Source organism: Paenibacillus sp. GYB004, from assembly GCF_036577605.1.
In the GTDB taxonomy this organism is placed as follows: domain Bacteria; phylum Bacillota; class Bacilli; order Paenibacillales; family NBRC-103111; genus Paenibacillus_AB; species Paenibacillus_AB oceani.
On the sequence record NZ_JARBDB010000052.1, the window covers coordinates 57,672 to 173,014 of the forward strand.

At 56.4% G+C, this 115,343-nt stretch carries 94 protein-coding genes and 2 other annotated features (2 of these 96 cut by a window edge); of the genes, 80 read left to right on the forward strand and 14 right to left on the reverse strand.

Annotated elements, in window-relative coordinates:
* From PV433_RS21785 to PV433_RS21800, 4 genes are all read left to right on the forward strand, one after another.
* Positions 1-912 carry the 3' portion of a Gfo/Idh/MocA family protein gene (locus PV433_RS21785; RefSeq protein WP_332074160.1) on the forward strand. Its footprint begins 66 nt before the window's first position, so the window shows 912 of its 978 coding nt (coding positions 67-978); its start codon lies beyond the left edge, outside the window; the stop codon is at positions 910-912.
* An 84-nt stretch (positions 913-996) separates the two neighbouring features.
* A complete protein-coding gene (locus tag PV433_RS21790; RefSeq protein ID WP_332074161.1) occupies positions 997-2,940 on the forward strand; it encodes an ABC transporter ATP-binding protein in 1,944 nt (647 codons plus the stop codon).
* 201 nt (positions 2,941-3,141) lie between these two features.
* On the forward strand, positions 3,142-4,533 hold the full coding sequence (fumC, locus tag PV433_RS21795; protein WP_332074162.1) for a class II fumarate hydratase: 1,392 nt from the start codon (positions 3,142-3,144) through the stop codon (positions 4,531-4,533).
* 91 nt (positions 4,534-4,624) lie between these two features.
* Positions 4,625-5,356 carry a response regulator transcription factor gene (locus PV433_RS21800; protein WP_332074163.1) on the forward strand — a complete coding sequence of 244 codons (732 nt, stop codon included), beginning with the start codon at positions 4,625-4,627 and terminating at the stop codon, positions 5,354-5,356.
* Between the two features lie 139 nt (positions 5,357-5,495).
* Here the strand turns inward: PV433_RS21800 and PV433_RS21805 are convergent, their stop codons facing one another.
* Genes PV433_RS21805 through PV433_RS21820 form a run of 4 tightly spaced genes read right to left on the reverse strand, consistent with a single transcriptional unit; the run spans position 5,496 to position 9,357 of the window.
* Complete coding sequence (locus PV433_RS21805; RefSeq protein WP_332074164.1) at positions 5,496-7,340, reverse strand: SpoIIE family protein phosphatase; 1,845 nt, start codon at positions 7,338-7,340, stop codon at positions 5,496-5,498.
* Positions 7,337-7,732, reverse strand: a complete 396-nt coding sequence (locus PV433_RS21810; protein ID WP_332074165.1) for a DUF1987 domain-containing protein — start codon at positions 7,730-7,732, stop codon at positions 7,337-7,339. Before PV433_RS21810 ends, PV433_RS21805 begins: the two co-directional genes overlap by 4 nt.
* Positions 7,733-8,278, reverse strand: a complete 546-nt coding sequence (locus PV433_RS21815; protein WP_332074166.1) for a SiaB family protein kinase — start codon at positions 8,276-8,278, stop codon at positions 7,733-7,735.
* Positions 8,279-8,322: 44 nt separating this feature from the next.
* Positions 8,323-9,357 carry a sensor histidine kinase gene (locus PV433_RS21820; RefSeq protein WP_332074167.1) on the reverse strand — a complete coding sequence of 345 codons (1,035 nt, stop codon included), beginning with the start codon at positions 9,355-9,357 and terminating at the stop codon, positions 8,323-8,325.
* 324 nt (positions 9,358-9,681) lie between these two features.
* Between PV433_RS21820 and PV433_RS21825 the strand changes: the two genes are divergently transcribed.
* Positions 9,682-10,875 carry an MGDG synthase family glycosyltransferase gene (locus PV433_RS21825; protein ID WP_332074168.1) on the forward strand — a complete coding sequence of 398 codons (1,194 nt, stop codon included), beginning with the start codon at positions 9,682-9,684 and terminating at the stop codon, positions 10,873-10,875.
* Between the two features lie 367 nt (positions 10,876-11,242).
* On the opposite strand, the gene PV433_RS21830 is transcribed toward PV433_RS21825, so the two are convergent.
* Positions 11,243-11,449, reverse strand: coding sequence for a DUF1657 domain-containing protein (locus PV433_RS21830; protein ID WP_190932348.1), 207 nt, complete (start codon positions 11,447-11,449; stop codon positions 11,243-11,245).
* A 207-nt stretch (positions 11,450-11,656) separates the two neighbouring features.
* Here PV433_RS21830 and PV433_RS21835 point away from each other — a divergent pair, with 207 nt between their 5' ends.
* The 25 genes from PV433_RS21835 to PV433_RS21955 all read left to right on the forward strand — a co-directional run bounded on the left by PV433_RS21835 (position 11,657) and on the right by PV433_RS21955 (position 42,514).
* The gene (locus PV433_RS21835) at positions 11,657-12,517 is read left to right on the forward strand and encodes a DUF421 domain-containing protein (protein ID WP_332074352.1); all 861 of its coding nucleotides are present in this window, start codon (positions 11,657-11,659) and stop codon (positions 12,515-12,517) included.
* Positions 12,518-12,551: 34 nt separating this feature from the next.
* A complete protein-coding gene (gene spoVAC / locus PV433_RS21840) occupies positions 12,552-13,034 on the forward strand; it encodes a stage V sporulation protein AC (RefSeq protein ID WP_442951560.1) in 483 nt (160 codons plus the stop codon).
* Between the two features lies 1 nt (position 13,035).
* Positions 13,036-14,052 (forward strand): stage V sporulation protein AD, encoded by a 1,017-nt coding sequence (gene spoVAD, locus PV433_RS21845; protein ID WP_332074169.1) that lies wholly within the window; start codon positions 13,036-13,038, stop codon positions 14,050-14,052.
* An 11-nt stretch (positions 14,053-14,063) separates the two neighbouring features.
* Entirely contained in the window at positions 14,064-14,429 is a 366-nt protein-coding gene (gene spoVAE / locus PV433_RS21850) for a stage V sporulation protein AE (RefSeq protein WP_190932367.1), read from the forward strand.
* A 323-nt stretch (positions 14,430-14,752) separates the two neighbouring features.
* The gene (locus tag PV433_RS21855) at positions 14,753-16,852 is read left to right on the forward strand and encodes an LTA synthase family protein (protein WP_332074170.1); all 2,100 of its coding nucleotides are present in this window, start codon (positions 14,753-14,755) and stop codon (positions 16,850-16,852) included.
* A 452-nt stretch (positions 16,853-17,304) separates the two neighbouring features.
* A complete protein-coding gene (locus PV433_RS21860) occupies positions 17,305-18,264 on the forward strand; it encodes an AAA family ATPase (RefSeq protein WP_442951564.1) in 960 nt (319 codons plus the stop codon).
* A 137-nt stretch (positions 18,265-18,401) separates the two neighbouring features.
* A complete protein-coding gene (locus tag PV433_RS21865) occupies positions 18,402-19,520 on the forward strand; it encodes a DUF58 domain-containing protein (protein WP_332074171.1) in 1,119 nt (372 codons plus the stop codon).
* Between the two features lie 3 nt (positions 19,521-19,523).
* Complete coding sequence (locus tag PV433_RS21870) at positions 19,524-21,755, forward strand: transglutaminase TgpA family protein (protein WP_332074172.1); 2,232 nt, start codon at positions 19,524-19,526, stop codon at positions 21,753-21,755.
* Positions 21,756-21,941: 186 nt separating this feature from the next.
* Positions 21,942-22,523 carry a YqeG family HAD IIIA-type phosphatase gene (locus PV433_RS21875; protein ID WP_190932369.1) on the forward strand — a complete coding sequence of 194 codons (582 nt, stop codon included), beginning with the start codon at positions 21,942-21,944 and terminating at the stop codon, positions 22,521-22,523.
* Between the two features lies 1 nt (position 22,524).
* Positions 22,525-23,637, forward strand: a complete 1,113-nt coding sequence (gene yqeH / locus PV433_RS21880) for a ribosome biogenesis GTPase YqeH (protein ID WP_332074173.1) — start codon at positions 22,525-22,527, stop codon at positions 23,635-23,637.
* 50 nt (positions 23,638-23,687) lie between these two features.
* Positions 23,688-24,545 carry a shikimate dehydrogenase gene (gene aroE, locus PV433_RS21885; protein ID WP_332074174.1) on the forward strand — a complete coding sequence of 286 codons (858 nt, stop codon included), beginning with the start codon at positions 23,688-23,690 and terminating at the stop codon, positions 24,543-24,545.
* A gap of 34 nt (positions 24,546-24,579) precedes the next feature.
* Entirely contained in the window at positions 24,580-24,870 is a 291-nt protein-coding gene (gene yhbY, locus PV433_RS21890) for a ribosome assembly RNA-binding protein YhbY (protein ID WP_332074175.1), read from the forward strand.
* A gap of 89 nt (positions 24,871-24,959) precedes the next feature.
* Complete coding sequence (locus PV433_RS21895) at positions 24,960-25,547, forward strand: nicotinate-nucleotide adenylyltransferase (protein ID WP_332074176.1); 588 nt, start codon at positions 24,960-24,962, stop codon at positions 25,545-25,547.
* Positions 25,537-26,121, forward strand: a complete 585-nt coding sequence (yqeK, locus tag PV433_RS21900; protein ID WP_332074177.1) for a bis(5'-nucleosyl)-tetraphosphatase (symmetrical) YqeK — start codon at positions 25,537-25,539, stop codon at positions 26,119-26,121. The genes PV433_RS21895 and yqeK overlap by 11 nt, the downstream gene beginning before the upstream one ends.
* Before the next feature lie 45 nt (positions 26,122-26,166).
* The gene (rsfS, locus tag PV433_RS21905; protein WP_190932359.1) at positions 26,167-26,514 is read left to right on the forward strand and encodes a ribosome silencing factor; all 348 of its coding nucleotides are present in this window, start codon (positions 26,167-26,169) and stop codon (positions 26,512-26,514) included.
* Positions 26,511-27,413 carry a CvfB family protein gene (locus tag PV433_RS21910; protein ID WP_332074178.1) on the forward strand — a complete coding sequence of 301 codons (903 nt, stop codon included), beginning with the start codon at positions 26,511-26,513 and terminating at the stop codon, positions 27,411-27,413. Before rsfS ends, PV433_RS21910 begins: the two co-directional genes overlap by 4 nt.
* A 239-nt stretch (positions 27,414-27,652) precedes the next feature.
* Complete coding sequence (locus PV433_RS21915) at positions 27,653-28,486, forward strand: class I SAM-dependent DNA methyltransferase (RefSeq protein ID WP_332074179.1); 834 nt, start codon at positions 27,653-27,655, stop codon at positions 28,484-28,486.
* 5 nt (positions 28,487-28,491) lie between these two features.
* Positions 28,492-29,136 (forward strand): HD domain-containing protein, encoded by a 645-nt coding sequence (locus PV433_RS21920; RefSeq protein WP_332074180.1) that lies wholly within the window; start codon positions 28,492-28,494, stop codon positions 29,134-29,136.
* A 214-nt stretch (positions 29,137-29,350) separates the two neighbouring features.
* Complete coding sequence (locus PV433_RS21925; protein ID WP_332074181.1) at positions 29,351-32,215, forward strand: 2-oxoglutarate dehydrogenase E1 component; 2,865 nt, start codon at positions 29,351-29,353, stop codon at positions 32,213-32,215.
* Positions 32,216-32,228: 13 nt separating this feature from the next.
* The gene (odhB, locus tag PV433_RS21930; RefSeq protein ID WP_332074182.1) at positions 32,229-33,515 is read left to right on the forward strand and encodes a 2-oxoglutarate dehydrogenase complex dihydrolipoyllysine-residue succinyltransferase; all 1,287 of its coding nucleotides are present in this window, start codon (positions 32,229-32,231) and stop codon (positions 33,513-33,515) included.
* Positions 33,516-34,423: 908 nt separating this feature from the next.
* Positions 34,424-36,352, forward strand: a complete 1,929-nt coding sequence (gene glgB, locus PV433_RS21935) for a 1,4-alpha-glucan branching protein GlgB (RefSeq protein WP_332074183.1) — start codon at positions 34,424-34,426, stop codon at positions 36,350-36,352.
* A gap of 25 nt (positions 36,353-36,377) precedes the next feature.
* Positions 36,378-37,544, forward strand: coding sequence for a glucose-1-phosphate adenylyltransferase (locus PV433_RS21940; RefSeq protein ID WP_332074184.1), 1,167 nt, complete (start codon positions 36,378-36,380; stop codon positions 37,542-37,544).
* Positions 37,541-38,653 carry a glucose-1-phosphate adenylyltransferase subunit GlgD gene (glgD, locus tag PV433_RS21945; protein ID WP_332074185.1) on the forward strand — a complete coding sequence of 371 codons (1,113 nt, stop codon included), beginning with the start codon at positions 37,541-37,543 and terminating at the stop codon, positions 38,651-38,653. The genes PV433_RS21940 and glgD overlap by 4 nt, the downstream gene beginning before the upstream one ends.
* Positions 38,654-38,724: 71 nt before the next feature.
* A complete protein-coding gene (gene glgA, locus PV433_RS21950) occupies positions 38,725-40,155 on the forward strand; it encodes a glycogen synthase GlgA (protein WP_332074186.1) in 1,431 nt (476 codons plus the stop codon).
* Between the two features lie 1,030 nt (positions 40,156-41,185).
* A complete protein-coding gene (locus tag PV433_RS21955) occupies positions 41,186-42,514 on the forward strand; it encodes an ABC transporter substrate-binding protein (RefSeq protein ID WP_332074187.1) in 1,329 nt (442 codons plus the stop codon).
* A gap of 96 nt (positions 42,515-42,610) precedes the next feature.
* Here PV433_RS21955 and PV433_RS21960 read toward each other — a convergent pair whose 3' ends face one another.
* Positions 42,611-43,516: a helix-turn-helix domain-containing protein gene (locus tag PV433_RS21960; RefSeq protein WP_332074188.1), complete on the reverse strand. Its 906-nt coding sequence runs from the start codon at positions 43,514-43,516 to the stop codon at positions 42,611-42,613.
* Between the two features lie 145 nt (positions 43,517-43,661).
* Between PV433_RS21960 and PV433_RS21965 the strand changes: the two genes are divergently transcribed.
* Positions 43,662-45,026, forward strand: coding sequence for an ABC transporter substrate-binding protein (locus PV433_RS21965; protein WP_332074189.1), 1,365 nt, complete (start codon positions 43,662-43,664; stop codon positions 45,024-45,026).
* 75 nt (positions 45,027-45,101) lie between these two features.
* A complete protein-coding gene (locus PV433_RS21970; RefSeq protein WP_332074190.1) occupies positions 45,102-47,033 on the forward strand; it encodes a right-handed parallel beta-helix repeat-containing protein in 1,932 nt (643 codons plus the stop codon).
* Between the two features lie 22 nt (positions 47,034-47,055).
* On the opposite strand, the gene PV433_RS21975 is transcribed toward PV433_RS21970, so the two are convergent.
* Positions 47,056-47,901 carry a helix-turn-helix transcriptional regulator gene (locus PV433_RS21975; RefSeq protein ID WP_332074191.1) on the reverse strand — a complete coding sequence of 282 codons (846 nt, stop codon included), beginning with the start codon at positions 47,899-47,901 and terminating at the stop codon, positions 47,056-47,058.
* Positions 47,902-48,057: 156 nt separating this feature from the next.
* On the opposite strand from PV433_RS21975, the gene fabF reads away from it, so the two are divergent.
* The 5 genes from fabF (at position 48,058) to leuS (ending at position 60,626) form a co-directional block, all read left to right on the forward strand.
* The gene (fabF, locus tag PV433_RS21980; protein WP_332074192.1) at positions 48,058-49,302 is read left to right on the forward strand and encodes a beta-ketoacyl-ACP synthase II; all 1,245 of its coding nucleotides are present in this window, start codon (positions 48,058-48,060) and stop codon (positions 49,300-49,302) included.
* Positions 49,303-49,319: 17 nt separating this feature from the next.
* The gene (locus tag PV433_RS21985) at positions 49,320-49,727 is read left to right on the forward strand and encodes a DUF3898 domain-containing protein (RefSeq protein ID WP_332074355.1); all 408 of its coding nucleotides are present in this window, start codon (positions 49,320-49,322) and stop codon (positions 49,725-49,727) included.
* A gap of 1,004 nt (positions 49,728-50,731) precedes the next feature.
* The gene (locus PV433_RS21990; protein WP_332074193.1) at positions 50,732-52,081 is read left to right on the forward strand and encodes an ABC transporter substrate-binding protein; all 1,350 of its coding nucleotides are present in this window, start codon (positions 50,732-50,734) and stop codon (positions 52,079-52,081) included.
* A gap of 112 nt (positions 52,082-52,193) precedes the next feature.
* Positions 52,194-57,455 carry an OmpL47-type beta-barrel domain-containing protein gene (locus PV433_RS21995; protein ID WP_332074194.1) on the forward strand — a complete coding sequence of 1,754 codons (5,262 nt, stop codon included), beginning with the start codon at positions 52,194-52,196 and terminating at the stop codon, positions 57,453-57,455.
* Between the two features lie 205 nt (positions 57,456-57,660).
* Positions 57,661-57,925: a binding site (T-box leader), on the forward strand.
* A 238-nt stretch (positions 57,926-58,163) separates the two neighbouring features.
* Positions 58,164-60,626 (forward strand): leucine--tRNA ligase, encoded by a 2,463-nt coding sequence (leuS, locus tag PV433_RS22000; protein ID WP_332074195.1) that lies wholly within the window; start codon positions 58,164-58,166, stop codon positions 60,624-60,626.
* 86 nt (positions 60,627-60,712) lie between these two features.
* On the opposite strand, the gene comER is transcribed toward leuS, so the two are convergent.
* Positions 60,713-61,546 carry a late competence protein ComER gene (comER, locus tag PV433_RS22005; protein WP_332074196.1) on the reverse strand — a complete coding sequence of 278 codons (834 nt, stop codon included), beginning with the start codon at positions 61,544-61,546 and terminating at the stop codon, positions 60,713-60,715.
* Between the two features lie 207 nt (positions 61,547-61,753).
* Here comER and PV433_RS22010 point away from each other — a divergent pair, with 207 nt between their 5' ends.
* From PV433_RS22010 to holA, 9 genes are all read left to right on the forward strand, one after another.
* A complete protein-coding gene (locus PV433_RS22010; protein WP_332074197.1) occupies positions 61,754-62,323 on the forward strand; it encodes a ComEA family DNA-binding protein in 570 nt (189 codons plus the stop codon).
* 170 nt (positions 62,324-62,493) lie between these two features.
* Positions 62,494-63,786 carry a homocysteine synthase gene (locus PV433_RS22015; RefSeq protein ID WP_332074198.1) on the forward strand — a complete coding sequence of 431 codons (1,293 nt, stop codon included), beginning with the start codon at positions 62,494-62,496 and terminating at the stop codon, positions 63,784-63,786.
* 16 nt (positions 63,787-63,802) lie between these two features.
* Entirely contained in the window at positions 63,803-64,315 is a 513-nt protein-coding gene (locus tag PV433_RS22020; RefSeq protein ID WP_190929499.1) for a deoxycytidylate deaminase, read from the forward strand.
* Positions 64,316-64,419: 104 nt separating this feature from the next.
* Entirely contained in the window at positions 64,420-67,032 is a 2,613-nt protein-coding gene (locus PV433_RS22025; protein ID WP_332074199.1) for a DNA internalization-related competence protein ComEC/Rec2, read from the forward strand.
* A gap of 326 nt (positions 67,033-67,358) precedes the next feature.
* Positions 67,359-67,591: a binding site (T-box leader), on the forward strand.
* Between the two features lie 116 nt (positions 67,592-67,707).
* A complete protein-coding gene (gene tyrS / locus PV433_RS22030) occupies positions 67,708-68,979 on the forward strand; it encodes a tyrosine--tRNA ligase (RefSeq protein WP_332074356.1) in 1,272 nt (423 codons plus the stop codon).
* Between the two features lie 377 nt (positions 68,980-69,356).
* On the forward strand, positions 69,357-70,439 hold the full coding sequence (locus PV433_RS22035) for a VanZ family protein (RefSeq protein ID WP_332074200.1): 1,083 nt from the start codon (positions 69,357-69,359) through the stop codon (positions 70,437-70,439).
* 837 nt (positions 70,440-71,276) lie between these two features.
* A complete protein-coding gene (locus tag PV433_RS22040) occupies positions 71,277-71,825 on the forward strand; it encodes an RNA polymerase sigma factor (RefSeq protein WP_190929503.1) in 549 nt (182 codons plus the stop codon).
* Positions 71,822-73,123 carry a zf-HC2 domain-containing protein gene (locus PV433_RS22045; protein WP_332074201.1) on the forward strand — a complete coding sequence of 434 codons (1,302 nt, stop codon included), beginning with the start codon at positions 71,822-71,824 and terminating at the stop codon, positions 73,121-73,123. The genes PV433_RS22040 and PV433_RS22045 overlap by 4 nt, the downstream gene beginning before the upstream one ends.
* A 431-nt stretch (positions 73,124-73,554) precedes the next feature.
* On the forward strand, positions 73,555-74,568 hold the full coding sequence (holA, locus tag PV433_RS22050; RefSeq protein WP_332074202.1) for a DNA polymerase III subunit delta: 1,014 nt from the start codon (positions 73,555-73,557) through the stop codon (positions 74,566-74,568).
* Between the two features lie 84 nt (positions 74,569-74,652).
* Here the strand turns inward: holA and rpsT are convergent, their stop codons facing one another.
* On the reverse strand, positions 74,653-74,925 hold the full coding sequence (gene rpsT / locus PV433_RS22055; RefSeq protein WP_190929506.1) for a 30S ribosomal protein S20: 273 nt from the start codon (positions 74,923-74,925) through the stop codon (positions 74,653-74,655).
* 277 nt (positions 74,926-75,202) lie between these two features.
* Between rpsT and gpr the strand changes: the two genes are divergently transcribed.
* Positions 75,203-76,204: a GPR endopeptidase gene (gene gpr / locus PV433_RS22060; protein ID WP_332074203.1), complete on the forward strand. Its 1,002-nt coding sequence runs from the start codon at positions 75,203-75,205 to the stop codon at positions 76,202-76,204.
* Positions 76,205-76,621: 417 nt separating this feature from the next.
* Here gpr and PV433_RS22065 read toward each other — a convergent pair whose 3' ends face one another.
* The gene (locus PV433_RS22065) at positions 76,622-77,482 is read right to left on the reverse strand and encodes an AraC family transcriptional regulator (protein ID WP_332074204.1); all 861 of its coding nucleotides are present in this window, start codon (positions 77,480-77,482) and stop codon (positions 76,622-76,624) included.
* Between the two features lie 221 nt (positions 77,483-77,703).
* On the opposite strand from PV433_RS22065, the gene PV433_RS22070 reads away from it, so the two are divergent.
* The 4 genes from PV433_RS22070 (at position 77,704) to PV433_RS22085 (ending at position 81,323) form a co-directional block, all read left to right on the forward strand.
* Complete coding sequence (locus PV433_RS22070) at positions 77,704-78,990, forward strand: Gfo/Idh/MocA family oxidoreductase (RefSeq protein ID WP_190929508.1); 1,287 nt, start codon at positions 77,704-77,706, stop codon at positions 78,988-78,990.
* A 154-nt stretch (positions 78,991-79,144) separates the two neighbouring features.
* The gene (locus PV433_RS22075) at positions 79,145-79,879 is read left to right on the forward strand and encodes an SDR family NAD(P)-dependent oxidoreductase (RefSeq protein ID WP_332074205.1); all 735 of its coding nucleotides are present in this window, start codon (positions 79,145-79,147) and stop codon (positions 79,877-79,879) included.
* A gap of 95 nt (positions 79,880-79,974) precedes the next feature.
* A complete protein-coding gene (locus PV433_RS22080) occupies positions 79,975-80,886 on the forward strand; it encodes a phosphotransferase family protein (protein ID WP_332074206.1) in 912 nt (303 codons plus the stop codon).
* A 71-nt stretch (positions 80,887-80,957) separates the two neighbouring features.
* Complete coding sequence (locus PV433_RS22085) at positions 80,958-81,323, forward strand: hypothetical protein (protein ID WP_332074207.1); 366 nt, start codon at positions 80,958-80,960, stop codon at positions 81,321-81,323.
* An 81-nt stretch (positions 81,324-81,404) separates the two neighbouring features.
* Here PV433_RS22085 and PV433_RS22090 read toward each other — a convergent pair whose 3' ends face one another.
* Complete coding sequence (locus PV433_RS22090; RefSeq protein WP_332074208.1) at positions 81,405-82,169, reverse strand: polysaccharide deacetylase family protein; 765 nt, start codon at positions 82,167-82,169, stop codon at positions 81,405-81,407.
* Positions 82,170-82,306: 137 nt separating this feature from the next.
* Between PV433_RS22090 and PV433_RS22095 the strand changes: the two genes are divergently transcribed.
* The 22 genes from PV433_RS22095 (at position 82,307) to PV433_RS22200 (ending at position 105,543) form a co-directional block, all read left to right on the forward strand.
* Complete coding sequence (locus PV433_RS22095) at positions 82,307-83,494, forward strand: hypothetical protein (RefSeq protein ID WP_332074209.1); 1,188 nt, start codon at positions 82,307-82,309, stop codon at positions 83,492-83,494.
* A gap of 134 nt (positions 83,495-83,628) precedes the next feature.
* A complete protein-coding gene (locus PV433_RS22100; RefSeq protein WP_332074210.1) occupies positions 83,629-84,759 on the forward strand; it encodes a glycosyltransferase family 4 protein in 1,131 nt (376 codons plus the stop codon).
* 4 nt (positions 84,760-84,763) lie between these two features.
* A complete protein-coding gene (locus PV433_RS22105; protein WP_332074211.1) occupies positions 84,764-85,528 on the forward strand; it encodes a YheC/YheD family protein in 765 nt (254 codons plus the stop codon).
* 242 nt (positions 85,529-85,770) lie between these two features.
* On the forward strand, positions 85,771-87,012 hold the full coding sequence (spoIIP, locus tag PV433_RS22110; RefSeq protein ID WP_332074212.1) for a stage II sporulation protein P: 1,242 nt from the start codon (positions 85,771-85,773) through the stop codon (positions 87,010-87,012).
* Entirely contained in the window at positions 87,009-88,310 is a 1,302-nt protein-coding gene (gene spoIIP / locus PV433_RS22115) for a stage II sporulation protein P (protein ID WP_332074213.1), read from the forward strand. The genes spoIIP (PV433_RS22110) and spoIIP (PV433_RS22115) overlap by 4 nt, the downstream gene beginning before the upstream one ends.
* A 42-nt stretch (positions 88,311-88,352) precedes the next feature.
* Positions 88,353-88,736: a hypothetical protein gene (locus PV433_RS22120; RefSeq protein ID WP_332074214.1), complete on the forward strand. Its 384-nt coding sequence runs from the start codon at positions 88,353-88,355 to the stop codon at positions 88,734-88,736.
* Positions 88,737-89,021: 285 nt separating this feature from the next.
* The gene (locus tag PV433_RS22125) at positions 89,022-89,546 is read left to right on the forward strand and encodes an ADP-heptose synthase (RefSeq protein ID WP_332074357.1); all 525 of its coding nucleotides are present in this window, start codon (positions 89,022-89,024) and stop codon (positions 89,544-89,546) included.
* Positions 89,547-89,831: 285 nt separating this feature from the next.
* The gene (locus tag PV433_RS22130; RefSeq protein ID WP_332074215.1) at positions 89,832-90,506 is read left to right on the forward strand and encodes a response regulator transcription factor; all 675 of its coding nucleotides are present in this window, start codon (positions 89,832-89,834) and stop codon (positions 90,504-90,506) included.
* Positions 90,503-91,873, forward strand: a complete 1,371-nt coding sequence (locus tag PV433_RS22135) for a HAMP domain-containing sensor histidine kinase (RefSeq protein ID WP_332074216.1) — start codon at positions 90,503-90,505, stop codon at positions 91,871-91,873. Before PV433_RS22130 ends, PV433_RS22135 begins: the two co-directional genes overlap by 4 nt.
* Before the next feature lie 59 nt (positions 91,874-91,932).
* The gene (locus PV433_RS22140) at positions 91,933-92,850 is read left to right on the forward strand and encodes an ABC transporter ATP-binding protein (RefSeq protein ID WP_332074217.1); all 918 of its coding nucleotides are present in this window, start codon (positions 91,933-91,935) and stop codon (positions 92,848-92,850) included.
* Positions 92,847-93,560 (forward strand): ABC transporter permease, encoded by a 714-nt coding sequence (locus PV433_RS22145; protein WP_332074218.1) that lies wholly within the window; start codon positions 92,847-92,849, stop codon positions 93,558-93,560. The genes PV433_RS22140 and PV433_RS22145 overlap by 4 nt, the downstream gene beginning before the upstream one ends.
* A 1-nt stretch (position 93,561) precedes the next feature.
* Positions 93,562-94,296 (forward strand): ABC transporter permease, encoded by a 735-nt coding sequence (locus PV433_RS22150; RefSeq protein ID WP_332074219.1) that lies wholly within the window; start codon positions 93,562-93,564, stop codon positions 94,294-94,296.
* 78 nt (positions 94,297-94,374) lie between these two features.
* Positions 94,375-96,189 (forward strand): translation elongation factor 4, encoded by a 1,815-nt coding sequence (gene lepA, locus PV433_RS22155; protein ID WP_332074220.1) that lies wholly within the window; start codon positions 94,375-94,377, stop codon positions 96,187-96,189.
* A 322-nt stretch (positions 96,190-96,511) separates the two neighbouring features.
* The gene (hemW, locus tag PV433_RS22160; protein ID WP_332074221.1) at positions 96,512-97,759 is read left to right on the forward strand and encodes a radical SAM family heme chaperone HemW; all 1,248 of its coding nucleotides are present in this window, start codon (positions 96,512-96,514) and stop codon (positions 97,757-97,759) included.
* Between the two features lie 107 nt (positions 97,760-97,866).
* Complete coding sequence (locus PV433_RS22165) at positions 97,867-98,328, forward strand: N-acetyltransferase (protein WP_332074222.1); 462 nt, start codon at positions 97,867-97,869, stop codon at positions 98,326-98,328.
* A 105-nt stretch (positions 98,329-98,433) separates the two neighbouring features.
* Entirely contained in the window at positions 98,434-99,459 is a 1,026-nt protein-coding gene (hrcA, locus tag PV433_RS22170; RefSeq protein WP_332074223.1) for a heat-inducible transcriptional repressor HrcA, read from the forward strand.
* 46 nt (positions 99,460-99,505) lie between these two features.
* The gene (locus tag PV433_RS22175) at positions 99,506-101,032 is read left to right on the forward strand and encodes a TCP-1/cpn60 chaperonin family protein (protein WP_332074224.1); all 1,527 of its coding nucleotides are present in this window, start codon (positions 99,506-99,508) and stop codon (positions 101,030-101,032) included.
* A 27-nt stretch (positions 101,033-101,059) separates the two neighbouring features.
* Complete coding sequence (gene grpE, locus PV433_RS22180) at positions 101,060-101,656, forward strand: nucleotide exchange factor GrpE (RefSeq protein WP_332074225.1); 597 nt, start codon at positions 101,060-101,062, stop codon at positions 101,654-101,656.
* Between the two features lie 60 nt (positions 101,657-101,716).
* Positions 101,717-103,564: a molecular chaperone DnaK gene (dnaK, locus tag PV433_RS22185; RefSeq protein ID WP_332074226.1), complete on the forward strand. Its 1,848-nt coding sequence runs from the start codon at positions 101,717-101,719 to the stop codon at positions 103,562-103,564.
* Between the two features lie 128 nt (positions 103,565-103,692).
* Entirely contained in the window at positions 103,693-104,814 is a 1,122-nt protein-coding gene (dnaJ, locus tag PV433_RS22190) for a molecular chaperone DnaJ (RefSeq protein ID WP_332074227.1), read from the forward strand.
* 147 nt (positions 104,815-104,961) lie between these two features.
* Complete coding sequence (locus PV433_RS22195) at positions 104,962-105,126, forward strand: YfhD family protein (RefSeq protein WP_332074228.1); 165 nt, start codon at positions 104,962-104,964, stop codon at positions 105,124-105,126.
* Positions 105,127-105,174: 48 nt separating this feature from the next.
* The gene (locus PV433_RS22200) at positions 105,175-105,543 is read left to right on the forward strand and encodes a hypothetical protein (protein WP_332074229.1); all 369 of its coding nucleotides are present in this window, start codon (positions 105,175-105,177) and stop codon (positions 105,541-105,543) included.
* Positions 105,544-105,979: 436 nt separating this feature from the next.
* Here PV433_RS22200 and PV433_RS22205 read toward each other — a convergent pair whose 3' ends face one another.
* On the reverse strand, positions 105,980-106,855 hold the full coding sequence (locus PV433_RS22205) for a pentapeptide repeat-containing protein (RefSeq protein ID WP_332074230.1): 876 nt from the start codon (positions 106,853-106,855) through the stop codon (positions 105,980-105,982).
* A gap of 322 nt (positions 106,856-107,177) precedes the next feature.
* Between PV433_RS22205 and PV433_RS22210 the strand changes: the two genes are divergently transcribed.
* From PV433_RS22210 to PV433_RS22230, 5 genes are all read left to right on the forward strand, one after another.
* Positions 107,178-107,675, forward strand: coding sequence for a hypothetical protein (locus PV433_RS22210; protein WP_332074231.1), 498 nt, complete (start codon positions 107,178-107,180; stop codon positions 107,673-107,675).
* Positions 107,676-107,961: 286 nt separating this feature from the next.
* A complete protein-coding gene (locus PV433_RS22215; protein WP_332074232.1) occupies positions 107,962-108,624 on the forward strand; it encodes an SGNH/GDSL hydrolase family protein in 663 nt (220 codons plus the stop codon).
* A gap of 110 nt (positions 108,625-108,734) precedes the next feature.
* Positions 108,735-109,694 carry a metallophosphoesterase family protein gene (locus PV433_RS22220; RefSeq protein ID WP_332074233.1) on the forward strand — a complete coding sequence of 320 codons (960 nt, stop codon included), beginning with the start codon at positions 108,735-108,737 and terminating at the stop codon, positions 109,692-109,694.
* 101 nt (positions 109,695-109,795) lie between these two features.
* Entirely contained in the window at positions 109,796-111,283 is a 1,488-nt protein-coding gene (locus tag PV433_RS22225; RefSeq protein WP_332074234.1) for a tagaturonate epimerase family protein, read from the forward strand.
* 94 nt (positions 111,284-111,377) lie between these two features.
* Positions 111,378-112,643 carry a glucuronate isomerase gene (locus PV433_RS22230; protein WP_332074235.1) on the forward strand — a complete coding sequence of 422 codons (1,266 nt, stop codon included), beginning with the start codon at positions 111,378-111,380 and terminating at the stop codon, positions 112,641-112,643.
* A gap of 141 nt (positions 112,644-112,784) precedes the next feature.
* Here PV433_RS22230 and PV433_RS22235 read toward each other — a convergent pair whose 3' ends face one another.
* Complete coding sequence (locus PV433_RS22235; protein WP_332074236.1) at positions 112,785-113,435, reverse strand: helix-turn-helix transcriptional regulator; 651 nt, start codon at positions 113,433-113,435, stop codon at positions 112,785-112,787.
* Positions 113,436-113,454: 19 nt separating this feature from the next.
* Complete coding sequence (trhO, locus tag PV433_RS22240) at positions 113,455-114,357, reverse strand: oxygen-dependent tRNA uridine(34) hydroxylase TrhO (protein ID WP_332074237.1); 903 nt, start codon at positions 114,355-114,357, stop codon at positions 113,455-113,457.
* 343 nt (positions 114,358-114,700) lie between these two features.
* Here trhO and PV433_RS22245 point away from each other — a divergent pair, with 343 nt between their 5' ends.
* Together PV433_RS22245 and PV433_RS22250 are read left to right on the forward strand one after the other, a co-directional pair.
* Positions 114,701-115,054: a HesB/IscA family protein gene (locus PV433_RS22245; RefSeq protein ID WP_332074238.1), complete on the forward strand. Its 354-nt coding sequence runs from the start codon at positions 114,701-114,703 to the stop codon at positions 115,052-115,054.
* Between the two features lie 102 nt (positions 115,055-115,156).
* Positions 115,157-115,343 carry the start of an NADPH-dependent FMN reductase gene (locus PV433_RS22250; protein ID WP_332074239.1) on the forward strand. 350 nt of this gene lie beyond the right edge of the window, so the window shows 187 of its 537 coding nt (coding positions 1-187); it begins with the start codon at positions 115,157-115,159; its stop codon lies off the right edge, out of view.

The following is a 115,343-nucleotide window of genomic DNA, read 5'->3' on the forward strand; positions in this document are numbered from 1 at the left end:
CAGCAAGCCGCGAACGGCGAATGGATCGGCGTAGCCGGGAGAAATACGGAGAACGGCAGGAAAGCGGCGGATACATACGGGGTGCCGAACGTTTACGCATCCTATGCGGAGCTTCTGGACGATCCGGAGATCGACGCCGTCTATATCGCCCTGCTGAACCATCTGCATGCCGAATGGGCGGAAGAAGCGGTCCGGAAAGGCAAACACGTTCTGCTCGAAAAACCGTTTACGATGAACGCCGCAGATTCGCAAAAAATCGTCGATTTGGCGAAAGCGAACAACGTTCACGTCGAGGAAGCGTTCGTCTCCCGTTACCAGGAAGGGCATCATTTCGCCAAAGCCGCCATTCGCGACGGAGCGATCGGCGATGCCGTATATTTCCGCGGACATTTTGCTTTCACCGCACAGGAGCATAGCACCAGACTGGTGAACGAATGGGGAGGCGGCGGTGTATACGATATCGGCTGCTACCTCGTGAACTGGAGCCGTTATTTGTTCGGAGAAGAGCCGGAGTCGGCCGACTGCCGCCTGATCCGGAAGGACGGCGACGGGGTCGATATGCGGTATGCCGGCACGCTGCAGTTCCCCGGAGGCGGGACCGCTCTTCTGACCGGCGGTCTGGATATGCCGTATGGGTGCGGCTATGAGGTGCTGGGGACGAAGGGCAAGCTGGAGGTCAAGCAAACGGCCAACGCACAAGCCGTAACTTTGCAGGTGACGGTGAACGGCGAGACGAGCGAGTTCACGACGGACCGGATTACCCCGTTCCGGCTGCAAGCGGAACAATTCGCCAAACATGTCCTCGAAGGCAATTATTTGCCGGACGGAGGAGAGGCGATTATGGCGCAAGCCCGCGTCCTGGATGCGTTATTCGCCTCGGATGCCAGCCGCAGCCGGGTTCGGATCGGCTAGCTGTCCGTCCGCTCCGATGTTCATTCACACAATCTTCACAACTCCCGTTCTATAATGATTACGAAAATAAGGGGGGGAGTCAACGTGAAGAACGACGAAGAACATCCGGACGAACAAGCCAAACGCAACAAAGCGAAACTCGTCCGGCGGTATTTGCAGTTCGTAAAGCCTTACCGGTATTATATTATGGCGATCGTAGCACTTGGCTTGCTGCAGTTCATCGTTCCTCTCGCCAGCCCTTGGCTGACGAAAATCCTGATCGACGACGTGCTGGGCCAAAAGCCGGACTCCGGCTGGACGCTGCAGCGCGTCGTAACTACTTTTGCCGTCCTCTATGGGGTAAGCGTCATCGTAAGCTTTGCCCGCAACAACGTGACGTCACGGCTCGGCAGCCGGATGGTGGCCGGGATTCGCAGACAGCTGTACGAACATATTCAGAAACTGTCGCAGCGATTTTACGACAGCCGGCAGGTCGGAAGCATATTATCCAGAGTCATTAACGATGTGAACGGGGCGCAAAACCTGGTCGGTTCGAACGTAATCAATGTGGCGTTCGATATGATCATGGTTATTTTTGCGGCCTGTTTCCTGTTTTCTCTGAACGTAAAGCTGGCTTTGCTGTCGCTCTGGATTTTGCCGATCTACTATTTGACGTTTACCAATTTGAACGTGCGCATCCGCTTCGCCTCCCGCTCGGTGAACCGGCAGATGGAGCGGATCTCCGGGGTGCTGGTCGAGCGCATCTCCGGGATGAAGATCGTGCAGTCGTTCAACCGCGAGCAGACGGAGCTGCAGCGGTTCGACCGCCAGTCGGAGCAGCATATCAACCATTCGCTCTCCGCACAGCTGTTGTCCAATACGCTCGGCCGGATCAGCCAGACGGTCGGCTATTCGGGGACGCTTATCACCTGGGCGATCGGAGGAGCCCTCGTTCTGCAGGGCGAGATGACGATCGGCTCCCTGGTCGCCTTTAACGCTTATTTGGGCCAGCTGTACGGACCGATCCAGCGTTTCGCCGAAGTGAACGTTACGATCCAAAATGCGATGACGAATATCGAGCGGATTTTCGAAGTATTCGATATCGAGCCTGATGTTAAAAATGCGGAGCGGCCGCTCCCGATGAAGAACTGCGCCGGCGATATCCGCTTCGACAACGTTTCGTTTACGTACGAGACGGAGCTGCCGGTCTCCAAGGGCGACAAGGGCGCGCCGGTCGACCCGGATATCGTGGAGAAAATGAAGCCGCCGAAATCGTTTTACTGGATTCCTCCGAAAACGAAACCCGATCCGCCGCCGACGACAATCGAGACCCGGGTCGCGCTGAAACGGATCAGCTTTCACGCCAAGCCCGGACAGGTCGTCGCCCTGGTCGGCCCGAGCGGAGCGGGCAAGTCGACGCTGATCAATTTCATCCCGCGGTTTTACGACGTGAATGAGGGCGCCGTGTATGTGGACGGCCGGAATATTAAAGAATACGATATCTACGACCTGCGCAAGCAAATCGCCGTCGTCCTCCAGGATAACATCTTGTTTTCGGGAACCGTATACGACAATATCGCCTACGGGCGGCCGGAAGCGACGATGGAGGAAGTGTTCGAAGCGGCGAAGGCGGCGAATGCCCATGAATTTATTATGAAGTGGGACAAAGGATACGACACGGTGCTCGGCGAGCGCGGCGTCCGGCTGTCCGGAGGGCAGAAGCAGCGGCTCGCGATCGCCCGGGCGCTGCTGAAGGACCCGAGAATTCTCATACTCGACGAAGCGACGTCTGCGCTCGATGCCGAATCGGAAGAGCTGGTCACCGAAGCGCTTAATAATTTGATGAAAAACCGGACCACCTTCGTCATCGCCCACCGTCTGGCCACCGTCGTCCGGGCGGATCAGATCATCGTGATCGACAACGGCGAAATCGCCGAGTGCGGCACCCACGACGAGCTGATGAAGCGGAACGGGCTGTACCGCGAGCTGTACAGCAAGCAATTAAAAGCGATGCGTCCCAAAGGGATGGAGCAGTATATGCTGAGATAAAGGGTTACAAACGCATATGGAAGCGAAGCTAACCTGTCAGGCAGGATGTTCCTGACGGGTTGGCTTGTTGTGCAGGAAATGGAAATGATAAGCCAGCTAACCTAGCGGAGCGGAAACCGTTGGATGCGGGAGATTGATTCGGGTAATCTATAAGAGTTGGAGACAGATCATGTCAAAACACGGATACGGGAGGACTCGAATATGGACTACAGAATCGAGAAGGATACGCTCGGCGAAGTGAAGGTCCCGGCGGTTAAGCTGTGGGCCGCTCAGACGCAGCGCAGCTTTGAAAATTTCAAAATCGGAACGGAGCGGATGCCTGCGGAGCTGATCCACGTATTTGCGATGCTCAAGAGCAGTGCCGCGGCGGCAAACCTGCAGCTGGGGAAGCTGGACGCGGAGAAAGCCGAGGCGATCATCGCAGCGGCCGATGAGGTAACGCAGGGGCAGTGGGACGATCATTTCCCGCTCGTCGTCTGGCAGACGGGCAGCGGCACCCAGTCGAATATGAACGTGAACGAAGTGATCGCGAACCTCGGCAACCGGCATTTGGAGCGGAAGGGAAGCGCGTCAAGGATTCATCCGAATGACGATGTCAACAAATCGCAAAGCTCCAATGACACGTTCCCTACGGCCATGCATGTGGCCGCGCTCCTAGCTGTCGAAGACCGCGTTCTGCCGGCGATCGCCAAGCTGAAGGCGACGTTTGCGGAGAAGAGCGAATCGTTCCGCGAGCTGATCAAAATCGGCCGCACCCACCTGCAGGACGCGACGCCGCTGACGCTGGGACAGGAGATCAGCGGCTGGCACCGGATGCTCGACAAGACGGAGCGGATGATCCGCGACAGCGCCACCCATCTGCGCGAGCTGGCGATCGGCGGAACCGCCGTCGGCACCGGAATTAACGCGCATCCGAAGTTCGGAGCGCTTGTGGCGGAGGAGCTGGGCAAGCGGACAAGCAAAACGTTCGTTTCGGCCGAGAATAAATTCCATGCACTCACCAGCCACGATGAAATCGTATTCGTTCATGGCGCCCTGAAGGCGCTGGCCGCCGATCTGATGAAGATCGCCAATGACGTGCGCTGGCTGGCCAGCGGTCCGCGAAGCGGACTCGGAGAAATTAAAATTCCCGAGAACGAGCCGGGCAGCTCAATTATGCCGGGGAAAGTGAACCCGACGCAAAGCGAAGCGATGACGATGGTTGTCTGCCAGGTGATGGGCAACGATGCGGCGATCGGTTTTGCGGCGAGCCAAGGAAATTTCGAACTGAACGTGTTCAAGCCCGTGATCATCTACAATTTCCTGCAGTCCGCCCGTCTGCTAGCAGACGCGATTCATTCCTTTAACGATCACTGCGCGGTCGGCATCGAACCGAACCGGGACGTCATCCGCCACCATCTGGAGCAGTCGCTGATGCTCGTCACCGCCTTGAACCCGCATATCGGCTACGAAAAAGCCGCGCTGGTCGCGAAAACGGCGCACAAGGAAGGCATTACGCTGAAGGAGGCGGCTGTCCGAAGCGGGCTGCTGACCGAAGAAGAGTTTGACCGGATCGTCCGGCCCGAGCTGATGATCCGGCCGCAGGAAAGCTGAAAGGGACCGTCCCGGCGGGGTTCTTGGCTCCGCCGCTCCGAAATGCTACTATTATACTAACAACGGGTAGACAGATTCGGAGGGAATGGATTTGGATTACGCAGAGACGGCTACAGTACTGATTGTCGAGGATGATAAGGAAATCCGCGAGCTGATTCGCCTATATTTGGTCAAAAGCGGCTTTCGAGTCGAAGAAGCAAATGACGGCGTCTCCGCTTTGCGCGTATTTGAATCGGCAAGGCCGGATCTTGTATTGCTCGATATACAATTGCCCGGGGGGGACGGTCTTACGCTGTGCGAACAGCTCCGCAGCGTGTCGAACGTTCCAATCGTGTTCGTCAGCGCCCGCGGCGAGGCCGAAGATATCGTGCATGGACTTAGTCTCGGAGCCGACGACTATATTCCGAAGCCGTTCGACCCCGCGGTCGTCGTGGCGAGAGTGAAAGCGAACTTGCGCCGCGCTCCGATCTATCGCAGATACGACGCCCCGGTACCCGTTCCTTCCCGGGAACGGACGATTCCGTCCGAAGGGATTCATATCGATACGAGAAAAATGACCGTCCACGTGAACGGTCAAGAAGTAAGGATGTCGGCCAAGGAGTTTATGCTGCTTGCCTTTCTCGCCAGCCGTCCGGACGAGGTGTTCTCCGCCTCCGAGCTGTACGAGCACGTCTGGGGGAGCAACAGCAACGACGATCCGCGCACGGTGATGGTCCACATCTACAATATCCGCAAAAAGCTGGAGCAGGACCCGGCCAATCCCCGGTATATTATCAGCGTCCGGGGAATGGGCTACCGGTATGAAGGGACTGCCGCACGCTGACACAAACTCCATACAAGCTGGCACAATGGCACAAGCTTGAACGTGCCCGGGTGCTTCGGGGATTCGGCGTCCGGATCGGCGTGAGCGAAGGCCGGGTCAGCTTGATCGGAACGGCTTGGCGTAAAGCTAGCGCATCTCCTCATCCCTTCCGGGGCGGCAGGAAGCCGAGGACGGTTATATCGTCTCTTTGCGGCTCATCGCCTCTGTACCGGTCGATTTCCGCTTCCAGCATCGTCCGCTGCCGGTCGAAGGGAGCGTCTCCGTTCGCCGCCACCCACATTTTCCACCGCGTCTTGCCGTACGAGTAGTTTTTGTCCCCGCCGTTTTGATCCGCCAGCCCGTCTGTAGTCAAATAGTGTACGGCATCCGGTCCGACCTCCACTACCTTGTTCGTGTACGGGTAATCGGGGGGCGTCTTCCGATAGCCGACCGACTTGCGGTCGCCTTCGTATTCCTCGAGACCGTCCGGCGTCCGGACGAGCAGCGAACAGCCCGCTCCCGCAAATACGGTCGCGGTATCGGTCAGCAGACATAACCCGATGTCGAGTCCGTCGTCGGTTAATCCTTCTTTCCCGTTCTGATTAAGCGTCTGCTTGATCGAGCGGTTCAGACGGGTCAAGATCGCAGCCGGATCATCCGAATCGGAATGTACAAGCTGATCGAGCAAGGAAACGGTCATAATGGACATAAGCGCTCCCGGCACACCGTGACCGGTGCAATCTCCCACTGCTATCAGATGACCGCGCTTCACGCGTTTCAGCCAATAGAAGTCGCCGCCGACGCGATCCCGGGGCTTCCACAAAATAAAGTGGCCCGGCAGCGCTTCCTTCAGCTCGGCATCCGTCGGTAGAGCAGACACTTGAATGCGGCTGGCGTAGTCGAGACTATCGAGAATTTTTTCGTTTTGCTCCGCGAGCTCCTTGGTCCGGGTCGCGATTTGCCGCTCCAGCTCCTCGTTAAGCTCGATCGCCCGTTTGTAAGGGTCGGCTAGCTTGCGCGACATATAAGTAAAGAAAAAAACGACGGTCAGCAGGGAGATCGCGACGGCGGCAGCCGTCTGCCATTGAATCGTTTTCAGAAACGAGATCGCTTCGTTGCGGTCAACGGCTACGACGAGCGACCATTCGCTGGATGCGATCGGAAAAAGCATGACGTCCTTTCGGTTGCCGTCCGCATCCACGTATTCGGTCACCGCCCGTTCCCGGTCCATCATCGACAGCAAGCGGTCGGCCGATTCCGTAGGCATATAATCGCGCATGTTGTGCCCGTTCTGGGCGAATTCGTCGGACAAATAAATTTCCCCGGACTTGTCCGTCAGCCACAGGTTGCCGTGTAGCCCGTATTTGTACTCCCCGAACTGCTGGGACATATCCTGCAGACTGAGCCCGATGCCGACGACGGAGACCGGCACGCCGTTATGGCGCATGAGCGCATTAACGAAAATAAACGTATCTTTGCGCTCCTCGTTGTAGTCGATGTCGAGCTGAACCGGCCTGCCGTCCTCCAGCGTCCTGAAAAACCAGGCATCGTCCGGGTCGCTTCCCGTCATCGTATCGAGCAGTTGACCTTGTTCCGTCCAATACTGCCCGGTCAGAACGCTGACGATAAACGAATTGTCGTACTGGAACTGCTCGGTCATGCGGCGAATCGTCTCCAGCGCTACCGTCTCTTCTCCGCCCAGGCGTTCCCCGCCCAGTATCCATTCGTTCAAATCGCGGTTGCCGGCGAGCAGCCGGGCCGTCTCCATCGCCCGTTCGATCCGTCCATCGATTTTCGAAGCGATCGAACCGCCGATATATTCGAGATCGGTTTCCTTCAACTTTTTGACAGACTGGCCTTTCGTAATGTAGTAGGCGATAACGCCGGTCAAAATGATCGAAAACACGATGAGCACGGTTGCGAACACCGTTACTTTGGCCGCTCCGGCATCGTAGAGAGGATTGGCGCGCAGCCGCGATCGGTCGGTGGAGCGGGGACCGTTCATGACTCGTCGGACTCCTTGGCGATGATATCGAAAGGCAATCTTAAATCTTCCTTCAGCTCTTCCGCGCATTCGAATTCACTTTCATTATCCGGGCTGCAGTACCACCGTACGCCGACCCGTTTCCCGTCCATATAGGCGGTGTCGAATTTGTCCAGCAACATCATCAGGCATTTGGTACTGCTCGTATTGATGTAAGGCATCTGGAATTCGATTGCCGATTCGGTGTCGGACGGGAGCCGGGACAAATAGCTGTCGATCCATTCGAAGATCGGCTCGTAAAACTTAAAGGCGTTCTCCGGATACGATTGTCCGGTTATCGCCAGTACACGGGTATTCTCGTCAAAGGTTACGGCAGGAGTGCTCTTCGTAGCAACAAGGTGTAAAGGTTCCATTTATACGACCGCCTTTAAAGTGAAAAAAGCTAATTGCTCGTCCAGCTCGGTAACGAAGTATTCCAGACTGCCGGCCTTGCGGGCGATATCGATCAGGCCCAGACCTGCGCCGTCGGAAACGTCAGGCGTCTCCTCGCGGAGCTTTTCTTTGTAAAGCTTCTTCAGCTCGGCCTTGTCCATCGCGACTAACGAATCGATCTGTGAGGTAAGCAGCTTCAAATCTTCCTTCTCAACGGCGTTGCCGGAACAGACGAAGTAGCCGTCTTCGGCTTTGCCGATCGTAACGATGCTGGAATGCGCGATTTTTTCGTAGTTGGCGCTGATTTTTCTGGAGGAGCAGTAGTTGTTTATATTTTGCGTCTGCTCGATAAAGATGGAGAAGATGACGGTCACTTCATTGCGCGGACGGTCCTCGTTCTCCAGATACGTTTTGACGGCCGTTCCGTATTCCTCGATAAGGCTTTGTGACAGCTTGCCTGCAAAACTGATTAATATGCCGTGCTCGCGCAGCATATTTTGGACATGAATGAGGTGTTGGTGAATCAACGGCTTCTTCCCCCTGTATCAATATGGTTGTCGGCGACTGCCGCTTACCGGTCCGCGGCGGCCGCGGCCGCATCGCTGTATAACGGAATCGAGAAGTGGAACCGGCTCCCCGCCCCCGGAACGCTTGAAGCGCCGATCAAGCCGCCGTGACGGCCGATGATTTCCCTGGAGATGGACAATCCGAGACCGCTCCCCTGGACTTCGCTTGTACGGGGAGCTTCGCCCCGGTAAAACCTTTCGAATATATAGGGAAGCTCGCCCGGGTCGATTCCTTCCCCGGTATCCTCCACGAATAAGTTGAACCAGAACGGGGAAGACGGCTCCCGGTGCGGTCTGATCAATACCGAGGCTTCCGGCGGACTCGCCGTGATGGACCCGTATACGCGCACAGATCCGCCTTGCGGCGTATATTTCAGCGCGTTGTCGACAAAGTTGGTGACAACCTGCTCGATCCGGAGCGAGTCTATATAGATGACGGCCGAATCTTTCTGGTTCAGGAGCAGCAGCTCGTCTTCGTCGGGAGCGGGACCTTTCAGCAAATGCACTTGACGGCGCTCTGCAACAAGCGACTTGAAACGCAGCGATTCGTACCAGCGGCCGAGTGGCCGGGGTTCTAAATGAAGCGGAAGTTGATTGGCCTTCAGCGTAGAGAGCTGGAACAGATCGGAGATCAGCTGATTGATCGTCAGCAGCTTCTGGTAAACCATCGGCAAGTAATGTTCGTCAGGCTCGATCACGCGATCCATAAATGCTTTGACATATCCTTGAACGGAAGTGATCGGAGTCCGGAGTTCGTGGGAAATGTCGGATACCAGCTGCTTGCGCAGTTGTTCCTGGTTCTGCAGCTCGGCATGGGCGGCCCTCAGCTCCTGCTCGCGGTGCTTCAGCGTCCGGCCTTGAATATCGCTGATCCGCGACAGCTTCATCGTCGTTTTGAGCAGCTTCTCGTAATGGCGGACAAGCTGCCCGTAATCTTCCGGCTCCGGAACGCCGCCTGGAGCGAGCCTTTTTCGGGCGGCACTCAATATGCGCTGTTCTTCGGCAAAGACATCATGTTCGGTAACCGTCTCGGACTCCATATTTCGACCTCTCTCCAGGCACATTATAGCTCCATATTATATCACACCCTTCTAAAATCTTTTAGAGGTTGTTCAAAAAGCCCACTTTTGATCATGTAGCCGATCAGGAGCCTGCTCGACTCGCACTTTTATAAGTTTCGCGCATAAAATAGTAACTTTGCTTGATATAATTCGTAACAGGAGAGTCTATCCGCAAGAGGAGCGGAGACTGGGGAACGGACTGGACCAAGGTCCGGGTCGGAAACCGACGGCGGTCCGTGTTGCGGAAAACGGATCGGAGTTATGATGTAGTCATAAGAGTTACTGATAGGCGGGTGAATGATAATGAACGGAAAAATATTGCTGCTCTCCGGGCCGTTCGGGGAAGGCCACAAGCAGGCGGCTCAGGCGCTGCTGGAAACGTGCCGGCTGACGAGGCCGTCGGCGGAAGCGGTCACGGTCGATTTCATGGAGTGGACCTTGCCGCGGCTGCATGGCTGGAGCAAGGCGGTGTTCCACCAGGGCGTGCAAAAATTTCCTTCCGTATACGGATATTTGTTCCGGAGAACGAAAAAACCTTCGGCCTTCTCAACGTTAACCGGACGGCTGCGCTGGTACGGGCTGAAACGGATTGCGAAGCTGCTTGCGGAAGTGAAACCTTCCGTAGTCGTCAGCACGTTTCCGCTGGCGGCGGCCGCGATGTCGGCGATGAAGATGGCGGGGCTGACCGATGTGCCGACCGTAACGGTCATTACGGATCACACCGATCACAGTTACTGGGTGCATCCGGGCACGGACCGCTACGTCGTCGGCTCGGAGAAAGTGAGATCCGGGCTGCTTGAGATCGGAGTGCCTGACTACCGGATTACGGTAACCGGCATACCGGTACGGCCTCCGTTCTGCACGGGAGGCTCGTCATGCAAGCGTCCGGCGCTGAGAGCGAAGCTCGGCTTGCGTACGGATATGCCAGTTCTGCTTATGATGGGCGGCGGCTACGGGATGATGCATGAAGGCATGGTCCGGCTGATGGAGGAAGAAGCGCGAAAGGGCACTTCGCAGGTGATCGTTGTCTGCGGCCATAACGAAAAACTGCGAACGAAGCTGGAGGAGCGGCTGAATGCCGCCGTACCCGGCCATAGCGTGAGGCTGACCGGATTTGTCACCAATATGGAAGAATATATGGCCGCTTCGGACCTGATCGTTACGAAGCCGGGCGGTCTGACGACCACCGAGGCGATCGCGATGCGGCTGCCGATGGTGCTGTTCCGTCCGCTGCCGGGTCAGGAGGAGGACAACGCCGACTTCCTGACGGAAGCGGGGGTGGCGGTTCGCGCCCGCACGGAGAGAGAGCTTGTGGCCGTTGTGGGCAAGCTTCTCGATGAACCGGAGCGGCTTGCGGCCATGAGAGCTCATGCGGAACGGCTTCATATGGAGACCTCATCGTTTCACGCGCTCGACGCCATCTTCTCGGCCCGGCACATTCCGCTACCCCGGTGGGAAAATTCGGTGGTTCACTCGGTATACGAGAACGCACATTAACCGGGCGGCTGTCCCTTACACATCCGGATATTGGGCATATACTGGGAATAAGACGTGAAGACGAACACGATGGGAGCCGTTGGATATGCCGATCCACTCGGAAGCTTTGCTGGTGTTGATCCTTTTTGTGCTGCTCGTCATCGTTCTGATTGTATTCGCTTCTTAGCCGGAGTAGGGACGCCAGGTAAAAGCTGCAGGTGAAAGCCGCTTGATCATGCAGATGATCGGCGGCTTTTTGTCATCACCATAAACCTCATCAACGAGCGGCTGCAGCCCAGGCACGCATTCCGCCCGCTAACGTATGGGTGTGCACGTCAAAAAACCGTCCGGAAGCCTTACCGGACGGCTTTCTTATGGTTCTTCCGAATTAAAAACCTTTGTATTGCGGCTCCTCGTTTTCCAGCTGTTGAACGCGTGCATTAACCTGATCGACGACTTGCTGGGTTGTTTGCGCACAGTTCTGGAATACCGATTTGGCCTCCTGATTTTGAGTGCTCAGCGCAAACTGCTCCAGGCTCGCCTGAGCGCTCTTGAGCGACGCGAGGCATGTTTTTACATCGGATGCGACGGTCATGGGTTTCACCTCCCTTTTTATTAACAACACTACTATTCCCGAAAGCCGAGATCTCATTTATGTAAAAAACTGTCATGAAAGGAGATCGTTGCTCTAACTAATAATAAAGATCGACACCCCGGTTTGTTGTCCGCTTGCTTAGCTGGGAAGATAAACAGCGGATCGATATGTGCAATCCAAAACCAAACGAAAGTAACGGTGAGAATGATGCCGCAATGGATTGAAATTGCTTGGAGATCCGCATGTGCCGTTGTAGTTTTGTTCGCACTGACCCGGCTGCTTGGAAAAAAACAGTTGTCGCAGTTGAATTATTTCCATTACATCGCCGGCATCACAATCGGCAATATTGCGGGCTTTATTTCGCTAGAGATCGAGGACCATTTTCTGCTGGGCGTTACCGGTATACTGATTTGGACGTTCCTCCCGCTTTTGCTGGAATGGTTGTCGCTGAAAAGCAAGTCGGTCCGCGACATCACAGACGGACAAGCTACGGTGCTGATCAAAGAAGGGAAAGTTTTGGAAGATAACTTAAAAAAGGCCAGATTTACTTCGGACGAGCTGCTTGAGGAACTGCGCAGAAAAGGGGCATTCCGCCTGGCCGACGTCGAATTCGCCGTACTGGAAACCGATGGCGGGGTCAGCGTCCTGTTAACGAAAGAAAACCAGCCGATTACTCCGAAATTGCTCGGGATCCAGGTAGCGAACGAAAGGGAGCCACAGACCGTTATTATGGACGGAACGGTTATTGACGAACCGCTCGCGACGGCGGGACTTAGCCGCGGATGGCTGGCGGCTGAGCTGGAGAAGCTAGGGGTAGCGCTGGAGAACGTCTTTTTGGCTCAGGTGGATACGTACGGGCAGATTACGGTCGATTTGTACGACGATAAAATCAAAACCCCGAAACCGAGTCAGAGAGAGCTGCTGTGGGCGACGTTGAAAAAATGCGAAGCCGATCTGGAGCTGTTCGCGCTGTCGACCGACGAGTGGAAAGCCAAACGGTCGTACGACCAGTGCGCCGCATCGATGAAAAGCGTGCTTGAACGATGCGAGCCCTTCTTAACGCGATAACAGTCCGAAATTACCGATAGGAGGAGAGATACGCATGGCAACGATGGCCGCGAAAAAGAAAAAGCTCACTCCCGTTCAGCAGGAGTACCAGACGCTCGCCAAAAAGAAGGAGCCCCCGAGACCTCTCGTCAAAAATTGCGTGCGAGCTTTCGTGGCCGGAGGCGTGATCTGCGTAATCGGGCAGCTGCTGACGGAAATGTTCATTCACTTCTTCGGCTTCACCGAAAAAACGGCCGGCAGCCCGACAGTGGCCGTACTGATTTTTATAGCGGTCGTCTTGACGAGCCTGGGCGTGTACGACAAGCTTGCCCAGTGGGCCGGGGCTGGCACGGCCGTTCCGGTGACGGGCTTCGCCAACTCGATGTGTTCGGCCGCGATCGAGCATCGCAGCGAAGGGCTCGTCCTCGGAACGGGCGGCAATATGTTCAAGCTGGCCGGTTCGGTCATCGTGTTCGGGACGGTGGCCGCGTTTATCATCGGGATTATCCACATGCTGCTGGATTGGGGAGGGTTTTGACATGCTGACGGGACATCAGACGTGGAAATTTCCGACCCCGCCCATCATCCTGTCGACGGCTACGGTCGTCGGCCCGGACGAAGGGGAAGGGCCGCTGGTGAACGATTTCGACATCGTGCACGGAGACTTGATGCTCGGGCAGGACAGCTGGGAGAAGGCGGAACGCGTGCTGCTCGAAGAATCGACCAAGCTGGCCGTGGAGAATGCAGGGCTGACGAATGGAGATATCCAATGTTTCGTCGCCGGAGATTTGATGAACCAGATCATCAGCGCGACGTTCGCGGCCCGCACGTTGTCGGTTCCGTATTTGGGCGTATTCGGCGCTTGCTCCACCTCGATGGAAAGCCTGGCGATCGCGTCGCTGCTGGTCAGCTCCGGAGCGGCCAACCATGCGCTCGCTGCGACAAGCAGCCATAACTGTACGGTGGAGAAGCAGTTTCGTTACCCGACCGAATACGGGTCGCAGAAGCCTCCTACCGCTCAATATACGGTGACCGGCTCCGGAGCCGCCGTACTGGGCCGGGAAGGCCGAGGACCGCGTGTAACGTCCGCCACGATCGGGCGCGTCATCGATATGGGGATTACCGACCCGTTCAACATGGGAGCCGCGATGGCGCCGGCGGCGGTGGATACGATTGAGGCGCACTTGCGCGATTTGAATATCGAGCCGGGGTATTACGATATGATCGTAACAGGCGACCTGGCTACCGTCGGGTATTCGATCGCGAACGAACTGTTCGAGAAGCATCGCATCCCGATGCATCAAACAAACTATTACGATTGCGGCCTGCTCGTGTACGACGTGAATACCCAGGACGTCCAGGCCGGAGGCAGCGGCTGCGCCTGTTCGGCGGTCGTCACCTACGGACATTTGCTGAAAAAGATCAAAAGTGGCGAGATGGACCGGCTGCTAGTCGTCGCTACCGGAGCGCTGTTGTCCCCGCTTTCTTTTCAGCAAGGGGAGAACATTCCTTGCATCGCGCACGCGGTCGCCATCGAAAGCGGAAGGAGAGGCTGAATATGAATCTCATGCAGTTTGTCTGGGCGTTCGTCATCGGCGGCGCCATATGCGTGATCGGCCAGCTGCTGATGGACGGCGTCAAGCTGACGCCGGCTCATACGATGAGCACGCTCGTCGTGGCCGGTGCGGTCGTGGACGGTATTGTGATCGGCAACAAAAGCTTGTACGACCGGTTCATCGAATTTGCCGGCGCCGGTGCGACCGTGCCGATTACGAGCTTCGGCAACTCGCTTGTGCACGGAGCTTTGCAGGAGTACAAGCTTCACGGTGCGACTGGCATCATTACCGGGATTTTCGAGGTGACGAGCGCCGGAGTGTCGGCCGCGATTATTTTCTCCTTCCTCGCCGCAACCTTTGTCAAACCCAAAGGATGAGGGCAGCGGAGGAACAAGCCGCACACTTCATAGGAGAAGGAACAGCCGACTCCTGCAAGATCAGGCTATATCCTTCGGATGGAACTGGGTTAGGCGATCAGCCGGCCTGTTTCCATACAGCGGATAAGCACCGATTTTGCAGGAGTGCGGCTGGTTTCTTTTGTGGGCACAACTGGAAAAAAGTCCTGAAACGTGCTTTGATGCCTAGATCAACTCATGGTATAATTAAATCTGTTTTAAATAAAACTAAATCGCTTTCAACATAATGATAGTTAGCTAGATATAGAAGGTTATCCAATCGGGTGGACGGGGAGAAGAAACCTATGGGGAAATGGTTGGGGATCGCGGCTTCATATTTCAAAAAACGATATATGCTGCTGCTGCTTACCGGATGGCTCGTCCTGTTTATGGAGGCGATTAGCCGGAATCAGATTTGGGGCGCGCTGTCATGGAGCTTTTTGCACATTCCCGCTTTTGTGCTGAATGCCGTATTCATTTTCGGCGCCTTGCTCGTGCTGACTTCCGTAACCGGAAGAATGAGGCTTTCCTACTGGCTGGTGTCCGCCACGGGTTTTACGCTGGCCCTGATCAGCGGCGTCAAGCTGAAGATGATCGGAATACCTCTGCTGCCCTGGGATTTCGTGCTGACCGGAGAAGCGAGCGATATGGTGGAATATTTGAAAAATATTTTCACCTTCCAGCTTGTCACCGATGTGGTCATTTTCTTCGCGGTCAGTTGGCTGCTTCTGTACAGGACCAGCCATGTCGTGAAGGTGATCCGCTGGAAAGAGCGGCTTGCTTTTGCACTGCTCGCCGTCTTGTTCGTCGCCGCTGTTTATTGGGACAAACCGTTGCCGGTCAAAGCGGCGTTCGGGATCGGCCCCATCCCTTGGGACCAATCGGAGCATGTGGGAACGAACGGCCTGCTGCTCGCCACCGTTCTGAATCTCGATTATATGAATGTGAACAAAATGGAAGATTATGACAGTGGCAAAATATCGGCGATTGTGACGGCCGGAGCGAAGCCCGCTCTTCCCGAATCTTCCGAAAAGCCGAATGTGATCGTCGTGCTCAGCGAATCGTTGTGGGACCCGACGCAGCTGACAACCGTTAAGTTCAGCCAGGACCCGATGCCTTTCCTGCACGAGCTCCAGCAAAAAACGGCTAGCGGAACGCTGCTCTCGCCTCAATTCGGAGGCGGAACGGCGAACGTAGAGTTCGAGGTGTTGTCCGGCAACTCGATGCGTTTTTTGCCGCAGGGGACCATTCCGTACAACCAGCACATCACTCACGGAATCGATTCGATAGCGAGCATTATGAGCAGGAAGCACGGTTATCATGCGACCGCAATCAGCCCTTATCACAGATGGTATTTTAATAGCGATAAAGTATATAAGAACTTCGGATTTTCCCAGTATATTTCGCTTGAGTTTTTTAATCCGGTGTACGAAGGACCGTATATCGCGGACAGCGAAGTCGCTAAAATCATTATGGACCAAACGGAAAAAACGGCTGGGCGGGATTTCGTTTTCGCCAATACGATGCAAAATCATTTTCATTATTACCCGGGAAAGTTTAAGGAAAATACGATCAGCGTGGAAGGCGATATCCCGGAAGATACGAAAGGGATACTGGAAACTTACGCGCAAGGCGCAAAGGGCGCCGACGATATGCTGAAAACGCTGGTGGAGCACTATCAACGCTCCGACGAGCCGACGATCATCGCATTTTTTGGCGACCATCTGCCGTATCTGGGCGACGATTACAAAGCGTATAAGGACACCAAGTGGATTACCGGCGAGAACGATCCGGACTTCCTGAACAAGATATATCGGACACCGCTCGTCGTCTGGAGCAACTATTTGCCCGAACAAAAAGAAACGCTTAATATGAGCCCTTCCTTCCTAGGCCCGTACCTGCTCGACAAGGCGAAGCTGTCCGGCAATTATTACACCGACTTTTTGCTTGAGCTGTCGAAGAAATATCCGGTCATACCGCCGCAAAATTATTATGCCGAGATGAAGATCGATTTCGCCGACATCAAACGGTACGAGATGCTGCAGTATGACATTATGTTCGGGGAACGGTACGCCTACGGAGATCTCAAGGGCAAGATCGTCAACCCGAATTATGTCCTCGGCCTCGGGCCGATGCGGATTGAGCAGGTTACGCCCGATAAGATCAAAGCCGGCAAAGAGACGGAGATCACGGTCAGAGGCGCGAATATTCCTGCGCTTGGCGTTATCTGCGCGAATGGTAAGGTGCTGCCGACTAAGCCGGATGAGACCGGAGCGTTGACCGCGAAGCTGCCGGCGGACGCGTGGAAGTCCGGAACGGTGGATTTGCAAGTCAAGGTGATCGACAGCAAAGAGATTATCGTGGCCGAATCGGCCGTCTACAAGCTGCAAAGCGAATCCAAATAATATCCGAAAGAGCCGATCGTCCGCAAGCGGATGCCGGCTCTTAATTTTAATTTGCGCGATGATGCTGCTTTGCGGGGATGTAATCCTTTCTGATCTTTATGCGAACGGAGATCCAATTAAGCAGCAGGACCACAAGACATACACCCTGGAGCGGACTAGTTTTACGTTCTAATAAAAAGTAAGCGACTAACTGAAACTTTTGCTGGTTGGAAACGTATACATTATGATGCGAAAACCGTTGAACGGAATGAGAGTAAAGCAGCCTGCCTTCGAACAGACAGACACTTTTTTCTAACGTCCGGGGACTATACGCGGTTTTTCAATTCTTGTAGAATAGAATAAACAGCTTTGCAAGAAGGTTTCGCCCGCATTCCAGGGGCGTCGAAACGGCTTTGAAGCGGGGAACGCTTCACTCGAACGGAACTACGGATCATGGAGAGGAGCAGGACGATATGGATGCACCTGGTATGGAAGATTTTACCTTATTGAAACAACTGAAGACAAATTTGGAATCCTGCATTCTGGGCAAACAGGCCGAAGTCGAATTGCTGTTAACCGCAGTGCTCGCCGGAGGACACGTACTGCTCGAAGATGTGCCCGGAACCGGTAAAACGGTTCTCATTAAAGCGTTAGCCAAATCCGTACAAGGACAGTTCCGCCGCATCCAGTGCAACCCCGATTTATTGCCGACCGATATTACCGGAGTCGCGATTTACCATCCGAAAGAAGAAACGTTTATGTTCCGGCCCGGTCCGGTTATGACGAATATTTTGTTGGCCGACGAGATCAACCGCGCTACAACGAAGACCCAGTCGGCTTTGCTGGAAGCGATGGAGGAGCACAGCGTCACGGTCGACGGAGACTGCCATGCGCTGCCTGAGCCGTTCATTCTGCTGGCTACACAAAACCCGATCGATTTCGAAGGCACTTATGTGCTTCCAGAAGCGCAACTCGACCGGTTTATGATGAAATTCAGCCTCGGCTATCCGGACCACGAGACGGAGAAAAAGATGCTGTTCTCTCAAGCAAGCGGTCATCCGCTCGACAGGCTCGAGCCCATCGCCGATGTAAGACGTATAACCGATCTGCAGCAAAAGGTAAGACAGGTGCATGTCGACGATGCCGTCGCCGACTACGTCGTGTCCATCGCCCGGAAGACGCGCGAGCATTCTTCCGTATTTTTGGGAGCGAGCCCACGTGCGACGATCGCCCTGTTACAAGCTTCCAAGGCGTTTGCGTACATACGCGAACGGGAGTACGTCATCCCCGACGACATTAAATTTTTGACCCCATACGTGTTCGGACACCGGATGATTTTACACTCCGAAGCGAGAATCGAAGGGATGACCGTGGAATCGGTTCTCCAGTCGATCTTCCAGCAGGTGAGGGTTCCCGTCCGGCTCGAGAAATAACGGGTCACGCGCGGAAATGGGGTGAGCGATAAACGATGTGGATTTTTGCCAGATATTCAGCCCGCTTCTGGGGTATTTTCTCCTTGTTCGCTTTCAGTCTTCTGTTTTTGCTGTTCCAAGGAGGAAAGCTCGCATTTATGGTTTTCATTATCGTGGCCGCGTTATGCCTGTATTTGGCGCTAAGCCGCTGGAGCGGCATATCCAAAACCGAGGGCAGCCGGTCCTTGCTTAACAGCGAGCACGAAGCCGTCGTCGAAGCCGGGACGTCGCTCGCGGTCAAAATCGATGTGCATATTCCCGGCCTGTGGCCGATTCCTTACGTATCGATCAAGGACCACCTCGTCCGCCGGGGCGGGGAGGAGCACGTGTTCGAGACGTTCCTGATCCCCGACTGGAAGCGGCGCGGGGAAGTATCCTACCGGACGCCGCCGCTGCGCAGAGGATATTACCATTTCGGAGATACCGATTGCGCAACCGAGGATATTTTCGGTTTGTTCCAGCACCGGGGACGGCTGGAGATGCCGCATACGTTCGGCGTCCTTCCCCAAAAGACGCATATCCGCGACTGGAAGCAGCTGCACCAGCTGTTCCGCGGCATGCACCACCATTCGGCAACGACCCGCTCCCATCGGGAGACGACGCAGATCAACGGCGTCCGCGAATACATTTACGGGGACCGGCTGTCGCGGATTCACTGGAACGCAACGGCCAAGACCGGGACGTGGAAGTCGAAGGAGTTCGAGCGGGAGTCTTTGCCGAAGACGGTCATACTGCTCGACCGGAACATCCGCGCTTACCGCAGCAAGGAGCATTTCGAGCTGGCGGTGTCGATCGTCGCCTCGCTGATCGATTACGGCGCGAGCCGGGACTTGGCGCTTGGCCTGCTGTCGGTAGGCAAAAACTCCAAATATTTCGAACCGAAGCTAAGCGCGAGCCATCAGAAAACGATTATGAACCATCTGATCGACGTCGAGCCGGACGGCCAGCATGCGCTGATCGATGTGCTGAGAGACCGGGCGCGTCTGTTTATGCCGGGCGTGTTCTTTACGATCGTATCTCCCCAGTATGGCGAGACGATGATTCAATCGTTGTCCTGGATCGAGCAGCGTCAGATGAACCCTTGTCACATGTGGGTCGCCAGCGGCGTCCCGTCTGCCGACCAGGAACGCTGGAAGCGGCAGTTGCAGACGACGGGAACGATGGGATACGCCGTCGCCTCGCTCGACGAGCTTGCTCTTGCGCTGGGAGGACGGTGACCTATGGATAATCAACGCTGGTGGAGCAGGCTGCTGCTCCAGGACTGGGCGGACCGGATGACGGCCGTGCTGACGGGGTTGTTCCTGTTTCAGTTCGTCCTGTGGATCGAAAAAGAAAATCAGGTTTGGCTGCCGGAGACGGTGCGGATCGTCGAACTGACACTGCTTGTCGTCCTGGCGGTAGAACTGTTTCCGAAGCTGTACGGGGCGGCGCGCCGTCTGCTGCAGATCATCGGCGTCTTCTGGGTGACGGGGGCCGTAACCGGCTTCGTACCGCAGTGGCCTGCTCCCGTTAAGTTTCGCGAGCTTGGCGGCGTGCTTGCCGACAATTTCATGCAGCTTGCGCCTTTTATCTGGTTCGCCCTGGCGGCGTGGCTGGTCGCGCTGGTCGCCAACTGGTGGCTGAAAGCCAAGTGGCGGATTATGGTTGCGCTCGTGTTATCGGTATCCGTATTCGCGATTCGCGATTCGTTCAGCTTTCTGGTTTTGTGGAAGCAAGTGGCCATTCTTATTTTTTGCGGCCTGTTTTTGCTGGTGATCCGCCACTTTGCCGGACTAAAGAGAAAAAATCCGGTCGGCTGGTCGCACTTGGCCGAATATCCCGCTTACATTGCGCTTCCGATCATTATGCTCGTGTCGCTGGTTATTTTCCTCGGCACGCTCGCTCCGGACGTCCGGGCGATCATGACCGACCCGTATACGCTGTGGAAAAATATGCGGGGCGAGCAAATAACGGTATTTAATAAAGGGTTCAGCACGAGCTCCGTGCTCGGCGGCGATTCCTCGTCGGGTTACAGCCGCAACGACTCGACGCTTGGCGGCGAATTTTCGTTCGACTATACGCCGGTGTTGTCGATCTCGACTACCCACCGCAGCTATTGGCGCGGCGAGACGCGTTCGCTGTATACGGGCAAGGGCTGGATCGTCAGCGATATCGAGCGGAGAACTCCGCTCGTGCCGGCGGCGCTGGAAGCGGAGCTGCCCGAGGACGCGCGGCTGACGCCGACCCAGCTCAAGACGGTGGAAGTGACGCAGACGGTAACCGTGCTGAGCGAAGCGGACGAGGAGTACCCGGTGCTGTTCGGGGCGTATTCGGTCGATAAAGTGCAGTCGGTCGTCCGCAGCGGCGGCAACGTAAATCTGGCCCCGCTCCAATGGTCGCCGCGTCTGGCCGAGCTGCGCTGGAACGGAAGCGCCAGACAGGCTTACCCGGAGACGTACACGGTAACGTCCCAGGTGCCGATCATCGAAGAGGCCGAGCTGCGCAAAGTGCCGTCCGTCCTGACGAGCCGGGTCGGGCTCGAGGAATATTTGTTTTTGCCGGAAACGCTGCCTAACCGGGTGAGAGATCTGGCTTTGCAGGTTACGCAGTCGGGAACGAACATGTATGACAAAGTGAAGCTGCTCGAGCAATATTTGTCGACCACGTTCCCGTACACGAACACGCCCGATCTGGGCAAGGGCCGGAGCCGCGACTTCGTGGACCGCTTCCTGTTCGAGATCAAGGAAGGGTACTGCGATTATTATTCGACGGCGATGGCGGTCATGGCCCGCTCGCTCGGCTTCCCCGCCCGCTGGGTAAAAGGGTATACGCCGGGGGCAAGCGCCTTCGATCAGGCGATGCTCGGGATCGAGGAGGAGCTGCTTAACCCGGACGGAGCCGGAGATTACACGGTACGGAATTCGGACGCCCATTCCTGGGTCGAGATTTACTTCCAGGGGTACGGCTGGATTCCGTTCGAGCCGACCGCCGGCTTTGCGCTTCCGCTTTTCGCCGAGGAGGAAGAGATCGTTACGGCTCCCGTAACGGAATCGTCGACGGATACGCCGGACGCGGCTGCCGGAGACAGCCGCGTGATTCCTGTTGCGGTCGGCACCGGAGCAGGCGTGCTGGGAATCTCGATTCTGGCCGGGATGTTATGGGTAAACCGCAGGAAATTTTCGTTCATGCGGACGTTCAAGCCGCTCGGACGGAATCTGGATGCGAACCAGAGGGCGGTACTCGAGTTCGAGAGGCTGATCCGATACGCCAGACGCAAAGGGTATTCGCGCTCGGACCACGAAACGGTCAGGGAGATGGCGGAGCGCTGGATCGTCAAAGACAAATGGCTGCAGAAAGATATGGAATCGCTGCTGCTGCTGTTTGAGAAAGCGAAATACAGCGACGCCCGTATCAGCGAGGAGGAGCTCTCGGTTTTCTCGCGGACGGTCCATAAGTTGAGGGAACAGATGTAAACGAAAGTGTCAAAAAGCCGGCAGGAACGACCCGCGTCGTTTCCGCCGGCTTTTTCTGGATAAGGGAGCGCTCAGCAGTCGCAATATTATAGGCGAAGGGCCGAAGCCGGATCGGTGTCCGCAAAAATCGCGCCGCCGCAAGCGGGCGTCCGTCAAGCCGGCGAGTCCGATTCCCTTTTGCAGGGTATGGACATCTATGGTATAGTTTGTCGTATATATAAGGATGCAAAGGAGTTTGAGCAGCGCTTGCTGAAAAAATTGATTCCGCAAAAAAGCGTCCACTCGATATACGAGATTGATGTTCAGACGTTGTGGATGTCCGGAGTCCGGGGCATTATTACCGATCTGGACAATACGCTCGTGGGTGCGAAGCATCCCCAGGCGACGCCGGAGCTGCTCGATTGGCTGAGGCGTCTGCAGGAGATCGGCTTTCAGGTGGTCATCGTCTCCAATAACAATCGGCTTCGCGTGTCGACGTTCTCCGAGCCGTTGTCTATCCCTTACATATTCCGTGCGAAGAAGCCCGGGAATGCCGCGTTTCGCCGAGCGCTGCAAATCATGTCGCTCGCTCCGGACCAGACTGTCGTCATCGGCGATCAGATGCTGACCGACGTTCTCGGCGGAAACCGACTCGGACTGTACACGATTCTGGTTCGTCCGATTGAACTGCGCGACGAAGGATTTTTTACCAAAGTGAACCGCAGAATCGAAAAGGTCGCGCTGTCTTGGATGAAGCGCAAAGGCCTAATGGAATGGGAGGACACGTAACATGGCGGAGCAAAACCTGCGCTGTTCCGGGTGCGGCATCCAGGTCCAGACAGAGAAGTCGGAAGAGCTCGGGTACGCGCCCGAAGCGGCTTTGAAGCGCGATCCGCTCTTATGTCAGCGCTGCTTCCGGATTAAGCATTACAATGAAATGTCCAGCGTAACACCCGATCAGGACGAGTTTCTCAAAATATTAAGCGGGATCGGCGGTACGGATGCGTTAATCGTGCATATCGTCGACCTGTTCGATTTTGAAGGAAGCCTGATCGGCGGCTTGCACCGTTTTGTCGGCAGCAACCCGGTCGTGCTCGTCGTCAACAAGATCGATCTGCTGCCAAAAGCGATCAACACCAACCGGATCTTGAACTGGGTGCAGCGCATGGCGAAGGAGAACGGGCTCAAAACCGCGGAAATCGTCCTGTGCAGCGCCAAGAAAAATATCGGCTTCGACCGCGTCGTCGAAGCGGTAGCCAGACACCGCAAAGATAAGGACGTCTACGTGGTCGGCGCTACCAATGTCGGCAAGTCGACCTTGATCAATCGTCTCATCCGGGATTACAGCGATCTGGAGGCCGAGCTGACCGTCTCCCCGTATCCGGGCACTACGCTTGATCTGGTCCAGATTCCGCTGGACGACGGGCGGTTCATTATCGATACGCCGGGGATCGTCTATAAGCACCGGCTTACGGAGCTGATCGACAAGAAGGATATGCAGACGCTGCTGCCGGATAAGCCGATCAAGCCGGCGGTTTATCAGTTGAACGAGCAGCAGACGTTGTACTTTGGCGCATTGGCCCGTTTTGATTTTGTACAGGGCGCCAGACAATCGTTCACTTGCTATGTATCCAACGCGGTGCCGATTCACCGGACGAAGCTGGAGCGTGCGGATGAGCTTTATGCGGCGCATAAAGGCGAAATGCTCGCTCCTCCTCACAAGGACCGGCTGGAGTTATTACCGCCGCTCGTCAAGCATGCGTTCCGCATTCCGAAAGGAAGCTTGTCCGATATATTGATATCCGGACTGGGCTGGATCGCGATCAACAGCGATGCCGGCGCGCAAGTCGTCGTTCATGCGCCTAAAGGCGTAAAAGTGGCCGTACGCAGCTCATTGATCTGAAGAGCGGCGGACGGTCGTCGTCATCTTGAAGTACGGGGAGAAGAGCCAGGATGAAGCAGGGGAATATGGACACTGCAACGGTCATGCATGGCGTGTTCGGGGACCCGATCAAACATTCCAAGTCGCCGGTTATGCATAACCGGGCTTTCCGCGAGCTTGGACTGAATGCCGCTTATGCCGCGTTTCACGTCCGGCAGGGTCAACTGAAGGATGCGGTCGCCGGAATACGCGCCATGCAGTTTCGCGGAGTGAACGTAACGATTCCGCACAAGCTCGAAGTGATGGACTACCTGGATGAGATTTCCGAGGATGCCGTGGCGATCGGGGCGGTCAATACGATCGTTAACGACGACGGCAAGCTGACGGGCTACAACACCGACGGGATCGGATATGTGCGCTCCTTGAAGGAGGAGGCCGGATTTGCGGCGGCCGGCAAGAAGGTGCTGATGCTTGGAGCCGGCGGAGCCGCTCGCGGCGTGGCGTATGCGCTTGCCAAAGAAGGCGCGTCCGCGGTCTACATCGCCAACCGGACCGTATCGAAAGCGGTTCAGCTGGCCGATTCGATCCGTCCGTTCACGACATCCGAAGGCATCGGCTTCGACTCGATCGCGGACGTCCGGGACGAGATCGATCTGATCGTGCATAATACGGAAGTCGGCATGCATCCGAACGTGGATGAAGTGCTGATCGATACTTCGTGGTTCCACGAAGGGCTGACCGTCAGCGATATCGTCTACAATCCGCTCGTTACCCGTCTGCTGCGGGAAGCTGCGGAGCGGGGGGCCAAGACGCACGGCGGGCTGGGCATGTTCATATACCAGGGCGCCTATGCGTTTGAATATTGGACCGGACGCGAAGCTCCGGTTGCCGCGATGCGGGAAGCGGTGCTGGAGGCATTTGGAAGCTAACAGGAGCTAGAGGTTTTTGAGGGGGACCATACGGATGTTAACAGGAAAACAAAAGCGGCATTTACGGTCGCTCGCCCACCATTTGAATCCGATTTTTCAAGTCGGCAAAGGCGGCACGAACGAGCATCTGATTCAACATATCCAGGAAGCGCTGGAAGTCCGGGAACTGATCAAAGTATCAGTGCTTAACAATTGTCTGGATGACAGCGACGAGATTGCGGCCGAGCTGGCCGAGAAGTCCGGCGCCGAGCTTGTGCAGCGGATCGGCAAGACGATTGTGCTATACAAGGAATCGAAAGAGCACAAGCAGATCGTGCTCCCTTAACGGGTGTACGCGCAATACAATATTGGTGTCCGAGAGGACAAGCGGAATAACTGCACATTCAGCGAATGGGCAGGGCGGGAGTGTCGGGGATGAAGGTAGGCATTATGGGAGGAACGTTCGACCCGATTCATCAAGGACATCTGCTGGCCGCAGAGCGCGCGAGGGAGGAAGCCGGGCTGGACGAGGTATGGTTCATGCCTTCCAGCACGCCGCCGCACAAGCCGAACGCGCCGAAAGCGTCGGCCGGGCAGCGGCTCGCGATGGTCGAAGCGGCGATAGCCGGCAATCCGTTTTTTCGGGCGGAGCCGCGCGAGATTCTTCGCGGAGGCACCTCGTATACGGTCGATACGGTTCGGGAGCTGAAAGCGGCGTATCCCGGATACGAGTTCTATTATATTATAGGCGCCGATATGGTGCAGTATTTGCCCCACTGGGTCCGGATCGAGGAGCTTGCCCGGATGATTACGTTTATCGGGCTAACCCGGCCGGGTTACTCTACGGATGTAAGCGGGCTGCACGAAGCAATTCGGGACAAAGTGCTGCAGGTAACGATGCCGCAGGTCGACATTTCCTCTACGTTAATCCGGAATATGCGAAGCTGCGGCCAATCGGTTCGATATCTCGTGCCGGAGACGGTCGTATCTTATATCGAGGGGAATCGGTTGTATGAATCGTGAATCATTACGGGAAGCGACCCGCAGTCAGATGCCGGCAAGACGATGGGAGCATACGCTTGGCGTCATGAGCTCGGCGGTTGCTCTGGCGAAGCGTTACGGCGCGGACCCGGAGCGGGCGGAGCTTGCCGCATTGCTGCACGATTACTGCAAATATTGGCCGATCGACGAGCAGCGCCGGGTATATGCCGAAGAAGGGCTCGATCCGGAACTGCTGGACTACGATCCGCAGCTGCTGCACGGCCCGATTGCGGCCGAGGTCGTCCGCAAACGTCACGGCATCGCTGACGAGGAAGTGCTGGATGCGATCCGGTACCATACGTCCGGCCGGGAGAACATGACGCTGCTTGACAAAATGGTTTGTTTGGCCGATTATATCGAACCGGGCCGGGATTTCCCCGGTGTGCATATAATCCGGGAAATTGCCGACCATAGCTTGGAGAGAGCGCTGATAGCCGGCCTGGATTCGACGATCCGGTTTTTGCTCGATAAGGGAAAGAAAGTATATCCGCTGACGGTTGCTGCCCGCAATGCGCTTCTTGAAGAGGCGGGCCGGGCCGGATTCGGAACGAAATAAAGGTTTGCCTAAGCCAAGCAACAGCTAGTCCAAAGGAGGATGCAGATGAGCCAATCACCGGATCATTTGATGAACGAGATCGTAAAAGCGGTAGATGACAAAAAAGCGCACAATATCGTTGTGCTGAATTTGAAGGGCATATCGCTGCTGGCCGATTATTTTGTAATCTGTCACGGGAATTCCGATACGCAGGTACAGGCGATCGTCCAGGAAGTGCGCAAGAAAGCCGAAGCAATGGGGACGACAGTCCGGGGAATTGAAGGATTCGATACAGCGCGCTGGGTGCTTGTAGACTTGGGCGATGTCGTGGTTCACGTCTTCCACCGGGATGAACGCGAGTATTACAATATCGAGCGTCTGTGGTCGGATGCGAAGGTGGTCGAGCTCGTATGAGATCGTCGGAGGAACGGATGGATGCCGGGAAGGTAGCGAAGCTGACGGTGGCGCGCGAAGTGCCGCCGAACGGCTTCTTTTTGACGAACGGGACCCGCGATGTGCTGCTTCATTACAGCGAAGTGGTCGGGACGATCCAGCCCGGCGATGAAGTGGAAGCGTTTTTGTTCCACGATACGGAAGACCGGCTCGCCGCTACGATGAAAACGCCGAAAATCCGATTAGGTGAAATCGGCTTGCTGGAAGTGGCCGACATTCATCCGAGATTCGGCTGTTTTCTGGAAATGGGGCTTGGACGCCAGCTGCTGCTGCCTGCATCCGAGCTTCCGGAAGCGAAGGAACTCCGGCCGAATCCGGGCGACTGCGTGTATGTGAGATTGGAGCACGACCGTCAGGGGCGGATGACCGCGAAGCTGGCGGGAGAGAAAGAACTCGTGCCGCTGGCGTTCCGTGCGCCGGATTCGTGGAAGAACAGCTGGGTCGATGCGATCGTCTACAAGCAGCTGCAGATGGGCACATTCGTCGTATGCGACGGAGGCGTGCTCGGATTCGGAGCGATCGGGATGATCCATGAGAAAGAACGGACCCGGCCGCTGCGTCTGGGCGAGAAAATCCAGGTGCGGGTCGTGTTCGTCCGGGACGACGGCCGGGTCAACTTGTCGATGCGCCAGCCGAAGCAGATCGGCCGGGAAGAGGATGCGGAGCGTATACTCAGCTTCCTGCGGGCCAGACCGGGAGGTTCGATGCCCTATTCCGACGAGACGCCGGCCGATGTGATCGCCTCCAAGTTCAATATTAGCAAGGCGGCGTTCAAGCGCGCGCTCGGCAAGCTGATGAAGGAAGGACTGATCACCCAAAAGGGCAGTTGGACGCATTTGGCGAAAAGCGACGAGGAATAGTTTTATGCGGCAGCTCCTGGCGTTAACGGATGAAGGAGGACGGCTCGGCGGATCAGGTCCGAGTGCGGTGCGGGTCGTTTTCCGTTTCAGACTTAAGCTTACGTTTCTTGGGAAGCTTAGCCCATTCAGTTTGCAGTAAAGCTGCCGTATTGCGCAGGGTCATTCTTACAGCTTCGCCCAAGCTTCGTTCTGAAGCTTTCTTTTTTTTGGATGATTTTGGTCGAGGGGGACCGGTACAGATGCGTTATGAACAATTCGCATACATCTATGACAAGCTGATGGAGGATATGCCTTATCCGCAATGGCTCCGGTTCATACGCCAATGCTGGGACAGCTACGGCAAGCCGCAAACGGTCGTTGATCTCGGCTGCGGGACGGGAAACTTGACGATTCCGCTGGCTCAATCGGGCCTTCGCGTGTTCGGAATCGATTTGTCGGACGATATGCTGGCCGTGGCGCAAGAGAAAACGGAACAGCGCCACCGCACGTTTCCGTTCGCTTCGGGCGGCTCCGTCACCTGGCTGCAGCAGGATATGACCGAATGGGAGCTGACCGAGCCGGTCGATTCGGTTATTTCATGCTGCGACTGCATCAACTATTTGACCGAGGAGACGGATCTGGCCGGGACATTTCGCCACACGTTCGCCGGATTGAAGGAAGGAGGCACGTTTATATTCGACGTACATACCGAGCATCAGCTGAGATCTTATGCGGAGATGCAGCCCTTCCTGCTTAACGACGACGACGTTTCTTATATATGGACAAGCGAATTGGACGAGGAGCGGTGCGAGATCGAGCATGATTTGGCGATTTTCGTCCGCGAGTCGGAATGGCTGGCTGCGGATTCACAGACGAAGGAACCGGCGCGCGACCTGAAGGATACGAACGGAGCCCGGTATGTGAGGATCGACGAGACACATGTGCAGAGGGCGTATCCGCTGGAGCGGATCGAATCGCTGCTGCGGGAAGCCGGGTTTTCCCGGATTCACCGGTTCGCCGATTTTAAGCTCAAGCCGCCGGTTGCGGAGACCGAACGCGCCTTTTTCGTATGCGTCAAAACGTCCGGGGAGTGAGTGCCATGAACGCGAATGTGCTGAAACGCGCGGAATCGTTCGCCAGGTCGTTTCATGAGGGCGACGCTTCCGGCCACGACTGGACGCATATCGAGCGGGTCGTCCGGATGGCAAGGACGATCGCGGCCGCCGAGAAGGCGGACCCGTTCGTATGCGAGCTGGCGGCGCTGCTGCACGATGTGGCCGATCCGAAGCTGAATACTTCCAAGGAAGCGGGGATCGCGAGCGTGCGCGGGTTTCTCGATAGTCTTCCGCTTGCGGCTGACGACGCAGATCATGTGATCGCCATTATCATCACGATGTCGTACAGCGAGGGGCCCGGCCGGCCGATGGCGACGGTAGAAGGAAGAGTCGTACGCGATGCGGACCGGCTGGATGCGATCGGTGCGATCGGCATCGCGAGAACGTTCGCCTATGCGGGCTGGAAGGGGCATCCGCTGCATGACGCTGCGCTGGCTCCGAGAGAAACGTGGACGCAGGAGTTGTATCACCGGGAGCGATCGACGGCGATCAACCATTTTTACGAAAAGCTGATGAAATTGAAAAGTCTGCTTCATACCGAAACAGCGCGAAAAATCGCGGATGAAAGACACCGTTTTATGGAAAGCTACTTGGAGCAGTTCCACAAAGAATGGAGCGGGAACGGCTAATCCGGCCCGGTCGTGCGGCGTGCATAGTACGCTGGAAACACGAAGGGAACGGGTCGCGCCGTTCTTTCATGCCTATCTATATCAAAATTAGAACGATACTGTTCTAATTTAGCTATTACCAATATATTTCGTTTAAGGTATAATGGAGACATAGTATGCAAACATGAAACCGCGCTGCTTGTGGACGGGTGCGGAGCTGGAGGGAGCTGCTTCAATGAAGACCGGGGATGCGGGCATATTGTTTCCTTGGAGGACGGTATACGGGCCTAACTTAGGGTACGTTCAGGAACAGTACGAAATATACGAATCCGACCCGAATTCGGTGGACCCGACTTTTCGGGAATTGTTTGCGCGCGTTGGCGCGCCGCCAGCTACAGAGACAGAAGGGACGGCACAGCCGGCCGCTGCGCGCGCGCAGGCGGTAGACGGCCTTTCCTTGCAAAAGGCGGTCGCTGCCGGAAAGCTGATCTGGAATATTCGCACTTACGGCCATTTGGCGGCGGACATCGATCCGCTGGGCCTAAGCGCATCTGCCGATACACGTTTGATTGAGCCGGAAACGTTTGGACTAACGAAGGAAGATTTGGAAGCTCTGCCTGCGACCTTGATCTGGGAAAATGCTCCGGATGACGTCGTTAACGGCTGGGAAGCGATCGAACGGCTTCGCAGCACCTATACGCGGACGATCGCCTATGAGTTCGCTCATGTCCATGAAGAGCGGGAGCGGGAGTGGCTGAACAAGCGCGCCGAGAACGGCGAACCGCTGGCGGAACCGTCAACCGTGAAGGAAAAAACCGAGCTGCTCGGCCGATTGATCGACGCGGAGCAATTCGAGGCGTTTCTGCACCGGACGTTCGTCGGCCAGAAGCGGTTTTCCGTAGAAGGAAACGACGCCTTGATTCCGCTGCTCGACGAGATCGTCCGCTCGGTCGCACGCGATGGGGCCGGCCATCTGCTGATGGGAATGGCGCACCGCGGAAGACTGAACGTGCTGGCTCATATCCTCGGCAAGCCGTACAGCCGCATTTTCGCAGAATTTCACCATTCGCCGAATAAAGACCTGGTGCCGTCGGAAGGCTCGACAGGCATTAACTACGGCTGGACCGGCGATGTGAAATACCACCTTGGCGCTGACCGTTCGGTAGCGGATCACGGCAATACGATCCGGATCGTGCTCGCGAACAACCCGAGCCATTTGGAATTTGTCAATCCGGTCGTCGAAGGCTTCGCCCGCGCGGCCCAGGAAGACCGCGGACAGGCCGGATGGCCGCAGCACGACCCGAGCAAGGCCGCAGCCGTGCTGATTCACGGCGACGCCGCATTTGCGGGCGAGGGCATCGTTCCGGAGACGCTGAACTTCAACCGTCTGACCGGATACCGCAACGGCGGGACGATCCATATTATCGTCAACAACAGGCTCGGATTTACGACGGACAGCGCCGATTCGCGCTCGACTCACTATGCGAGCGACTTGGCGAAAGGGTTCGAAATTCCAGTCGTGCACGTCAACGCCGACGATCCGGAAGCGTGCGTCGCCGCCGCCCGGATGGCCTGCGAGTTCCGCGACTTGTTTAAGAAAGACTTCCTGATCGATCTGATCGGCTACCGCAGATACGGTCATAACGAATCGGACGATCCGGAGTCGACACAGCCGCTCATGTATTCTAAGGTGCGCAACCATCCGACTGTGAGCGAGCTCTACGCATCCCAGCTGGAGAAGGAAGGCGTCCTTACCCGGGACCAATATGAGCAGATGAAGCAGGAGACGGTCTCCCGCCTTCAGGAAGCTTATGAAGATATGAAAAACGCCGACAAGCTGGGCGAGGACCGCACATGGGCGGCGGCGGACAGCGAGGCCGCTCCGGCGGAGCTCGTCACGGCGGTGCCGCTCGATAAGCTGCGCGAGATCAATCAAGATCTGTTGAAGCGTCCGGCAAGCTTCAACCCGTATCCGAAGCTGCAGCGTATCCTGGAGCGTAGGGCGGGCGCGCTGGACGAAGGCGGCAAGGTCGACTGGGCGCTGGCCGAAACGCTCGCGTTCGCGACGATTCTGGCCGACGGCAAGCCGGTCCGGCTGAGCGGACAAGATTCGCAGCGCGGCACGTTCGCGCACCGGAACATCGTGCTTCATGATCCGCAGACCGGCGAGACGTATTGTCCGCTGCACGATCTGCCGCAAGCGAAAGCGTCGTTCGCGGTTCATAACAGTCCGCTGTCCGAAGCGTCCGTTCTCGGCTTCGAGTACGGGTACAACGTATTTGCTCCCGAAACGTTCGTGCTGTGGGAAGCGCAATATGGCGATTTTGCCAATGCGGGCCAAGTAATCATCGACCAGTTCATCTCCGCCGGACGCGGCAAATGGCGTCAGAAGTCGAGCCTCACCTTGCTGCTGCCTCACGGCTACGAAGGGCAAGGGCCGGAGCACTCGAGCGCACGTCTGGAACGTTTCCTGCAACTGTCCGGAGAAGAGAACTGGACGGTCGTCAATATGACGAAGGCTTCGCAATATTTCCACCTGCTGCGCAAGCAGGCGATGCTCTCCGAGACGGAGGACGCGCGTCCGCTTATCGTGATGGCGCCGAAGAGCCTTATCCGCAACCCGCGGGTCGCCTCGGCCGGTACGGAGCTTAGCGAAGGCGCGTTCCAGCCGGTGCTGGAGCAGCAAGGAACCGGGCTTCAAGCGGAGCAGGTTGAACGAATCGTCTTGTGCAGCGGGAAAATCGCCGTCGATCTGGAGGAGGCGATCTCGGAAAACGGACAGTCGCAGCAGGAATGGCTTCACATCATTCGCGTGGAGCAGCTGTACCCGTTCCCTGCCGAGGAAATCTCGAACATTTTCGCACGGTACGGCAATTTGAAAGAAATCATATGGGTTCAGGAAGAACCTAAAAATATGGGCGCTTGGTTCTTTATGGAGCCGAGAATCCGTGACATTGCCCCGCAAGGCGTAGAGGTCCGGTATATCGGACGCCGGGAGCGTTCCAGTACCGCAAGCGGTTATCAAACCGTTCATACGTTCGAGCAGCGTCAAATCATTGAGAACGTTCAAGATCGAAGCTTCTTCGATACAAACCGATAAGGAGGCCGCGGCTGTGTCAGACATCAAAATACCCGAGATGGGCGAATCGATCACCGAAGGAACGATATCCAAATGGATGGTGAAAGTTGGAGATCGTGTCGGAGCAGGCGATCTGCTTCTTGAATTGGAAACGGACAAGGTCAATTTGGAGGTAAGCGCCGAATCCGCCGGCGTTATTGCAGAAATCCGCAGAGGCGAAGGCGATACGGTTCAAGTAGGTGAAGTCGTAGGAACGATCGGCGCCGCGGGAGCGGAGTCGGCTGCACCTGCTGCACCTGCCGTGGAGGCGCAGCCTTCCGCGGCTCCGGCTCCAGCCGTACCGGCGGAAGCCGCTTCCGCTCCGGTACAGGCCGCTCCGTCGGTTATCGCGGCATCGGCTCCAGGCGTCGCCGCTTCCCCTTCGGCCAGAAAGCTGGCCAGAGAGCGCGGAATCGACCTGCAGCAAGTTCAGCCGAGCGATCCGAATGGACGGATCAGCCGTACCGACGTCAGCTCCGCGCAGAATCAGGCGTCTGCTCCGGCAGCGCCTGCCGCGCCGGCTGCCCGTCCGCAAACGACAAGCGGCATTACGGCGGCATCGGCATCGGAAGATCCGAGCAAGCCGGTTGAGGTCATTAAGATGTCGAGACGCCGTCAGACGATCGCGACCCGCCTTGTGGAAGCTCAGCGCACGGCAGCGATGCTGACTACGTTTAACGAGGTCGACATGACCCGGATTCTCGATATCCGCAAACGCCGCAAGCAGTCATTCCAGGAGAAAAACGATGTCGGCCTCGGCTTTATGTCCTTTTTCACCAAGGCGGTTGTCGGCGCGCTGAAGAAATATCCGCTGCTTAATGCGGAAATCGACGGCGACCAGATTATCGCCAAAAAATATTACGACATCGGGATCGCGGTCGCGGCCAAGGAAGGACTGGTCGTTCCGGTCGTACGTGATGCAGACCGTCTCGGCTTCGCCGAGATCGAGAAACGGATCGCCGATTTGGCAGGCAAGGCGCGAGCGAACACGCTCCAGCTGTCCGACCTGCAAGGCGGCACCTTCTCGATCACGAACGGCGGCGTCTTCGGCTCGCTGCTGTCCACGCCGATTTTGAACACACCGCAGGTAGGCATTCTCGGGATGCACAAAATCCAGTGGCGTCCGATCGCGCTGGACGAGCAGCGGATGGAAAACCGGCCGATGATGTACATCGCCCTGTCGTACGATCACCGGATCGTAGACGGCGCCGAAGCGGTACGTTTCCTTGTGACCATCAAGGAACTGCTGGAAGATCCGGAATCGCTGCTGCTTGAAGGATAAGCGGGCACGTTCCCGGTAACGGGTTGCATATATCCCAAAGGGGATCGACAGAAGCATTGGATGCTGTCGGTCCTCTTTTTTGTAGGAAGCGCGGGGGGCGGATGGAGCGGGAGCGGAACGGTTTCTCCCGGTAACGGTTGCGTTTACCAGACAGGGCGGGGAGGGGCGCAAGTTTGCACAACCGCCGACTAGGGATTTAAGAGCTTTTTACCACCTCTTATTTAGCCGGTTTTTCCCGATTTTGGGGAAACGGGCTAAAATAAGTTGAAGAATAAGAGCTACAAATCGCTCTTAACGGGAAATCTGGTGCCATACGCCACTCCAGTTCACGTCGTGCCCGACCAGAAACTGCCCAATAGCTCGAACCACGCCCGCTACACGAACCAAGAAACATCACGCTACTCCGCACATATACACATGCACCTTAACACACATCTAGCTCCAAATCAGAACTCGCCCGCCTCCGCCCCCGCATACCCTCGAACCACGCGCCGCTCCCCGAACCAAAAAACATCCCGCTAATACGCATCCCCCCGAACAAAAGCTACTACTCCACGCACACCGCTAGTACGCATCCCCCGAACAAAAAGCGCCTACTCCACCCACATACACATACGTCCTCAAACCCGCATCTAGCTCCAAATCAGAACCCGCGCGCTCCAGCCCTCACATATGCCTCTAATCGCGCATCGCTTCTTGAACCGACTTTGCCCCACCCAACAAGCATTCGCTTCAACCTATCCCGATCACGCCCCCCGTCTGCCGCTCCCGTAATCTATAAGCCTACTATTTTTTTAGTATATGGAAATATTTTGGCATCTGGCGGAATAGAGTAGGATAAGCCCCTTTCCCGGTAACCGGGTCAACAAGACGGCGATTGTGAAGTAAAAGGAGGTTGCTTGTTCTGCATGACTATTAGATCCCCGTACGTTTCGCCGGACGATCTCTATTTATTCAATCAAGGCCAGCTGCTTCGGGCATACCGGAGCTTCGGCGCTCATCCGTGCGAACTGGATGGACAAGGCGGCACAGCCTTTGCCGTATGGGCGCCGAACGCGCTGGAGGTGCGGGTTGCGGGGGAGTTTAACGGGTGGGACGGCACGAACCATCCGCTGACCCCCGCCGGGACGACGGGCGTGTGGACCGGGTTTGCCGCAGACGTCGGCGAAGGCGCGCTGTACAAATACGAGCTGATCGATGCGGAAGGACGAAAACGGCTCAAGGCCGATCCGTTCGCGTTCCAGTCGGAGCTGCGTCCCGGAACGGCTTCGGTCGTCGCCCGGCTGGACGGCTACGAGTGGAGGGACGAGCACTGGATGCAGCACAAACAGCAGCATCCGCCGTACGAACGCCCGATGCTTATCTATGAAGTGCATCTCGGCTCGTGGAGGCTCGAAGCGCCCGAACAATTCCGGACGTATGCGCAGTTGGCCGATGAATTGGTAGACTACGTCTGCTCGATTGGCTATACCCATATCGAACTGCTGCCGCTGACCGAGCATCCGCTCGACCGGTCGTGGGGCTATCAGGCGACCGGGTATTACTCGGCTACCAGCCGTTATGGCACGCCCGAAGGACTGAAGCTGCTTGTGGACCGCTGCCATCAGAGAGGGATCGGCGTGCTGCTCGACTGGGTGCCCGGCCATTTCTGCAAAGACGATCACGGACTCCGGCTGTTCGACGGTACTCCGCTGTACGAGGATTCCGATCCGAGACGGGCGGAGAAGCCGAACTGGGGAACGCTCGCCTTTCACTTCGGCAAACCTGAGGTACAAAGCTTTCTTTTGTCGAACGCCTTGTTTTGGCTCGACGTTTATCATATCGACGGCTTCCGGGTGGACGCGGTCGCCAGCATGATCGATTTGCATTTCGACAAGCCGGACGGGATGCGGACGTGGAACCGCCATGGCGGAACCGAGCATCTGGAGGCGCTCAATTTCTTGCGCCGGCTCAACGAAACGGTGTTCGGCCACTATCCGGACAGTCTGATGATGGCTGAGGATTCGTCGGCTTGGCCGGGCGTCACGTCGCCAACCTACAAGGGCGGCCTGGGCTTCAACTACAAGTGGAATATGGGCTGGATGAACGACATGCTCCGCTATATGGGGACCGATCCCGCCGATCGTCCGGCCTGCCACACCCTGACGACGTTTCCAATGATGTACGCCTATTCCGAAAACTACATCCTGCCGCTTTCCCACGACGAGGTCGTGCACGGCAAACGGTCGCTCCTGCACAAAATGCCTGGCACTTATGAAGAAAAGTTTGCGAATTTGCGGCTGTTTTACGGGTACTGGTTTTGTTTTCCCGGCAAAAAGCTGCTCTTCATGGGCGGCGAATACGGCCAATTCGACGAATGGAAGGACGACGCCGGACTGGACTGGATGCTGCTCGATTACCCGCTGCACGCTGCCATGAACCGGTATATGCACAGGATGAGCGAGGTGTACGCTTCTCTTCCTCCGCTCTGGGAGCTGGACCATTCCCCGGAAGGGTTCCGCTGGATCGATCCCGATAATGCCGAGCAAAGCGTCCTCTCGTTCGTCCGGTACAGCCGGGAGGAGGGGCGCCATGTAGTGGCCATATGCAACTTCTCGGGCCGCGCTTATTCCGATTTCCGGATCGGCGTACCGGCTGCGCCGGCTTATCGGGTGTTAATCAACAGCGACGTCGCCGAATACGGCGGCCGCACGACCGCCGCTTGGCCCCTGGTCAAGACAGAGCGGACCAAACGGAACGGACAGCCCGTCAGCTTGACGCTGAACGTGCCGCCGCTCGCCTTTATCCTGCTTGAGCCGCTCCGGTCCGCCGGCAGGCAGCGCAAAATGAACCAATAACCCCCCGAGAGGAGAATCGATATATATGCGACGTAACGAATGCATCGCCATGCTGCTGGCCGGAGGGGAAGGACGCCGGCTGGGCGTATTGACGAAAGATTTGGCCAAGCCTGCGGTCCATTTTGGAGGGAAATACCGGATCATCGATTTTACGCTCAGCAATTGCGTCAATTCCGGGATCGAGACGGTTGGCGTTCTGACCCAATACCAGCCGCTCGTACTGAACCGGTATCTCGGCATCGGCACCCCGTGGGGGCTCGACCGGCGGGAAGGCGGGATGCACGTGCTCCCTCCGTTCGTCCGGCAGAAGGGCGGCGTGTGGTACAAAGGGACGGCCAACGCGATTTCCCAAAATATCCGGTTTATCGAGCGGTACGATCCCGAATACGTGCTGATCATCTCGGGGGACCACATCTACAAGATGGATTACAATGAACTGCTCCATACGCATAAAACAAGCCGTGCGGACGCCACGATCGCAGTCATCCAGGTGCCTTGGGAGGAGGCGAGCCGGTTCGGCGTGTTAAGCGTCGATGAAGAAGGAAGGATCGTCGAATTCGCCGAAAAGCCGAAACAGCCGAAGAGCAATCTGGCCTCCATGGGCGTATACATGTTCTCCTGGCGGGCGCTTCGCGAAGCGCTCCTGCAGGATGAGTCGGACAGCGGCTCCTCCAACGACTTCGGCAAGGATGTCATTCCGGCGCTGCTGCGAAACGGCTCCCGATTGTATGCCCACCGGTTCGAAGGATATTGGAAAGATGTCGGCACGATCGACAGTTTATGGGAGGCGAATATGGATCTGCTCGAAGATAAACCGGCTCTGGACCTGTACGACCGTTCCTGGCGCATCTACTCCGTGAATCCGAACCGCCCGGCCCAGTATATATCGCCTTATGCCAGCGTGGAAAGCTCGCTGATCAACGAAGGCTGCGTCGTGGAAGGACGCGTGAGCCGCTCCGTCCTGTTCCACGGGGTACGGGCCGAGGCGGGCTGCCTGATCGAGGATTCGGTCATTATGCCCCATGCGGTCATCGGCAAAGGAGCGACGATCATCCGCGCGATTGTCGGAGAAGGCGCCGTCGTAGGCGAAGGGTGCACGATCGGCAGCTACGATTCGCCCGAGATCGCCGTCGTGGCGAGCGGGGCGGAGATCGAGACGCTGCAATCTCATGAGGAGGCGAATCCGGTATGAAACATTTGATGATGGGCGTCATCAATCTTATTCACGAGCAGGAGGAGATGGGACCGCTGACCGCGGGCCGTTGTCTCGCCACCGTTCCGTTCGGCAGCCGGTACCGGCTTATCGATTTTGTATTGTCCTCGATGGTGAATTCGGGCATTTCCAACGTCGCCGTGTTTGCCCACACGAAATACCGTTCGCTGATGGACCATCTCGGCTCCGGCAGCAACTGGGATTTGCACCATAAGCAGAGCGGGTTGTTCGTGCTGCCGCCGGCGATTGAAAATCAGACGGACTTCGGCCGGGGCGATTTGTATCATTTTTACCGCCACCGCGATTATTTTACGCGGACTCCGCAGGATTACGTCGTCATCGCCCGCAGCCATATGGTCTGCAATATCGACTTTACGCGCGTCCTGGAGCAGCATCGGGAACGGGGCTCGGATATTACCGTCGTCTGCAAAAGAGAGCCGGGACCGCTGCCCGGATTGTGCCGGAAGGTGAAGCTGGACGAAGCGGGGCGCGTGCTCGATATGCAGGATCATTTCGGTCGGCTCGAGAGCGATGTCGTCTCGATGGAGATGTACGTGCTGCACAAGGAGCTGCTGCTGAATCTGGTAGACACCTCGCTCGCCCAAGGTCGCGATCATTTTGTCGGACATGCGGTCATGTCGCGGCTCGGCGAGCTTGCCGTCCACGCTTATATGCATGACGGCGCGCTCGGCGTCGTCAATACGATCCCGGCCTATTACCGGCACAATATGGAGCTGCTCCAGCCCGATGTGTGGAACGAGCTGTTCCAGCGGCCGGGGCCGGTCTATACGAAGGTGAAGGACGAGCCGCCGGCCCGCTACCGCCGCGGCTCCGAGGTGGCGCATTCGCTGATCGCGAACGGCTGCGAGATCGAAGGCACCGTGTATGGCAGCATTTTGTTCCGCGGCGTCAAAATCCGCGAAGGGGCGGTTATCAGCAATTGTATTATTATGCAGAACGGGATTGTCGGGGCAAGCGGTTCGCTGGAAAACTGCATCCTCGACAAGGAAGTGAGCATCCGTCCGTTTCAAGGGCTAAAGGGTTCAGCGGGTACGCCATTTGTCGCGGGCAAGCGGAACGTCATCTGAATCGGATCGGCCGCCGGGCCGCCGCAGACCATTATTACGCGGCGGCTGCCGGCATACGGAGGAGGGATTCCATGAACGTCTGGTTCGTAGCCTCGGAGGCGGCGCCGCTCGTGAAGACGGGAGGGCTGGCCGACGTTGCGGGGGCGCTGCCCAAAGCGCTGGGCTCGCTCGGGATCGACGTCACGGTCGTACTGCCGAAATACGGGGCGATTCCGGCTTCCTATAAGGCGTCCAGTGTCCCGCACGGACATTTCCGCGTGTCGCTCGGCTGGCGTTCCGTCTATTGCGGGCTGGAGGAGCTAACTGTGGACGGAGTGCGGTTTCTACTGATCGATAACGAGACCTATTTCAAGCGCGACCAGCTGTACGGTTATGGAGACGAAGCGGAACGATTCGTTTTTTTCAGCATGGCGGTTCTGGAGGCGATGGCAAGGTGCGACCGGCTGCCGGACGTGCTCCACTGCCACGACTGGCAAACCGGTCTTGTGCCCTTTCTGCTGCGCACCCGGTATTCGTATCTTCCGCAGTTCCGCAGCATCCGTACCGTGTTTACGATTCATAATCTGCATTATCAGGGCGTGTTCGGACGAGAGCTTCTGCAGGATCTGCTCGGGGCCGGAGACGACATGTTCGGACAGGACGGCTTGGAGTTTTACGGTGCGGGAAGCTGCATGAAAGCGGGGATCCGCTACGCGGACAAGCTGACGACCGTCAGTCCTTCCTATGCGGCGGAAATTCAGAGCTCCGAATACGGGGAAAGGCTGGACGGACTGCTCCGGCAGCGGGCCGGAGATTTGACCGGCATCGTCAATGGCATAGATACAAGCAGTTACGATCCCGCCGGCGATCCGCACCTGGCTGCGCCGTATTCGCGCTCGTCCGGCGGCAAGCGGCTCAATAAGCGGCCGCTCCAGCAGGAGCTGGGACTTGAGCCGGACGAAGAGGTCCCCGTCATCGGCATCGTCTCCCGGCTGGTCGCCCAGAAGGGGCTTGAGCTGATCGGCGAGGCGCTGCCCGCTCTGATGGCCGAGGATGTGCAGCTTGCCGTACTCGGCTCCGGCGATGCCCGCTATGAGCGGATGCTGCTCGATGGGGCCGCTGCCTACCCGGGCCGGCTGGCCGTGCGGCTTCGCTTTGACGAAGGGCTGGCGCGGCGGATCTATGCCGGTTCGGACCTGTTTCTGATGCCGTCGCTGTTCGAGCCGTGCGGGCTCAGTCAACTGATCTCGCTGCGTTATGGAACGGTGCCGATCGTACGGGAAACCGGGGGGCTGCGCGATACGGTACAGTCCTTCAACGAATATACCGGAGAAGGGAACGGCTTCAGCTTCGGGCCGGCGGCCGCCCACGATTTGGCGTATACGGTGCGGCGGGCGCTGTCGTTTTACCGGGACCGGGAAGCATGGGAGCGGATCGTGCGCAACGGGGAGTTGTCGGACATCGGCTGGGAAACGTCTGCCGGACGTTATGCGGAGCTGTACCGGGAGTTGTTGAAGGGATAGGCTGGCTGGTCTTTGTCCATCTACCAGAACGTTTAGGTTCTTTACCGTGCCAGTGAAGGGAAGGGACGGGGTTCCCTTACTTGACGTTAGAGAACGTATAATCAGGTTCGATCGATTACTAACGAATCGTAGCGTGCTTATGGCTGAAAAGCGACGTTAGTGCAGACTTAACGAATCCAGGTATCGTTATCGAACCGAAAGCGGAAAAAAACGATCCAATTTGCGGGGAATAACATTACAAGAGTTCGTTACAAATTCAAACGTCCGCATTCGGCTCCGATAACGAATGTTGGGTTCGTTAGCCATACCACCGGATGAAGACAGCACGACTTGAACGGCGGTTGGAGTCGAACCCTTTTCCTTCCGACGGGCTGTCGTATGGGTTTGAAGACCAAGACCGAAGGAGCTGTCTCCAAAGTTTTTCACGATTAAAGTTTTTCACGATTTCGCGAGGCTCACTTCAAGTGCGAGTTCAAAAATTCCGGTTTTCAGCACCGAGAAGATGGGATGAAGCAAGGAAATGAGGAGCGGAGCGGAGCGTAGTGGGAGCTTTTGTGAGCACCGAAAGTTCCGGCTGAATTCCATATTCGATGTCGAGCAGGCTTCCTGATCGGCTTCGTGATCAAAAGTGGGCTTTTTGAAACATCCTCGTGGAACCGGTTTTCCTCAAGAAAAAGGACTTCAGTCTCCACTTATCGTGGAAATTGAAGTCCGTTCGTTTAAAAGTGGAGACATCCCCCTGTCAGGAGAATCCTTCCTGGACAGCCCTTTTCATAGTTGTTTTCCAGCAGGCGCGGACAGGCTTATCCGCTGGCTGATCAGCCCGCAAGCCGCATCCCGCCGCTTGTCCGGTCGAGACGCGGCACGATTGGGAAGGAGGCGACCCGGTCGGCCGATACCTCATAAAATGTCCAGCGGATGCAAGTAAATGGCAAGCATGGAGGCGGAGGGTATGTAACAATGTACCCGTATATTTGTTTTTTCATGAAATGTAAGCGTGTTCATCAAAATCGAAAGTAGGGGGATTCGGATGATCAGATTACGTTTTGCATCAGTGGCGTTGTCCGTTGCGGTGGCGGGAGCTTTGGCTGCTGCGTGCAGTCAAGGGCAGGAGAAGGAGCCGGAACAGGCGGCTCCGGCAGCAAGCAATCCCGTTGAAACAAATGTAAGCGAATACAAGGGAGGCCCTGCCGAGCTGCTCATTCAGGATATCAACTCGGGCACGACCGACGAGCAGTTTCAGAAGTTTTTCGTCGAACCGCTCAAGGCCAAATACCCCCAAATTACTCTCGTGCAAACCCGTGAGACGCTGGATAAGCTTCTGGCGGCGGGAACGCCCCCCGACATCGTGCTGGTCAGCAACGCCGGACTGGGCACCGTGCTCGAGGCCGATATCCCCGAAGATTTGACGCAAATGATCAAAACGCACAAAGTGAATCTCAGCTCGATGGAACAGGCGGTCGTTCAGCAAACAGAGCGGCTCGGCGACCAGAAGGCGTTTTACGGAATGCCGTTCGCGATGAATTATGGCGCGATGGTGTACAACAAAGATATATTCGACAAGTTCGGCATCGCCTATCCGAAGGAAGTCATGACATACGAAGAAGCTCTGGAGCTCGGCAAAAAATTAACCCGCGTCGACGGAGGCACGAACTATATCGGCATTATGCCGCCCGATCTGAGACAATTGTACTGGCAGTACGGCGTGCCGGTATTCGACAAGTCGAAAAACAAATCGGTGCTCACTACCGACAAGCATGCCCAGGTGTTCTCGATGCTGAAGCAGTTTTATACAATTCCCGGGTACGTGGAAGGCGGGAAATACAGCCACTCGGTCGACCTGTTTTTCAAGGAGCAGCGGATGGCGATGTATCCGAACTGGGTGTCGGCGATCATCACGTTTTTCACCAGGGCGGAGACGAAGGACGCGTTCAAATGGGATATCGTCGCACATCCGGGCTACAGCGACAAGCCGGGTCTCGGCAAAGAGGTCGATTACCACATGGCGGTCGTCAACAAGTCGGGCAAGCACAAGGAAGCGGCTTATCAAGTGCTGCTCAGTCTGATCAGTGAAGGGGTGCAGACGAAGCTTAGCAAAGCCGGCCGTCTCTCGATTCTGACGAATAGCGAGATCCGTAAAGTATACGGCGAGGAAAGCGAGATTTATAAAGGGAAAAACTTGCAGTCGATCTTTAAAGTCTCGCCTTCGCCGCTTCCGGATGCGTCCAAATATGACGCGAAAATCAACGCCCTGCTGATCGGGGAAGTGACCAAAAGTGTCGTGATCGACGCCACCGACATCAATACGGCGCTGCGCAACGCCGAAGAGAAGGCGAACAAGGAAATTGTCGTGCCGTAAACGGTAAACGGAAAACGGATTCGGTGCGCTCGCCGCGCGGCTACCGGACCGGTATGGCCGAGACGCGTTTCGGCGCGCTGCGGTAGAGAAGGGTGGTCAGGACGAATCGCCGATTGTACGTTCAGGGACGAGTCTGCGCATATATTCGCGCGGGGTACAGCGGTTGATCCGCTTAAACAACTCGTAGAAATGAGCGGTGTTCGCGATACCGATCCGCTCCGATATTTCCGTAATGCCGATGTCCTCGGTGAGCAGAAGCCGCTCGGCTTTGCGGATCCGCTGCACGTTGATGTAGTCGACGAACGACAGGCCCATCACCTTTTTGAAATATTTGGAGAAGTAATGATAGCTCATGTTCATCATAGCGCTAACCTCGGACATCTGAATTTTCTCGGACAGCCGGAGGTTGACGTAATCGAGCACGGGGCGCAGCGAAGGAGCGTTCGCCTGTTCGTAGGGCACCGCCGCATGACGGAAGCTGTCGTCATGCCGCAGCAGAGTCAGCAGCAACTGCCGGACCTGCAAACTGGCGGCGATTTCGTAACCGATCGATTTCCGTTCCAACTCTTGAAAGAGGAGAAGGATAGTCCGGGTAAGCTCGGCTCTCATCTCCTCTTTTTGTTTAATTTGGCCGTTCAGCGAGCAGAGGGGCCGGTCGATTTCGGAAAAATACCGGAAATGCATAAGCAGTGCCGGGTCAAAGTAAGGCTGGAGGTCGAAATGAAGCACGAGATAGGCGAGTTTGTTCTCGTCTGTTTTCCGTGTGATATGAGGCTGCATAGAGCCCACCACGAACACGTCGCCCGGGTCCAGCCGGTATAGCTGATCTTGCACGCGGATTTCCATGCTGCCTTCCTGCATGTATAAAAATTCCAGCTGTTTATGGTAATGCCAGCGAGGATTCCAGTTGACGTGCGTATACGTTTTGACGACTTGCCAAATGTGAATGCACAGTACATTGTTCATATACCGGATCGGTTCGTCGTACGCGTCGTGGTTCATCGCTCGTTCGCCTCCCCTAACAAAATTGGATAGAAATTGAACAAAAGCTGTTCTATCGCCAAGCCTCACGCGTGAGTTAACCTTTTCTTGCTAGCCATTATAGAGCCGCAGCGCGGTTTTATCAATGCAGAAGGGGGAAAAACGTATGAGGAGGAACGGATGGAACGGGTTGAACAGTCTCGGGGCGGTGGCGATCGCAGCAGCGGTACTGAGCGGCTGCAGCGGGGGACAGACGGGAAGCGAAGCGGCCGGGAGCAAAGGGGGGAAGGCGGCCCTCGATTCCGGCAATACGGGTCAAACGGCACAGACGCCTGGCGGGCCAAAGGAGGTCGCGTTTTTTACGCAGCTCGGCGATACGACCGCCAATTTCGATTACCGGATCGGGGACGCGCTGCGTAAAAAATTTCCCGATTACGCGATTACATTCGTAGAGAAACCCAGCGGCAAAGACGTCGCGGAATCGATTGCGGCCGGCGTAAACTTCGATATTTTTTACAGCTCGATCGGCAATTTCGAGGATGTCGTTTTGCCCTACGATCTGGCCTATGACATGAGCGAGCTGGTGCGGAAGCACGCCATCGACCTTAGCGCGATCGAGCCGACGATATTGGACGCGGTAAGGCAGGCTTCGGGCGGCAAGCTGTACGGGCTGCCGGTATACAACAACAACTTCGTTCTTTATTACAACAAAACGATCTTTGACAAATTCGGCGTCCCGTACCCTAACGACGGCATGACGTGGGAGCAGACGCTGCAGCTGTCGGCCAAGCTGACCCGCGAGGAAAGCGGCGTTTCGTATTTCGGGTTCGGTCAGAGTACCGTCCACACCGTCCGGCTGAATCCGCTTTCGATCCCGAATGTAGATCCGGCTACGAGCAAGCCTACCGTTAATACCGATCCGCGCTGGAAATTGTTTTACCAAACGTTTTTTCTGCCGTTCGCCCAAGACACGCTTTATCAGGCATACACGGCCAAAACGAACAAAACCCCGGATCTGAACAGCTTTGTGACGGAGAAAAACACGGCGATGTTTCCGTACTTGTCGAGCCTGATCTATGTCTGGATCGATCAGTTGAAAACGCTTGATTGGGATATGGCTGCGCTCCCTTCATTTCCGGATACTCCGGATACCGGCTCGGTTTCGTATCCAACCTACTTCGGGATCGTGAAGACGTCCAAAAACAAGGACGCCGCCGCCGAGGTGCTGAAGTATATGATCTCCGAGCCATTTCAAACCGAGCTGGCGCAAAAGGCGATTATGCCGGTGCTTAAGGACCGCGGCGTTCAGGCGCGGATTGGCGAGTTATCGCCGTTCAAGGATAAGAATCTGCAGGCGATTTTTGCCAAAAAGCTCGCTCCGGTTGCGCCGAAGACGATGTACGACGGCGAGGTGACGACCATCTACCGGAATCACGGCGTACTGATGCATACCGGCAAGGTCGACCTGAACACCGGGCTGCGACAGGCGGAGGAAGCGGCTCAGAAGGCGATCGATGCGAAAAGGAAGTAACAACGGCGATAAAAGACGGTGGCGAACCTCAATAGGGCTGATTAAATGCCCGGATACGAAAGGCGGGAGAGCTCCATGGATCAGCAGCAGGGGATGAGCCGAAGGGCGGTGCTGGCCGGAATCGGGATGGCCGGCTTGTCGCTCGGTCTCGGCGCGACGATGGCCGGAGGCGCTTCAGTCGCGGATACGGTATACGGTCAGGCGGGAACGATCGGCAACAGGCTTGGTCATGGGAATGGAAACGGAAAAGGAAACGGACATCCGGAGGGAGGGGCGGAGCTTTCCGATTGCGGCGACGGCTGCCGCGTCTTCGTATCCGGATTTACGTACGAGGCCGTGCAAGCTTCGCTCGACGCGGCGGAAGGCAAGACGATTTTATTCGGTCCCGGCGTCTATACGCTGAGCGGCGGAACGCCGGTCGTCCGCTCCAATACGACGGTACTCGCCTGCGGCGAGGTTGTAATCGTACAGCCCAATACAGGCAAACATGCAGCATTTGCGGTCGCTCCGGGCAGTGAGAACATTACGATCGACGGCTTCGATATTCGCGGACCGTGGTATGGGACCGGCGTGCCGGACTGGGTGAACGGCGATGTGGACAGCGCGCTGTGGAACGCCTCTTATGCCGAAAATATCGGCATTGATATCCGCGGACGGTGGTATCAGCGCCAGGTGCTCGGTTATCCGCCGGCCCAGATGCAGGCGTTGACCGATGTGAGCCGTCATATAACGATCCGAAATTGCAGAATCGAAGGGTTCGGCCAGTCCGCGGTCATCGCCGATCAGATCGACGATTTTACCGCCGCTCACAACAGGATTCGCCGCTGCGGCCGCGACGGCATCCGGATGTACGGGGTAGTGAGCGCCCATATTTATGCCAATACCGTAAGCCGGTTATCACCGGGATATGACGGCGCGAAACCGAATTACAACGTATACGGCATTACAGCGACGCGCCTGTACGGGAGCTCTTCCGTTCCGGACCCGAATCTGTCGGTAGGTCGGCCGTCCCGCGACGTGGACATCATCTTCAACCATGTCGAACTGTGCTCGACGTGGAAGGGGCTCGATACGCACGGAGGCGTCAATATCCGCTTCATCGGCAATACGGTTCGCAATTGCTATATTGCGATCGGCATCGACAAAGGCGGCATTCACGATGTGCACGGCAAAGCGCCGGGGCGGGATCTGACGGTGAACGGCAACACGTTAGTATGGGACGGCGATTCACCGTATCGGCGGGCGGCGGTTACTGCTTACGGACATGACTCCTCGGACGATCTGATCGGACGCAATCTGACGGTTTGCGGCAACTATATTGCCGGATATGGGGGGAATGCGACCGACGGGGCGGTCAGCGTATCGAACTTTGCATCGGTTTCTGTAACGGGCAACGTGTTTACCGACTGTCTGCGGGCTGCTCTGACCTTGTTTAATACGGTGATCGATTTTACGTTCACCGGCAATGTGATCGACAATGTGGAGCTGACCGGCTATAACGTTGCTTACGGAGTCATCGTCCAGACGAAGCGGGCTACGGGGACGGTGGAAGGCAATACGATCCGCAACCGGAATCAGGTAACGATGAGCGCGGGCGTATCGCTGCAGACTCCGGACCCGGGCTTCGGGGTGAAGGTGGGCCGGGACAACGTGTTCTCGGGGGTGATGAATGCCAAGGTGAATACGGCAGGAAACGAAGCGGGCGGTTCCTATTTTCTGACTCCGCACGCATACGCGAACATTGAGCTTACTCCGTCCGGAGCTTCCATTCTGGCGGGGAAAGGAATCGCTGCCGCCCTCCGGACGGCGGTCGGTGAAGTAGAGATTACATTAAAGGAGGCGCTCTCCGGGAATCAGACGGTTGTCCCTCAGATTACGGCAAAAAACGGGGCGGGCCTTGCCGCCTCGGTGTCCTCGGTCATGTCTGGCGGATTCAAGGTGCACGTCACGGACGTCCAAGGCGCCGCCACCGATTCCGGGTTTTATGTCACCGTGCACGGATATTGACAAGAGCCGGCCGCGGCGGGGGTTATTCCTCGCCGAGCCGGCTCATCAGCCGTTTCATCTTCGATTCCGTATCGGACCCGACCGACGGCGTATACACGCTGCAGCGCAAATCAGTACGTCCCTGCACCTGCATGGACGTAAGGTCGAACAGCATTTTGCCCGCCTTCGCGTGACGAAATTCGATGAACACCTCCGGAGCGGAGCTGACGTCGTTAATGTCCCATAACCTGCGAAACTCCCCGTTCTGCCCGCTCAGCCTCTCGATAAAATCGGCATACCATTTGTCGCCTACGTATTGGCCGTAATAGTAGCGGAATATGGCCAGAAAACCCCGCACGAAATCGTCCCAGTTCACCGCCAGAGCGCGCAGCTCCTTGCGGGTGAACAGCAGCCAGATCAGGTTGCGTTCCCCGGGCGGCACCTGCTCGAAATCCATAAAGACGGCCGCGGCGGCCCGGTTCCAGCCGACGATGTTGCATTTGCGGTCAGAGACGATCGTAGGACAGTAGCGAAGCTGACCGACGATTTGGCTAAGCGCGGGCGGCAGTCCCGACTCGGGTTCGGGAGGGGGTGCCGCAGCCGGCTGCTCCAAGGCGAGCATATGCAAATATTTGCGTTCTTCCTCGTTGAATTGCAGGGCGAAAGCGATCCGGTCAAGCACTTGCGCGGACATTTTAATGTCTCGTCCCTGCTCGAGCCATGTGTACCAGGTCGTGCTGACGCCGGCGATCTGCGCCACTTCCTCCCGCCTAAGCCCCGGCGTTCTTCTCCGGCCTCCCGTAGGCAATCCGGCCGATTGCGGCTGAAGTCTGGCGCGGTGTGTCGTCAAAAATTCGGACAACGCCTGAAGTCTTTGGTCGCGGTTCATAGCTGTGCCTCCCGTGTATAGGTTATCCTAGCATTCATTATACTAGGATAACCTATAACTTGTAATAGGATAAATCCTGTGACATCCTATGGATAGAAGGCGTGCGGCAGCTCGTAGCTATGCCGTCCGGTCCTACTCAGGAAGGAATGAGTGCGAATGAACAACAATCGGGTAGTTATAACGGGAATGGGCGTCATCACACCGCTCGGACTTACGGTGGATTCGATGTGGTCGGCGATGCTGGCCGGCAAGTCGGCCATTTCCGCAATCGATACGTTTGACGTCTCTGTCTACAAGACGAGAATTGCCGGAGTCATCCGCGATTTTGATGCCGACGAAGCGATTGGCCGGAAGGAAGCGCGCCGGATGGACCGGTTCGTCCAATTCGCGGTAGCGGCCGCGAAGCAGGCGCTCGACGATTCGGCGATGCCGCTGGAGTCGGCCGACAAGGAAAGGATCGGGGTGTATATCGGCTCCGGAATCGGAGGAATCCGGACGATGCTGGACAATTACCGGACGCTGCTCGAGCGGGGGCCGGGAAGAGTGAGTCCGTCGGTCGTGCCGATGATGATTGCGAACATGGCGGCCGCGCAGGTCAGCATCCTGTACGGGCTGAAGGGACCGGTGCTGGCCCCGGTAACGGCATGCGCGACCGGCAATAACGCGATCGGCGAAGCGTTCCATCTCATTCGCCGCGGGGGAGCGGACGCCGTTATCGCCGGCGGATCGGAGGCGACGATCATTGATTTGGCGCTGGCCGGCTTCGGCAACGCGACGGCCATGTCGACGCGGAACGAAGAGCCGGAACGGGCCAGCCGGCCGTTCGACGCGGAGCGTGACGGGTTCGTAGCGTCTGAGGGGGCCGGCGTGCTCGTGCTGGAGTCGCTGGATCATGCGATACGGCGAGGTGCGCGAATTCACGCCGAGGTCGTCGGATACGGCTCCAGCTCCGACGCCTATCACGTCGTGGCGACCGATCCGGACGGCGACGGCGCTTTCCGGGCGATGCGGGAGACGCTTGCGGACGCGGAGTTGCGTCCGGAGGAAGTCGATGTGGTCAGCGCCCACGCGACGAGCACGCCGCTCGGGGACCTGTCCGAGACGAGAGCGATCAAGCGGCTGTTCGGCACCGAAGCCGGACGGATTCCGGTAACCGCGAACAAATCGATGCTCGGCCATATGCTCGGTGCGGCGGGAGGCGTCGAAGCGGTCGCATTGGTGAAAATGATTCAGGACGGAATCATTCCGCCGACTCTGAATCTGGATCGTCCGGACCCGGAATGCGATCTCGATTACGTGCCGAACCGGGCGAGGGCTTGCGAGGTTCGGGTCGGCCTGTCGAATTCGTTCGGCTTCGGCGGGCATAATGCGGTTATCGCGATCCGCAAATACGAGTTATAAGCAGGCAAGCTTTGCGTGTGACAGCCGATGCCGGAGCGGGCCGATTTGGGGGAGGGCCGAAACCTACGGCCGGGGTGTTCCAAGACGAACGCATTTTTGATAAAGTTGAGGTTCAGGCGATCGGGACGGCCCTGGCGATGCGCATCGTGGAGCAGCAGCCGGAGGTCGATCTGAAGTTTAAGCTGGACGGCGTTACGGTCCGCGCGAAGCTGGCTGACTATGGCGAATCCGTTCACGTGGCCGAGCTGAACGGCCGTTACGTGCTGCTGATCGAAGGCAGCACGTTCCAGTTTGAGAAAGGCTTCTCACCGGTCGAGCTGCTTCATCCCGAATCGTTCGAGGACGTCGCGCGCAAGCTGATCGACAAGTCGGTCCGCCCCGCGTCCCCGCTCCCGCCGGTGGGCGACGACGAAGTTCCTTGGTGAGCGGTTTTGATCTGTTTGGGGACAAATTCCTGCCTTTGCGCAGGAATTTGCTCGTCCAGCCGGTATTTCGATGTGGCTTCCTGCTTGTTGGCAGGCATTTGATTTTGAAGACCGCCAACTTTTTGCTTCTGCAGCGAGAAGAAGAAGGGGGTACCGTCTCCAGCCGATTACGGTGATCCGGAAGACATGCAAGAAGAACGGTATACCGACCTACCGCTCTTGTTGGATCGTCCGCAATTTTCGCTTCGTTTTCTCTACCGAACGCTTGACGGAAACGGCGACGAACGGGCAGATAGATTTATTGCAACAAGTGTATTGACGTTCCTTTCAGAAACGTATATGATAGCAAGTAGCAACGTATTATGGTATGACCATCGTACATATTATAATCGTTCAAAACTTTATCTCAGAGAAGTGGTCATACCATAGTATCAAAGTTCAACGAAGCCTTTCAGGGAAGTCTGGGCCAACGGCTCGGGCACACCCCAACGGACCGTCATCGATTCGCCTCACAACCTCCGCTTTTGGCATGAACCCGTAAACGCAGCTAGAGATCGGCATCATCGCTTTGGAACCGGCTTACTGTCGGGACCTTTACTACGCCTGCAACGCCGCTGGCAAGCTCTGCAAATGGGATGCTTATCCGCAGAAAGGCTATTTTTCAAGGAAATGATAACGCTTACATTTTGCGTAGTCTCGAGAGTTCGCAAGCCAATAAACGAACAACCGGCGAGAGCTCAAATAGGCCGTTCGGGAAAAGAGCGTTCCCCCCCAGAACAGCGGCAGAGAAATTATGGAGAGGAGGTGAACGAACCCCGGCTCAGGTCATACCGGAAGCAAACGCCTGAACCCGCTTGGGCGGCGATTCAGGGCTTGCGCGGATCAGAAGTTGCGTTCTCTTATTAGACTCAGGGGGTTTTACCGCAGTAACGGATGCCGACTCTTGCCGAGAAGGCCCCTTATGAACAGAAAGCATATTAATCATACCGGGAGGGTTTTCGTTTATGTTCAAGCAGCGTGTTATATCGGGTCTTGCAGCTATTGTTGCCGTTTCTTCGCTGGCAGCGTGCGGAGGGCAGAGTGCTCCGGCCAATCCGGGCAATTCCGGAGACGTCAAGGAAAATGTGCAGCCCAAGCCGAAGGAGCCTGTCGAAATCTCGATCTTCCATTACAACGGAACGTGGACGGAAGAACAGACGGCGAAAGTGTTTGCCGAACCGGTCACGAAAAAATATCCGCATATTAAGGTGAAAGCGATCGGTTACAAAAACGGGAAGCAGCTCGAGGAGATGGTGGTGAGCGGGACGCTGCCGGATCTGATAATGACAACCCCGGGTCCGGGCTTTGAAACGACGATCCGGAAATACGAATCGCAATTTGATTTGACTCCGCTCATCAAACAATACAATTACGACCTGAATCAATTGGACCCGGCCGCGCTCGGAGTTGTCCGCAGCCTGTCGACCAAAAACGAAATTTTCAGCCTTCCGATTTATATGGCGCCAAATGTGCTCTACTACAACAAAACGATTTTCGATAAATTCGGCGTCGCTTACCCGAAGGACGGGATGACATGGGACGACATGTACGAAATGTCCAAGAAGCTGACCCGCAACGATAACGGAGTCCAGTACCGCGGCTTTCTGGCTTCGTACGTCCATTTGATGAGATTGAATCAAGTTTCGCAGAAGCTGTTCGACAACACGGGAGAAAAGGTTGCCTTTGATACGAGCGAATTTAAAAATTACCTGAAAGACATTTTCCGGATCTTCGAGCTCCCCGGCTACGGAAACGATCAGAAAGTGCATGATACCAGCGTGCAGCTGTTCCTCAAAGAGCAAACCGTCGCGATGCTTGAGCCAGGCGGTACGCTGCTTGGCGAAGAAACGCTTGCGGGACTCGGCAACAACTGGGATTTTACATCGTTCCCGTCGATGAAAGAGAGGCCCGGCGTCGGCTCCCAGCCCTATCCGTTCATCATCTCGATGTTTAATACGAGCAAGCATAAGGAGGCGGCCTTCGAGGCGATGGCTTATCTGACCTCGGCGGAATTCCAGACGGCGGCCGCGAAGCAAGGGAGCTTGCTGCCGGTCCTTAGTGACAAATCAAGCGTGAAGCTGTTCGGACAGGATTCGGCGTTTTACAAAGGCAAAAATGTCGGCGCTCTACTGCCGAAACAATTTTCGCCGGTACCGGCGGAGCCGTTCTCGGAATATACGGCCAGCGCCCAGAACGAGCTGTACAACATATTCAGGAAAGTCGTATCGGGCACAGCGGATATCAATACAGCATTCCGCGAAGGAACCGAAGCGGCCAACAAAAAGATCGAAGAGCTGAAAGCGGCGAAAAAATAAGCCAGGACAATAAAACGGAAGAGGGGACTCGAGGACAGGGGCTTATGTACAGTCGCCTGTCCTTTCTTCTGTATCGATGCCGGATCTTAAAATTAGGAATCGAGGTGCCCGCATGTTCTATACCCATTGGCGCAAAACGATCAGCCTGCTGATCATCGTCTTCCTCCTCACGGAGATGCTGCCTGTCGTCACATCTGGCGGAAACGGAAACACCGCGGCGGCCGCGCCGCCCGAAGGAAGCGAATTACGATTCGCCGACGACGGCTCCAGCCTGCAGGCTGCGGGATGGAGCCGAAGAATTCCGCCGGAAGCGGGCATATACATCATCGACTCTTCCCATTCGCTGGGCAATCCGAACCAAACCCCGACGAAGCCGGTACAGCCGGGGCAATACCTCCTGTACGGCGATCAGACGGCTAGCGCTGCATCGCGTTACACCACGATATCCAAAAAGATGCCGATCGGTCCGGGCGCATGGATGCTGGAGTTCTCGGCCAAATTCGTCGATCTGATGAAGCCGGGCCAATTCCCCGTCTACCGCGGGATCAGCTTTGAGATTTTCGCAGCCGGCAAAGAGTACAAAATTACGTTTAACGATACGAATAAAATTCTCGCGATGACGAATGCGTCGGGTGCGTATCTCCAGCAGGAAGCGGAGATGCCGGAAGACGACGCCTTTCATCTGTGGGAGATCGCTTACGACGGCAACTACACGGTGACGGTAAAGCTGGACGGCCAGCAGGTCGCAAGCTTCGCCAATATCGGGTTCCCCGTATCGGGGCGTGAGGACGAGCTCGTTTTATTAAACGTTCCGCTGAACTGGTTATCCGGTACGAACGAGGTGTACATCGATTCCTTGAATATGTATTCGCGCGGACAATCGGTCCCGACCGACCTGTTACTCAACGACGACGCATCGTCGCTGGGCACCGCCGGCTGGTCCAGATCGCTCGCACCACTCCAAGGATTGTACATAACCGATGGCGGTAACTCGCTGGGCAACCCGAACGGCATCCAAATGAAAGCGGTTCCCGAAGGCCAGTATTTGTTTTACGGGGATCAGCAAGCGAGCGCCCAAGGGAAATACGTACGATTGCTGAAAACCGTGCCGATCGGCCCCGGACCGTGGACGCTGGAGTTTTCCGCCCGGTTCGTCGATCTGATGAAGCCTTCCGCCAACGATGCGGACCGAGGAATCTATTTTGACATTTATGCCGCCGAGAAAAGATACAAGATTACGTTTAACGATACGGATAAAATTATGGCCAGCGCTTCGACCCGGAAACAGGTGCAGATGCCGCAGGACGATGCGCTTCACAAATGGGAAATCGTATTCAACGGTTCCGATACGGTATTTGTCAAGCTGGACGGAACCGTGGTCGCGACCTTCGTGCAGCCTGCGACGTCCGCAGCGGGCATCTCCGACCGGGTTCAGATCGCGAACGTGCCGCTTAACTGGGTGTCGGGGACGAACGAAATGTATCTCGACTATGTGAAGCTGTATAAGATGGCGATCGGCGACCCCGATCTGCTGATCGAGGACGATGCGTCCGGATTCCAGGCGGCCGGCTGGACGGCCGATCCTCCCGCTGCCGGAGCGTATTTTACCGATCATGGACAAACGAACGGCTCGGTCGAAGGAATGGAAACCGTAGAAGAAGGACGGTATTTATCTTATGCCGATTCGTCCGCAGCAGGCGAAGCCCGGCTGTCGCAGGAAGCCGATATCGGGGCGGGGCCGTGGGCGCTCGAATTCGACGCGAGGATCGCTTCGCTCGTGCAGCCGGAACCATCGTCCGCCGAACCGGGATTTCACGCTGAAATCGTTGCGGGCGGAAAGTTATACAAGCTCGTATTCAACGGCGGCAGCAATTTGTACGTAGGCAAAGGGGACGGGGAGTACGATCGGATTCAGACGGCTCTCCTATCCGATACGTATTATGACAACTGGGGGATCGCCTACGATTTGCACGGCCGATTATTCGTGACGCGCAACGGAAGCAAGCTCGGCGTCTGGACCGGAGCAGGCGTGCCGGCGCAAGGGCCGGATGGAGTCACATTCGTCAATCGGGCGTCGGGAGCAGCCGGGGAGACTGCGGTGTATCTCGACCGGATCAAGCTGAGCAAAAACAGGCAACCGGAATGGAGCGAGTTTCAGCCGCTTATCGCAGGCGTAACGGTGCTGCCGACGTCGGATTCGGCGGAAATATCGGCTTCTGTCTCGATCTTCGACGCCGATCCGTTATGGTTTTCTACGAACAGGCTGACGGTTGAGGCCGAGCTGGTGCAGGACGGACAGGTCGTGATGCAGGCCGTGCAAGCTGTAAACGACCATACGGTGCCGCTTACGCTCGCCGCCGGCGGGCAGACCGGCTGGATGGATTTGAAGCTGAAATTAAAGGACGGCAACCAGGTAAAGAGTGAAGCTGTGCAAAAGCTGGACGTTTATCCGTCCGTCTCGCTGCTGATGCCAGGCGAAGAGGCGGAGGCGGAGCCCGGCGAGGTGTATGTATACACGGATATGGACCAAGCCGAGGACGCTGCCGGCAAGCTGCCGTGGCAGGCCGGCTGGAAGCTGGCGAGTTACCAGTACGAGGGGCTCCCCGGCGGCGGTCTGGCGATCGAGAGCACGGGCGAGGCCGGGACGCTGGGGCTGCCGGTGGGACTGGACGGCTGGTACGGCGTATATGTCGGTTATGTGACCGGAACGGAAGGGTTCGCCGTGTCGGACGGCACCGTCTCCCGGGCGATCGTTCTGGACGGCGTAACGACGGCAGAGCCCTACGGCAGCAAGGCGGTAACGGAGCTGTTCGCGCTTGCCTCGAACTTCAGCGGCGGTACGGTGTCGTTGTCTCCGATATCCGGCAAGCAGGCGAGAATTGCGTATGTGAAGCTGAAGGCGCTCACTCCGGAGGAGATCGCGCTGTATACGAAGCCCGACGAAGGAACGGCGGGCAAACGGGTCATTTATAACAACGACGGCTACAGCGACTACTTTTCCGGCCAGTACGATACGGAGCAGAGCTTGCTGAACAATGCGGTCAATTTTTTCGAGGATCAGGACGTGAACTCCCTCTATTGGACGCTTGGCACGACGATGCTGATTTTGCGGGACAGCGAAGCGGCGGGCCGCCCGTATGCGAATCTGACTCCGCAGCAAGAGCAGACATTGATGCGCGACGGGGATAAGCGGGTCCGGGACGTCGTGCTCGGTTACATCGACGCGGGAAAAGATCCGCTAGCGATCGTGGCGAACCGGGCGGATGAACTCGGTATGGACGCGTTCGCTTCCTTGCGGATGAGCGCTTTTTACAACCAGAATTCGTATCCATGGCTGAACGGGGCGCGGTACGACGAATTTGCCGGGAAAGGATATTTGCAGCGGAAAAGCGACGGAACTTCGGATATCCGGATGAGCTATGCGTACCCGGAGTTCAGGCAGTTCGTGATCGACGTGCTGAAGGAATCCGCTTCAGTAACCGGCGGGGACGGCCGGAAGCTGGTGAAGGGCGTTGAGCTCGATTACAGCCGATATCCTTACGTGCTTGGCTTTGATCCCGTTCTGACCGATCCTTACTTCCAGCAATATGGCGTAAAACCTCAAGACGAGACGACGCCGGCCGGCCAGACCCGATGGAACCAGTTCAAGGCGGACGTGATGACCGGCTTTATGCGCGATGTGCGCCAGCAGCTGGCGGGCAGCCAAATATCGGTACGCATCCCTTATGACGTCTATTTCCAGAACGGTCTGGACATCGAGGCTTGGGTTCAGGAAGATTTGATCGATCGTCTTGTCGTCAGCAATATCGGCCACGAGAACTTTTTTCCGGAGCTGGAGGCGTTCAGGCAGCTGACCGAGGGAACGGGGATCGAGCTGTACGGCAACATTAACGGAACGCTCTCCGGAAGCGATCTGACCCGGCAGCAGGAAGAGCTGATCAAGCGCGGCATCCGGGTCGCGACCGGTCACGAGCAGGTGAGCAAGCAGCAGTATATGGAGCGGGCGCACCAATTATACGAGGCGGGTTACGACGGCGTGTATATATTCAACAATTGGAAAGGACGGGCGGCCGGCGGCCAATCGATACGGGGCGAGCTTGGGGACAAAGTGAAGGTGGAGAAATGGCATCAGCTCGCTTATCCCGCCGAGTGGGTGCAAAACCTCGTCACCGTGATGCCTACGGAGCCGCAAGACCGTAACTCTCCGGAAATAACGGTTTCGCTGACAACGGGCGACGGCCGTCCCTACGCAAACGATACGTGGACGAACCAAAGCGTCACCGCCCATGTGTATGCACAGGATGAGCTTAGCGGACTCGCTTCTCTGGAAGTTTCGCGGGACGGCGGCGTTACATGGAGCGTATACGGCGAGCCGGTCCGCTTCGATCCGAACGGGATTTTCGAGCTGGCCGTACGGGCGGTCGACGAAGCCGGGAATGTAGCGCTGGAGCGGCGGACGATCAAAATTTCCACGAACGGACTGGCGGTGCACGCGCTGCTCCGGCAAGCCGACGGCACGCCGTACAACAGCGGCGAATGGACCCGTCAAAGCGTAACGGCAGCCGTGTATGCGGAGCATCAGCAAGGACTGCGGGTAACGTCCGTCACTTATTCGCTCGATCAAGGGTTGTCGTGGCAGCCTTATATCGCTTCCAGCCCGCCGGTGTTCCATGAAGACGGGATTCATTCGATCCGGTTCCGGGCCGAGGACGAGGCGGGGAACGGGCTCGTGAACGAGCTGATCATCCGGATCGACCGTACGGCGCCGTCCGTCGAGCTGACCCCGAACGGCAGCGAGCTGTCCACCCGTCTTGCTTCCATAAAAGTGAATGTGACCGATCCGGGCAGCGGGGTGATGCCATCAAGCCTGTCTTACGCCTGGACACGGGACGAGAACGCTCCGGCTGCCGGGTGGAAGAAAGTGAACAACGGCAGGACGATTCGCAAGCTGTTACGGTCGGGCGACTGGTATCTTCATATCCGGGCAACCGACAAGCTGGGCAATCAGGCGGAGGTGCGCTCCAACCGGTTTCGTTTCTCCGAGCCTGTAAGCAGCAACGCGAATTTAAGCGGGATTCGGATTCTGGATAAAAAGGTGGCCGGGTTCAAACCGCAGGACACGAACTATACCGTCCACGTCGGGCGGCAGGTCCAGCACATTACCGTAACGCCTGCGGCGCAATCCGGCGAAGTGGTGATCCGCGTGAAGGTCAACGACGGCGGCTACGCGGTCGTCCCGAACGGAACCGCGAGTATGCCCGCTGCGTTGAAGACCGGGGCGAATCAAGTCACGATTCAGGTTACGGCCGAGGACGGCACGACCCGTAAGACGTACTCCGTGAAAGTGGTTAAAGCGGGGCCTTACAGGCGGTAAGTACAAGTTGGGCGGAGCCTAAGACCAGAAAAGGGGCGAATCCGGTAGTCCGGATAGCTCGAATAGCTCGAATAGCCGGATTGCTCGGAATGCTCAGATAGTTCGGATAGCTCGGATAGTTCGAATAGTTCGGATAGATCAAATAGCTCGGATTGCTTGACTTCGCTCGCGATTGCTTTTATAATATTTGAAAGTTCCATATCGATTACAGGCATGGAAGAGGAGCAGTAGTTTGATTCTCATTTTGCGCAGAGAGCCGGTGCTAGAGGTGCAAGCCGGCAAATGGGATGAACGAACTCGCCTCGGAGCCGACGGCATAACCCGGATCGCGCAGTTCCCCGTAACAAGGGTGCGGCGGGAAGGAAAGCCGGAACGTATCCCCGCGTTAAGGGGGAGAGTGGGCAACTGCCGAAGTACGGCAGAGGTCAACTAGGGTGGTACCACGGGAATTACAACCTCTCGTCCCTAGCGATAACGCTAGTGACGGGAGGTTTTTTGGTTTGTTTAAGCCGGAGCAGCGGCAGGTAGGGCATACGCGGGAAATAAGAGCGTTATGTACTTCATTTCCGGGGGAGTTCCAAACTTGGTCTGCGTTTCCAAACAATTCATAACCGCCGCAAGCCGAGAAACGGAGCGGAACCACCCTGCGCCGCCTGCATAACCGGGCCGGAAACGGTCACAATGAAGCATCTCAAGGAGGAAGCGCTGATGACGCAAATCAACGAAACGTCCAACCAAACGCCAACCGGAACGCAAGGCTACAACCCGCTTGCGGTCGAACCGAAATGGCAGCAGTACTGGGATCGCAACAAAACGTTCAAGGTGCTCGAAAATACGCAAAAGCCGAAGTTTTACGCGCTCGACATGTTCCCTTACCCGTCCGGGGCCGGGCTGCACGTCGGTCATCCGGAAGGGTATACGGCGACGGATATCGTCTCCCGCTACAAGCGGATGAGAGGGTACAACGTGCTCCATCCGATGGGCTGGGACGCGTTCGGTCTTCCTGCCGAGCAGCATGCACTCGATACGGGCAAACACCCGCGCGACATTACGTTCGTTAATATCGACAACTTCCGCCGGCAGATTAAGTCGCTCGGCTTCTCGTACGACTGGGACCGCGAGCTCAGCACGACCGATCCGGATTATTACAAATGGACGCAGTGGATTTTCATACAATTGTACAAAAAAGGGCTTGCCTATGTAGCGGAAGTGCCGGTGAACTGGTGTCCGGCGCTCGGTACGGTGCTGGCGAACGAGGAAGTCATCGACGGGCTCAGCGAACGCGGCAACCATCCGGTCATCCGCAAGCCGATGCGCCAATGGGTGCTCAAAATTACCGAATACGCCGAACGGCTGCTCGAGGATCTCGAAGAGCTCGACTGGTCGGAAAGCATCAAGGATATGCAGCGCAACTGGATCGGCAAGTCGACCGGAGCCGAGGTAGTTTTCGAGATCGACGGTCATGCGGGCCGCAGCCTGACGGTGTTCACGACGCGTCCGGATACGCTGTTCGGAGCCACCTACTGTGTGCTTGCTCCTGAGCATGAGCTGGTCGCTGCGATTATGACTGCGGATCAGTCTGCGGCGGTCAAAGCTTACCAGGACAAAGCGGCGACGAAGAGTGATCTGGAGCGCACCGATCTGGCGAAGGAAAAAACCGGCGTCTTCACGGGCGCGTATGCGATCAATCCGGTGAACGGAGCCAAGGTGCCGGTTTGGATCGCCGATTATGTGCTCGGCGGCTACGGTACCGGTGCGATTATGGCCGTTCCGGGACATGACCAGCGCGACTGGGAGTTTGCCAAGCAGTACGGGCTGCCGGTCATCGAGGTCGTGCAGGGCGGCGACGTATCGAAGGAAGCGTTCGCCGGCGACGGCGCGCATGTGAACTCCGGTCTGCTCGACGGCCTGGACAACGAGCAGGCGATCGCCAAGATGATCGGATGGCTGGAGGCCGAAGGCAAAGGACAAGGCAAAGTGACGTACCGTCTGCGCGACTGGCTGTTCAGCCGCCAGCGTTACTGGGGCGAGCCGATCCCGATTCTGCATCTGGAAGACGGCACGATGAAGCCGGTGCCGGAAGATCAATTGCCGCTGCTGCTGCCGGAAGTGGATGAGATCCGTCCGTCCGGTACAGGAGAATCGCCGCTGGCGAACGTCACCGATTGGGTGAACACGATCGATCCGGAGACGGGCAAACCGGCGAAGCGCGAGACGAACACGATGCCGCAATGGGCGGGAAGCTGCTGGTATTATTTGCGGTTTATCGACCCGCACAACAGCGAGCAGTTGTGTTCGCCGGATAAGCAGAAGGAATGGCTGCCGGTCGATCTGTATATCGGCGGTGCGGAGCACGCGGTGCTTCATCTGCTGTACGCCCGCTTCTGGCATAAAGTATTGTACGACCTGGGCGTCGTCGCGACGAAGGAGCCGTTCTACAAGCTCGTCAACCAGGGGATGATCCTCGGCGAGAATATGGAGAAAATGAGCAAGTCGCGCGGCAACGTCGTTAATCCGGACGATATCGTCGGCCAATACGGCGCGGATACGCTCCGTCTGTATGAGATGTTCATGGGACCCCTGGAAGCAACGAAGCCTTGGAACACGAACGGGGTGGAAGGCGCGTACCGGTTCCTGAACCGGATCTGGCGTTTGTTCGTAAACGAGGACGGCAGCCTGAATTCGAAAATCGGCGGTGCGGGAAGCGAGGCGTTCAACCGCACGTGGCACCGGACGATCAAGAAAGTAACTGAGGATTACGATGCGCTGCGCTTCAACACCGCGATCAGCCAGTTGATGATCTTCGTCAACGAAGCGTACAAGGCGGAGTCGCTGCCGGCGGAAGCGATGAACCATTTCGTGCAGATGCTGTCGCCGATCGCGCCGCATCTTGCGGAAGAGCTGTGGGAGCGTCTCGGTCATAACGAATCGATTACGTACGCCGAGTGGCCGGCTTACGACGAAGCGCTGACGGTCGACGACGAGGTCGAAATCGTCGTTCAAGTCAACGGCAAGATCGCCGACCGCGTCAAAATCGCGAGCGGGATCGACGAGGCGGCGATGCAGGAAATCGCATTTGGCCTTGATAAAGTAAAAGAAGCGACAAACGGCAAAACGGTACGCAAAGTAATTGCCGTGAAAGGCAAGCTCGTCAACATCGTTGTCGGCTAACCTCATAGCATAGGGACGGGATCGTGAAACGAACGGCCGGCCTTCGCCAGGGAACAAGCAGTTCCGTCAGGCGTTGGGCCGGCCGTTTAGTCTATGATGCTGCCGAAGAATAGTTGATCGATCTTCTCGACGTCTTCGTCGTATTTGGCATGGGTCGCTTGCAGCAGTCTGACGAAAGTCTTCTCCAGCTCCCGTTCCATCAGCTCGAGTCCCGCTTCGATGATGCCGCCGGGAACCGCTACCCGCTGCCTGAGCGATTCCGGCGTATAGCCGCCCTCGTTCAGCAGCTTGCCGGTGCCGAGCAGCGTCTCGGAGGCGAGCCGGGTCGCTTCTTCCCGGGGCATGCCGGCCACCTGGACCGCGGCGTCGATCAGCTTTTGCACGAAATAGGCGAGAAAGGCCGGTCCGCAGCTGGAAATGTCCGAGGTGACGCGGGTATACGATTCGGCTACACGAATCGGCTTGCTGATCGGGCTGAGCAGCCTTTCGAGTGAGGCGCGGTCTTCTCCGTTCATCCGTTCCCCGTATATGCATAAAGCCGCTCCGCTTTGCACTTCATTCGTGATGCTGGGTATCACTTTGGCGACTTTGCAGGGCAGAGCGGATTCCAGATGCTTGAGCAGCACAGGGCTGGTGATGGAGATTACGATCTGGTCAGCCGTTATATAGGGTTTGATTTCGTCGATAACCGATTTGAAGGAGAGCGGCCTGACGCAGAGAAATACGAGATCGCAAGCTGCGGCGACCTCGCCGTTCGATCCGGCGGCCGTCAGTCCGGGGTAACGCGCGGCCAGCCGCACCGCTTTCTCGTGCGATCGGTTTGCCGCAACGACGGCAGACGGCCGGATCGCCCCGGATCGGATAAACGATTCGATTAGAACGGTTCCCATGCTGCCCGTTCCGATAAAACCAACCTTCATGGCGATATCCCTCCCGGAGAAGTAGACATTTCGGGTAAAAAGGCACGTTTCCACAATGAAAACCGGGTTTCGGCATTTCTGCTAAAGAAGGCGGCCCGGCATACAGACATCTATACTATTTTTCTATGTGTATGCGCGAGGTGTTGGCATTATGCGTCTCGTTCGGGACGATTTCGAATCCGTTTGAGATCGGAGAGGAGCTGTTGCATGAACAAGCGTGCGACAAACAGAAACCAGTCGTTTTACGCCGTTGCGGCGGTATGGTCGATCCTGGCGCTGCTGCTGTGGACTGCGGATACGGTCGCGCAAGGACGCGGAATGCATGGAGCGGGCTGGACCGTACGCGGCGCGGAGCTGCTCGCTTTGTTTGCCGCGGTAGACGGAGAGCGGCAGCCCGCCGGAACGGCTCCGGAGCCGGGGGGAGGAAAGGCGCAGGCAGACGGAAGCGGCTCTGCGGCCGGGCACTCAGGTACAGGCACTCTCGGCGGCCCCGCAGCTTCGGGCGGCGGAGCCGATACAGGCAGAGGCGGCGGGACTGAACCTGCGACGCCGACGGTTTCCGTAACCACGTCCCCCGAGGGTACGATCGACATCAACCGGGCGTCGGCCGCCGAGCTGCAGCAGCTGCCCGGAATCGGTCCGTCCAAGGCGAAGGCGATCATCGACTACCGAACGGCCGGCGGCGGGTTCAAATCCCTGGAAGAACTGATGAAAGTAAAAGGAATCGGCGAGAAAACGTTCGAACAGTTAAAACCTCGTATTCATATAGGTAATTAATCCTGCATGTCCTTTCCATTTGACCAAAAATATGAGACAATATGGACGTTTACTATTAGTGCGAGTTCAAAAAGTCCTGTCGGGCAGGCTTCCTGATCGGCTTCGTGATCAAAAGTGGACTTTTTGAACAACCTCTACTACCGGAAATCTAAAGGAGGAACCGTTTTCCCATGACTGAACAACGCAAGCTTGCTCTGGAAACGCTGGCCGTCCATGCCGGCCAGGAAATCGATCCGACGACACTATCCCGCGCGGTTCCGATTTATCAGACAACCTCGTACGGCTTCCGTGACACCGATCACGCGGCCAACCTGTTTGCCCTTAAAGAGTTCGGCAACATCTACACCCGTCTGATGAATCCGACTTCGGACGTATTCGAGAAGCGGATCGCAGCCTTGGAAGGCGGAGTCGGCGCCTTGTCGACTTCTTCCGGACAAGCCGCTATCACGTATGCGATTATCAACATCGCCGGAGCGGGCGACGAGATCGTCTCCGCCAGCAGCCTGTACGGCGGCACGTACAACCTGTTCGCGATCACCTTGCCTAAGCTCGGCATTAACGTAAAATTCGTCGATCCGAGCGATCCGGAAAACTTCCGCAAGGCGATTACGCCGAAGACAAAAGCGGTTTTTGCCGAATCGATCGGCAATCCGAAGGGCGACATTCTCGACATCGAAGCAGTCGCTAAAGTGGCTCACGAAAACGGCATTCCTCTTATCATAGACAATACGTTCCCGAGCCCGTACCTGCTTCGCCCGATCGAGCACGGAGCGGATATCGTCGTTCACTCGGCGACGAAGTTTATCGGCGGACACGGCACTTCGATCGGCGGCGTTATCGTCGACGGCGGCAATTTCAACTGGAAGGAAAGCGGCAAGTTCCCGGGCCTCACCGAGCCGGATCCAAGCTACAATGGCGTTGTATATTGGGATGCGGTAGGACCGATTTCTTACATCATTAAGGCGCGCGTACAGCTGGCACGGGATATCGGTGCGACGATCTCGCCATTCAACTCGTTCCTGCTCCTGCAAGGGCTGGAGACGCTTCACCTGCGGATGGAGCGCCACAGCTCGAATGCGCTTGCCGTCGCTAAATTCCTGGAGAAGCATCCGGCTGTCGACTGGGTCAGCTATACGGGCCTCGAGAGCCATCCGTCGTACGGCTTAGTATCCAAATATTTGCCGAAAGGCCAAGGCGCGATCCTGACGTTCGGCATCAAGGGCGGCGTGGAAGCCGGACAGAAAGTGATCAACAACGTCAAGCTGTTCTCGCACCTGGCCAACGTCGGCGATTCCAAGTCGCTGATCATCCATCCGGCGAGCACGACGCACAGCCAGCTGGAAGGCGAAAAGCTGCTATCTACGGGTGTAACGCCGGGTATGATTCGTCTGTCTATCGGTACAGAAAATATCGACGATATTTTGTACGATCTGGATCAGGCGATTCGCGCCAGCCAAGCCTGATCGGAGGCGCCGGGCGATGAGCAGACGCAAAGACTGGGACACCTACTTCATGGATATCGCTTATATGGCATCCACCCGTTCGCAATGCAGCCGTAGACGCGTAGGCAGCGTGCTGGTCCAAGGCAAAAAGCTTCTCGGCTCCGCCTATAACGGCGCACCGATGGGAGTACCTGACTGCTCGGAGGCCGGCTGTATGCTGGTCGAGGAGTATGAAGTGAAGGTCGTTGACGGACGCGAGGAGATGGTGAAGAAGCAGCGGTGCATCCGGACGATTCATGCGGAGCAAAATCTGCTGCTGTTCACCGACCGTCACGACCGCGAAGGCTCGACGGTATACGTCACCGACCAGCCCTGCTGGACATGCGCCAATATGCTCGCGAACAGCGGGATCGTCGAGATCGTGTATCACCGTCCATATCCGAAAGACCGGGAAAAAGTGACGGAGATGATGGTAACGAGAGGTATCCGCTTCCGGCAATTGGCCGACTATACGCCGCCGCCGGGCATTATCGACGAAGTGACGAATTAACGGATACGAATTGAGAGGAAGCACCTCCTTCGGTTTGACTGAGAAGGGGTGCTTTTTCTTATGTATGGAAGTCGAGTTGTTTCGCCTCTGCGGGCGGTGATCGTATGAATCGGCCGCTTACGCTCGTTGCGGTAATGGTAGTGACCGGCGCGGCGATCGGCAGCCGGATGCCGCCGGGAATGCTTTCCTGGAAATGGGCGATCGCCGCTGCCGCTCTGGCCGTTATGACGGTGCTGCTCGCCCTGCCGGGGCGCAGATGGATCGGGCTGCTGCTCGTCGCCGTAGCGGCCGCCGCTTATTATCAAGGCTACGATTCGCGCAATACGACGACGTTGGCGCTTCCTTCGGCCGTTCAACAAAGCGGCCAGACCGGAAACGGAATGGCCGCGGCCGAAGCCGAAGCGGAGCTGGCCGGTACGATCGCTTCCCCGGTCGCCGTCGACGGGGATAAGGTGTCCTTCGTACTTCTTGCCCACCGTGCTGCCGTCGGCGGGGCGGAACCGGTCCGCCTGCGCGAGAAGGTGCAGGTGTCGATCCGCCTGCTCCACGCCGAAGAGCAGGAGCGGGCGTCCGGATGGGGGCGAGGCGATCCGATCGTCCTGGCCGGGACGATCCGAAAGCCGGGGTCGGCGCGCAATTTCGGCGGATTCGATTACAGCGCCTATTTGTATCGGAAACAGATTCATTGGCAGTTGTCGGTGAAAGGCTTGGATCAGACTAGCACCGGTCCGGAGGCGGACGGGGAGCTGCGGGGCGGAGGCGGACAATCAGGCGGTGAGGCGGCAGAGGGCAGCGATGGACGGACGGGCGGGGGATCAGATGCCGGTGACGGGGCGATCGCAAAGCGGCAGCTACCGCTGCCCGACTGGAGCAAGGTGTACCGCTGGAACGACGATCTGCGGAGTTATCTGGGAGGCATTATGGATCGGGCGTTTCCGGACCGGATCGATGCGGGTTATATGAAAAGCTTGGTGCTCGGCTTAACCGACGATATGGACCCGGATACGTATCAGCAGTTTTCGCAGCTCGGCTTGACGCACATTCTGGCGATCTCCGGGCTGCATGTGGCCGTTTTCGTCGGAGGCTGTATGTGGCTGCTGCGGCTGTTCGGCCTTACGCGGGAGCGGATTCTGGTCATCACGTTGGTGATCGTGCCCTTTTACGTCGCTCTGACTGGCGGCTCTCCCTCGGCTGTTCGCGCGGGCATTATGGCGATGATCGGGCTGTATGCGGCGAGGCGGGGGCTTTGGAAGGACGCGCTGAACATCATCAGCTTGGCTGCGGTCGCCATGCTGATATGGAATCCTTATTTTTTGTACGACGTCAGCTTCCAATTGTCGTTTCTCGTGACGGTGGGACTAATTGTCGGCGTGCCCCGGTTCTCCAGGCTGCTTCCGGTCCGCTCGCAAGCGCTGAACTCGTTGTTGGCGGTTACGGTCGTAGCTCAGCTGATCTCGTTTCCGATTACCGTGTTTTATTTTAACGGAGTGTCGTTGTTATCGGCGCTGGCTAACTTGCTGCTTGTTCCGTTTATCAGCTTCGCGGTGCTGCCGCTCGGGACGTTCGTGCTGCTGGCCGGGTTGATCTATGAGAGAGCCGCAGGCTGGATCGGTGTAGTCACGTCTTATCTGAATGATGTAACGTTCTGGCTGGTAGACGTCGGGGCGGTGCACGATCCGCTCCGTCTCGTCTGGCCAAATCCGTCTCTCCTGTGGGTGCTGCTGTACTACGTGCTGCTGGGAGCGGTATATGCAGGCGCGGCCAAATGGAAGGAAAGCGGCAAGCCGGCGTTTGCTATGGCGGCAGTCGCGGTTTTTATGTTATTTCTGTGGCATGGCTACGAGCCGGACCGGTTCGTCCGGGATGGCAAAGTCCATTTCATCGATGTCGGCCAGGGCGACGCGATTCTCGTACGAACGCCGCAAAGCCGTCATATGCTGATCGACGGGGGAGGGACGGTGACGTTCCGCAAGCCAGGTGAGGAGTGGAAGGAACGCCGCGATCCGTATGAGGTCGGAAAGAAGCAATTGGTCCCGCTGCTGAAGCAAAGAGGAGTCCACCAGCTTGACCTGCTCGTCATCAGTCACCAGGACCAGGACCATATCGGCGGGTTGCAGGCGGTCGTCGAGCAGATCCCGGTGCGCACCGTCGTTATGAACGGGACGTGGAAGGGCAACGCCGGCTCGCGCAAGCTGTTCGAGACGGTCATGAGGCTCGGCGCCGAGATCGTCACGCTGGAGCAGGGGAAAACGGTCGCGCTGGACCGCTACACCGAACTGACCGCGCTTACTGCGTCCGGACCCGAGACGCGAGTCCGGCTTGCGGAGGAGCAAAATAACGAGTCTGTCGTGCTGCTCCTGAATATGAGGAACATCCGCTTTTTATTTACCGGGGATATGGAAGCCCGGCAGGAGAAGCTGCTTCTCGAAGCGCTGAACCGGACTCGCGGCGATCCGCCTTCATCCCCGGTATCCGTCGACGTTCTTAAGATCGCCCATCACGGCAGCAAAACATCGACGACCGAGGAATGGCTCGCCTTCTGGCAGCCGCGAATGTCCGTCATCTCGGTCGGTCTCAAGAACAGCTACGGCCACCCGAACCCGGGCGTGCTGGAACGTCTTGAGCGATCAGGCACGACGATTTACCGGACGGACCGCGACGGGGAGGTGGTGTTTACGGTAAACGGCCAAGGGGTCCGGGTGGATAAGAAGCTGTAGCTGGGAAAGTAGAGGGTGCAAAAGACCCATATTTGACGAAGGTGAACCAACCCCTTGTTCGTTATATGTCTTCTCATACGGTGCAGCGGATATAGCGCAAAGCAGGGGATTCCAACTCCCAATCCCTCAGTCCAGCCCGGAAGAAAGAGAGAGCTCCTGCAAGTCCCCGTCGATGCTCCATGAAGTCCGCTCGATAAAGAAACACGTTTTCACAGCTGGAATCGGTCGCGATTGACAACTCCACGCCAAAATGGTATAAAATGTACGTGCAATCCCCATATCAGTGCAACGATGGGAACTTCCTTGCAGGGCGGACTTGGTGGAAGAAACAAGCCGCGTACAAGGATCAGTAGCGCTTCAATATCGCAGTCCCAGAGAGCCGGCGGTTGGTGCGAGCCGGTACGCGAATGAACGCGAAGTACGTCCCGGAGCATCCGAACCGAACCCGTTTCTTGCAAACGGAAGGGGAGGACGGACAATCGGCCGTTAACCGATCGAGTGGAGCATGCCGCGAACGGCACGTTCAATTAGGGTGGTACCGCGATGACTCGTCCCTGTAAGCTGCAGAGGGCGGGTCTTTTTTGTTGTACTGGAGATGAATATCGGGAGCTCCCCGCTTATGGGGATCTTTCATTTACACGACATAAGGAGAGATCGACAATGAGTGAAGCTCGTATGACGGATCAACAATTGCTTGAAGATTTGGAGTACCGGGGGCTGGTGTACCAGGTTACCGACCGGGAAGGGCTGAAGAAAAAACTCGAGAGCGAGCGGGTCGTGCTGTATTGCGGATTTGACCCAACGGCGGACAGCCTGCATATCGGAAGCTTGCTGCCGATTCTGTGCCTGCGCCGGTTCCAGTTGGCCGGTCATATCTCGATGGCGCTCGTAGGCGGCGGCACCGGACTGATCGGCGACCCGAGCGGCCGCTCGTCGGAACGTTCGCTGAATACGGCCGACACGGTGGCGCAGTGGACGGAAAGCTTGAAGCGCCAGCTGTCGCAGTTTCTCGACTTCGACCTTCCGGACAATGCGGCGAGGCTCGTCAGCAACTACGACTGGCTGTCGACGCTGGACACGATCTCGTTTCTGCGCGATGTCGGCAAAAATTTTACCGTCAACTACATGCTGGCCAAAGATTCGGTCGATTCGCGGCTCGCTAACGGCATTTCGTTTACCGAATTCAGTTACATGATTCTGCAAGCCTACGATTTCCACAAACTGCATCAGGATTTAGGGTGCTCGCTTCAGCTCGGCGGCAGCGATCAATGGGGCAATATTACGGCAGGGCTCGACCTGATCGGCAAGATGGGTGGCGGCGAAGCTTACGGCATGACGATGCCGCTCGTCACGAAAAGCGACGGCAAAAAGTTCGGCAAATCGGAAAGCGGTGCGATCTGGCTCGACCGCAACAAGACGAGCGCTTACCAGTTTTATCAGTTCTGGATCAATACCGACGATAACGACGTCATCAAGTTTTTGAAATATTTCACGTTCCTGACGCGCGAGCAAATCGCGGCGCTGGAGACGGAGCTCGGCGAGCGGCCGGAGCAACGCGCCGCCCAGCGGGAGCTGGCCCGGGAAGTGACCCGGATCGTGCACGGTGACGAAGCGGTGGAGAGCGCCGAGAACATTACGCAGGCGTTATTCTCGGGAGATTTCGCCCGGCTGAGCGAAACGGAGCTCGTCGAAGCGCTTCAGGATATGCCGACGACGGTACTGAGCGGACAGCAGGAGACCGGACTGATCGACCTGTTGGTGGAAGCCAAGGCCGCTCCGTCCCGCCGTCAAGCCAAGCAGGATATCGAGAGCGGCGCCGTCTATGTCAACGGAGAGCGTATGAGCGGGATCGACAGCATGATCGGGGAACAGCACCGTTTGCATAGCAAATACGTCGTGCTGCGGCGCGGCAAAAAAAATTACTATCTGATTAAGTTTGAAGCGTGAGGAATAACGATTTCTGAAAGCTAGGGGAGCTGGCGTTCGGCCGGCTTCCTTTTTGTTGTCCCCCAAGCCGAAACGCAACCAGGGGCATTGACGTGACAATCTTGCAATATTACACGATCAAAGCGTAAGAAATGTCGATGGATAGAAGGAACCGCCGGCGGTATACTGACCATTGAGCTTGTAACGAAACGAAGCCGCAAGCGTCTTTTAAAAGTAATCATAAGAAGATGTTTCTTTATCGGTAATGAAATATTTTTGCGAGTTTCTGACGAAGAAAAGCTGCGACTTACGCAGGGTCATTCGACGTGGCCGTGGCAAAGGCTTCTTTTAAAAGCTTTGCTGCCTGCCATCAATATTAATGTGGAGGAATACCGCCCTTGTTCGAAGCTTACCTGATTCCGATCCGATATGCGATCCTGACGTTTCCGATTGCGGCATTCGTCATCACGCTCCCGTTTCTGATCGTCCAATACCGCAAGTACGGGTACTTGCATAAATTTCGCGCAGTGATCATCTACTCGCTGCTCTTGTATTTGATGACCGCACTATACCTGGTTATATTGCCGCTTCCCGCTACGCGGAATACTTGCGCGGCCGTTCAGGGAGCGATGGCGTCCTTCGTCCCGTTCCGGTTCGTGTACGATTTCTGGAAAGAAACCGGGGTCCACTTCGCGCAGCCGTCCACTTATGTGCAGCTGTTCAAGGAAAGAGCGTTTTGGCAGGCGGCCTTTAACGTGCTGCTGCTCGTACCGCTCGGGGCGTACTTGAGGTATTATTTCCGCTTTCGGCTGCCGGCGGCGGCTGTGTCGGCATTCGGGCTGTCGCTGTTTTTCGAGGTGACGCAGGTGACCGGGCTGTACGGCATCTACGATTGTCCGTACCGGCTGTTCGACGTTGACGACTTACTGCTGAATACGTCCGGCGGCGTAATCGGATATTTGGCGGCTCCGCTTCTGATGAAGCTGCTCCCGCGGATCGAGGGACTCGATGAAAACGTCGATCTGAAGTCCGAACGGGTCGGACTGACCAGGCGGCTGATCGCCGTCCAGCTTGATGCGATGCTGCTGTTCCCGCTCGTTGTTTTCTTTATGAAAAGCGCGGATCTGCGGATTTATTTTATTACCAGTTTCCTGTATTTCATCGCGCTGCCTTATGCGACCAACGGCTGGACGTTCGGCAAATATATCGTCCGGATCCGGGTGAAGGGACAGGGCGAACGCATCCGGCTGAAAGAGCTGCTGATCCGTTACGGCAGCCTGTACGGGATCGTCGGCGGGCTTAACGCCGTCATTCTGAGCCAAACCGTTCAAAAGCTGCCTCCGATCTTGTTCGCCCTGTGCGCGATGATCGTCCTTCTGGTGAATCTCGTTTTCGCCGTGCATGTCGGCTTGCGGCTGTTCCGCAAAGACAAAACGCTGATCTACGAAAAATGGAGCGGTACCGGACACGAAGTGGTGTAACTCCCGGACCGACCGCACCTGCAAGCCAAGCCGTCCCGTACTTCGGGACGGTTTTTGTTTCATCTGCGAGAACGTTTAAGTTCTTTACCGTGTTAAATGGGAAGGGAAGGGGTTTCCTTCCCTGGCGTTAGAGAATGTATACTCAGGTCCGATGACTAACGAATCGGATCGTGCTTATGGCTGCAAAACGACGTTAATCCAGACGTAACGAATCCGGGAATCGTTATCGAACCGAAAGTGGAAAAAAACGATCCGATTTGCCGGAATAACAATACAAGAGTTCGTTTACAAATTCAATCGTCCGGGTTCGGCTCTGATAACGAACGCTGGATTCGTTAGCCATACCACAGCATGAAGACCACACGCCTGAGGGCGAGCGGCTGGAGCGAAGGTATCTATTCCTTTCCAACATACAAACAAACGTATGGGTTTACACGTCAAAGGAACATCCGGACGGCTCTTCTTATTTACCAGAAAGTATATCGTGGGAGTGCCTCTAAATCACGGTAAACGCCAGCGTCAAAAGACGCCGGTAGGCATGTATCCTTGGAGTGTGCGGATAGCGGCCCCCAAAAGCATGGGCATCTGCGCGTTTTCCGCCTTCGACCGAACTTTCCCCCCGGGTACCCCGTCTTCTTAACCGAACGGCCTAAAACTTGACGGGGCTTGCGGACAGCAGCGCGATATGCCGATGCGAAGGCGCCCGGAGAGCGGTATACCGCATCCAAATTTTCTGTTATTCTAGTAATTGACCGGCGTGCCGGAATTTTTTTTATGGTTGGTGCAACTTTTTTTTCGACAATCCCGTTTAAAAGGTTGCAAGAGAGGGGGATCCTTGTGGTAGCGCTGGAGTTAATCAAAGCTGCCCAATCGGGCGATCGCGACGCTCTAATTACCCTATTGCGAGAAATCGAGACACATGTGTATCGTACCGCTTATTACATTCTTGGAAACGAGCAAGACGCTAAAGATGCCGCGCAAGAAGCGCTGATCCGGATATATACGAAAATCAATTCCTACGAAGAAAAAGCGCAGTTTAAAACGTGGGTACAGCGGATCGTCACGAATATTTGCATCGATAAGTTTCGCCGGACGAAAGCGACGGTTTCGATCGAGGAGCACAACATGACGTTTACGTCCCACAATAACGTGGAAGACGAGCTGATATCAACGTATGTCGCCAAAGATATTCAGGAGGCGATCGAACGCCTTCCCGAGCATCATCGTACCGTGGTCGTGCTCCGCTACCTGCAAGATTTCTCTTATAACGAAATCGCCGATTCTCTGGACTTGCCGCTGAACACGGTGAAATCGTACTTGTTCCGGGCGAGGCAGCAGCTGCAGTCGTTACTCCAAGAATACCAGAAAGGTGGTGTGCGGGGATGAATTGTCAAGAGGTGATGGAACTGATGCAGCGAGATCTGGATCGGGATTTGAACGACTCGGAGCATGAGGCTATGACAGCCCATTTGCAGCAGTGTCCGGATTGTGCGGAAATGTATTCCAGGCTGCGGCAATTGTCCCAAGAGCTCGCCAGCTTGCCCAAAGTCGCGCCTCCCTTCAGTCTGGTGGATTCCATCCTGCCGCAGCTTGCGGAGATCGATCGGCAGGGCGACGGACTGGCCGCAACGGCTACGGCGACTGCGGGGGCCGCATCCGTGTCCGTACCGGCTCCCGTAACAGCAATCCCGGCCCCGATCGAACGTCCCCGCCGGACGAGAGGGATCTGGTCGATCGCGGCCACGGGAGGCATCGTAGCGGCAGGGTTGCTGATGGCTTTGTTTATAAACGATATGGACGGCACCAATAAAGTAGCTGACGATAGAGGTTTATTGTACAGCAGTGCGGAGTCTACGGCGGCTCCGCAAAGCGCCGGCCAGCAAAACCGCGCATCCGGCGGCGCACCCGCGATGGATGCGAAGTCGGATACCTCCGATGCTGACGGTTCGGCCGGCAATATGGAGAAAAAGCTGCCGCTAGGGACAGCCATCACGAATCAAAGCGGCGGCTCGGAGGCGCCTTCTCCCGATAAAGAAACGGCCGAACGGGCGGACCCGGCAGTACAGCCGCGTTTCCAGCCGGCAAAGCCGTCCGAACAGGCGAATGCCGGACAAGAAGCGGGAGCGCAAGAAATCGGCGAACGCAGCGGTCTAAATACGTATACGGCTCCGGACGACGTCAAGAAACCGGAGACGAATGCAGAGGCCGGCAGCGGTTCCCCGGAGGCTGATATCGCTCCCCCTAAGATGGAGATTACGGCCCCGGCGCTAGGCGACAGCACGGGCGACCAGGGGACAGACCCTGCCATTACCGAGAAAAATACAATTACAGCAGATCAAGGTCGGGAGGAACAACCGGAATCGATTAGTTCCGATTCGGCGAAGAGCGGAAGACCGGACGCCATGGGGTTAATGGCCAACCCGAACCCCGAGCTGCTGTCGGAGGACGGCGTGCTGATTGCCGTGGCCGACCAGGCCAGACGTTCGATCGTCATCCGTACGACTGACGGCAAAGAGACCCATATGTATACGTCGCCCCAGTGGTCGGAGAACGAACAAGTCCGGCTTCTGAAATGGAGCGGCAGCTCGAAGCTGACCTACTCGCTCACGACGGAGAGCGGCGTCACGAAAAGGATCGAAATCGACGTAGCCCAGCGGAAGGAAACGAATATACAGCAGCCGTAAGCGTCCGCGCTTACGGCTTTTTTTCGTACCGTCCAGATCGTTTAAGTCTGCTAGGCGGTATACTTCACAGCGTTGCTTCGAGATCGCCAACTGCGAAATGAATTTCTGTACCCGGACGTGTGCAACTGCCGCATAATAGCGAATAGCGGAAAGATAACTACCGTAATTGCAGTTTCGGCTTTTTTCAAAAATAGGCCCGTTTCCGCCGCACCTTTTCGCCGCCGCCGCGTATGTTATAGTAAGAACCGAGAAGTTCGAAGTCCTGCCGCGTATGACCATTCGGCACCGGCGCCTGGGAGCCTAGGCCGGATGTTTATATAGATGTGCTGGGACAAAGGGATGATGTCAAAGTCTATTGATTTTGACGTGATCCCTTTGTTTTTGTTAAGATGAAGATCAGGTTACAGCAGACTCGTCAAGAGGTGGGGAACGTGGATTACAAATCGGCGGCGAGGGAGATCGGCAAAGGAAACGTGTCGCCCGTTTATGTGTGCTACGGTTCGGAAACTTATTTGCTTCGGGAATTTACCGGTTATTTGATCCAGAAGCTGATCGAGCCGGAGTACCGGGAGTTTGCCATCAGCAAATACGATCTGGCGGAGACCAGCCTCGATATCGTGCTTGAGGATGCGCAGACACTGCCTTTTATGGCGCCCAAGAAGATTATATTGGCGGATAACGCCCAGTTTTTTACCGGAGCGAAAGAAAGCGGCAAGGTGGAGCATCACCCGGAGAAGCTGCTGGAGTATATGAAGGCTGCCGCAGAATTTAGCGTGATCGTATTTATCGTGAATGCGGACAAGCTGGACGAACGTAAAAAAATCGTAAAATCGCTAAAGGATACGACGATTCCGTTCGTGCCGATGAATGCGGAGGAATTGCTGCACTGGGTCAAGAAACAGGCGGTCCGGCAGTCGTTCACGTTCGCGGAAGGCGCGGACGATCAGCTTATTTTGTATACCGGGGGTGGGCTTCAGGCCCTTTCGGCGGAGATGGAGAAGCTGTCTTTGTTCGTGGGGGAGGGCGGAACCGTAACCGGAGATATTGTAGACCGTCTCGTTACGCGAAGCACCGAACAAAACGTCTTTATTCTGATCGACGATATCGTCCGGCTGCGGCTGAACCGGGCGTTCTCGATCCTGTACGACCTGCTCAAGCAGAAGGAAGAGCCGGTGAAGATCGTGCTGCTCATCGCACGCCAGTTCCGGATCGTGCTCCAGGTCAAGGAGCTGTCCAAGCTCGGTTATTCGCAGCAGCAGATGGCCGGCCAGATCGGACTTCATCCGTACGCGGTCAAGGTGGCTGCCGAGCAGGGGCAGAAGTATACGCCGGACAAGCTGGAGACGATTCTCGCGGAGTTGGCTGAGCTCGATTACAGACTGAAGACGGGGAAGGTAGACAAGGTGCTGGGTCTGGAAATGTTCCTGATGCGGCTTGCTTCGTGAGAACGACTCGTATGGTACGGAGACGACGGTAAACGGTCTGAAAACAATAAAGAAGTCCTTGCCGATGTGCAAGGACTTTTTCGCTTAACCTTGTGCGGAAAGCGCGTTGAGTTGTTTCGCCAGGCGAGACTTTTTGCGGGCAGCTGCATTTTTATGAATCAAGCCTTTGGAAACGGCTTTATCCAGCTTTTTGGACGCAGTAATCAGGGCATCTTTAGCCGATTCAACGTTTTTAGAAGCTGTTGCAGTTTCGAACGTTTTGACTGCCGTACGCAGGGCCGATCTTTGCGAAGCGTTTTGAAGGCGACGCTTGTCGTTCGTCTTCACGCGCTTGATGGCGGATTTGATGTTAGGCACGATCGTTCACCTCCTTAAACCGAAAACGTGCACGCGACTGTGTCAGGGACAACCGTACGTCGCGTATCATGTCTGTCGACAACTTTATACATTCTACCACGGTACAAGCCAAATTGCAATAACAGCAGAACGTCTCCGCCGGGGTCAAATCCAATACCGATCCGCTGCTACGAAGACGTTGTCCTTTCGCCGCCGAACCGCTTCCCGCCTGCCGCATAATCGCAGCGAAAAGCTCACAAACTACAAAGCAGGTTGGAATGGAAAGGAGAACAAACAAATGGACCTTGATTTGAGCCCGTATTCGGTTCGCACCGATCTTGCGCTGGAAGCGAAGGAACTGGCGTCAAGCCGGCACGGGGACACCATCCCCGGCGTACATACGGAAACGGCGGAAGACGATGACATGGTCATTACGAAAATGCATATTGAAAACGAGCAGGGCTCCCGAGCGGTAGGCAAGCTGATAGGAAACTATATTACGCTCGAGATTCCGAGACTGAGGGAGAAAGATTCGGATCTGCAGGACAAGGTGGCTACCCGGCTGGCCCAGGAGTTTTCTACATTTCTGCAGCAGATCGGCATCACGAAGGACGCCAAGGTGCTTATTATCGGACTCGGCAACTACAACGTGACGCCGGATGCGCTTGGTCCTTTGGTTGTGGAAAACGTGATGGTCACGCGGCACTTTTTCGAGCTGATGCCGGATCAGGTCAGTCCCGGATATCGTCAGGTCAGCGCGGTGGCGCCCGGGGTGCTCGGCACGACCGGTATCGAAACGAGCGAGATCGTGCAGGGCATCGTGGAACGCTCGAAGCCCGATCTGGTCATCGCGATCGACGCGCTGGCTTCCAGAGCGTTGGAGCGGGTCAACACGACGATCCAGATCGCCGATACCGGCATTCATCCGGGGTCGGGCGTAGGCAATAAACGCAAGGGGCTCACGCGTGAATTTCTCGGTGTGCCCGTCATCGCCATCGGCGTGCCTACCGTGGTGTATGCGTCTACGATCGTGAACAGTACGATGGATATGATGATCGATCATTTTAAGCAGCAGACGAGCAATACGAGCCAGATTTTCGGCCTGCTCGACGGCATGAACGAAAGCGAACGGCTGCAGCTCGTCAAGGAAGTGCTCGACCCGGTCGGTCATAATCTTCTCGTTACGCCAAAGGATATCGACCAATTTATCGAAGACATGGCCAACATTATCGCCAGCGGGTTGAACGCCGCCCTGCATGATGCGATCGATCAGGACAACGTTGCGGCTTATACGCACTAATCTGCTGACGCACTGACGTGCCGTCGGCCGGCTTCAACCGGGCAAGGAACCAAATAAGAGCGGTTTGTATCTGCTATATGGGGCGCAGACCCCACCGGTTGGTTGATATAAGGGGGTGCAAAACACTCCTATTTCGTCATAGAACCCGTGGATTTACGTTTTCCCACGAGCCTCCATTTTAGTGAAGGCGAACATGAACCGCTCACGAGAATGAGGGTAACGGGCGGGCCTTCATATGGAGTCGGTCGGTTTGTTCACGCAAACTGCAAATCTTCATCAACGAGCGGCGGCTGGAGCGAAGGTACGCATGTTCACCCACACAAAAGTATGGAAATTTAGCACGTCAAAAACCGTCCGGACTATTTTACCGGACGGTTTTTCTATATGCACAAACCGCACGCAAATCATGGGCCCCATTCAGGAGCCGTTATGCCGGGCCGATTTCCGATAGTCCAGCGGATTCGTCCGCGTCAGCTCCTTGAAGACACGGCCGAAGTGGCCGATATTTTCGTACCCGACGTTCTCGGCGATCCGCGTCACTTTCAGGCCGGTTTCCCGGAGCTGCCTTTGCGCCTCGCGGATTCGGACCGTATTGACATATTCCACGAACGAAAATCCGGTTATTTTTTTGAACGTCCGGCTCAGATGATAGGGACTTACGTAATAAGCCTTCGCCACCGATTCCAGCGACAGCGGCGAAGCATATGTTTCGTTAATATATTCGACGATCTCGGACATTTTTTTGTGAGCCGGGCTTTCGTGCTCGTACGGTTCCCGTTCCTGCTCCTGCCGGTCCAGCTTGCGTCCGCACCAGAGAAGCAGCGTAGCGAGCTGGGCTTGCAGACACGTCTCGCTTCCCGGCAGCGCCTCCGTATCCTCTCTCAGCATATCCTGGAGCAGCCGCTCGATCCATTCCCTCTCCTGGAGATTAAGCGACAGCCGTCTTATTTTGCGGCGGAACGGCTCGAACAGCAGCGGTTCGTTGAACGTGTCGAGAAACCGTTTATTAAAATTAATAAGCATCCGCTCGTGATTCGGCACGCCGACGTCGGCCGTTTTGTGCAGCTCGTTTTGATCGATGAAGACGACGTCGCCTTTGCGGACGCGGTACGTATTGTCTTTTATGAAATAGTTGCGCTCGCCCGACATCAAATAATAGATTTCGTACGGTTCATGAAAATGATTGGTCGGCATCGAATGGTGGCCCGATATTTTATTTTGATGAATGTAAAACGGCTCCCGCACTTGCGCGGCCCCCTTCATTCCGTTCTTCTTCATGGCGATCTCCTTGAGCTTGTTGGTTAAAGTGTACATCCATTTGGATAGACGGACAAGTAGCGTTAGCGCGTTTGGAGCGGACACAGCCTGCCCGAGAATCGGAGCTGAGGTTGCGCAAGATATGCAAAGAATGAGCGGAAATCCGCAATAAATCCGGAGAATCCGTCGATATGTTGCGTTAAAATGAAAGCGAATGAACAACGAGTAAGGGGAGAATACCGATGACACGGAGAAAATATGCACTGGTCGGAACCGGAGGCAGAGCCGAGTTTTTTTACGGTGCCTTGGCCAAAAGCTACCGGGACCGCTGCGAACTGGTCGCTTTTTGCGATGTGAACCGCACCCGTCTGGAATACGCCAACCGGCTGCTGCGGGAGAAGTACGATTACCCGGAGGCGAAGCTGTACGCTTCCGATCAATTTGACGAGATGATCCGAAGCGAGAAGCCGGATACCGTTATCGTCACCTCGATGGACCGCACGCATCATACGTACATTATCCGCGCTATGGAACTGGGCTGCGACGTGATCACGGAGAAGCCGATGACCGTGGACGAAGAGAAGTGCCAGGAGATTATCGATGCGGTCAAGCGGACGGGACGCGACCTGCGCGTTGCCTTTAACTACCGGTACGCTCCGCATAATACGAAGATTCGCGAACTGATCATGGACGGCGCCATCGGAGACGTTCATTCCGTTCATTTCGAATGGCTGCTGAATACGCTGCACGGAGCCGATTATTTCCGCAGATGGCACCGGGACAAACGCAACAGCGGCGGGCTGCTGGTCCACAAGTCGACGCATCATTTCGACCTCGTCAACTTCTGGCTGGGCACGGCGCCGGAGACGGTGTATGCGATGGGCGGGCTGATGTTCTACGGCCGGGAAAATGCCGAGCGCCGCGGCGTGACGAAGTTTTACCAGCGGGCCCATGGAAGCGAAGCGGCGAAGGACGATCCGTTCGCCATCCATATGGAGAACAATAAACATCTGAAGGCGCTGTATCTGGACGCGGAGAAAGACGACGGCTATCAGCGCGACCAGAGCGTATTCGGCGACGGCATCAGTATCGAGGATACGCTCGGCGTGATGGTTCGTTACAAAAATAAAGCGATACTGACTTACTCCTTGAACGCTTACTTGCCTTGGGAAGGCTACAACGTCGTATTTAACGGCAGCAAGGGACGGATCGAGATGAAAGTGGTTGAGCGGGCGTATGTGAACTCCGGCGGCAAGAAGGAGGAAGAAGGGGCGCTTTCGTACAAAAAGCTGACCGTTCAGCCGATGTTTGAGCGTCCGTATGAAGTGGCGATCGAAGAACGGGCCGGCGGACACGGCGGCGGGGACCCGCTCCTGCTGAACGATCTGTTCGGCGACCGGACCGAGGACCGTTTCGAGCGGGCCGCTTCCCATGTGGACGGAGCCGTATCGATCCTGACCGGAATCGCCGGCAACATCTCGATGAAAACCGGACAGCCGGTCCGTATCGGCGATCTGGTCCAGTTTTAACCAGAGAAACCTCTGCCCCCGCCCAGCGCGGGGAGCGGGGGTTTTATTGTTTGTTCATAAAAAAACGCGGCCGTCGATTTGACAGTTTCCAAGAAGTGGGGATATATTAGTATCAGGTACTAATATCAGATACTTAAACATGGAGGCGGACGAGATGAAAGTTTTCATTATTACCGGTACATCCAGAGGACTGGGACAAGCGATAGCGGAGCAGCTTATGGCTCCCGATCATTTGCTGTTATGCATTTCCCGGAATCGAAACGAAGACCAGCTCGCCCAAAGCGACAATGTTCGTCATATTCCGTTTGATCTGAACGAAACCGACAGGATCGAAAGTCTCATGCAAACGGTGTTTGATTGCTTGGACCAATCGAAGCTGGAAGGCATTTATTTGATCAACAATGCCGGCGTCGTAGCTCCGCTGAGTAACGTCGAGTCCGGAGATCCGGTCGCGATTGCGGCTAATATCCATATTAATCTGCTTGCCCCTGTTCTGCTTGCTTCTCTTTTTATCCGGCATACCAAGGAGATGCAGATCGACAAACGCATTATAAACATTTCATCGGGCTCCGCTCAAAATCTGCTGCCGGGCATGAGCGTGTATAGCGCTTCCAAGGCCGGCTTGGACGTATTTACGAGAAGCGTCGGGATAGAGCAGGGAGAAGGGCCGGGAGCCGTCAAGATTGCCTCGGTATGGCCCGGAATGGTCGACACCGCCCTGCAGCAGGAAGCGAGGACCCGCGATTCGGGCCAGTTCGCCGCTGCGGAGCTGTTTCATAAGGCCAAGGAGAGCGGTATGCTCACCTCTCCGGAGCGGATGGCAGGCAAGGTGATCCAGCTGCTTTTCGGGGAGATGGAGCAAGGTTCGGTGGTGGATTTATTCGGGTAAACCGTGACAAACGGTCCGCATATGTTTTACAATGATTTCTAGATGGACTAGAAGGCTGGAAGTCAATAGTTCCGGCAGACGGGAGGTGGGCTTCGATGATAGAGTTGCCGAACCGGGCGCTGGAATGGGTAGTAGACTCGGTACGTCCCGGCGCCAAGGTAACGTCCGTATCCAGGCTTCTGGGAGGGACGTCGTCGCTTATCCACAGCATTACGCTCCAAACCGGACGGGAAGAAGCCGACTATGTGCTCCGGCTTATCAACAATGAGGAATGGCTGCAGGAGGAACCCGACGCCGCTTGGCACGAAGCGGAAAGTCTCCTATTCGCATCTGGCAGCGGCTTGCCGGCGCCCCGGCTCGTTGCTTGCGACCAGTCGGGAGAAGTATGCGGAATGCCTGCCGTACTGATGACCAAGATAAGCGGGTCCGTCGTGCTGCGTCCCGAGAATCTGGACAGATGGCTGGGAGGATTGGCGGAAACTCTGACCCGGATTCATGCAGTCCCGGCGGACGGCTTCGCTTGGCAATATGCGGCCTACATCGATCTGGAGACGCTCGAAGCGCCGGAGTGGTCCGGCTTGTCAAGCGAGTGGAGCAGAGCAATCGCATATGCAAAAGACAGGCGTCCCGCAGCTAAGACGTGCTTCATTCACCGGGACTACCACCCGGCCAACGTATTGTGGACCGGCGGCTCGGTTAGCGGCGTCGTCGATTGGATTAACGGCTGCCGGGGACCGGCCGGCATCGATGTCGGGCAGTGCCGGTCCGACCTGGCCCAGCTGTACGACGTCGCGACGGCTGACGCTTTTCTGTCGGCCTACGAGGCCGCAGCCGGCAAAACATTTGCTTACGACCCTTACTGGGATCTGGTAGCGCTTATCGATACGCTATTCGGTCCGCCGGCCGTATTCAGCGGCTGGAAAGCTCTGGGCGTTACCGGACTTACGGACGGGATGATGGCCGAACGGGTAGATGCCTATATGCTTAGTTTGCTTAAACGGATTTGAACACAACGCACGGTTGCAGCCGGGAGCGAGAGGCGCATACCGTGGCGACTTGTATTAACGGAGGGAACAGGATGCAGGCGATCAAGCTAAAACCTTTTGTCCCGTCGGGCGATGACTACGGGCTGGCTCAGCGGTTTTTCGAGGAGCTTGGATTCGAGAATATATATGCGGACAACGGAATTACGATCTTCCGGCTGGACGAGCTGGAATTTTATTTGCAAAATTATCATAACCGGGAACTCCAGGACAACTTTATGGTGGAGCTGGTCGTGTCCGATCTGGACGGCTGGTGGACGCGTATCCGGCGGATAACGGAAAGCGGCGAATATCCGGTCCGCTGTAAGGAACCGACCATGTATCCGTGGGGCAAGCGGGAAGTTCATCTGATCGATCCCGCCGGCGTCTGCTGGCATTTATCCGAAGCGAAGCGTCAGTAAAGGGGGCGATAGGCATCCGGCAGTCTCTGAAGGCGTATAACGCTTCAGGACTGCCGGATGGATGAGGCGGGCAGTTAGCGCTCAGCCCGCATCGTCGACCGGATGTCCCTGCCTTTTCCGCTCGCCCAGCAGTTCCGTGACCGTTACGAACCGAAACCCTCTGTTCTTCAGCTCCGGCAATATTTTCGTAAGCGCCTGTACGGTTTGCGATGCTCCTTCCCCATGATCGTGAAACAGGACGATATCCCCGTTTCTCGCGTTGTTCAACACTTTATTCGTAATTTTCGCCACGCCGGGGGCGCGCCAATCCTCGGTATCCTGATGCCAGGACCATAGGACGACCGTATAACCGTGCTGCTTGGCTGCGGCGACGATCGATTCGCTGTAGTGGCCCCCGGGCGGACGGAACCAGGGCGCGTCGGTCAAACCTGCCGCCCGGATCGCTTCTTTGGCTTTGCGGATTTCCGTATCGATCGTCTTCTCCGACGTTCCGCGGCGAAAGTACGAGTGCTTCATCGTATGATTGCCCAGCTCATGGCCGTCCGCAACAAGCTTGCGCGCCGTGTCCGGGAATCTCGCCGTCCGCTCCCCTGTAACGAAAAACGTAGCTTTCGCCTCGTATTGTTTCAGCAGATCCGCGATTTGCGGCGTGTATACCGGATCGGGACCGTCGTCGAACGTCAGGGCGATCCATTTCTCCTCCATCGGCACTTCCCACACAATATCCCCGCGCGTCTCGTAATATTCCCTCGACTTCGGCTTGGCGCCGGCAGCCTGGCCCGCTGCGGGGATCAGACAGCATAACAGCGCCGCGCATGCGACAGGCCGCATCCATTTCAATCTCATGGTTCGTTTTTCGCCTCCCTGTTCGTTATAGAGTAAGGACTCGTCTATAGGTTTTCCCAAACCTGAAGTTTATTCCACATAATTTGCCGAGGCTGGCGAACAATACGGAAGTGATTCTTGATGGAGGAGGCTAGTCTGTGGCCTATAGAATGACTGTTCTGCTTCTTGCCTTTGCAACTGCGCTTGCGCTTGTTATGCCCGGGCCGGTATCGGCCGCTCCCCGCGAGGCGGCTTCCAAAGCGGCGACCGTACAATTTATCGTTTCCGTCAAGACGAGTCAGGGCGCGTTATATGAAACACGCAAGTCGTTCGTAAAAAAAGCCTGGAGCCGGGCATGGCCGAAAGCGGCTGCGGCTGCGGATCATGGGGCCGGCGGCCGGGTCGCTTACGGCGATGCTTATATGGAAGTAAAGGAAGGCGGCTCGAGCCGGACGTTCTCACTAAGGGAAGACGGCTCGCTGCTGGAGCCGGATACGGGATCGGTCATCACGATGCCCGCCCCGATTCGCAAGGCATGGGTCCAATACGCCGAATCGCTCCGAACGATTCACTACGGAGAGATGGTTGCCTGGGACGATGCCAAAACGGGCGTGCCGCTGAAGAGCAAAGTGACGGTCGTGGATCTCGAGACCGGATTGACGTTCCGGGCGCAGAGGCGGGCCGGCAGTCTTCATGCGGATGTGCAGCCGCTCACCAAACAAGATACGGCGACGATGAAGCATATCTACGACGGCTCGTGGAGCTGGAAGCGCCGGGCCATTCTCGTCTTGTACGGCGGCCGCAAAATAGCGGGCTCGATGCACGGCATGCCTCATGGCGGAGACGGTATTCCGGATAATGATTTCTCCGGACATTTTTGCATTCATTTCCTCGGCAGTTCGACGCATAAGACGGGAGCCGAAGACTACGCCCATCAGCTCATGGTCCATAAGGCGGCGGGCCAGCTGGACGCGCTGCTGGACCGGTCGCTTCCGGCCAAGCTGGCGGAGACATTTCTGGAGTCGCTCAAGCAGGAGGACGACGCGCTGCTGGTCGCCGCTCTCCGGGGAACCGACCCTGACACGCTGAGCCGGTACCGCAAGCTGCTCCGGTCGGTGGAAAGCGTGCGGTACGAGCTTCCGGCTGCGCAAGATCCGAAGGACGATCTGACCGCGGAGTACAGGGTCAAGGCGCTTGTGGACGGACGCGGCGGCGGGATTCGCGAGCAGACGTTCCGGTTCCGCTTCGCCAGAGAGGCAACCGGTTCGCCTTGGCTGCTGACGGAGGTCGGCATCGAGCTGCAAGGCAACCGGGGGAAACAGCCGCAAAACAAACAATCGCGATAGCAAGCAATGACGTATTACGCTCCCCTTTGGGCTTGGGGGAGTTTTTTTGTTGCATAGGACCCATACCGCCAATACATCTAAAGCATACGATGAAAGGGATTGCCACCCATTAAACGAGGAAGTGACCAGAAAGGATGAACATCGCCGTAATCGCTCCCGGAGAAATACCCGTTCCGCCCCGGGTAGGCGGCTCCGTTGAGCATTGCATCGCCGAGATTACGAAACGGTTATCCACCTCGAACCGCGTGACGGTATACAGCCGCCGCAGTCCCGGTTATCCGGCTTCGTCGCTTCAAGGTGGGCTGTCCCATGTCCGGGTTCCGGGCGGCGGAGCAGGACGGTATCTCGGCCATGTGCTTGGCCGGATGGCGGGCAGGAGCTTCGATTGGATTCAGATCGACAACCGCCCGTCTTATGTGCCGCGCGTCAGGAGCCGGTTTCCGGGGACGCGGATCGCTGTTTTTTTGCATTCGACGACGTTTATCAGCCCGCCCCGGACGACTCTTACCCAAGCGGCCCGCCAGCTTGCAGCCGCCGACCTGGTAGTCGCCAACAGCAAATCGCTAGCCGCGCAGATCCGGTCGCTTTTCCCCGGTGTCCGGCATAAAGTAAAGCATACGCCGCTAGGTGTGGACGTCTCACAATATAAGCTTCCGAGCGCTTCGCAGAGAGCTGCGGCGCGCCGCGAATTCGGCGTAAGCGGCTCGTTCTCCGTCTTGTTTGCAGGGCGTCTGATCCCGAAAAAAGGGGTTCCCGTCCTCATCCGGGCGATGAAGCTCGTGCGACGTTCGGTCCCTCAAGCGAAGCTGCTCGTCGCCGGAGGCGCGGGTAACGCTTCGTATGTGAGGGGATTGAAGCAGATGGCGGCGAGGTACGGCGTTCCGGCCCGGTTTGCCGGTTATGTGTCGCGCAAACGTATGCCCAGGCTGTATTGGGCCGGGGACTGCTTCGTCTGCCCGTCTCAAGGGCATGAAGCGTTTGGTCTCGTAAATGTGGAAGCGATGGCGTCCGGCACCCCTTGCGTCGCTTCGGCTAACGGCGGCATCCGGGAAATCGTGCGCCACGGCACGACAGGCAGGCTGGTAGCCCGATACCGGAGTCCGGAAGCGTTCGCCGAGCAGATCCAAATCGTAGCGAGGGACGCCAAAGGTTCCGCAGCGATGGCGATTCGCGCCCGGGAAGACGTGGTGCGCCGGTTCGGCTGGTCGTCTACCGCAGCCCGGCTGGCCGGGTTGTACCGCCAATACCGAAAAAGGAGAAACTAAAAGCATGCCCAAAAACATAACCAGAGTGACGAGCAAACTTAGAAAAACAGCCGCTCTGCTGCGGAACGGGAGCTTGAGGGCATACGTACCCGTTACGGCGAGAATGAACCGGCATACGCTTCGGAACATGCTGGATACGCACCGTATGGTTTACGTGAAGCCTAATGTAGGAACGTTCGGCAACGGAGTGATCCGGGTGGAGAAGCGGGGCAAAGGCAAAGACGCTTACTGGTTCCAATCGGGGGCGAAAGCCCGCTCGTTCCGTTCTTTCGACGCGATGTTCGCCGCTTTGTCGCAGGCAAAGGCGCGGCGGCCTTATTTGGTGCAGAAGGGCATTCATCTGCTCAAGCACAACGGGCGCAGATTCGATCTGCGGGTCATGGTGCAGCACAATTTGCAGCAAAGGTGGGAAACGACCGGGATTATCGGGCGGCTGGCCCATCCGAAGAAGATTGTGACCAATTATCATAACGGCGGAACGCCAATGAAGGCGGAGACGCTGCTTGGAAGCCATATGCCGGCGGCACGCCGCACGAGGATGATGAGCCGCCTGAAGCAGCTTGGGTTATCGACGGCGAGACAAATGAGCCGCTCCTTCCCCGGCGTCAAAGAGATCGGCCTCGATGTGGCGCTGGACCATACGCTGCATCCGTGGATTCTGGAAGTGAATACGAGCCCGGACCCGTACATTTTCCGGGTGCTGAAGGATAAGTCGATGTTCCGGAAAGTGATCCGGTATGCCAAAGCTTACGGAAGAATCCGGAAATAACCCCGAACCGGTTGAGAGATTGTGAGAGTGCCCGGACGAATCGTCCCCTATACCCGCAAGCGGCAGGCTGATCGTGCGATGAAATGCCCAGGTATGAACCGGCATCGTAATGGCACGGTCGGTCGGCGCGCGGAGAAAAGGGGACTTTTTTTGCCTGGGATCGTTCTAGCGGGCGCGCGGCTTTCATAGATTTGATAACAGATAGACTTGATAGACACACTCACATCCGGGGAGGGATATCGATGAAATGGGTCGTAGCCACGTTTAATGTCAGCGCCGTTACCCGCACGCTGCGGACCGTCCGTTCGGTGAGCCGCCAATTCGCCCTACTGTCGACCGCCTCGCTGCTGCTTTTGTTCGCTACCGGGCTGATTGGTCTCGCACAAAACAAAGGGTCCAATTCCTCCATTTCTTCGATGAAAAGCGCCGTTGCGACGCTTTCCGTCGCTTTTTTTCTGGACATGCTGGCGATGGAGATGCCTCATCTGCAGAAAGAGATAACCACATCGACCTTTTCGCCGACCAATACCGCGACGTTTCTGATCCGTTCGCTGACCGGCGTTCATCCGCTCGATCCGGCAAGTCTCCTGGCAAGCGAAATTCCCGGCCTGCGCAGTGAGGCGAGCGCGCTGCTGTACTCGGGAACGGCGACGCAAAATGCCGATTCACCGGCTGACTTTACGCCGCCGGCCGATGCGATTCCTACCCAGATCGGTCCTTCGGGCAATACCGGCCCGTCCGATCCGCCGCCGGCTGCATCGGTCACTCCGCCGCCGGCCCATCCGGCAACCGAAGCCGCCCAAGCGCCGCAAGTGTTCATTTACCATTCGCATAACCGCGAATCGTTTCTGCCCGAGCTGAAAAGCAAAGGCATCACCAAGCCGGATCTGGCTTATGATCCCGACATCAATATAACGCTGGTCGGTAAGCGGCTGAAGGAACAGGTGGAGGCGAAGGGGATTCGGGTCATTCAGGAGACGACCGATTACCCGTCCACCGTCAAATCGTTTCAATACGCCAAATCGTACGCGTACTCCGCCCAGACGGTAAAGACCGCACTGGCCCAAAACGAGAATATCGGCATGATCTTCGACATCCATCGCGACTCACTGGCGAGAGAAAAAACGACGGTTAAACTGGGCGGAAAAGATTACGCACAAGTGTACTTCGTCGTCGGCAAAAAAAATCCCGGCTGGGAGAAAAATTCCGAGTTCGCCGGAAAATTGAACGCGATGCTGGAGGAGAAAATGCCCGGAATCTCCCGCGGGGTATACGGTAAAGGCTCGAACGGCAACGGGGAGTACAACCAGTCGTTATCCCCGAGCAGCATCCTGATGGAAATCGGCGGACCCTACAATTCGCTTGAGGAAATGTACCGGACGGCGGATGTGATCGCCGACATTATCGCGGAGCTGCAGAAGGATGCGGTGAAAGCAAGCGCACCCGCCGGATCGGCGAAAGGAAAAGGAGGAAGCCTCGGATGATGAAACGAGCCCGTCTAGTAAATATGGTCCGCTCCGTTCGCTCCGATCCGGAGGACGGCGGCATGATGGTGCGGATCTTTATCGCCTACGCCGGAATTGCGCTGCTGCTGTTCGCCCTCGCCGCCGCCGCCGTCTTATGGATGTCCTATGCGAACGTGTCGCCGAAAAGCTCGATGAAGCGGATGGCTTCGGCCGTCTCCGCCGATTTCTTCATCGATATGCTCGGCATGGAAGCCACTTCGATGAAACGTCCCGGCGAAACGACATTTTCAGGCGGTAAAATCGGGGTGTATTTGGCGGAGCGCATGTTCCACGTCGATCCGTCGGAGCCCAAGTCGCTGCTGGCAAGCGAGCTTCCGGCTTTGCGCAGCGGCCAGCCGGGCGGCGGTCTGATCGCCAAGGGGCCGTCGCCTGCGGACGGTAAGGATGGCACGCCCGCGCCGTCCGGTACGACGGATACCCCGGGAGGGGAGGCGCCGCCGCCGGAGCAGGGCGAGCCGCCGCAGACGGGAACCGGAACGGCTCCGGACCCGGCCGCTCCTGCGGGAGGAGGAGGCACCGCAGCGCCGGACCCGATCCCGGTCCATAAACCGACTACCGAAGGACGCAAGGTTGCTTTTGTGTATCATTCGCATCCGAGGGAGTCGTACTTGCCCGAGCTGAATGTAAGCAATGTCAATGAAGCTGAAGATTCGAAGACAAACGTAACGCTGATCGGCAAACGGCTGGCGGAAAAGCTGGAGGAGGAAGGCATCGGCAGCGCGCATTCGGGCGTCGATTATCCGACAGCGGTCCAAGGATACAACTGGAATTTTTCCTACAAATATTCGATGCAGACGGTTAAGGAAGCGTTTGCCCAAAATAAAGATCTTGCCTTTCTGTTCGATATTCACCGCGACTCGGCGGGACGGGATATTACGACAGCATCGATCGGCGGCAAAGATTACGCGAAAGTGTACTTTATCGTTGGCAAAAAAAATGAGCGCTGGGAGCAAAACGAGGCGTTCGCCAAACGGATTCACGAGAAGTTGGAAGCCAGCTACCCGGGGTTGTCGCGGGGAATCTGGGATAAGGGAAGCGGCGGACATGCCGAGTACAATCAGTCCGTTTCGCCGAACAGCATCCTGATCGAAGTGGGCGGAGCGTACAATTCGTTGGAAGAGTGTTACCGGACGGCGGACGCGCTGGCCAAGACGATTGCCGCTCTGTATTGGGAAGCGGAGAAAGTGAATGCACCGGCCAGCGTCAGCGCGAAAGGGACAACGTCCGACGCGGCTGCCGTGGCGGTCCATCGATAACATCTACACGTCGCTTGACGATGAAGGAAGGGGAGAAACGACATGTCACGCTTCTCGGGAATGTTGGTTTGTGTCGTACTGATGATGTGCTTCGGCATCTTTTTCGGAATCGAGCTTGCCACCAAAGGCATGGAGCGCATCCACGGGCCGGCTCCGGCTACGTTGCAGCCGGGCGCCGCCGTTCAGCCGCCGCCGGTTACGCAGGCACCGCCGCCGGCAGCCGGGAACGGACAAACGCCGGTTAGCGCCAAGGGTCAAGGGGGAGAAAACGCAGCGACGGCCGCCCAACCGAAGCCACAGCCGCAGCCCCTCACCACCGATTCGGGCGTCAACCGGGTCGGCAACCAGATCGGCGATATGCTGCAATCGGTTGCCCATGGCACGATCCGCACCGTCGTTTCTTTGCTGGACAGCATCGTCAATTAACGTACCGCTCGGGCTGCGAAATCAGGAACCGGATAACGGGAAATATACATAAAAGCACATATCCGGGAAACGTTTCAAACGGGCGCTTGAACCGGTCAAACAGCCGCTGGTTTGTCCGCGAAGCAAGTGGTATGATATAGGGGTCAGCAAGCTGGTTACGAGGTTGAGTTTTACACAGTAAAATTTGGCGAATGCTTACGAAGTTGAGTTTTACTATGTAAAACTTGGCGGATGCTTACGAAGTTGAACTTTGCTCCGCAAAGTTCTTAAGGAGGAATTGCCATGATGAACCGGCGCTTTGTAATCGAAGCCGTCATGGTTGCCGTGTACGGGCAACTGCTGGTGCCGGGCCGTCCTGTGGAGTATTTGATCCCGTTCTCCACCATTCAGGAGCTGCATGAAATGCGTGACAGCGACGAGCCTGTCATGCCGGAAGCGGACGAAGACGAGCACGTCAAGCAAAAAATCGGAGAACTGATCGCTTTTTTTGAAGAGTCGTTCAACCGCAAAAAGATCGAGCGGGCGCTGCAGATGCCGTGGAAAAAAAGTCCGCCGCTGCTTGTGAACGACGAAGTTACCTTTACAGTCGTGTACGCGATCGACAACGCCCACTACGGCGAGACGTTCGATCCGGTCGAGACGGAGCTGATTTTGACCGCGCTCCACGAGAAAGCGCCGATCGTGACCGACCATCTGGAATTTCTGGACAAAGTGATCGATGGGGAAGTCCCCGTTCAAACATACGATGTCGAGGATTTCGAATATGCGCTGGAAGAACAGCTGACGGAAGAGGACTGGAAGTCGCTCTGACATCGGGCCTGCATGGCGGGGGCGATGGGGTGGATTCCGGCGTTAACGCTGTTCACCCGGGGAAAGGGTTTCACGTGTCCTTCAGGACCGGCGGAAGCCCTTTTTGGCGTTTTCGGACCGCCGGTAGTCGTTGTTTGCCTGGGCAGGACCGGATATAATGGAAGCGAATTAACTCCAACCGGCGTTCGTCGAAACTATTGCGCCGACTGCTGCCGCCGGAATCGCGAATCCCGGCGGTTTTGCCGGTTTACGGAAGCCCGGAGAAAGAGAGAGGATACAGATCCGATGAGTAAAAAGCTGCTATATATCGAAGACGACGCCGACATCGGCAGGTGGGTGAACGAAGATTTGACCGATCGCGGGTATAAGGTCGTCTGGCTGACCTCGGGGGAAGGTGCGCTCGAACATATGGCCGATACCGATCTCGTCGTACTGGACGTCATGCTGCCCGGCTTGGACGGGTTCACGATCGGTCAACGGCTGAAGAAAGACCATCCGGACACGCCGATCATCATGCTGTCGGCGCGAACCGCGCTGGAGGACAAGCTTCACGGGCTATTGTTCGCCGACGATTACGTGACGAAGCCGTTCCACCCGGACGAGCTCGCTGCAAGAATCGACGTCCAGCTGCGGCGTTTCGGCAAAATCGCCCCGTCGTTCGTCCAGCTCGGCCATCTGCAAGCCCACCTTGAGCATAACCGGCTGATCGATACCCGTACGAACGAGGACATCGTCCTGACCGGCAAACAGTTTCAAATCTTTATGTTTTTGCTCCGCCATCCGAACCAGATTTTAACGAAGGAACAAATCTACGAGTCGGTGTGGGGCGAGCCGTATATGGATGGGGATAAAACGCTTATGGTACACATCCGCCATCTTCGCGAGAAGCTCGAGCGCGACCCCGGATGTCCGGAAATTATCGAAACGGTGCGCGGCATCGGCTACAGGGTCCGGTTATGAAGTTCCGCAATTCGCTGCTGGCCAAATATTTCATTATCGTGTTTATTGCCTTGCTGATCTGGCCGATCGTGTTTCCCGCAATCGCTCTCGTCGCTTATATAAGAGAAACGCTCTACATGAACGAACAGCTGAAAACGAACATATACGCAAGCGCCAAAGAGCTGGAGCAGATGTGGCACGAGGAAGCGAAAGCGCTCGGCGGAGCGGGGGCGGAGCAGATCGACCGCAGGCTGGGCGAGCTGAAGGAGGCTTATCCGCGAGCATCGATGTTCTGGGTCGACGGCGGCGGGACGACGCGTCTGCAGTTGCCGCGGCAGGACAACCTCCCCGGTACGTGGAACTATGCGGACAGCATTCAGTTTATGAAAATCAGCTACGGCGGGGACCCGTTTACCGTAGTCGCTTTTCTCGGCGGGCAGCCGGGGCAAGGGTTTATGGCGCTGCAAGTTCCGCGATCAATTATGGCGGAGAATGTGCTTAATCGGATGGACGACCGGATCTCAGCGGCGGTCGTTTTGAGCCTGTTTGCCGTTTTCCTGTTCGCTTCGTGGCTGTTCTTCTACCGGATTCGCAAACGTCTCGTGTATTTGCAGGAAGCGATGACCGAATCGGACCATACGGGCATCCCCAGACCGATCGCCATTCATAAGAAGGATGAGATCGGAGAGCTGGAACTGGCATTTAACCGGATGGTGGACCAGTTGATCGCCAGCCGGGGGCGGGAGCGGGAGGAGGAGCATTTGCGCAAGCAACTAATCGCCAATTTGTCGCACGACTTGCGCACGCCGCTAACGACCATTCGCGGTCATGCCTATACGCTTCACAAAGAAACATTAACTGAAAAAGGGAAGCTGTCGCTCGGCATTATGGAAGCTAAAGTGGACGATATGGCCCAGCTTATCGATAATTTGCTGTCGTACACGCTCCTGTCGGCCGGCAAATATCCGCTGAAGACGGCCGGGACGGACGTCCTGCGGCTTGTGCGCACTTCGGCGGCCAGCTGGTTTCCGGTGCTGGAGAGGGAAGGGTTCGAGATCGATGTCGATTTGCCGGAACAAGCGCTACTGTGGCAGGTCGATCCGCAATGGTTCACCCGCATTCTCGACAATCTGCTGCAAAATGCGGTGCGCCATGCGAAAACCGGCAAATACATCGGAATCCGTACAGAGCCCAGGCACGGTACGACCGCCCTGCTGATCGAGGACCGCGGGCCGGGACTAGAAGCGGCATCGGCCGAGTCGGGAGCCGGGATCGGCCTGACGATCGTGTCGTTGATGGTGAACGAGATGAAGGTGGGCTGGGAGACGGTCAGTTCGCCGCAAGGAACGACGGTTTATTTGTATATGAAAAATTTAAACGAAATTTAAACGAACGCTTTTCTTTGTTTTAACCTTGGGGCGCTACGATATACCTGAGGTGATCGAAGGTGAGCGAACCTGTCATACAGACGAACGGTTTAACGAAAACATACGGCTCGAGAAGAGCGGTGAACCAAGTTCAACTGGAAATCGGAAGAGGCGATATTTACGGTTTCCTCGGGCCGAACGGCGCGGGCAAAACGACGACGATCCGCATGCTGCTCGGACTGATTAAGCCGACCCAGGGAACGATCCGGATATTCGGCAAAGAGCTAAGGAAGGAAAAGCTCGCCATTCTCCGCAAAGTAGGCTCCTTGGTGGAATCGCCGTCCTATTACGCGCATTTGTCGGCTTACGAGAATCTCGAGGCGATCCGCCGCATACTGGACGTGCCCCAATCGAGCATCGGCGAAGTGCTGAATATCGTGCGGCTGACGAAGGAGGCGAAACGCCCGGTAAAAGGGTATTCGCTCGGCATGAAGCAAAGACTGGGCATCGCGGCGGCGCTGCTCGGCAGCCCGGAGCTGCTCATACTGGACGAGCCGACGAATGGACTCGATCCGTCCGGTATTCTGGAAATCCGCCAGCTGATCAAAAGCTTGCCCAAGGAACGGGGAATAACAGTGCTCGTCTCCAGTCACCTGCTCAGCGAGATCGAACAGATGGCGACCCGTGTCGGCATTATCCAGCAGGGCACGATGCTGTTCCAGGACTCGATCGGGGAGCTGCACCGGCAAGCGCAGAGCCGGATTCGGATCATCGCATCCGAGCCGGAATTCGCGCTTCGCCGGGTAACAGCGGCAGGCTGCAAGGCGGAGCTGGCCGGCTCGGCGCTGCTGCTGGAGCATCTGGACGACGGCAAAGTGGCGGCTCTCGTGGAGACGCTGGTTACGGCGGGCCATTCGATCTTCCGGGTGGAGGAGAGCAAGAAGTCGCTCGAAGACGTGTTCCTCGAACTGACCGGTGAAGGGAATTCGAGCTTATGATGATGGGGAAACTGCTGGCCGCCGACTTTTTGAAAATCCGCAAAAAGATGATCTGGTTTCTTATCTTTCTCGCTCCTGTCGGCGTCGTTTCGCTTCAAGCCGTCAATTACGGCCTGCGCTACGACTATCTAATGAAAACGACGGAAGCCGACCGGTGGGGAGGGCTGCTCGGCGGCATTCATTTTCTGCTTACCCCGGCCCTGCTGCTCGGCATTGCGATCATCGCTTCGATGGTGGCGAATATCGAGCACCAGATGAATGCATGGAAGCAGCTGCTCGCGCTGCCGATTCCGAGAACGAGCGTGTACGCTGCGAAATTCGCCCTTGTCGCCCTGCTGCTGTCCGTCTCGTGCATACTGCTCGGGATTGGAACGGTCCTGCTCGGCACAATGCTCGATCTTGGGGATAAGGTGCCTTTGGCCGAAGTGGTGAAGCTGGCGTTTTATCCGTTCGCCGCGTCGCTGCCGGTGCTGGCCTTGCAGCTATGGATGTCGCTGACCATCCACAATCAGGCCATTCCGCTGACGGTTGGAATAGCGGGATCGATCGTGTCGATGTTCGTCACCCTTCCGGCGTGGGTGGTCTGGTCTTGGCCGACCTTGATCAATGAGGCGGGCAAGCCCGAGTATTCGGTAGGAGCGGGACTTGTAGTCGGAATCGGCTTGCTGCTGCTCGGGATGATCGACTTTATGCGACGGGATGTGAACTAGGATGAAGACATGGATCAATGTGCTGCGCTCCGAATGGCTGAAGATGCGTAAATCAAACATATGGCTGCTCGTATTCGTCAGTCCCTTGCTGGCTTCGCTCATCGGGATCGGGGAAAGCTCCGGCGAAGCCGGGCCGCAGTGGGAATATACGTACGCGATGATGTCGATGCTGCATGCCATGCTTTTTTTACCGCTGCTTACCGGCGTGTTCGCCGCTTTCGTATGCCGCTACGAGCACGCCGGGGGAGGCTGGAAGCAGTTGCTCGCGCTGCCCGTATCTCGCACGTCGCTGTACATGGCCAAATTTACGATCGTCCTTGCGCTGCTTGCAGTCACTCAGCTGCTGTTCGTGGCTGGGCTGCTGATCGTGGGGAAGATCAAAGGATTCGAAGCTGCTATTCCTTGGGAGCTGATACTTCGCGGTGTGTTCGGAGGGTGGGTCGCCGCCGTGCCGCTCGCCGCTCTGCAGCTGGCCGTATCGGTCGCTTGGGCGAGCTTCGCCGCCCCGCTGGCGCTTAACGTGATTTTCACCCTTCCGAACATGCTTGTCGCCCAATCCGAGCAGTATGGCCCGTATTATCCGTGGGCCCAGCCAATGCTGTCGATGCTGCTGCCTCCGGAGGGCGGCTTCGGGGCGTTTAACGTGCCTTTGGAGACGCTGGTATTTGTAATCGCAGGCAGCTTCGCTCTGTTTTTCGCCGCCGGGCTTTCGTATTTTATTCGTAAAGAAATATAGACCGTTTACCCCCGATTGCTGCCAGCCCCGGAATTTTGTTATAATGGAGTGTAATGCGCGAAAACCGGGAGGGTCAACATGCCGCAAAGTACGGACAGACAAAGCATGATTCGAAACTTTAGTATCATTGCTCATATCGATCACGGCAAATCTACGCTGGCGGATCGGATTTTGGAATATACCGGAGCTCTGACCACACGCGAAATGCAGGATCAGGTACTGGACAATATGGATCTGGAGCGGGAGCGCGGGATCACCATTAAGCTGCAGACAGTTCGTCTCGCCTACCGAGCGGACGACGGCCTCGATTATATATTGAACCTGATCGACACGCCGGGACACGTCGACTTCACTTATGAAGTATCCCGCAGCCTTGCTGCCTGCGAAGGCGCGCTTCTCGTCGTCGATGCGGCGCAAGGGATCGAGGCGCAGACGCTGGCGAACGTATATTTGGCGCTCGACAATAACCTGGAGATATTGCCGGTTATTAACAAGATCGATTTGCCGAGTGCGGAACCGGAACGGGTCAAACAGGAAATCGAGGACGTCATCGGGCTCGACGCAAGCGAAGCGGTTCTCGCCTCCGCCAAAGCGGGCATCGGGATTAAGGAGATCTTGGAGCAGATTGTACAAAAGGTGCCTGCCCCTAACGGGGACCCGAACAAGCCGCTAAAGGCGCTTATCTTTGACTCGTATTATGATGCGTACAAGGGCGTTATCGTGTACGTGCGGGTTATCGACGGTACGATCCGCAAAGGGACTCCGATCCGCTTTATGGCGACCGGAGCCGAGTTCGACGTGATCGAGGTCGGGGCGTTTAAGCCGCGCATGACCGCGGTGGACGAACTGACGGTAGGCGATGTCGGATTCGTTGTGGCCGGGATTAAAAACGTGAAGGATACCCGAGTCGGCGATACGATTACCGATTCGAGAAATCCCGCTGTCGAGGTGCTGCCCGGCTACCGGAAAATCAATCCGATGGTTTACTGCGGTCTGTATCCGATCGATACGGCCGATTACAACGATTTGCGCGAAGCGCTCGAGAAGCTGGAGCTGAACGACGCTTCCTTGCGGTACGAGCCGGAGACGTCGACGGCGCTGGGCTTCGGCTTCCGCTGCGGCTTTCTCGGACTGCTGCACATGGAGATTATTCAGGAGCGGATCGAGCGGGAGTTCAACATTCCGCTGATTACGACGGCGCCGAGCGTTATTTTCCGTGTTACGCTGACGAGCGGGGACGTGCTGCTGATCGACAATCCGTCGAACTACCCGGAGACGGGGCGGATCGACTTCGTCGAGGAACCGTACGTGAAATCTTCGATTATCGTACCGAAAGATTACGTCGGGGCGATCATGGAGCTTTGCCAAGGCAAACGCGGCGAATTCATCAATATGGAATACTTGGATACGACCCGGGTTACGCTCATTTACGATATGCCGCTGTCGGAGATCGTATATGACTTCTTCGATCAGTTGAAGTCCAGCACCAAAGGTTACGCTTCGTTCGATTATGAGGTGTCGGGCTACCGCCAGTCGAATCTGGTCAAGATGGACATCCTGCTTAACGGCGAGCAGGTGGACGCGCTGTCGTTCATCGTTCACCGGGAACGCGCCTACAACCGTGGACGCATCATTTGCGAGAAGCTCAAAGATATTATTCCTCGTCAAATGTTCGAAGTGCCGATCCAAGCGGCAGTCGGGCAGAAGGTGGTCGCCCGCGAGACGATCAAGGCGATGCGCAAAAACGTCCTGGCCAAATGTTACGGCGGCGACATCTCGCGGAAGCGGAAGCTGCTTGAGAAGCAGAAGGAAGGCAAAAAGCGGATGAAGCAGGTCGGTAACGTCGAGGTTCCTCAGGAAGCGTTTATGGCGGTGCTGAAAATCGACGAATAGCGTAAAGCGAATAACCGAAGCGAAAACGGAAAGCGGTAAAGACTTATAAGGAATTAAGAGATGAAGTAGTTGTGACAAGGTGGAAAAATGTACGCTCCACCCGCTCGTTGAACATATGTCCCCTTTAATGGATAGAAGGTGGGGACAAACGTTCAAATGCGGGCCGTGAACTTTGCGCCGTACATTCTTTCCCCCTTTTTGTATTTCCATTATCTCTTTCTTGCCTTGTCAGTCGTATTTCTTTTCCGTTTTTCCGGGCTTTCCGGCAATTTTCGCTATTCGCCGATTCGGGGTGGAGAAGGAAGGAAAGGAGTGTGACAGCATGACACAGAAGCAAACATCGGATACTGCCCATGTACCAGCAACCGGACAGATCATCGATTTGGCACGGGATGACCAGGGGATCGAGCGGAACGAGTACGTTCAGGCGCCGCCCCGGGCGGTATATATCCATATCCCGTTCTGTACGAACAAGTGCCATTATTGCGATTTTAACTCGTATGTTGTGCAAGGCCAGCCGGTGATGGACTATTTGTACGCGCTGGAGCGGGAGATGGAGCTCACGGTGAAGCGTCTGCCCGCCGAGCGGATCGAGTCGATTTTCGTGGGCGGCGGGACGCCGACGGTGCTGACCCCTGAGCAGATGAGATTTTTCCTTCATACGGTTAACACTTACTTCGCCGACCGGACGGCGGATTGCGAGATTACGATGGAAGCGAATCCCGGGACGACCGATCCGGACAAGCTGGCGGCGATGCGCGAAGGCGGCGTGAACCGGATCAGCTTCGGCGTACAGTCGTTCGACAACGCTCTGTTGTCGGCGATCGGACGGATTCATACTACGGACGACGTGTACCGGAGCATCGAAAATGCGCGCACCGCCGGGTTTGACAATCTGTCGATCGATCTGATGCTCGGCCTTCCGAACCAGACGACGGCGAAGATGAACGCGACGCTGGACGAGGCGCTGAAGCTTGATCTGGAGCATTACTCCGCCTACAGCTTGAAGATTGAAGAAAATACGCTGTTTCACAAGCTGTACCATGCCAACAAGCTGCCGCTGCCGGACGAGGACGACGAGCTTGAGATGTATGAAACGGTCATGAAACGGATGAATCAAGCGGGCTACGGCCAATACGAGATCAGCAATTTTGCCAAGCCGGGACGGGAAAGCCGGCATAACCGGACCTATTGGCGCAATCTCGCCTACTACGGACTGGGCGCGGGTGCTCACGGATACGCGCAGAGGCAGAGACACGTCAACATCAAAGGCGTTCAGGCATATATCGACGCCTGCAAGGACGGTTTGCCTTTAAAGGAGCGGCACGCGGTCAGCCGGCAGGAGGCGATGGAAGACTTTATGATGGTCGGCCTGCGGCTGCTGTCCGGCGTGTGCAATTCCGAATTTCACCGGATGTTCGGCATCCGGATGGAGGACCGGTTCGGGGAGAAGATCGGTTCGCTTGTGGAACGCGGATTGCTCGTGGCGGAAGATGACGGCTACCGGTTATCGGAGCGGGGAATTTTGTTCGGCAACGACGTATTCGGGTCGTTTCTGGAAAACGAATAAACCCGGAGTAAAAAATCTGCACCGCTGGACAAAATTTTTATTGCATAAATCCGTACTCGAATGTATATTTATTCATATTAAATGTTCAGCAACAGGTGGGAAGCGTCATGACTGTATCATGCAGAAGAGCGACGGCGGACGATGTCGGTTCGCTATACGACATTATTCAATCCTACGCGGAAAAGGGGATTATGCTCCCCCGCTCCAAAGAAGCGCTCGCTCGTCAGATCGACACGTTCGTCATCGCCGAGTACGAGGGGCAGTTCGTAGGCTGCGGCTCCTTGTTCCGACTTGGACAAGACCTGGTCGAGATTCGTTCGCTCGGCGTAACGGACGGATACAAAGGCCAGGGCATCGGCCGCAAGCTCGTCACATTTTTAACGGACGAAGCCCGGGAGCAGCGGATTCCGAAGATTATGGCTTTGACTTACGAGGTCGCTTTTTTTGAGAAAATCGGGTTTACCGTCGTGCCGAAAGAGATTTTTCCGGAGAAAGTTTGGACCGACTGCGTCAATTGCAAAAAACAAAATAATTGCGACGAAATTGCAGTGCTGAAGCGCCTTGACTGACTTGACAAGGTGCTTTTCTTTTTGGTAACTTAGTTATAGGTTTAGCACTCCTTTCGATTGAGTGCTAACGACAGACGCTTTGCTTGGAAAGGGAGGTCCCGCGTCATGTTATCGGAACGCCAGAAACTGATTTTAAGCGCCATTGTCGATGATTACATCCGTTCGGCCGAGCCTGTCGGGTCACGTACCATCTCCAAGCGGGGCGATGTCGGATTTAGTCCGGCGACGATCCGCAACGATATGTCGGATCTGGAGGAGCTCGGCTATTTGGAGCAGCCTCATACGTCGGCAGGCCGCATCCCTTCCCAGAAGGGATATCGGTATTACGTCGATCATCTGATCAAGCGCGGGCATTTGCCGGCTGCGGATCTGGATATGATGAAGCTGTTTTTCGCGGAAAAATTGCAGGAAATGGAACAGATGATCCAGCATGTCGCGGTCGTCTTGTCGGGAATGACCAACTATACGTCCATCGTGCTGGGACCCGAACTGTTGACTACGACGCTGAAGCATCTGCAGATCGTCCCGCTGAACGAGTCGTCGGCCGTTGCGATTATCGTAACGAATACCGGCCATGTGGAGAACAAGATCATCACGATCCCCGAAGGGATGCCGGTTCACGAAATCGAACGCATCGTCAATATGCTCAATTCGCGATTGTCCGGGGTGCCGCTGTTTCATTTCAAAACCCGGCTGTACAATGAGATCAGCACGGAGATGGGACGTTACGTGTCCAAGTATGAAGAGCTGATCCGGATGATCGAAAGCGTGCTGCAAAGCGACGAGGATGACCGGATCTTCGTCAGCGGATCGACCAATATGCTCACCCAGCCGGAGTTTAAAGACGTAGACAAGGTGAAGGGCATCCTCGATCTGTTCGACGAATCCCATACGCTGGTCCGGATGTTTTCCGACGCTTCGCCCGGCATCCAGGTGAAGATCGGCGCGGAGAACAGCCTAGAGGCGATTAATAACTGCAGTTTGATTACGGCATCCTATTCGATAGACGGGCAACTGCTCGGAACGATCGGACTGCTAGGACCGACCCGTATGGAATACGGCAAGGTGATCAGCCTGCTGGACCATTTGTCGAAAGATATGGCCGTCGTGCTGGCCCGCTGGTATAGATGATCTGCGGATCGGGCGGCACTCTGGCCTCCGGAGAGGATCAGGAACGATGAAACAGCCGAACCATGAAGGAGAAGAGCGTCACGCGGCGCTGCTCAATAACGCCGCTGCCATACGAGCGATCTGCTCCGCCGTGGAAGGCACGCTCGGTCCGAAGGGGCTGGATACGATGCTCGTCGGACCTTCCGGGGACGTACTCGTCACGAATGACGGTGCGACCATCCTGGAGAAGATGGACGTTACCCACCCGGCGGCCCGTATGCTGGTGCAGGTAGCCCGCTCGCAGCAGGAGCAGATCGGAGACGGGACGACGACGGCCACGGTGCTGGCCGGCGCGCTTGTCTCCGAGGGTGTCGCCCAAGTAACCCGGGGAGTTCCTGTAGCCAAAGTGGTGCAGGGGATTCAGGAAGGGGTCCGATTCGCCGCAGAGCGGATGCATGCTCGTTCGCGGGGGGTGAAAGGTCCCGACGATCCGATCCTGTATCAGATCGCTTACGTGGCCGGGCGGGAGCAGAGCGATATCGCCGAGCTTGTCGTCGAGGCCGCCAGGAAGCTGGGCGGGGGCCGATTGTCGGAGGACGGGTTCCGGTTCGCCGATCTCGTCAGTTCCCACGAACGCCGGCACAACGAAGTGTGGCCGGGGCTGCTGCTGGAGCAGAAGCCGTATCAGGCTCACCAATTCGAGACCGAATATGCCGGCTGCTCGGTTCTCGTCCTGTACGATGCTTTGGAGCCCGATAAGCTGGAAGAAGAAGCGCTCGTAACGGAATCCGGATTCCAGACATTTATGAAGCTGAAGGAACGGTTCGCCGAACATTTGCGCAAGCTGCTTGCCTTGAATATCCGGCTCGTCGCGACGGATCGGAGCGCCGATCCGGAAGCGGAGCAGTTTTGCTCCGATCACGGGATCATGCTGCTGCAACGGACACCGAAACGGGAGCTGGAGCGGCTCTGTGAGTTTACCGGGGCGAAGCCGGCCAGACGGTCGGCGCTCGGCAAGCCGGAGGACGAACTGTTCTCGTATATCGGGCGCTGCGCCGCGTTGTCCTACGACGGGCGCATCCGCAGAGTCCGGGTGTCGGGCGGAGCCGGGAAGCCGACCGCCACGGTGCTCGTCGGGGCCAGTACCCGCGAAGTCGTCGGCGAGCGAGCGCGCATCGCCAAAGATGCGGCGGCGGCCGTTCAGGCCGCCATTCGCGGCGGTTACTTGCCCGGCGGCGGTTCCGTCGAGTTGGCGGTCGCCCACGAGCTGGAGCGATATCGCGAGACGGCTACCGGGCTGGAAGCGTTCGGCCTGGAAGCGGCCGCTCACGCGCTGCGCAAGCCGCTGGCGCAAATTGCTCTGAACGCTGGATTTAATCCGCTGGAGAAAGTAGAGGCGGTCAAAGCCGCACAGCTTGCGGAGCAGTCCGACTGCCACGGCATCGATTGCGATACCGGATCGGTCACGGACTGCCTGGCGGCGGGGGTCGTCGATCCTGCGCCCGTCAAGATGCATGCGCTGCGGGCAGCCGGAGAAGTTGCGGCTGCGGTGCTGCGCATACATACCGTAATTAAAATGAGATCCGATGAATGACGTCGGGATTGACAGGAGGAAGTTGCAGTGACGGAACAAGAGAAGCAGGCTACGCTCGATCAGGAGGAACTAGTAACGGAAACGGCGGCCGAAACCGGGCAAGAAGAGACCGGTACGGCCGGCGCGTCGGCAGAGGCCGGAGCGGAGGACGGCGTCAAGGAGCTGTCGGAAGCGGAGCGCCAATTGGAGGAACAGCGGAAGCTGGCGGATGAGCATTATCAGCGGTATTTGAGAACCCAGGCCGATTTCGACAATTTCCGGCGGCGTTCCCGTCAGGAGAAGGAAGACTTCGCCAAATACGCTTCCGTTAAGCTGATCGAACAGTTAATTCCGGTTATCGATAATTTCGAACGCGCCATCACTGCCTCGAAGGATAACACCGATCATGAAGCTCTGTTAAAGGGCGTTGATATGATATATCGCCAGTTGGATCAGGTGCTGGTCCAGGAAGGGCTGCAGCGGATCGAAGCGGTCGGCCGGCCGTTTAATCCGGAGTTCCATCAAGCCGTAATGCAGGTAGAATCGGAGGAGCACGAAGAAGGCACGGTTGTCGAAGAGCTCCAAACCGGGTATATGTTAAAAGATAAAGTCATTCGCCCGTCGATGGTTAAAGTTAGCGGTTAATTTTCTCGCTTGCGATAGTCGGCGTCTAATCTATAGGAGACAATTAAGGAGGAACATCAGATGAGCAAAGTGATTGGTATTGACCTTGGTACGACGAACTCTTGCGTGGCTGTTATGGAGGGCGGAGAAGCCGTCGTTATCCCTAACGTCGAAGGCAACCGTACAACCCCTTCGGTCGTAGGTTTCAAGAAGGACGGCGAGCGCGTCGTCGGCGAGACGGCCAAACGCCAGGCGATTACGAACCCGGATCGCACCATTATTTCGATCAAGCGTCACATGGGTACGAATCATAAAGAAAAAATCGACACCACCGACTATTCGCCGCAAGAAATTTCCGCAATGATTCTGCAAAAGCTGAAAGCGGACGCCGAAGCTTACTTGGGTACGTCGGTAACACAAGCGGTCATTACCGTTCCGGCGTATTTCAACGACTCCCAGCGTCAAGCTACAAAGGATGCCGGTAAGATTGCCGGTCTGGAAGTGCTCCGGATCGTCAACGAACCTACGGCTGCGGCGCTTGCTTACGGTCTCGACAAGCAGGAAACGAACCAGACGATTCTGGTATACGACCTTGGGGGCGGAACGTTCGACGTGTCCATTCTCGAGCTCGGCGACGGAATCTTCGAAGTGAAAGCGACCAGCGGCGACAACCGTCTCGGCGGTGACGACTTCGACCAAGTGATTATCGACTATTTGGCAGCCGAGTTCAAAAAAGAGCACGGTATCGACCTAAGCAAAGATAAAGCGGCGGTTCAACGTTTGAAGGATGCAGCCGAGAAAGCCAAAAAAGAGCTGTCTTCCGTTCTGACCACGACGATTTCCCTTCCGTTTATTACGGTAGTGGACGGCGTTCCTCAGCACTTGGAAGTAAACCTTAGCCGCGCCAAATTCGAAGAAATATCCGCTCCGCTCGTGGAGCGTACGCTTGGACCTACTCGTCAGGCTCTCAGCGATTCCGGCTTGTCGCCAAGCGAGATTCACCGGGTAGTCCTGGTCGGCGGATCGACGCGGATTCCGGCCGTACAAGAAGCGATCAAGAAGCTGATCGGCAAAGAGCCTCATAAAGGCGTTAACCCGGATGAAGTGGTTGCTCTTGGCGCTGCGATTCAGGCGGGCGTACTGACAGGCGACGTCAAAGACGTCGTATTGCTCGACGTAACTCCGTTGTCGCTCGGGATCGAGACGGCTGGCGGCGTATTTACGAAAATGATCGACCGCAACACGACGATTCCTACAAGCAAATCGCAAGTATATTCGACGTATGCGGACAACCAGACCAGCGTTGAGATTCATGTGCTGCAAGGCGAGCGCGCGATGGCTTCGGACAATAAGACGCTGGGCCGGTTTATGCTCGGCGATATTCCTCCGGCGCCGCGCGGCATTCCGCAAATCGAGGTTACGTTCGATATCGATGCCAACGGGATCGTAAACGTATCGGCTCTCGATAAAGGAACGGGCAAAAGCCAAAAAATTACGATTACTTCGTCCAGCGGTTTGAGCGACGATGAGATCGATAAGATGATGAAAGATGCCGAGGCTCACGCCGAGGAAGACCGCAAGCGCAAAGAAATGGTCGAAGCCCGCAACGAAGCGGACCAATTGGTCTACTCCGTCGACAAAACGATCAAAGATTTGGGCGACAAAGCCGATCCGGCGGAAGTCGAGAAAGCGAATGCTGCTAAGGAAGAGCTCAAAAAAGCGCTCGAAGGCAGCGATCTCGAGCAAATCAAAAAAGCGACCGAAGCTTTGACCGAAGTCGTGCAGCAGTTGTCCGTCAAGCTGTATGAGCAGGCCGCTCAGGCACAAGCCGCTCAAGAAGGCGGTGCAGCCGGCGGCGCCGGCGCCGAAGGAGCCAAGCGCGACAATGTCGTGGACGCGGACTATGAAGTCGTAGACGACAAAAAATAAGCGGACGCAGGACGAACGATCGTCGGAGTCAAAGCCGGGGGACCCTCGGCTTTGACTTTCGTTTTGCGAGTGGAATAAGCTACAAAGAACAACTTCACTTTTTGGGGTAACTTGGGGGTGGTGAAACGGTGAGCAAACGCGATTTTTATGAAGTGCTTGGGGTTAGCAAGGACGCGTCCGAGGACGAGATCAAGAAAGCGTACCGCGGGTTGGCGCGCAAATATCATCCGGACGTCAACAAAGCCGCCGACGCGGAGGAGAAGTTCAAGGAAGCGAAAGACGCCTATGAGGTGCTGAGCGACGGCCAGAAACGGGCGAACTACGACCGTTTCGGACATGCCGATCCGAACCAGGGAATGGGCGGCGGCTTTGGCGGGCAAGATTTCGGCGGCTTCGGCGATATTTTCGATATGTTTTTCGGCGGAGGCGGGGGGCAACGGCGTAATCCGAACGCTCCTCAGCGCGGCTCCGATTTGCAATATACGATGCAGATTGAATTTAAGGAAGCCGTATTCGGCAAAGAAATGGATATCCAAATCCCGCGCACCGAGTCGTGCGATACGTGCCACGGCTCCGGAGCGAAGCCGGGGACAAAACCGGAAACTTGCAGCACCTGCCGCGGCAGCGGGCAGCAGGAAGTGGTGCAAAACACCGCATTCGGCCGGATCGTCAACCGTCGGGTATGTTCGACATGTAACGGCCAAGGCACGACGATCAAAGAGAAATGCTCGTCGTGTCACGGCGCAGGGAAAGTGAAGCGCCAGCGCAAAATCAACGTGAAAATCCCGGCGGGCGTCGACGATGGGGCGCAGCTGCGCGTATCCGGCGAAGGAGAAGGCGGGACGAGAGGCGGTCCTCCGGGAGACTTGTACATTGTGATCCGCGTCAAGTCTCACGACTTCTTCGAGCGGGAAGGCGACGATATTTTCTGCGAAGTGCCGTTAACGTTCGTTCAAGCGGCGCTCGGCGACGAGATCGAGATTCCTACGCTAACCGAGAAGGTCAAGCTGAAAATCCCGGCCGGTACGCAGACGGGGACCTATTTCCGCCTGAAAGGCAAAGGCGTTCCCAGACTTCGCGGTTACGGACAAGGCGATCAGCAAGTGCGGGTCGTCGTCGTAACGCCGACGAATTTGAACGAGCAGCAGAAAGACCTGCTCCGCGATTTTGCCAAAGAAAACGGCGAGCATACGCATGAGCATAACGAGTCGATTTTCGAACGGATGAAAAAAGCGTTTCGGGGCGATTAGTTTCCGCATCTAAAGCCATTCGATCAGCTAACAGGCTGGTGGAATGGCTTTTCATTTTTTTATTTGAGCCGCGATGCATAGTTGGTGTACGATCCGGGCAAACTTCTATAGTTAGTTCCTAATTCAACCAACCGAGGAGGATTACCGATGAACAACCATAAGGCGAACAATGCTGAGAATGAAATCGAGAACGAGCAACTGGAAATAGCCCGAAACGAGGACGTCGAATTCTCCGAATCGCTTGCCGACGCTGCCGATCTGGAAGCGGCCGAGCGCGCTCAAGCGGCGGAAGAACGCCAAGAGAACGCCTAATCCGCAACCTATGCGTATGCGGCAGGCCTTGACCGGAGGTAACGACGAATGGCTGAGAAAAGCGTGCTGGCTTATTTCAAAAGCCGGGAAGATGCCGAAGGAGCGGCGGCCAAGCTGAAGTCGCTTCGCATCGAAGACATGCGGATCGACGAGGTTGGACGATTTGCGGGCGAAGGAGTGGACCATGTCGAAAATCCGATCAACGGCGACATACCGGGACTTGGATATTTGACGCTGGGCGGCGACTTCGACCGGAATGCGGGAATACTTGCTGCGGCCGACGTCAGTGCAAGCGGGATGAGCTCAGGCGGCGAGGACGACACGATGGGCCGCAACTATTTGCTCACAGCCGTTATGAACGAAGACGTTCACCATCAGGCGCTGAGCGTCGTCCGGGAGTCGGGCGGCCTGGCGTAATCCGATAGATGGATCGGACATACAAAAAAGAAAGGAGGCGGTCCGAGAGGGTCGTTTCCTTTCTTTTTTTGCATGGTCTCCGAACTCGTTGCGCGCGAGAGTCTTGGCGTGGCGTGCGGGGATATTGCTATCGCAGTCTTAGGAGCGATTTGCACCTCTTATTTGGAGCGAAATCGGGTTTTGGGCGGAAATAAGAGCGGTTTGTAGCTGCTAAATTACCTGAAATGGCTGGTTTGGCGGCAGAGTGGCCGAAATAAGGGTCTCCGAAAAAGCAAGAAGGCAGCTTCATAAGGGGTACAAACATCTCTTATTGTTCATCCCCGCAGGCTCTCCTCTCCCTATCGCATCAACCGATTCAAAGCGACTGCTCCAACGAGCCTGCTTCACGGAGGATCGCCTCGCGTCTCAGGACGGAAGCCGGCATGAATGCTAGCCATCAAGCCGTCCAATGAGCCGGCCGGACAAGCGACGGCGGCAGCTTGGTGCGCGCATCTCCTTTGGCCGCGTTGAGCTGGGCTTGGGTGAGGTAAATGCTGCCGGTGAGATTGGCTCCGCTAAGATCGGCGTCCCGGAAATCGGCCCCGATCAGGTCGGCGGCTCTTAGATCCGCGCCTTTCAGGTTGGCCGCGATCAGATAAGCGCCTCTTAAATTGGCGGCGCGGAGATCGGCTCCCCTCAGGTTAGCCCCGATGAGGTCGGCTCCTCTGCCAATTGCTTTTTGACGTCCTTGCGCCGGTTTTCGTGTTTCCTTGGGGCGCGCTTCTTCCCGCACGAGCTCGCTAGTCCGCAGCAAAAGCTCGTTTACTTTCGCCCGGTGAGTCGCCACGTCCAGCTCCAGAAGCGATTCGGGACGAAGGCGGGTGAGCCGCAGCGTCTCGTCGAGTAAGGCGCGAAGCTCCTCGTGAATCGACTGTGCAGGTTGCAGTGTCAGCGATTCCGTCAAATACCATAGCAGCTCGTACAGCTGCTTCATAATCGGGAACACCTCGAACATCGTCTTCGCGGTGGCCGGGGCCTGCCGCCAGTCGATTCCGCCATAAGTAACCTGGGATACCATCTGCCCGGCGCCGAAGCAGTCATAAACCGTGCAGCCTTTAAATCCCAGCTTCCTTAAATCGGTATGAACGCCGCAGCGAAAATCGGCCTGCAAATTCGAGCATGGCCGTCCGGCGTCCTTATCTGCGGCAAAGTCCGCGGAGGCTGCAAAGGGCAGTGCCACGCAGCACAAGCCGAAGCAATTCCCGCAATCCCCCTGCAGCTTGTTGCTGCTTATGCCGGGAAGTTGTCCTGAAAGTTCGTGTATCTCAGACAACGGTCTTCCTCCTCTGCATCATTCAATTCTTCTATAGTAGTACCGAATGATTTCTTCGTCAATTGGGCTCTCGGTAGATAGGGTGGTGCGGGATCAGTACAGGACGGCGGGGGTATGGGGAGGTTGGCTCTCGGTAGAGGAGTAAACACTCCGTCCAATGACGGAGAGCAGCTTCGAGCAAGTGGTGTTTAGCTGCATGACGGCGTTAAGTCAACCATAAAATTGATTTATTGATTGACCATTATATGGAATATTTTGATAGAATAAGGAGTCGGTACAATCTATCGATCCTATTTTTTATTATTGAGGGAGAACTATAACCATGTCTCGAAAAAAAGGCATATTGGTATCGATCTTCGCCTTACTAGTTGTAGGCGGTTGGATCTTGTATATCCAACTGCAGCCGAAAGGGTACGCGACTCCGACATACGCGACGGATGCTTTCTTCGGTGCCGTTATGCGGAAGGATGCCGGTGCGGCCGTTCAAGCTTCGGACGATCCTTGTGGGATGATGGCGGAACAACGGATTAAAGAGTTTCAGGAAGGTCTGCGCCATGAAACTCTGCTGCAATACACAATACTTTCGAACACCGAGATAAATCCGGATTGGAATGAGGTTTGGGTGGAAATCGAGTTTGATGATGGAAGAAAAGGGAAATATCCTTACATGGTGGAACGGGAGATGGGCGGATGGCGGCTTCAATTTGAACGTTTCAGCATGGACCAGAACGGCAATGTTACCGGTAAAGCGGGATGTGTAATGGGGGAGCCTTCTTTTACGGATAAGCTTGTGAGGAAAGTGCGTTCACTCATTCCTTAATCGTTACGACCTCTGTTCGATCCTTACATGTAGACATCTACTATATGCTTAATATCAGAACGCTGGAAGCCAGAGAAAAATACGAGTTGTTAGGTTAATAGAACAGCTTCCTTGTCAACTGCTGTTTTACAATCAGATATCGCTTGTCACATTTGGATTTTGATTTATAGCAGGTGTTATTCCTTTGTACGACCACAGGCAAGCAAAATTAGACTATTCCGAACCGCCCGCCTTCCCTTATAATGGACGAGATTGGTTAACTTCATCATTCGGAGGGGGAAATCACATGCTTGTTCAACCAAACAGCAGACTGGTCATGATCGGGGACTCCATCACGGACTGCGGCCGCGCTAGACCGGTCGGGGAAGGCCGGGGCACCGAATATGGAAACGGTTACGTATCGGTCGTCAACGCGCTGCTTAGCGCTGTATATGCGGGCCGTCATATCCGGGTGATCAACGTCGGGTCGAGCGGCAACACGGTTCGCGATCTGAAGGCGCGCTGGCAGACGGACGTATTGGACTTGAAGCCGGACTGGCTGTCGATTATGATCGGGATCAACGACGTATGGCGGCAGTACGATATGCCGAACTTCAGCGAGAAGCATGTCGGCATCGAGGAGTACGAGCAGACGCTGCGCGAGCTGATCGCTTCCGTTCAGCCTTCCTTGAAAGGGCTTATACTGATGACTCCGTTCTACATCGAGCCGAATCCCGAAGATGCGATGCGTGGGGCGATGGACCGGTATGGGGCGGTGGTCGCGAAGCTTGCCGCCGAGACCGGGGCTGTGTTCGTGGATACGCAGAAGGCGTTCGACGCGGTGCTGAATCACTATTATCCGGGTGCGCTTGCCTGGGACCGCGTACATCCGAATTTGACCGGACATACGGTGCTTGCTCATGCTTTCCTGAATGCGATCGGCTTTCAATGGAACGGAGACAACGCCTGAAGAGGCGGAGAACCGACGTTATAGCCTTAACCTGCGGATACGACCCGCACTGCTTTATCTCGAACATCATGGAACAGAAACGAAACGTTAGATCAGGGAGAGATTAAGCCATGGACAAGCGGAAGCTGACTTTTCGGGAAGACGGAACTTTTACGATTGCACAATTTACGGATATTCATTGGATCGACGGCAGCGAGGCCGATCAACGCACCAGAAGCTTGATGGAGCTCGTCATCCGGGAGGAAGCGCCCGATCTCGTCGTATTTACAGGCGATGTGATTTATTCGGGAGGCAAAGGCTGCACCGATCCGTTCCAAGCGCTGCGGGATGCGGTCGCAACGGCCGAGAACGCGAAGATTCCGTGGGCGCTAGTATTCGGCAACCACGATACGGAAGGGAACATTACCCGGGAGCAGCTGGCCCCGGCCGTCGAGACATACGAGTTTGCCGTCTCGGACTCGGGACCGGCGAATTTGTCGGGCTTCGGCAATTTCGTACTGGAAGTGGAAGGGCGTAGCGGACAGACGGCAGCGGCGCTGTACGGGCTGGACTCCGGGGAGTATTCACCGCTTCCCCATATCAAAGGCTACAACTGGTTCCGGCGCGATCAAATTTCCTGGTTTTTGCAACAATCCGCCCGTCTGACGGAACAGAACAAGGGAGAGCCGCTTCCGGCGCTCGCGTTTTTCCATATCCCGCTCCCCGAGTACAATCAGGTATGGGAGACGCAGACTTGTTACGGCCACAAGCAGGAGAACGTGTGCTGCCCGCCGCTGAACAGCGGGATGTTCGCGGCGTTCGTTGAAGCGGGCGATGTGATGGGGACGTTTTGCGGACATGACCATGTGAACGACTATTGGGGAGAACTGCACGGGGTCCGCTTAAGCTACGGCCGGGCGACGGGCTATAATACTTACGGACGCGAAGGGTTTCCGCGCGGGTCGCGGCTGATCCGGTTGCGCGAAGGCGAGCGGAGCTTCGAAACGTGGCTGCGGCTCGATGACGGCACTGTCGTTCTGGAGCAGCCGGAACATGTTCCGGGAGTTGGAAAAGCAAAAATTGTGGAATAATCGGTCCATTCCGCAAAAAATGAACAGAAACAAGACGGAATTTGCGCTAAGATGAGGCTAGACGCCGGTATGCCGGCGATCGCATACAAGGAGGTTCTCCCATGCAAGCGTTACTTTCCGTTATTGACACGTTGCAAGCTGCAGGATCCGTAGTAAAAACGTACGAGCGGTCGCTCGCCGAGTATGAGGGCGTATCGCTCGTTATGATTAAGCGGGACGGCCGCAAATTGTTGCTCGCTCAAGGAGCCGGAGAATTGGCCGACGCACTGGAAGGTGAAGCGGTAGCAGGGGGGGCCGATTCGGCGAAGCTGTGCCCGCTCACGCATGCCAACCGGCTGACACTGAACCGGTTTTTCCCCTACACCGCTCCTCGCGCCTTTGGCACGCAAATCTCGACGATCGGGCTCGGCGACCGGCTCGGCATCGCTTCTCCGGGACATATCGAGACGGTGCGCGGCCACGATATCCGTCCGATTCTGGCCCAGCAGAGCATCCGCGAGCTGAACCTGACCGGCCGCGATTACAAGGAAGTGCTGGACGCCGCCTGTTATGCCGCTTTCCAGGAAGGCTACAAGGACGGCTTCGGCGCCGACGGCGACCATCTGAAGGTAGAGGCCGACATCGAGCTGGCGCTCGGGCTCGGCTTCACGATGCTGACGCTGGACTGCTCGGAGCATATCGACAATACGGTGGAAGGGCAATCCGACGCCGACATCTTGGCGAGCTACGCGAAAGTTCCGGCTGATGTCCGCTCCCGTTACGAGGACGGCTATTTGAACCGCAATTTCGAGGCGGCGGGCACCGGTTTTGTCTTTAACGAGCTGACCTTGGCCAAAAATGTGCTTATCTATGCCAAAGCGATCGATTATATGGAGCATGTGTTCACCAAATACATTCAAACGGCCGGCCGGGACATCGACTTCGAAGTGTCGATCGACGAGACGCTGACGCCGACCGATCCGGGTTCGCATTTCCTGATCGCAGAGGAGCTGTACCGCCGCGGTGTGAAGCTGTTCAGCATGGCGCCCCGCTTCTGCGGAGAGTTTCAGAAAGGGATCGATTACATCGGCGACGTCGCCCGGTTCGAGGAAGAGCTGAAGATCCACGCGGCCATTGCCGACCATTTCGGCTACAAGCTGAGCATCCATTCCGGCAGCGACAAATTTACGGTGTTCCCGATGATTGGCGTCCATACGAAAGGCCGGTTCCATCTGAAGACGGCCGGAACGAACTGGCTGGAAGCGATGAGGGTGATCGCCAGGACGGATCCGGGACTGTACCGCCGCATGCATACTTATGCATACGACCATTTCGGAGAGGCGACCGCGTATTATCACGTGAAGGCGGATTTGAACGCGATCAAGCCGCTGGAGAGCGTAGCCGACGCCGACTTGCCGGATTACTTGAACGACGACGACGCCCGTCAGATGCTTCATATCACCTACGGCATACTGTTGCAGGCCAAGGATGAGAGCGGCAAGTCTCTGTTCAAAGACGAGTTTTACCGGACGATGGACGACAACGAGCCTAGCTACACGGACGCTTTGATTGCGCATATCGGCAAACATGTAAAGCTGCTTGGCAAATAAGCCGAATCCGTGTACAATGAAAGCGTACGCATCATGCACACGTTAACAATGACTCGTTCATCTCATCCGTTTTTTCGGGGAAAGGAACTGCAGCATGGCTATTCAAACCAAACAGGAGCTTCGCTCGTTCGTCAAGGAAACAATTCGCACCACCCCGATTTCCGATATCCACACGCATCTGTTTACCGAAGATTTCGGCGATATGCTGCTGTGGGGAATCGATGAGCTGCTCACGTATCATTATCTCGTGGCGGAGACGCTGCGCTTCCATCCGGATCTTCCGTACGAATCGTTCTGGGCGATGTCGAAGCGGGAGCAGGCCGATCTCGTCTGGCAGACGCTGTTTCTGGACCATTCGCCTTACAGCGAGGCGTGCCGCGGCGTTCTGACCGTTCTGAACCGTCTTGGACTTGACGTTGCGTCCAGAGATCTGGAATCGTACCGCGCCTTCTTCGCATCAAAATCGACAAGCGAATATATCGACCTGATCTTTAAGCTGTCCAACGTGGCGAACGTCTGCATGACGAACGATCCGTTCGTCGACTCGGAGCGAAATGCCTGGGAGACGATTCAGGAGGTCGACCCGCGGTTTAACACGGCGCTCCGGATCGATCCGCTGCTGATGCAGTGGGAGGAGAGCACGTGGGAGAAGCTGAAAGGATGGGGCTACGACGTCGAACAGGCGGTGTCGGACAAAACGGTCGAAGGCATCCGCGAGTTTCTGCGTACGTGGATCCGCAAAATGAATCCGCTGTACATGGCGGTTTCCTTGCCTCCGTCGTTCCGTTATCCGGAGCAGTCGGCCCGCGGCGATATTATCGCCAAATGCATTCTTCCGGTAGCGAAGGAGTTCGATATTCCATTCGCGATGATGATCGGGGTCAACAAGCGGGTTAATCCGGCGCTGGGCGATGCGGGTGACAGCGTAGGCTTAAGCGATGTACGGACTGTCGAGCAGATCTGCTCGTTGCACCCGGACAACAAATTCCTGTGCACGATGCTCGCCCGCGAAAACCAGCACGGGCTGGCCGTTGCGGCCCGCAAGTTCCGCAACCTGCACGTGTTCGGCTGCTGGTGGTTCCTGAACAATCCGAGCCTGATCGAAGAGATGACGCGCATGCGCTTCGAGCTGCTCGGGACGAGCGTAACGCCGCAGCATTCCGACTGCCGGGTACTCGATCAGCTGCTTTACAAGTGGGACCATTCCCGGGAGATTATCGCGAATGTGCTCACGGACAAATACGCCGATTTGCTTGAAACCGGCTGGAAAGTAAAGAAAAAAGAAATTCGTCGGGACGTATCCGATCTGTTCGGCGGCGCGTTCTGGCGCTTCCTGGGCAAAGAAAACCCGGTGAAATGAGCCGGTACGGCGGGCACGACGGAAGGGAGAGGTTGGCGATCCCTGCCGTCTCCGCTCCGCCCGTAACGCCTAACGTCAAGCAAGCCCCTTGTCGATCATGACAGGGGGCTTGCTTTTTGCCGCTTAACGCAAACGGAGCGATTAAACCTGATCCGTATGCTGCTTGCGCTTCCGGATATGGTAGACGCATTTTTTGCCGCCCTTGGCCAAACATTCCGTACGGACCACATCGGCTCCAAGCAGCGATTCGAACAACCCTAGCTCGCATTTGCAAGCATGATTGTACTTATTCGCAATTTGCGAGATCGGACAATTGTGCTCCTTCAAAATGTACTCGTCCTCGTTATGCTGTTCCCATTCGGCCATATAGCCGTTCTCGTTCTGAATGGTAGCGAGAGCAGCGACTTTCTCGGACAACGCTTTGTTCTCCATGGCGTTCGCGTATTTCTGGAACAACGTTTCTTTCCGGCGCTCGAATAACCGTTCGACCATCCCTTCGCCGGCCTCGCTAGCGAGCTCGCCGAGCAGATCGAGCGCTACGGCATGATATTTCTTCGGGAAATAGTGCTCGGCCTGAGCGGTAAGGCTGTACACGGCGGTCGGCCGGCCCATCGGCTGGCGCACGGTTCTCGGCTCGATCAAACCGTCGCGCTCGAGCGCATCGATATGCCGGCGTACCGCCATACCGGTAATTCCCAAATGTTCGGTTAAGTCTCTGGCGCTAAGCTCGCCGTTCGTTTTCAGGAGCTGAATAATAAGCTCACGGGTCGAAAGACCGTTATCCTGTTTCAATGTGACACCACCCGTAAAATTAGCCGTAATTGATCGTCGCCGTCGAATGTTCCTCGCAATCGGAGGAGCAGTAGCCGTCGTACCGTTCTTCGCATTCGTCGCAGACGATATGCTGCATATGGCAGCTGTCGTTCGCGCAGTTGATATAGCGGTCGGCCGGCTTCTTGCAGTGATGACACGTTCCTACGACGATATCCTCATCGGTCTGGTTGATCGGCACCGAGATGCGCTCGTCGAATACGTAACATTTCCCGTCGAACAGACGGCCTTGAACCTCCGGATCTTTGCCGTACGTGACGATCCCGCCGTCGAGCTGGTATACGTCTTCGAACCCTTCCTGAAGGAGAAAGCCGGTCAGCTTCTCACAGCGGATGCCGCCTGTACAATAGGTCAGTACCGGCTTCTTCTTGAGCTCGCCCATATTCTCCCGAATCCAGTCCGGGAACTCCCGGAACGATTCTACATCGGGACGGATCGCATTGCGGAAATGCCCGATATCGAACTCGTAGCCGTTTCGTCCATCCAGCACGATCACGTCCTCCTGCTGCAGCTTCTCGTAAAACTGCTTAGGCGAAAGACGCTTGCCGCCGATAACGTTCGGGTCGAGAGGCTGGTCGTAGCGGAACGTGACCAGTTCTTTTTTGTAACGGACGAAAATTTTGGTGAAGGCATGCCGGTCAGCCGGGTCGATCTTGTATACCATATCGTGGAACAACGGATTTTGGCGCATATGCTGCATATATTGCTCGGTCTGGGCGATCGTGCCGGACAACGTGCCGTTAATGCCTTCGTCGGCGATCAGGATGCGCCCTTTAATCCCGAGCGCTCGGCAGAAGTCCAGATGCTCCTTGGCGAAAGCTTCCGCTTCCGGGATTGGCACGAATTTATAATACAACAATATTGCATATTCATGGTTGGACATGAACGTTCTCACCTTTTCTATGAAATCTGCTATGAAAACCGACTGCGAACAAGCAGTCTTCTAAATTGTATGAATTAGTTTACATAAAGTCAACATAGCCCTATACAAAGTATTTATTTCCCTCCGCTTCTTATTGACAAAAAGCGAGGAACGGATCATAATTATTATACATAATACTATAAAAATATAAATAAAAAAACAGTTTCACATCAGATGATTCTATGGAAGAGGGACTTCGAAGGAGTTTTTGTTGCGGGCGGAGCGTATCCGGCTTCGCTGAGAACTTAGACTTTGAGGCTTCACTCCTAACCAAATAAAGCAGGTTAACGGAGGAGGAACGACGATGATTCAAATCAGCGATCAAGCTACCGCCAAAATAGCGGAACTGATTGAGAATTCGGAAGTAAGCGGCGCGTTTTTGCGGTTCGGCGTCAACGATGGAGGCTGCAGCGGATTATCGTACCAGATCCGGATCGACGACGAGATGCAGGAAGACGATCAAGTGACGGAATGGTCTTCGTTTAAAGTGGTTGTCGACTCCGCGAGCCAGCCTTTCGTAGATGGCGTTCAGATCGGGTATAAAGAAGCCGGGATGACGGGCGGTTTTACGATCGACAATCCGAATGCCAAAGCGACCTGCGGCTGCGGAGCGAGTTTCCGGACGGCCGCGTACCGGGGCCAGGCTAAGAAGTGCTAAGACCGGAGAAGAGGCCGCCTTGGGCCGATCCCCAGCGGTAACTGATAAGCGGACCGATCCGCTTGCGTGCGTCCAACTATGATTCGAACAGGAATGGTGAAGATGAAGCTGCTAGGTATTTCAGGGACGATAGTAGGGTCCAAAACCGCGATTGCGGTTCGTCAAGTGTTGGAAGCGGTACGCCGCGACAACCCGGATATTGAAACGCAACTGCTCGATCTGAAGCAGTACGACGTCCAATTTTGCGACGGTAGAGATCCTGCCGCTTATACGGGCGATACGCGCAAAG

Coding starts and splice junctions, on each gene's coding strand:
- fumC (WP_332074162.1), top strand. CDS start 3,142: ATGGACTACAGAATCGAGAAGGATACGCTCGGCGAAGTGAAGGTCCCG.
- PV433_RS21805 (WP_332074164.1), bottom strand. CDS start 7,340: ATGAACGGTCCCCGCTCCACCGACCGATCGCGGCTGCGCGCCAATCCT.
- PV433_RS21810 (WP_332074165.1), bottom strand. CDS start 7,732: ATGGAACCTTTACACCTTGTTGCTACGAAGAGCACTCCTGCCGTAACC.
- PV433_RS21820 (WP_332074167.1), bottom strand. CDS start 9,357: ATGGAGTCCGAGACGGTTACCGAACATGATGTCTTTGCCGAAGAACAG.
- PV433_RS21825 (WP_332074168.1), top strand. CDS start 9,682: ATGAACGGAAAAATATTGCTGCTCTCCGGGCCGTTCGGGGAAGGCCAC.
- PV433_RS21830 (WP_190932348.1), bottom strand. CDS start 11,449: ATGACCGTCGCATCCGATGTAAAAACATGCCTCGCGTCGCTCAAGAGC.
- PV433_RS21835 (WP_332074352.1), top strand. CDS start 11,657: ATGCCGCAATGGATTGAAATTGCTTGGAGATCCGCATGTGCCGTTGTA.
- spoVAC (WP_442951560.1), top strand. CDS start 12,552: ATGGCAACGATGGCCGCGAAAAAGAAAAAGCTCACTCCCGTTCAGCAG.
- spoVAD (WP_332074169.1), top strand. CDS start 13,036: ATGCTGACGGGACATCAGACGTGGAAATTTCCGACCCCGCCCATCATC.
- spoVAE (WP_190932367.1), top strand. CDS start 14,064: ATGCAGTTTGTCTGGGCGTTCGTCATCGGCGGCGCCATATGCGTGATC.
- PV433_RS21855 (WP_332074170.1), top strand. CDS start 14,753: ATGGGGAAATGGTTGGGGATCGCGGCTTCATATTTCAAAAAACGATAT.
- PV433_RS21860 (WP_442951564.1), top strand. CDS start 17,305: ATGGATGCACCTGGTATGGAAGATTTTACCTTATTGAAACAACTGAAG.
- PV433_RS21865 (WP_332074171.1), top strand. CDS start 18,402: ATGGTTTTCATTATCGTGGCCGCGTTATGCCTGTATTTGGCGCTAAGC.
- PV433_RS21870 (WP_332074172.1), top strand. CDS start 19,524: ATGGATAATCAACGCTGGTGGAGCAGGCTGCTGCTCCAGGACTGGGCG.
- PV433_RS21875 (WP_190932369.1), top strand. CDS start 21,942: ATGGACATCTATGGTATAGTTTGTCGTATATATAAGGATGCAAAGGAG.
- yqeH (WP_332074173.1), top strand. CDS start 22,525: ATGGCGGAGCAAAACCTGCGCTGTTCCGGGTGCGGCATCCAGGTCCAG.
- aroE (WP_332074174.1), top strand. CDS start 23,688: ATGAAGCAGGGGAATATGGACACTGCAACGGTCATGCATGGCGTGTTC.
- yhbY (WP_332074175.1), top strand. CDS start 24,580: ATGTTAACAGGAAAACAAAAGCGGCATTTACGGTCGCTCGCCCACCAT.
- PV433_RS21895 (WP_332074176.1), top strand. CDS start 24,960: ATGAAGGTAGGCATTATGGGAGGAACGTTCGACCCGATTCATCAAGGA.
- yqeK (WP_332074177.1), top strand. CDS start 25,537: ATGAATCGTGAATCATTACGGGAAGCGACCCGCAGTCAGATGCCGGCA.
- rsfS (WP_190932359.1), top strand. CDS start 26,167: ATGAGCCAATCACCGGATCATTTGATGAACGAGATCGTAAAAGCGGTA.
- PV433_RS21910 (WP_332074178.1), top strand. CDS start 26,511: ATGAGATCGTCGGAGGAACGGATGGATGCCGGGAAGGTAGCGAAGCTG.
- PV433_RS21915 (WP_332074179.1), top strand. CDS start 27,653: ATGCGTTATGAACAATTCGCATACATCTATGACAAGCTGATGGAGGAT.
- PV433_RS21920 (WP_332074180.1), top strand. CDS start 28,492: ATGAACGCGAATGTGCTGAAACGCGCGGAATCGTTCGCCAGGTCGTTT.
- PV433_RS21925 (WP_332074181.1), top strand. CDS start 29,351: ATGAAGACCGGGGATGCGGGCATATTGTTTCCTTGGAGGACGGTATAC.
- glgB (WP_332074183.1), top strand. CDS start 34,424: ATGACTATTAGATCCCCGTACGTTTCGCCGGACGATCTCTATTTATTC.
- PV433_RS21940 (WP_332074184.1), top strand. CDS start 36,378: ATGCGACGTAACGAATGCATCGCCATGCTGCTGGCCGGAGGGGAAGGA.
- glgD (WP_332074185.1), top strand. CDS start 37,541: ATGAAACATTTGATGATGGGCGTCATCAATCTTATTCACGAGCAGGAG.
- glgA (WP_332074186.1), top strand. CDS start 38,725: ATGAACGTCTGGTTCGTAGCCTCGGAGGCGGCGCCGCTCGTGAAGACG.
- PV433_RS21955 (WP_332074187.1), top strand. CDS start 41,186: ATGATCAGATTACGTTTTGCATCAGTGGCGTTGTCCGTTGCGGTGGCG.
- PV433_RS21960 (WP_332074188.1), bottom strand. CDS start 43,516: ATGAACCACGACGCGTACGACGAACCGATCCGGTATATGAACAATGTA.
- PV433_RS21965 (WP_332074189.1), top strand. CDS start 43,662: ATGAGGAGGAACGGATGGAACGGGTTGAACAGTCTCGGGGCGGTGGCG.
- PV433_RS21970 (WP_332074190.1), top strand. CDS start 45,102: ATGGATCAGCAGCAGGGGATGAGCCGAAGGGCGGTGCTGGCCGGAATC.
- PV433_RS21975 (WP_332074191.1), bottom strand. CDS start 47,901: ATGAACCGCGACCAAAGACTTCAGGCGTTGTCCGAATTTTTGACGACA.
- fabF (WP_332074192.1), top strand. CDS start 48,058: ATGAACAACAATCGGGTAGTTATAACGGGAATGGGCGTCATCACACCG.
- PV433_RS21990 (WP_332074193.1), top strand. CDS start 50,732: ATGTTCAAGCAGCGTGTTATATCGGGTCTTGCAGCTATTGTTGCCGTT.
- PV433_RS21995 (WP_332074194.1), top strand. CDS start 52,194: ATGTTCTATACCCATTGGCGCAAAACGATCAGCCTGCTGATCATCGTC.
- leuS (WP_332074195.1), top strand. CDS start 58,164: ATGACGCAAATCAACGAAACGTCCAACCAAACGCCAACCGGAACGCAA.
- comER (WP_332074196.1), bottom strand. CDS start 61,546: ATGAAGGTTGGTTTTATCGGAACGGGCAGCATGGGAACCGTTCTAATC.
- PV433_RS22010 (WP_332074197.1), top strand. CDS start 61,754: ATGAACAAGCGTGCGACAAACAGAAACCAGTCGTTTTACGCCGTTGCG.
- PV433_RS22015 (WP_332074198.1), top strand. CDS start 62,494: ATGACTGAACAACGCAAGCTTGCTCTGGAAACGCTGGCCGTCCATGCC.
- PV433_RS22020 (WP_190929499.1), top strand. CDS start 63,803: ATGAGCAGACGCAAAGACTGGGACACCTACTTCATGGATATCGCTTAT.
- PV433_RS22025 (WP_332074199.1), top strand. CDS start 64,420: ATGAATCGGCCGCTTACGCTCGTTGCGGTAATGGTAGTGACCGGCGCG.
- tyrS (WP_332074356.1), top strand. CDS start 67,708: ATGACGGATCAACAATTGCTTGAAGATTTGGAGTACCGGGGGCTGGTG.
- PV433_RS22045 (WP_332074201.1), top strand. CDS start 71,822: ATGAATTGTCAAGAGGTGATGGAACTGATGCAGCGAGATCTGGATCGG.
- gpr (WP_332074203.1), top strand. CDS start 75,203: ATGGACCTTGATTTGAGCCCGTATTCGGTTCGCACCGATCTTGCGCTG.
- PV433_RS22065 (WP_332074204.1), bottom strand. CDS start 77,482: ATGAAGAAGAACGGAATGAAGGGGGCCGCGCAAGTGCGGGAGCCGTTT.
- PV433_RS22070 (WP_190929508.1), top strand. CDS start 77,704: ATGACACGGAGAAAATATGCACTGGTCGGAACCGGAGGCAGAGCCGAG.
- PV433_RS22075 (WP_332074205.1), top strand. CDS start 79,145: ATGAAAGTTTTCATTATTACCGGTACATCCAGAGGACTGGGACAAGCG.
- PV433_RS22080 (WP_332074206.1), top strand. CDS start 79,975: ATGATAGAGTTGCCGAACCGGGCGCTGGAATGGGTAGTAGACTCGGTA.
- PV433_RS22085 (WP_332074207.1), top strand. CDS start 80,958: ATGCAGGCGATCAAGCTAAAACCTTTTGTCCCGTCGGGCGATGACTAC.
- PV433_RS22090 (WP_332074208.1), bottom strand. CDS start 82,169: ATGAGATTGAAATGGATGCGGCCTGTCGCATGCGCGGCGCTGTTATGC.
- PV433_RS22100 (WP_332074210.1), top strand. CDS start 83,629: ATGAACATCGCCGTAATCGCTCCCGGAGAAATACCCGTTCCGCCCCGG.
- PV433_RS22105 (WP_332074211.1), top strand. CDS start 84,764: ATGCCCAAAAACATAACCAGAGTGACGAGCAAACTTAGAAAAACAGCC.
- spoIIP (WP_332074212.1), top strand. CDS start 85,771: ATGAAATGGGTCGTAGCCACGTTTAATGTCAGCGCCGTTACCCGCACG.
- spoIIP (WP_332074213.1), top strand. CDS start 87,009: ATGATGAAACGAGCCCGTCTAGTAAATATGGTCCGCTCCGTTCGCTCC.
- PV433_RS22120 (WP_332074214.1), top strand. CDS start 88,353: ATGTCACGCTTCTCGGGAATGTTGGTTTGTGTCGTACTGATGATGTGC.
- PV433_RS22125 (WP_332074357.1), top strand. CDS start 89,022: ATGAACCGGCGCTTTGTAATCGAAGCCGTCATGGTTGCCGTGTACGGG.
- PV433_RS22130 (WP_332074215.1), top strand. CDS start 89,832: ATGAGTAAAAAGCTGCTATATATCGAAGACGACGCCGACATCGGCAGG.
- PV433_RS22135 (WP_332074216.1), top strand. CDS start 90,503: ATGAAGTTCCGCAATTCGCTGCTGGCCAAATATTTCATTATCGTGTTT.
- PV433_RS22145 (WP_332074218.1), top strand. CDS start 92,847: ATGATGATGGGGAAACTGCTGGCCGCCGACTTTTTGAAAATCCGCAAA.
- PV433_RS22150 (WP_332074219.1), top strand. CDS start 93,562: ATGAAGACATGGATCAATGTGCTGCGCTCCGAATGGCTGAAGATGCGT.
- lepA (WP_332074220.1), top strand. CDS start 94,375: ATGCCGCAAAGTACGGACAGACAAAGCATGATTCGAAACTTTAGTATC.
- hemW (WP_332074221.1), top strand. CDS start 96,512: ATGACACAGAAGCAAACATCGGATACTGCCCATGTACCAGCAACCGGA.
- PV433_RS22165 (WP_332074222.1), top strand. CDS start 97,867: ATGACTGTATCATGCAGAAGAGCGACGGCGGACGATGTCGGTTCGCTA.
- hrcA (WP_332074223.1), top strand. CDS start 98,434: ATGTTATCGGAACGCCAGAAACTGATTTTAAGCGCCATTGTCGATGAT.
- PV433_RS22175 (WP_332074224.1), top strand. CDS start 99,506: ATGAAACAGCCGAACCATGAAGGAGAAGAGCGTCACGCGGCGCTGCTC.
- dnaK (WP_332074226.1), top strand. CDS start 101,717: ATGAGCAAAGTGATTGGTATTGACCTTGGTACGACGAACTCTTGCGTG.
- PV433_RS22195 (WP_332074228.1), top strand. CDS start 104,962: ATGAACAACCATAAGGCGAACAATGCTGAGAATGAAATCGAGAACGAG.
- PV433_RS22200 (WP_332074229.1), top strand. CDS start 105,175: ATGGCTGAGAAAAGCGTGCTGGCTTATTTCAAAAGCCGGGAAGATGCC.
- PV433_RS22210 (WP_332074231.1), top strand. CDS start 107,178: ATGTCTCGAAAAAAAGGCATATTGGTATCGATCTTCGCCTTACTAGTT.
- PV433_RS22215 (WP_332074232.1), top strand. CDS start 107,962: ATGCTTGTTCAACCAAACAGCAGACTGGTCATGATCGGGGACTCCATC.
- PV433_RS22220 (WP_332074233.1), top strand. CDS start 108,735: ATGGACAAGCGGAAGCTGACTTTTCGGGAAGACGGAACTTTTACGATT.
- PV433_RS22225 (WP_332074234.1), top strand. CDS start 109,796: ATGCAAGCGTTACTTTCCGTTATTGACACGTTGCAAGCTGCAGGATCC.
- PV433_RS22230 (WP_332074235.1), top strand. CDS start 111,378: ATGGCTATTCAAACCAAACAGGAGCTTCGCTCGTTCGTCAAGGAAACA.
- trhO (WP_332074237.1), bottom strand. CDS start 114,357: ATGTCCAACCATGAATATGCAATATTGTTGTATTATAAATTCGTGCCA.
- PV433_RS22245 (WP_332074238.1), top strand. CDS start 114,701: ATGATTCAAATCAGCGATCAAGCTACCGCCAAAATAGCGGAACTGATT.